Source organism: Pseudomonas sp. SC3(2021), assembly GCF_019856535.1.
Taxonomy (GTDB): Bacteria; Pseudomonadota; Gammaproteobacteria; order Pseudomonadales; family Pseudomonadaceae; genus Aquipseudomonas; species Aquipseudomonas monsensis.
The window spans coordinates 2,892,501-3,007,843 of record NZ_CP082236.1; the positions used below are offsets into that span (position 1 = coordinate 2,892,501).

The window sequence follows — 115,343 nt, forward strand, 5'->3', positions numbered from 1 at the left end:
GTCGTGAGACAGTTCGGTCCCTATCTGCCGTGGACGTTTGAGATTTGAGAGGGGCTGCTCCTAGTACGAGAGGACCGGAGTGGACGAACCTCTGGTGTTCCGGTTGTCACGCCAGTGGCATTGCCGGGTAGCTATGTTCGGGAAAGATAACCGCTGAAAGCATCTAAGCGGGAAACTTGCCTCAAGATGAGATCTCACTGGAACCTTGAGTTCCCTGAAGGGCCGTCGAAGACTACGACGTTGATAGGTTGGGTGTGTAAGCGCTGTGAGGCGTTGAGCTAACCAATACTAATTGCCCGTGAGGCTTGACCATATAACACCCAAGCAATTTGCGTCGAAGAGACCAGATTGCGGTGTGTGAAGACGAAATGAACCGAAAGTTCGCGCTGCTCACAAGACACCTGTATCACATACCCGATTTGCTGAAGCGAGACCAGATGGTCGCGAGTCAGTACCCGAATTTCTTGACGACCATAGAGCGTTGGAACCACCTGATCCCATCCCGAACTCAGAAGTGAAACGATGCATCGCCGATGGTAGTGTGGGGTTTCCCCATGTGAGAGTAGGTCATCGTCAAGATTAAATTCCGAAACCCCAATTGCGAAAGCAGTTGGGGTTTTGTTTTGTCCTCGAAAAAAAGCATTCTGAGGGTAAGCGCCCGGCGAACACACCTTCAAAATCCCAGCATTAAGGACGATCGTGTCCGCGATCGCCCTTGTCGCCAGGATTTCCATGCGCCAACGAAGCTCTTGCCCCAAACCATTCAAAGCCCAGGTCGTCCAGGAATGCCTCCAGCCCGGAGCGACGATTTCCAGCGTAGCCATCCATCACGGCATCAATGCCAACGTGATCCGCAAGTGGCTACCGACCTGCCCGGATCAATCGCCTGCAACCTTGCCGGCTTTCGTTCCGGTAAAAGTGGTACCAAGGCGAGCATCAGAAGAGATGGTGATCATCTCGCTACCTCTGGGTGATAAATCTATCACCGTAAAATGGCCAGCCTCGGATCCGGACGGCTGCGCGTGTTTTATTCGTGGCCTGGCCCAATGATTCGCGTCGATGCCATCTGGCTCGCCACCGAGCCTATGGACATGCGCGCCGGCACTGAGACTGCGTTGGCCCGAGTGGTCGCGGTGTTCGGTGCGGCGAAGCCGCACTGCGCTTACCTCTTTGCCAACCGCCGGGCGAACCGCATGAAAGTCCTGGTGCACGACGGCGTCGGTATCTGGCTGGCTGCACGGCGCTTGAGCCAAGGTAAGTTTCATTGGTCAGGCCTCCATCGTGGGGCGGAGGTCGAACTCGACCCCGAACAACTGCGCACTGGCTGCGCAGTTGATATCCAAGATCGACACCCAGGACAGAAAAATTCATCGTGATGAGACGATCATCGAGCAACTCACTCACGAAATCGCCATTCTCAAACGCCACAAGTTTGCCAAGCGCAGCGAGCAGATCAGCCCGGCTCAAGGTAGCTTGCTTGATGACCTGCTCAATACCGACCTCGAAGCCATCGAGGCCGAGTTAAAAGCACTTCATCCCGCTCCCGCACAGGCAGAACCACGCCAGCAACCCAAGCGCGCGCCGTTGCCACTGCAGTTCCCACGCATTGTGATCCTCACGAGCCGGACAACACTCAGTGCGCGTGCGGCTGCCAGCTTCAGCGCATCGGCGAAGATGTCAGCGAGAAGCTGGACTACACGCCGGGCGTGTTCACCGTCGAACACCACGTGCGTGGGAAATGGGCCTGCCGTAAGTGCGAAACACTGATCCAGGCGCCGGTACCGCCGCAGGTGATCGACAAGGGCATCCCCAATGCCGGCCTGGCTATCCCGCGCTCGACACTGGCGCACTGGGTGGGCCAAACCGGCGTGCAGCGTCAGCCGCTGGTCGATGCGTTGCGAGAAGCAGTGCTGGCCCAGCGCGTCGTCCACGCCGATGAAACGCCGGTACAAATGCTGGCGCCCGACGAGAAGAAAACCCACCGCGCTTATGTCTGGGCCTACAGCACTGCGCCGTTCTCGGCCTTAAAGGCCGTTGTCTACGACTTCAGCCCCAGCCGTGCTGGCGAACATGCGCGTAACTTCTTGGGCACCTGGAACGGCAAGCTCGTCTGTGATGACTTTGCCGGCTACAAGGCCAGCTTTGAGCTGGGCATCACCGAGATCGGGTGCATGGCCCATGCACGCCGCAAGTGCTTTGACTTGCATGTAGCCAATAAAAGCCAATTGGCGGAGCAGGCGCTTCACTCGATTGGCGGGCTGTACGAAGTCGAGCGACACGCCAAGGAAATGAGCGACGAAGACCGTTGGCGATTACGCCAGGAAACAGCCGTGCCCATCGCTGAAAAGCTGCATGAATGGATGTTGGCCCAGCGTGAACTTGTGCCTGAGGGTTCGGCCACGGCCAAGGCTCTGGATTACAGCCTCAAACGCTGGGTAGCGCTGACGCGCTACCTGGAAGACGGTGCTGTGCCCATCGACAACAACCAGATCGAGAACTTGATCCGGCCATGGGCGCTTGGGCGGTCGAAATGGTTGTTTGCCGGATCGCTGCGTAGCGGCAAGCGGGCGGCGGCGATCATGAGCCTGATCCAGTCGGCGCGTATGAATGGTCATGATCCGTATGCGTATTTGAAGGACGTGCTGGCTCGTCTACCGACGCAGCGGGTAAGTGAGATTACGGAGTTGCTGCCGCAAAACTGGCAGCAGCCCACATCACGCTATGGGTAGAGAGCGCCTCAGAGTTTCAAGATCTTGTGTAGGTATATTGAAGCTTTGCAAAAACAGCATGTTACCGTTTGAAAGCTGCCATTCGTAGAAGTCTGAAAAGTCTCCTATGGCCAGTGCTCTGATTACTTTTGCAACGAAGCCGTGTGCTACAAGCAAAACAGTTTTGGAGGGATATTTCGATTCCAGCTCAGCTAAACCGTCTCGCACTCGTTTCACAACGTCAGAGATCGACTCACCATCGGTCGGCCCAGCATCCCAAAGTCGAGTGATGTTCTGCGACCAGAGTTGCGGATAGCGCTTCTTGGCATCGCCTTGGGTCAACCCCTCGAAAACGCCGACATCCCGCTCTCTGAAGCAGTCCATTATTTCAGGCGAGAGCTTGAGGTGTTCGTTCAGAATGCTCGCGGTTTGTACCGCCCTGAGGCGTGGAGAAACGACAAGTACATCAAGGCTTGCGGGCAATTGCTCGCAAAGCGTTTGAGCCTGCTGGCGGCCCAGCGCGGTAAGTTCTAGATCAAGAGATCCAAGGTATCGATGTTCGGCATTAGCCCAGGTTTCACCATGCCGCACGATGTATAAATGCATGAAATCCGTCTCAGCGAAATATAAGAGAAAGATTGTACCTTTCCATCGCCGGTGAACGCACCAAGACCGGGTTTTGGGACAGGTGTATTCCCCAGACGCTTACTTCTGAGGTCCTTGGTGACCATGGGATCAGCCATACGTTAGCCGATCGCTGTGTAACCCGCCTGGGGCTTATCCCACATCCTTAGCAGTGCGACATTACCCCTCGTCAACGAAGTCGATCACTCGCACCTCGACCTTGTCGGCATGTAAGCGATGCAACACCATTCTGGAAGCTGTCGGTCGGGATGATGCCAAGTTCACGAAAGGCACAAAGAAAATGGTGATCATGGGAAAGCTTGGCGTTCTCGTGGCCGCTGCCCTGGCGATTTGATAACAAACCTAAAGGGGGCAGCTCGGCAAGGCATCATCGTGGGAGAGGGAGGGCGCTGGAGGCATCCTGGCCGGTGCAGGCGGCCTTGGCGCTCGTCTCTGCGCAAATTGCAGTGGTCTTGGTGCGATCAGTCGTCGGGCGGGGCTGTGGGAGGACTGCTGGCGGACTCGCTAGATGAAGTACTGGAGGAGATTTCGCGTCGGGACATTTTCTGACTGAACCACAACTGACAAATGTCAGAGCCGCACTGTCCGAACCGTTCAACCATTTTCCCACTGATTACGATTACATCGCACGTCAGCTCAAAGGCGTCGATCCAGCGGTGCTCTACGAGATTTTTTATTCAGAAGTCGCGCCAGTGTGCTTTACAAACATTGCGGCGGCTTTGCCCACTGTCTGGACGGGTTTTGACCCTGATTGGCTCAGGATCGAAATAGAGGAAAGGTGCGCGGCGCGGTAGCGTAGATGGTCACGCAGGCAGTTCGACAAGTTGCTGGTTCGTTGGCTGAAATACAACTACGACTACATGTGGGAAGAGATCGCCAGCAGACTTTGAACTTGTGTTTAGAGCATTGGAATTCTCGCTTGAGCGGGTGGCCGTCGAATGAACAGCGGGCACTTTCCGACAGACGAAAAAAAAGGCCTTGCTAAGCAAGACCTTTCTTGATTTTGGTGCCCCGAGGGAGACTCGAACTCCCACTCCTTTCGAAAACGGATTTTGAATCCGCCGCGTCTACCAATTCCGCCATCAGGGCTCAATGGCGGCGAAGTATAGAGAGGTGATTACCGTTGGTCAATCACGTTTCATGGTCAATTTTCGATATTTCCGCTAGACTTTCCGGCCCTGCTAGACGAACCCCATCATGCGCGTTGCTGACTTTACCTTCGAGCTTCCTGATTCGCTGATCGCCCGCCACCCTTTGGCCGAGCGTCGCGGTAGTCGCCTGTTGACCCTTGATGGTGTCAGCGGCGCCCTCGCACACCGTCAATTCACTGATTTGCTTGAGCATTTGCGCCCGGGCGATTTGATGGTGTTCAACAATACCCGGGTGATTCCGGCGCGGCTGTTCGGGCAGAAAGCGTCCGGCGGCAAGCTGGAAATCCTCATCGAGCGGGTGCTCGATTCGCATCGCGTGCTGGCCCATGTGCGCTCCAGCAAGTCGCCGAAGCCGGGTTCGAAGATCCTTATCGACGGCGGTGGCGAAGCCGAGATGCTTGCGCGTCACGACGCGTTGTTCGAACTGGGCTTCGATGAAGAAGTCTTGCCGCTGCTCGACCGTGTCGGGCACATGCCGTTGCCTCCCTATATAGACCGCCCGGACGAAGGCTCCGATCGCGAGCGCTATCAGACCGTGTACGCCCAGCGTCTCGGTGCGGTGGCGGCGCCGACGGCGGGGCTGCATTTCGATCAGCCGCTGATGGACGCGATTGCCGCCAAGGGCGTCGAGACCGCGTTCGTCACGCTGCACGTCGGCGCGGGTACGTTCCAGCCGGTGCGCGTCGACAAAATCGAAGATCACCACATGCACAGCGAGTGGCTGGAAGTCGGCCAGGAGGTGGTCGATGCCGTAGCCGCCTGCCGTGCACGCGGTGGTCGGGTGATTGCCGTGGGCACCACTAGCGTGCGTTCGCTGGAAAGTGCCGCGCGCGATGGTGTGCTCAAGCCGTTTAGTGGCGACACCGACATCTTTATCTACCCGGGCCGGCCGTTCCATGTGGTCGATGCGCTGGTCACCAATTTCCATTTGCCCGAATCCACGCTGTTGATGCTGGTTTCGGCGTTCGCCGGTTATCCCGAAACCATGGCCGCCTATAAAGCCGCCGTCGACAACGGGTACCGCTTTTTCAGCTACGGTGATGCGATGTTCATCACCCGTAATCCCGCGCCGCGCGGCCCTGAGGAAACAGTATGAGTCGCACCTGTCGTATGTCGTTCGAGCTGCTTGCCACCGATGGCAAGGCCCGTCGTGGTCGTCTGACCTTCCCCCGTGGCACCGTCGAGACCCCGGCCTTCATGCCGGTGGGCACGTATGGCACGGTCAAGGGCATGTTGCCGCGTGACATCGTGGCCACCGGCGCGGAAATCATTCTGGGCAACACCTTCCACCTGTGGCTGCGCCCGGGCACCGAGGTGATCAAAGAGCACGGCGACCTGCACGACTTCATGCAGTGGAAAGGTCCGATTCTCACCGACTCCGGCGGCTTCCAGGTGTTCAGCCTGGGCGCGATGCGCAAGATCAAGGAGGAAGGCGTGACCTTCGCCTCGCCGGTCGATGGCTCGAAAGTGTTCATGGGCCCTGAAGAGTCGATGCAAGTGCAGCGCGATCTCGGTTCCGACATCGTGATGATCTTCGACGAATGCACGCCGTACCCGGCTGACGAAGACGTCGCCCGTGTATCCATGGAACTGTCGCTGCGTTGGGCCCAGCGCTCGAAAAACGCGCATGGCGACAACACTGCGGCGCTGTTCGGTATCGTTCAGGGCGGCATGCACCAGGATCTGCGCATGCGCTCGCTGGAAGGCCTCGACAAGATCGGCTTCGATGGCCTGGCTATCGGCGGTCTGTCGGTGGGCGAGCCGAAGCACGAGATGATCAAGGTGCTGGATTATCTGCCGGGCATGATGCCGGCTGACAAACCTCGTTACCTTATGGGCGTTGGCAAACCGGAAGATCTGGTTGAGGGTGTGCGCCGCGGTGTGGACATGTTCGATTGCGTGATGCCAACCCGTAATGCCCGCAATGGGCATCTGTTCATTGATACAGGCGTGCTGAAGATCCGTAACGCGTTCCATCGCCATGATGATTCGCCGCTGGATCCGACCTGCGATTGCTATACCTGCCAGAACTTCTCCCGCGCTTATCTGCATCACCTGGACAAGTGCGGCGAAATGCTCGGCAGCATGCTCAATACCATCCATAACTTGCGCCATTATCAGGTGCTGATGGCTGGTTTGCGCGAGGCTATTCAACAGGGTACATTGGCCGCCTTTGTCGATGCCTTCTACGCCAAACGCGGGCTCCCCGTTCCGCCTTTGGACTGAGTTTTCTGACCCCAAGATTCAACATTTGCAACTGGAGTGCTAAATGAGCTTTTTTATCTCTAACGCCATGGCTGACGCAGCTGCACCGGCTGCTGCAGCCCCAATGGGTGGCGGCTTCGAGTGGATTTTCCTGGTCGGCTTCCTGGTCATCTTCTACCTGATGATCTGGCGTCCACAGGCCAAGCGCGCCAAAGAGCAGAAGAACCTGCTGAGCAGCCTGCAGAAGGGCGACGAAGTGGTCACCACCGGCGGCATCGCCGGCAAGATCACCAAAGTGGCCGATGACTTCGTGGTTCTGGAAGTTTCCGACACCGTGGAAATGAAGTTCCAGAAGGGCGCCATCGCTGCCACGCTGCCAAAAGGCACGCTGAAAGCGATCTAAAGGTAACAACTTCTACTCAATCGACGGGGCGCGCAAGGCGCCCCGCGTTCATAACGGGCGGCGTGATGCTGAACAAATATCCTCTGTGGAAATACATTCTGATCCTGGCGTTGCTGGCGATCGGTCTGATTTATTCCGCTCCCAATCTTTACCCCGATGACCCGGCCATTCAGATCAGCGGTGCCAGCACGGCCCTGCAGGTCAATCAGGCCGATCTGGATCGCGTAAGCACCGCGCTCAAAGAGTCCGGGATCAACGTCAAGGCTGCCACACTGGCGGCGGGCGGCAAGGGCGGTCTGATCCGTCTGACCAAGGCTGAAGATCAGCTGCCGGCCAAAGACGTTGTGCGCAAGGCATTGGGTGATGACTACGTCGTCGCGCTGAACCTGGCACAAACCACCCCGCAATGGCTGCGCAATCTGGGCGCGCACCCGATGAAGCTGGGTCTGGACTTGTCCGGTGGTGTGCACTTCCTGCTGGAAGTGGACATGGACAAAGCCCTCGACGCACGCCTGAAAGTCTACGAAGGCGACGTCAAGAGCCTGCTGCGCAAAGAGAAGTTGCGCTATCGCAGCCTGCCGCAACTGGGCGGTGCCATTCAGCTGGGCTTCAGCGATGAAGACTCCCGCGAACAGGCCCGTGCACTGATCCGCAAGAACTTCAACGATTTCGACATTGTTCCGGCCGACCTCAACGGTCAACCGGTGCTGCGTCTGGCGATGACCCCGGCCAAGCTGGCGGAAATCCGTGAATACTCCATCAAGCAGAACCTGACCACGGTACGTAACCGCGTCAACGAACTGGGTGTTGCCGAACCGATCGTCCAGCGTCAGGGCGCCAACCGCATTGTGGTTGAGCTGCCGGGCGTGCAGGACACTGCCGAAGCCAAGCGTATCCTCGGCAAGACGGCCAACCTCGAGTTCCGTCTGGCGGCTGAGCCAGGTGCTTCGAAAGCCACTTCCGAAACCTTCGAGTTCCGTGAAGGCAATCGTCCGCCGGCACAGATCGAGCGTGGCCTGATCATCACCGGTGACCAGGTGACTGACGCCAAGGCCGGTTTCGGCGAGCACGGCACTCCGGAAGTGAACATCCGTCTGGATGGTCACGGTGGCGAGCTGATGAGCCGCGCGACCCGTTCCAACGTCGGTCGCAGCATGGCGGTGATCTTCATCGAACAGCGTCCGGTCACCACTTACACCAAGCAGGTTGTGGGCGGCGTCGAGAAAGACGTGCCGGTACAGACCTTCAAGGAAGAGAAGAAGATCATCAGCCTGGCGACCATTCAGTCGCCGCTGGGTGCGCAGTTCCGTATCACCGGCCTGAATGGCCAGGGCGAATCGTCCGAACTGGCACTGCTGCTGCGTGCCGGTGGTCTGGCCGCGCCGATGTACTTCGCTGAAGAGCGCACAATCGGTCCGAGCCTGGGTGCTGACAACATCACCAAGGGTATTGATGCATCGCTGTGGGGCATGCTGTTCGTCTCGCTGTTCATCATCGCCATCTACCGCTTCTTCGGTGTGATCGCCACCGTGGCACTGGCGGTGAACATGGTCTTGCTGCTGGCGCTGATGTCGCTGCTGGGGGCAACGCTGACCCTGCCGGGTATCGCCGGTATCGTCTTGACCATGGGTATGGCGGTCGACGCCAACGTGCTGATCTTCTCGCGGATCCGTGAAGAGATCGCCGCCGGCATGACCGTGCAGCGTGCAATCAACGAAGGCTTCGGCCGGGCATTCACCGCGATTCTCGACGCCAACCTGACCACTCTGCTGGTCGGCGGCATCCTCTTCGCCATGGGCACCGGCCCGGTGAAGGGTTTCGCAGTGACCATGTCCCTCGGGATCTTTACCTCGATGTTCACGGCCATCATGGTGACCCGCGCGATGGTCAACCTGATCTTCGGCGGTCGTGACTTCAAGAAGTTGTGGATTTAAGGGGCTGCCATGTTACGTACAATCAACTTCATGGGCGTTCGCAACTTCGCGTTCGGCGTCACAGTGTTTCTCACGTTGCTGGCTATTTTCAGCGTCTTCCACAAGGGCATGAACTGGGGCCTGGACTTCACCGGCGGTACGCTCATCGAGCTGACCTACGAGCGTCCGGCGGATGTCACCAAGGTGCGCGAGCAACTGGTGGCTTCCGGTTACCACGAAGCCGTGGTGCAGAACTTCGGTGCAACCACCGACCTGCTGGTGCGCATGCCGGGTGAAGACCCGCAGCTGGGCCATCAAGTCGCGGACGCGCTGCAGAAAGTCGGCGGCGACAACCCGGCAACGGTCAAGCGCGTCGAGTTCGTCGGTCCGCAGGTCGGTGAAGAGCTGCGCGACCAGGGCGGCCTCGGCATGCTGCTGGCGCTCGGCGGCATCCTGATCTACCTGGCTTTCCGCTTTCAGTGGAAGTTCGCGGTCGGCGCCATCGTTTCGCTGATCCACGACGTGATCGTGACCGTGGGTATCCTGTCGTTCTTCCAGATCACTTTCGACCTGACGGTGCTGGCGGCAGTGCTGGCGATCATCGGTTACTCGCTGAACGACACCATCGTCGTGTTCGACCGGGTTCGTGAGAACTTCCGTGTGTTGCGCAAGGCTTCGCTGATCGAGAACATCAACATCTCGACCACCCAGACCCTGTTGCGCACCATGGCGACGTCGATCTCCACGTTGCTGGCGATCGCGGCACTGCTGTTCTTCGGTGGCGACAACCTGTTCGGCTTCTCCATCGCCCTGTTCATCGGTGTGCTGGCGGGTACTTACTCCTCGATCTACATCGCGAACGTGGTGCTGATCTGGCTGAACCTGACCACTGAAGACCTGATTCCACCGGCCAACACCGAAAAGGAAGTCGACGACCGTCCATAACGGCCATCGCTTTTTTCCAGCTGTCAGCCAAAAAAGGCGCGAGTTGAACTCGCGCCTTTTTTTATGCTCCAAGGCTGGGAGAAGCGCGGGCGCGTCCCGCATGTGATGGTCAGGAGGTTCATGTGAACAAGTCGTTGCTGGTTGGTGCGGTATTGGGTGCTGTCGGTGTGACTGCCGGGGGTGCTGTTGCCACCTACAGCCTGGTTAAAAGCGGCCCTGAGTATGCGCAAGTGTTGGCCGTTGAGCCGGTTAAAACACAGATCAAGACTCCACGTGAAGTGTGCAAGGACGTGACAGTGACTCGTCAGGCACCGGTAAAAGATCAGCACCAGATTGCCGGTACCGTTGTGGGTGCGCTGGCAGGTGGTTTGCTGGGCAATCAGATTGGCGGCGGCACCGGCAAGAAGATTGCCACGGTAGCGGGTGCGGTCGGTGGCGGTTATGCGGGTAACAAGGTGCAGGAAGGCATGCAGGAGCGTGACACCTACACCACCACGCAAACCCGCTGCAACACGGTCAATGACATCAGTGACAAGGTCGTCGGCTACGACGTGCGTTACTCGCTCGATGGCAAGGAAGGTAAAGTGCGGATGGATCGTGATCCGGGCAATCAGATTCCGGTCGACAAGGAAGGCAAGTTGATTCTGTCGCAGAATGAGCCGGCTCAGTAAGGGCCGACTGTTTTAAAAAGAAGCACCCTGCGGGGTGCTTTTTTTGTGCCCGCCATTTAGGCCGCGCAACAAATCCCCTGTAGGAGTGGTGTGGTAGAGGTCGAATTCCAGGCATAAAAAAAGCACCCCGAAGGGTGCTTTTTGCGTTTCGCGGGAAGCTTAGCGCTTCAGCGAAGCCGGCAGGTGCGGCTGGATCGCCGTCAGGACTGCCTTGAAGCATTTGGTGTTGCCGGCAACGATGTGGCCTTTTTCAAGGAATTCGTGACCGCCGGTGAAGTCGCTCACCAGGCCGCCGGCTTCCTGAATCAGCAGGGCGCCTGCAGCCATGTCCCACTCGGACAGGCCCGATTCCCAGAACGCATCGAAACGACCGGCGGCCACGTAGGCCAGGTCCAGGCTGGCGGAGCCGGCGCGGCGGATGCCGGCAGTCTGGCCAACCAAGGCGCGGAACATGCCCAGGTAGTTGTCGAGGTTGTCCATCTGGTCGTCACGGAACGGGAAGCCAGTGCCCAGCAGTGCACCGTCGAGGCTGGTACGACCGCTGACGCGCAGACGACGACCGTTCAGTTGAGCGCCGCGACCACGGCTGGCAGTGAATTCTTCCTGGCGAACCGGGTCCAGAACAACAGCGTGTTCCAGGCGGCCACGGTATTTACAGGCAATGCTGACAGCGAAGTGAGGAATGCCGCGCAGGAAGTTGGTGGTGCCGTCCAGCGGATCAATGATCCACAGGTACTCTTCGCCTTCGATGCCGGTACCGGCGTGCAGGCCAGTCTCTTCACCCTGGATCGAGTGATTCGGGTAAGCCTTGCGCAGGGCATCAATGATTTTTTGTTCGGCGGCGCGATCGACCTCGGATACATAATCCTTGGCGTCTTTTTCGTCGACCTTGATGGTATCCAGGCGCTCGATGGAGCGGAAGATCAGTTCACTGGCGCTGCGGGCGGCGCGCAGCGCGATATTCAGCATGGGCTGCATGGATGTGTCACCTAAGGTTGTTAAAGAAAGCCGCGCATTCTATCAGAACTTTTCTTCAGGTGAAGGACGCTGTTCGCTTTCATAGCTTAACGGTAGGCTGTTCTGTAAGATTTGCACCCCTTTCCCGTGTCCGAGAGCGCCTCCCTTGCTGCAGAACATTCGTGTCGTCCTGGTCAACACCAGCCACCCCGGCAACATCGGCGGGGCCGCGCGCGCCATGAAAAACATGGGTCTGTCGCGGCTGGTACTGGTCGAGCCGCGGGTATTTCCGCATCACGAAGCCGATGCTCGAGCTTCGGGTGCCGGTGACATCCTTGAAAACGCGCAAGTCGTCGCCACCCTGGAAGACGCCTTGGTCGGCTGCAATCTGGTGCTTGGCACCAGCGCCCGTGACCGGCGCATTCCCTGGCCACTGCTCGATCCGCGCGAATGCGGCAGCAAAGTGGTCGAGGAAGCCGGGCAGGGCGCGCAAATCGCCCTGGTGTTCGGTCGTGAAGATTCCGGCCTGACCAATGAAGAGCTGCAGCGATGTCACTTTCACGTGCACATCCCCTCCGATCCAGAGTTCAGTTCGCTGAACCTCGGGGCGGCGGTGCAGGTGTTGAGCTATGAAGTGCGCATGGCCTGGCTGGCGGCACAAGGTCAGCCGAGCAAGATCGAGAAAGAAGAAGTGGCTTCGGTGAAAAGTGCCGAGCTGGCGACTATGGATGAGCTGGAGCGCTTTTATGAGCATCTGCAGCAGACGCTGGTCGCCATCGAATTCCTCGATCCGGAAAAGCCCCGGCACTTGATGGCGCGCCTGCGCCGGTTGTACGGACGCAGCTCGGTCAGTCGGGCGGAAATGAATATTTTGCGTGGCATCCTCACGGAAACCCAGAAAGCGGCCCGTGGTGAGCTTCTTAAGCGGAAGGACTAAATGATGTTTGAGCGTTTGCGTGAAGATATCCAGAGCGTATTCCATCGAGACCCGGCGGCGCGTAACGCTTTTGAAGTCCTGACCTGCTACCCCGGCATGCATGCGATCTGGATTCACCGGTTGGCCGGCATGCTGTGGCGCAATGAGTTGAAATGGCTGGCGCGGCTGGTGTCGAACTTCGGTCGCTGGTTGACCGGCATCGAGATTCATCCGGGGGCCAAGGTCGGGCGTCGCTTCTTCATCGACCATGGTATGGGCATCGTCATTGGTGAAACCGCCGAGATCGGAGACGACGTGACCATTTATCAGGGCGTGACCCTCGGTGGCACCAGTTGGAACAAGGGCAAGCGCCACCCGACTCTGGGTGACGGTGTTGTTGTCGGCGCCGGGGCCAAGGTGCTGGGGCCGTTCACGGTCGGTGCTGGCGCCAAGGTCGGTTCCAATGCTGTGGTGACCAAAGAAGTGCCGCCGGGCGCGACTGTGGTCGGCATTCCGGGACGAATCATCGTCAAGTCGGACGAGGAGCAGGACGCCAAGCGCAAGGCCATGGCCGAGAAGATCGGTTTCGATGCCTACGGTGTCAGCGAAGACATGCCCGACCCGGTGGCGCGCGCCATCGGTCAGTTGCTCGATCACCTGCAAGCGGTGGACGGACGGCTGGAAGGGATGTGCGGCGCGCTGAAGGATCTGGGCAGCAATTACTGTGCGAAAGATTTGCCTGAGTTGCGTGAAGAAGACTTCGCCTGCGTGAAGGGCAAGGATCAGAGTCAGGCCAGCTAAACCGCAGCGCTGCCATCGCGAGCAGGCTTACTCCTGCATTTCAAAAGCGTTCCCCTGTCGGGGGAGTCTGCTCGCGATGAGCTTCACGCGGTACTGCTGGCTGTACGCCGCCAGCCTTTGCTATGATGCGCGCGCTCTTTTGCGGGTAAACCCGACTAAAGCACTAGGTCTTATAGTTGACTTAAATGCTCGGGAATTGCATACTCCCGCCCATTCCGAACTCCGTGGTAACTGTCCATGCGACTGACTACAAAAGGCCGATACGCCGTGACTGCCATGCTTGACCTGGCGTTGCACGCGCAGCACGGGCCCGTGTCCCTGGCCGATATCTCCGAGCGCCAAGGCATCTCCCTGTCCTATCTCGAACAGCTGTTCGCCAAGCTGCGCCGCAGTAACCTGGTTTCCAGTGTTCGCGGCCCAGGCGGTGGCTATCAGTTGTCCCGCGACATGCAGGGCATCCAGGTCGCTCAGGTGATCGATGCGGTGAACGAATCGGTCGATGCGACCAAATGCCAGGGCCAGGGCGATTGCCATTCCGGCGACACCTGCCTGACCCACCATCTGTGGTGCGACCTGAGCCTGCAGATTCACGAATTTCTGAGCGGTATCAGCTTGGCTGACCTTGTGACTCGCCGTGAGGTGCAAGAAGTAGCCCAGCGTCAGGACCAGCGCCGTTGCAACAGCAAGGCGCCACGCCTGGACAAGATTGAAGCGTCCGCCGTCGAATGACAGCCGAAGAGCTAGCGGCACGCCAGCCCTGATTTAGGAGATAGTCCATGAAATTGCCGATTTACCTTGATTACTCTGCGACCACCCCGGTTGATCCGCGTGTTGCGCAAAAAATGAGTGAGTGCCTGCTGGTCGACGGAAACTTCGGTAACCCGGCGTCCCGTTCCCACGTGTTTGGCTGGAAAGCTGAAGAGTCGGTCGAAAACGCCCGTCGTCAGGTGGCTGATCTGGTCAACGCCGACCCGCGCGAAATCGTCTGGACTTCCGGTGCCACCGAATCCGATAACCTGGCAATCAAGGGTGCGGCACATTTCTACGCCTCCAAGGGCAAGCACCTGATCACCTCCAAGATCGAGCACAAGGCTGTCCTCGACACCATGCGCCAGCTGGAGCGTGAAGGTTTCGAAGTAACGTACCTCGAGCCGACTGAAGACGGTCTGATCACCCCGGCGATGATCGAAGCCGAACTGCGCGACGACACCATTCTGGTGTCGGTGATGCACGTGAACAACGAAATCGGCACCATCAACGACATCGCCGCCATCGGCGAGATGCTGCGTTCGAAAGGCATCCTGTTCCACGTCGACGCCGCTCAGTCCACTGGCAAGGTCGAAATCGACCTGCAGAAACTGAAAGTCGACATGATGTCGTTCTCCGCCCACAAGACTTATGGCCCTAAAGGCATCGGCGCGCTGTACGTCAGCCGCAAGCCGCGTGTGCGCATCGAAGCGACCATGCACGGCGGCGGTCACGAGCGCGGCATGCGCTCCGGCACCCTGGCGACCCACCAGATCGTCGGCATGGGTGAAGCGTTCCGCGTAGCCAAAGAGGACATGGCGGCCGAAAACGTTCGTATCAAAGCGTTGAGCGACCGCTTCTACAAGCAGGTCGAGCATCTGGAAGAGCTGTACGTCAACGGCAGCCTGACCGCCCGCGTTCCGCACAACCTGAACCTGAGCTTCAACTACGTTGAAGGCGAGTCGCTGATCATGGCGCTCAAGGATCTGGCGGTATCGTCCGGTTCGGCGTGCACCTCGGCGTCGCTGGAGCCTTCGTATGTACTGCGCGCTCTGGGCCGCAACGACGAACTGGCACACAGCTCGATCCGCTTCACCTTCGGCCGTTTCACCACCGAAGAAGAAATCGACTACGCCGCGCAGAAAGTCTGCGAGGCCGTTACCAAGTTGCGCGCTCTGTCGCCGCTGTGGGACATGTACAAAGACGGCGTCGATATCTCGAAGATCGAGTGGGCGGCACACTAAATATAGAAGCCGCCGGATACAGATCCTGTAGCGACGCGGCGATTACGCAGCGCAGTTGCAGGGCCTGAAGAGCGGCCCTGATGAGTGAGGATTGAGAATCATGGCTTACAGCGAAAAGGTCATCGACCACTACGAAAACCCGCGCAACGTCGGCAAGATGAATGCCGAAGATCCGGATGTCGGCACCGGCATGGTCGGCGCGCCGGCGTGCGGCGACGTGATGCGTCTGCAGATCAAGGTCAACGAGCAGGGCGTGATTGAAGACGCCAAGTTCAAGACTTACGGCTGCGGTTCGGCAATCGCTTCCAGCTCCCTCGCCACCGAGTGGATGAAGGGCAAGACCCTGGACGAAGCGGAAACCATCAAGAACACTCAGCTGGCCGAAGAACTGGCCCTGCCGCCAGTGAAAATCCACTGCTCGGTACTCGCTGAAGACGCCATCAAGGCAGCTGTTCGCGATTACAAGCAGAAGAAAGGCTTGATCTAAGCATTGGGCGACGAGTAAGGAGTCAACGATGGCTATCAGCATGACAGAAGCGGCTGCTCGACACGTGCGACGCTCCCTCGACGGGCGCGGCAAAGGTGAAGGGATTCGTCTGGGTGTTCGCACCACAGGCTGTTCCGGCCTTGCCTACGTGCTGGAGTTTGTCGACGAGGTGGTTGCCGAGGATCAGGTGTTCGAGAGTCACGGCGAAAAAGTGATCATCGACCCGAAAAGCCTGGCTTACCTGGACGGCACCGAGCTCGATTTCGTCAAGGAAGGGTTGAACGAAGGCTTCAAGTTCAACAACCCCAACGTACGCGGTGAATGTGGCTGCGGCGAAAGCTTCAACATCTGAGGCTTGTCGTGGGTATTCCTTGTCATTTCGCTTTATTCGAGCTGCAACCGAGCTTCCGCCTGGATCTCGAGCAGTTGGCCACGCGCTATCGTGAGTTGGCGCGCGGCGTTCATCCTGACCGCTTTGCCGACGCTTCCGAGCGCGAGCAGCGGTCGGCGCTCGAGCAGTCTGCACGGCTCAATGACGCCTATCAGACGCTCAAGAGTCCGGCCCAGCGCGCTCGCTACCTGCTGACCATCAGCGGGCATGAAGTGCCGATGGAGGTCACGGTTCACGACCCCGAGTTTCTTTTGCAGCAGATGCAATGGCGCGAAGAGCTCGAAGACCTCCAGGGCAGCGCCGATCTTGACGGTGTTGCTGTGTTCAAGCGGCGCCTGAAAGTCGCTCAGGAACAGTTGAACGAAAGCTTCGCAGCCTGTTGGGATGATGCAGCGCAACGCGAACAGGCCGAGCGCCTGATGCGACGCATGCAGTTCCTCGACAAGCTCACCTACGAAGTGCGCCAGTTAGAAGAGCGCCTCGACGATTAACCCAGTGCCGCTCCGGTCGCACGCCTGATATACAGATAAGTCCTGATCACGATGGCCCTACTGCAGATCGCCGAACCCGGCCAAAGTCCTCAACCGCACCAGCGTCGTCTGGCTGTGGGGATCGACTTGGGCACTACCAATTCGCTGGTCGCTGCGTTGCGCAGTGGTCTTTCCGAGCCACTGGCCGACGCTGACGGGCAGGTCATCCTGCCGTCCGCCGTGCGTTATCACGCTGATCGCGTCGAGGTTGGCGAATCGGCCAAGCTGGCCGCGTCCTCCGATCCCTTGAACACTGTGCTGTCGGTCAAGCGCCTGATGGGGCGCGGTCTGTCCGACGTCAAACAATTGGGCGAGCAACTGCCGTACCGCTTTGTCGGCGGCGAATCGCACATGCCGTTCATCGACACCGTGCAGGGCCCGAAAAGCCCGGTCGAAGTTTCTGCCGATATCCTCAAGGTCCTGCGTCAGCGTGCTGAAGCGACTTTGGGTGGCGAGCTGGTTGGCGCGGTGATCACCGTTCCGGCGTATTTCGACGATGCGCAGCGTCAAGCCACCAAGGATGCGGCAAAACTCGCCGGTCTGAACGTGCTGCGTCTGCTCAACGAGCCGACCGCAGCCGCTGTGGCTTATGGTCTGGATCAACATGCCGAAGGCCTGGTTGCTATCTATGACCTGGGCGGCGGCACCTTCGATATTTCGATTTTGCGCCTGACTGGCGGTGTTTTCGAAGTGCTGGCTACCGGCGGCGACAGCGCCCTGGGTGGCGATGACTTCGACCACGCGATTGCCGGCTGGATCATCGAGAGCGCCGGCCTGTCCGCCGATCTCGATCCGGGCGCACAACGCAATCTGCTGCAAACCGCCTGCGCGGCCAAAGAAGCCCTGACCGATGCCGCCAGCGTTGAAGTCGCCTGCGGTGACTGGAAAGCGCAGTTGACCCGCGAAGCCTTCGATGCGCTGATCGAACCGATGGTTGCCCGCAGCCTGAAAGCCTGCCGTCGTGCCGTGCGCGATTCCGGTATCGAACTGGAAGACGTACACGCCGTGGTCATGGTCGGCGGTTCGACCCGTGTGCCGCGTGTGCGCGAAGCGGTCGCCGAAGCTTTTGGTCGTCAGCCATTGACGGAAATCGACCCGGATCAAGTGGTGGCCATCGGGGCCGCGATCCAGGCGGATACGCTGGCTGGCAACAAGCGTGATGGCGGCGAACTGCTGCTGCTCGACGTTATTCCGCTGTCCCTGGGGCTGGAAACCATGGGCGGGCTGATGGAGAAGGTGATTCCGCGCAACACCACCATCCCGGTCGCTCGCGCTCAGGACTTCACCACTTATAAAGATGGCCAGTCGGCCATGGCGATCCACGTGTTGCAGGGCGAGCGCGAGCTGATCAGCGACTGCCGCTCCCTGGCACGCTTCGAACTGCGCGGCATTCCAGCAATGGTGGCCGGGGCGGCGAAGATTCGCGTGACCTTCCAGGTCGATGCCGACGGTCTGCTCAGCGTGTCCGCCCGTGAACTGGGTTCGGGCGTTGAGGCGAGTATTCAGGTCAAGCCGTCGTACGGACTGACCGACGGCGAAATCGCCAAGATGCTCAAGGACTCGTTCCAGCACGCCAACGACGACAAGGTCGCCCGTGTTCTGCGTGAGCAGCAAGTCGATGCCCAGCGCCTGATCGAAGCGGTGCAGGGCGCTCTGGAGGCCGATGGCGAGCGTTTGCTTGACGCCGAAGAGCGCATGGTCATCGACCTGCAGGTGCAGGAACTCATTGAACTGATGAAAGGCACCGATGGTTACGCCATCGAGCAGCAGACCAAGCGTCTGTCGCAAGTGACCGATGCTTTTGCTGCCCGCCGCATGGATCTGACGGTGAAAGCCGCTCTGTCGGGGCGCAATCTGAATGAAATCGAGGATATCTGATGCCGCAGGTCATTTTTCTGCCACACGAGAAGTTTTGCCCTGAGGGCATGGTGGTCGAGGCTGCGCCCGGCACATCTATTCTTGAACTGGCCCACGAACACCATATCGAGATGGAAAGTGCCTGTGGCGGCGTCTGCGCTTGCACCACGTGCCACTGCATCATCCGCGAGGGTTTCGACTCGCTGGAAGAGGCGGACGAGCTGGAAGAAGACTTTCTCGATCGCGCCTGGGGTCTTGAAGCGCAGTCGCGTCTGGCCTGTCAGGCTATCGTTGGTGAAGAAGACATCACCGTCGAAATCCCGAAATATTCGCTTAACCATGCGGCTGAAGCGCCGCACTGACTGGTAAGACTGTCATGAGCTACGGTTGGAATGATGTTCAACGCATTGCAGAAGAATTGGCCGAAGCCAAACCGGATGTAGATCCGCTTTCTGTCAATTTCGTCGACCTGCAGCGATGGATCATGGAACTGCCTGACTTCGACAACACCTCTGGCCGTGTCGGCGAGAAGGTGTTGGAAGCGGTTCAGGCGCTCTGGATCGAAGAAGTCGACTGATCGTCCTCGCAGGTTAGGCAATACCCAAGAACCCGCGTATAATTCGCGGGTTTAATTTTTCGCAAATTACCGTTTCTGGAGTTACACCATGGCTGTTCAACGTACTTTCTCCATCATCAAGCCTGACGCCGTTGCTAAAGGCGCTGCCGGCGAAATCGTTACCCGCTTCGAAAAGGCTGGTCTGAAAGTTGTTGCTTCGAAAATGAAGCAGCTGTCCAAAGCCGAAGCTGAAGGCTTCTACGCTGAGCACAAAGAGCGTGGTTTCTTCGGTGACCTGGTTGCTTTCATGATCTCCGGTCCGGTTGTTGTTCAGGTTCTGGAAGGCGAAAACGCTATCGCTCGCAACCGTGAGCTGATGGGCGCTACCAACCCTAAAGAAGCTGCTGCCGGCACCATCCGTGCTGACTTCGCTGAGTCGATCGACGCCAACGCCGTTCACGGTTCGGACTCCGAAGCCGCTGCTGCTCGCGAAATCTCGTACTTCTTCGCAGCTACTGAAGTAACCACTCGCTAAGCATTGGCTTGAGAGTGAAGGTGAATCCATGACTACATCGACTGTTAAAACAAACCTGCTGGGTCTGACCCAGCCGGAAATGGAAAAATTCTTCGACTCAATCGGGGAGAAGCGTTTCCGTGCCGGTCAGGTAATGAAATGGATTCACCACTTTGGCGTCGATGATTTCGACGCCATGACGAACGTCAGCAAGGCCCTGCGCGACAAGCTCAAGGCTATTGCCGAGGTTCGTGGTCCCGAAGTGGTCAGCGAGGACATCTCCAGCGACGGCACCCGTAAGTGGGTGGTGCGCGTGGCGTCCGGCAGCTGTGTCGAGACCGTGTACATTCCCCAGGGCAAACGCGGCACGCTGTGCGTTTCGTCCCAGGCAGGCTGTGCCCTGGACTGCAGTTTCTGCTCCACCGGCAAGCAAGGCTTCAACAGCAACCTCACTGCCGCCGAAGTCATCGGTCAGGTGTGGATTGCCAACAAATCTTTCGGCAGTGTTCCGGCTACCATCGACCGCGCCATCACCAACGTGGTGATGATGGGCATGGGCGAACCGCTGCTGAACTTCGACAACGTCGTGGCCGCCATGCATCTGATGATGGATGACCTCGGCTACGGGATCTCCAAGCGCCGCGTGACCCTGTCCACGTCGGGTGTGGTGCCGATGATCGATGAGCTGGCCAAGCACATCGACGTCTCCCTGGCGTTGTCCCTGCACGCACCGAATGACGCATTACGTAACCAATTGGTGCCGATCAACAAGAAGTATCCGCTTAAGATGCTGCTCGAGTCGTGCCAGCGCTACATGTCCGCCCTCGGCGAGAAGCGTGTGCTGACCATCGAGTACACCTTGCTCAAGGACGTCAACGACAAACTTGAGCACGCCGTGGAAATGATCGAGTTGCTGAAAGACATTCCGTGCAAGATCAACCTGATCCCGTTTAACCCGTTCCCGCACTCCGGGTACGAGCGGCCGAGCAACAACGCTATCCGCCGGTTCCAGGATCAACTGCATCAGGCCGGTTACAACGTCACCGTCCGCACCACCCGTGGTGAAGACATCGACGCCGCGTGTGGTCAATTGGTAGGGCAGGTGCTGGATCGCACCCGTCGCAGCGAACGTTACATCGCCGTGCGTGAGTTGAGCGCCGACAGCGATCTGGCACAGAACGCCGCGAACACTAACTAAGAGAGGATCTCTATGTCCCTGCGCTTTGCGCTGCTGTTGCTGATAGCCAGCCTGTGCGCTGGTTGTGTCCTGTCGGGTGACTACAACCCGATGAAGACCAGCAAGGGCCGCGATGAAGCGCGGGCTGCCTACGTGCAGTTGGGCCTGGGTTACTTGCAGCAGGGCATGACCGAGCGGGCCAAGGTGCCGCTGAAGAAGGCGCTGGAGCTTGACGATTCCGACCCTGACGCCAATGCCGCCCTCGGGCTGGTGTTTCAGGCCGAAATGGAGCCGAAACTGGCTGACGAGCACTTTCGCAAAGCCCTGTCCTCCCGACCCGCCGATGCGCGCACCCTCAACAACTACGGCAGTTTTCTCTACGAAGAACAGCGTTACAAGGAAGCCTACGAGCGTTTTGAACAGGCGGCCGCCGATACCCTGTATCCTGAGCGTTCGCGAGTGTTCGAGAACCTCGGCATGACGGCGGCGAAGCTCGGTCAGCGCGATCTGGCGCAGCAGCAGCTGGAAAAGGCTCTGCGTCTGAATCGTCAACAACCGCGTGCCTTGCTGGAAATGGCTGAGTTGTCCTTCGAAGACAGGCATTATGTGCCCGCGCGTGACTATTACGACCGTTTCAGCCTGCTAACCGAGCAAAATGCACGTAGTCTATTGCTCGGCGTTCGGCTGGCAAAAGTGTTTGAAGATCGCGACAAGGCCGCCAGTTACGGCCTGCAATTAAAACGACTCTATCCCGGTACGCCGGAATATCAGCAATACCTGTCGGAGCAATGATGAAAGCGGCGCATCCCGAAGTTGTAGCAGCGAATCGCGTTAACCCCGGTGAGACTCTGCGCCAGGCCCGCGAAAGCAATGGCTGGTCGCTGGCCGAAGTGGCCCTTAAGCTCAACCTCACCGTGACTTCCCTGAGCAATCTTGAAGCCGGCGCTTTCGACAAGCTGCCGGGGCATACCTTTGCTCGCGGTTACATTCGCGCCTATGCCAAATTGCTCGGCATGGACCAGACCGTTCTGGTTCAGCAATTCGACCAGTCCACCGGTACCGACTCCCAGGGCAGCAACGTCCACGCCCTGGGCCGTATCGAAGAGCCAGTGCGGGTCTCCCACACGATCTTGCGTATCGTCAGCCTGTTGTTGCTGATCGCGGTCATCGGCGGCGGTTTCGTCTGGTGGCAGGATCAGACGTCGCAGCGGATCAAGGATTTGACCACCCTGGCCCCGGAGCACGTCGAAGTCGAAGGCGCCGACGGCACTACCCAGATTCATCCGATCGACGAGCCGGAAGACCAGGCTGTCGCGCAAAACCAGGCCGAAAGTTCGACTTCCCTGGCTTTGCCACCCTCCGAAACCACCGCAGAATCGACCGGTGCCGAGCCTGTTGCTCCGGCGACGGCACCAACTGCGCCGGCGGTAGCGCCAACCGCACCGGTTCATACCCCGGCGCCGGTCGTTGCCCCTGCGGCGACTCCGGCACCGGCTGTTCCGGCCACGCCTGCGCCAACCGTCACTGCACCGGTGGCGCCTGCGCCGACCGCAGAAGTGGCGGCTCCGGCGGCCGGCGATGGTCAGGTTCAGCTGCAATTCACCGGCGATTGCTGGGCACAAGTCACCGATGGTCGTGGCAAAGTGCTGTTCAGTGGCCTGAAGCATAAAGGCGACAGCGTGGCTGTCAGCGGCAAACCGCCGCTCAGTGTGCGCCTGGGTGTTGCCCGCGCCGCACAGGTCAGCTACAACGGCCAGCCGGTCGATGTCGCTCCGTTCACCAGTGGCGAGACTGCTCGCCTGAAGTTGGGTCAATAAGTCATGCACGGCGAATCTCCAATCAAACGTCGCGTTTCGCGCAAGATCTGGGTCGGTAACGTACCTGTTGGCGGCGATGCGCCTATCGCTGTGCAGAGCATGACCAACAGCGACACTAATGATGTGGCTGCCACCGTTGCCCAGATCAATCGTCTGGAAGCGGCCGGCGTCGACATCGTCCGCGTTTCGGTACCGGACATGGACGCCGCCGAGGCGTTCGGCAAGATCAAGCAACTGGTCAAGGTGCCGCTGGTTGCCGACATCCACTTCGACTACAAGATTGCCTTGCGCGTCGCCGAACTGGGTGTGGACTGCCTGCGTATCAACCCGGGCAACATCGGTCGTGAAGACCGCGTGCGCGCCGTGGTCGATGCTGCCCGTGATCGCGGTATTCCGATCCGCATCGGCGTCAACGCCGGTTCCCTGGAAAAAGACCTGCAAAAGAAATACGGCGAGCCGACCCCGGCCGCCCTGGTCGAATCCGCCCTGCGTCACGTCGAGCACCTCGAACGCCTGAATTTCCAGGACTTCAAGGTCAGCGTGAAGGCCTCTGACGTGTTCATGGCCGTCGAAGCCTACCGCTTGCTGGCCAAGGAAATCGTCCAGCCGCTGCACCTGGGCATTACCGAAGCCGGTGGATTGCGTTCGGGCACAGTGAAATCCGCCGTGGGCCTAGGTATGCTGCTCGCCGAGGGGATTGGCGATACTATCCGCATCTCGCTGGCGGCCGACCCGGTCGAGGAAGTGAAGGTCGGTTACGACATTCTCAAGTCTTTGCATCTGCGTTCCCGTGGCATCAACTTCATCGCCTGCCCGAGCTGCTCGCGGCAGAACTTCGATGTGGTCAAGACCATGAACGAGCTGGAAGGGCGTCTTGAAGACCTGCTGGTGCCGCTGGATGTCGCGGTGATCGGTTGTGTGGTCAACGGCCCCGGCGAAGCCAAGGAAGCCCATATCGGCTTGACCGGCGGTACGCCAAACCTGATTTACATCGACGGCAAGCCGTCGCAGAAACTGACGAATGACAATCTGGTGGACGAGCTGGAAAAGCTGATCCGCGAGAAAGCGGCCGAGAAGGTCGAAGCTGACGCAGCGGTTATCGCGCGCGGCTGAGCCTGACTGAAGCGCCGAACGAATTTAAGGATTTAAAGTGAGCAAGTCTTTGCAAGCCATACGTGGCATGAACGACATCCTGCCCGAACAGACCCCGCTGTGGCGTTATTTCGAGGGCACCGTTGCGCGTTTGCTGGATAACTACGGTTACAAGCAGATCCGCATGCCGATCGTCGAATTCACCGAGCTGTTCAAGCGCTCGATCGGTGAAGTGACCGACATCGTCGAAAAAGAGATGTACACCTTCGAAGACCGCAACGGCGACTCCCTGACCCTGCGTCCGGAAGGTACTGCGGCGTGCGTGCGTGCGGTGCTCGAACACGGCATCACCGGCGGTGGCCAGGTGCAGAAACTCTGGTACATCGGCCCGATGTTCCGCCACGAGCGTCCGCAGAAAGGCCGCTATCGCCAGTTCCACCAGATCGGTCTGGAGGTGTTCAACCTCGACGGTCCGGACATCGACGCCGAGCTGATCATCATGACCTGGCGCCTGTGGGGCGAGCTGGGCATCCGTGATGCGGTCAAGCTCGAACTCAACAGCCTGGGCACCAGCGAGTCCCGTGGTCGTTACCGTGAAGCGCTGGTCGAGTACCTCTCGGCGCACCACGACAAGCTCGACGAAGACAGCCAGCGTCGCCTGAAAACCAACCCGCTGCGCGTGCTCGACACCAAAAATGCCGACACTCAAGCGGTGTTGGTCGGTGCGCCGAAGATGGCGGACTACCTGGATGACGAATCCCGTGCCCACTTCGAAGGCCTGAAGGCGCGTCTGGATGCCGTCGGCATTCCGTACGTGCTCAACCCGAAGCTGGTACGCGGCCTCGATTACTACAGCAAAACCGTATTCGAATGGGTCACCGACAAGCTCGGCGCCCAGGGCACTGTCTGCGCGGGCGGTCGTTACGACGGTCTGGTCGAGCAAATGGGCGGCAAGCCGACCACCGGCGTGGGTTTCGCCATGGGCATCGAACGTCTGGTGCTGATGCTGGAAACCCTCGAGCAGATCCCGGAAGAAATCTCCCGTCAGGTCGACGTCTACCTCTGCGCCTTCGGTGAGCAAGCCGAACTGGCCGGCCTGGCCCTGGCCGAGCGTGTCCGCGATCAGCTTCCAAACCTGCGTCTGCAAGTCAATGCCGGCGCCGGCAGCTTCAAAAGCCAGTTCAAGAAAGCCGACAAGAGCGGTGCGCTGTACGCACTGATCCTGGGTGACGACGAAATGGCCCAGCAAGTGGTAGGTTTCAAACCCCTGCGTGGCCAGGGCGAACAACAAAGCATTGCCTGGGATGCGCTCGCCGCTCACCTGGCCACCTGCGTCGTGCAGGGTTGAAGCTGTCTAAACAGCCGATTTAGCGATTAAGGAGTATTGGGGTGTCGAGTACCGAAGACGAACAGTTGGCGGATTTGAAGGACTGGTGGACACGCAACGGCAAACCTCTGGTCACCGGCGGCCTGTTGGCACTGGTTATCGTGTTCGGCTGGCAGGCTTATCACAAGTATCAGAGCAACCAGTCGCAAGGCGCCTCGGTGCTTTATCAGCAACTGCTGGAAACCACGCTGACGCCTGACGGCAAGCCTGATGCGGCCCGCGTTGCGGATCTGGCCGGCAAGCTCAACAGCGAATTCGGCGGCACCGCGTACGCGCAGTACGGCAGCCTGTTCGTGGCAAAAGTGGCGGTCGACAGCGGCAAGCTGGACGATGCGGCGACCGAGCTCAAAGCCATTGTCGACAAACCGGCCAACCCGGCGCTGGGCGAAATCGCCCGTCAGCGTCTGGCGCAGGTGTTCGGCGCGCAGAACAAGGCCGAAGACGCCCTGAAACTGCTCGACGGCGACGCCGACAAAGCGTTCCTGGCCACTCGCGAAGAACTCAAGGGCGACCTGCTGGTGCAGTTGGGCCGTACCGATGACGCGAACAAGGCGTATCAAAAAGCCAAGGCAGCACTGTCGGATGAAGCGGCGGTCGGTGGCCTTCAAATCAAGCTCGACGACCTGGCCAAAGGGGATGCGTGACGTGATCCGTTGGAAGCATGCAGCATTGCTGGCTCTGGCCTTGTTGGCCGCGGGTTGCAGCAGCAACAGCAAAAAAGAATTGCCACCGGCCGAGCTGACCGACTTCAAAGAAGAAGTGGTTCTGCACAAGCAGTGGAGTCGTTCGATCGGTGACGGTCAGGGCGAAACCTACAACATGCTGGTGCCGGCGATCGACGGTGACACCATCTACGCCGCCGATGTAACCGGCGTGGTGATGGCCATGGATCGCGGCAATGGCGACGTGAAATGGAAGCAGGATCTTGATCTGCCTGTCTCCGGCGCTGTCGGCGTTGGCTACGGTCTGGTGCTGATCGGTACGCTGCGTGGCGAAGTTGTCGCTCTGGACGCCAGCAACGGTGAAGAGAAGTGGCGCGCGCGCGTGACCAGTGAAGTCCTCGCACCGCCGGCCAACAACGGTGACGTCGTAGTGGTGCAGACCCAGGACGATCGTCTGATCGGTCTGGATGCTGCCACCGGTACGCAACGCTGGGTGTATGACAGCACCCCGGCCGTGCTGACCCTGCGTGGCACCAGTGCACCGCTGGTGACCAACCGCCTCGCGGTGGCAGGTCTGTCCACCGGTAAAGTGGTCGCGCTGGACATTTCCAACGGCGTGCCGGTCTGGGAACAACGGATCGCGATTCCACAGGGTCGTTCGGAACTGGAGCGCGTGGTCGACATCGACGGCGGCCTGCTGCTGTCCGGCGGCACCCTGTACGTGGCCAGCTATCAGGGTCGCGTGGCGGCACTGGATCTGGAAAGCGGCCGTCAACTCTGGCAGCGCGATGCGTCGAGCTATGCCGGTATTGCCCAAGGTTTCGGCAGCGTTTACGTGAGCCTGTCCTCGGGCACCGTTGAAGGCGTCGACGAGCGTTCCACCACCGCGCTGTGGAGCAATGACTCGCTGGCTCGTCGTCAACTGTCGGCTCCGGAAGTGTTCTCCAGCTATGTTGCAGTAGGTGACCTGGAAGGTTATCTGCACCTGCTGAGTCAGGTTGACGGTCGTTTCGTCGGCCGTGAGCGCATCGACAGCGACGGCCTGCGTGCCCGTCCGCTGGTGGTGGGTGACACGATTTATGTGTATGGCAACAGCGGCAAACTGGAAGCCCTGACCATCAAGTAAGAACTATGCTTGGGGTTAACACCCCCAGGCAGCTTCACTGGTAGGAGCGAGCCTGCTCGCGAAGGGCGTCAACGATGACGCGTACAGCCTGAATAGACGCGGTGCTGTTAGCGTTTTTCGCGAGCAAGCCCGCTCCCACAGTGTTGCCCCGAGCACCAGCCGCTGCCTCGCAGCGGCTTTTGTATTTTCTGAAATAACGAAGTGGAGAGCCGCATGGTTCCCGTAATCGCCCTGGTGGGCCGACCGAACGTCGGCAAATCCACCTTGTTCAACCGCCTGACCAGGACTCGCGACGCTATTGTCGGCGACTTGTCCGGTCTGACCCGTGATCGCCAGTACGGTGAGGCCAAGTGGCAAGGGCGTTCCTACATTCTGATCGACACCGGCGGTATCTCCGGTGACGAACATGGTATGGACGAAAAAATGGCCGAGCAGTCGCTGCTGGCCATCGAAGAGGCAGATGTTGTTCTGTTCCTGGTAGATGCCAAGGCTGGTTTCACCGCCGCCGACCAGATGATCGCCGAACACCTGCGCAAACGTAACAAGCGTTCCCACGTGGTGGCCAACAAGGTCGACAACATCGACCCGGAAATGGCTCGCGCCGAGTTCGCCCCGCTGGGCATGGGCCACGCGATCCCGATCGCCGGTGCTCACGGCCGTGGTATCACGCAGTTGCTGGAAGCCGCTCTGAGCGATTTCCCGCGTGACGATGACGAGCCGCAGGAAGGCGAAGAGGAAGAGATCGTTGCCGAAGGCGAGGAAGCCAAGCGCATTCCTGGCCCGAGCGAAAAAGACGGGATCAAGATCGCCATCATCGGCCGTCCGAACGTGGGTAAATCGACCCTGGTCAACCGCATGCTCGGTGAAGACCGGGTGATCGTCTATGACCAGCCCGGCACCACCCGCGACAGTATCTACATCCCGTTCGAACGGAATGAAGAGAAGTACACGCTGATCGACACCGCCGGTGTGCGCAAGCGCGGCAAGATCCACGAAGAAGTCGAAAAGTTCTCTGTGGTCAAAACCCTGCAGGCGATCAAAGACGCCAACGTGGTGATCTTCGTGATGGACGCCCGCGAAGGCGTGGTCGATCACGACCTCAACCTGCTGGGCTTCGCCCTTGAAGCCGGTCGGGCGCTGGTGATCGCGATCAACAAGTGGGACGGCATGACGCCGAGCGAGCGAGACTTTGTGAAGGTCGAGCTGCAGCGTCGCCTGTTCTTCGTCGACTTCGCCGACATCCACTTCATCTCGGCGCTGCACGGTACCGGCGTGGGCAACCTCTACGCTTCGGTGCAGAACTCGTTCAAGTCGGCGGTCACCCGCTGGCCGACGAGCCGCCTGACCCAGATCCTTGAAGACGCGGTCAGCGAGCACCAGCCGCCGATGGTCAACAGCCGCCGGATCAAGCTGCGTTACGCTCACCTGGGGGGGGCTAACCCGCCGATCATCGTGATCCACGGTAACCAGATCGAGAAAGTGCCGAAGTCCTACGTGCGCTATCTGGAAAACACCTACCGTCGTGTGCTGAAGCTGGTCGGTACGCCGATCCGCATCGAGTTCAAGGGTGGCGAGAACCCGTACGAAGGCAACAAGAACACGCTGACCGACCGTCAGGTCAACAAGAAGCGTCGTTTGATGTCGCACAACAAGAAAGCCAGCAAGAAGCGTCGCGACAAGAAGTAAAAAGCAGCTTCAAGTTTCGAGCTGCAAGCTTCAAGTAAAAGCGATAAAGCAGAGAGGGCTTCGTATGAAGCCCTTTTTTGTGGGCGCGGGTTTTTGCTTGCAGCTTGCAGCTTGACGCTTGAAACTTGCAATTCACCTGCAAGGGGCTTCCGATGATCACCAGTAAGCTGCCGAATGTCGGCATCACGATTTTCACGCAGATGTCTCAGCTCGCGGCGCAAACCGGGGCCATCAACCTTTCCCAGGGGTTCCCTGATTTCGACGGTCCGCAATCCCTGCGCGATGCGGTGGCTCGGCACGTTGCCGGCGGCCATAACCAGTATTCACCCATGACCGGTCTGCCGGCGTTGCGTCAGCAGATAGCTGCGAAGATTGCCCGCAGTTACGGGGTTAACGTCGATGCCGACCACGAAGTGACCGTCACACCGGGCGCGACTCAGGCGATCTTCTGTGCGATTCAGGCAATTATCCACAGCGGCGACGAAGTCATCGTCTTCGACCCGTGCTACGACAGCTACGAGCCGGCGACGGAGCTGGCAGGTGGCCGTTGCGTGCATGTGCAACTGAGCCCGGACGATTTCTCCATTGATTTCGACAAGCTCGCCACGGCCCTGAGTCCGCGCACGAAAATGATCGTTCTCAACACCCCGCACAACCCCAGCGGCGCGCTGATCAGCCGTGCCGAGCTCGACCAGTTGGCGGCCCTGATCCGGGGGCGCGACATCTACCTGATCAGCGACGAAGTCTATGAACACCTGGTGTTCGACGGCGTGCCGCATGTCAGCGTACTGGCCCATGAGGAGCTGTATCAGCGCGCCTTCGTCGTCAGCTCGTTCGGCAAGACTTACCACGTGACCGGCTGGAAGACTGGCTATGTGGTCGCTCCCCCGGCGCTGACCGCCGAACTGCGCAAGGTGCACCAGTACGTCAGTTTCTGCGGTGTGACGCCGCTGCAATATGCCCTGGCCGATTACATGGCCGAGCATCCCGAGCACGTGGAGCAATTGCCGGGCTTCTATCAGGCCAAGCGCGATCTGTTCTGCGATCTGCTGGCGCCGTCGCGCTTCAGCTTTACCCGGGTCACCGGCACCTATTTTCAACTGGTCGATTACTCGCAGATCCGCCCCGACCTGAATGACGTCGAGATGGCCATGTGGATGACCCGCGAGCACGGTGTGGCGAGTATTCCAGTGTCGGTGTTCTACCAGAATCCACCCGAAGGCCAGCGCCTCGTGCGTCTGTGCTTCGCCAAACGCGAGGAGACGCTGCGCGAAGCAGCGGCAAAACTATGCGCGATCTGAGTGCGTTACCCGATCTCAATCTGGCGCTGATCCAGACCAGTCTGGCGTGGCACGATCGCCAGGCCAATCTCGAGCATTTCGAGCAGTTACTGGAACAGGCGCGCGGTGCGGATCTGATCATTCTGCCGGAGATGTTTACTACCGGTTTCTCCATGGAGTCCGCGACCCTCGCCGAAGCCGAAAATGGCCCGACCAGCAAATGGCTGCGGGTGCAGGCGGCGAAGTTCAATGCCGTGATCACCGGCAGCGTGATCATTCAGGCGGCCGACGGCAGCCATCGCAATCGCTTGTTGTGGGCGCGGCCGGACGGTGAAGTGCTGCATTACGACAAGCGTCACCTGTTCCGCATGGCGGGCGAGCACAACCACTACACCCCCGGCGAACGCCAGGTGCAGTTCGAACTCAAGGGCTGGCGGGTACGGCCGCTGATTTGTTACGACCTGCGCTTCCCGGTGTGGAGCCGTGATGCGCAGGACACTGACTTGCTGCTGTACACCGCCAACTGGCCGGGGGCTCGGCGTCTGCACTGGAATCGCCTGTTGCCGGCGCGGGCCATCGAAAACCTCTGTTACGTGGCGGCGGTGAATCGTGTCGGCACCGACGGCAAGGGCTTCGCTTACACCGGCGACAGTCAGGTCCTGGATTTCCAGGGCGAAATGTTACTGGCGGCAGGGGAGGCCGACGGTGTGTTCAAGGCCGTACTGGAAGCCGCGCCGCTGGCGGCTTATCGCGAGCGCTTTCCGGCGAATCTGGACGCGGACACCTTCGAGTTCATCTGAGGTTTGTATGAACACTCATACAATTGCGTTCAGTTTTGGCGCCGTTTGCCGATAGGAAGAACAGCCAAGGAGGATTTTCCAATGACCAGCATCAGCGCCACCGTCGTCAATCCCTATCCGGTTACGCCGTCAAAAGTGTCGATCCGCGACCCGCAAGAGCAAACCGCCAACCCGTTGAACGCTACCGATGCCAATGGTGACGGTGAGCTGCGCGTAAACAGCGCAGATGCCAACATCGCTTCAGTCGGCGATGCTGGCAGTCCGATCGAAGCCCTGAAAAAGCAGATCGCCGAGGCGCAGAAGTTGTTGGCCGAGCAGCAGGCTCAGTTGGCCAGCAGCGAGCGCGGCAACGCCAGCGCGGAGCAAAAGGCTCAGCAGGTGATGGAGATCCAGACACAGATCGCCGTGACGGCCAGCAACATTCAAGTGCTGCAGGCGACCTTGTTGCAGGCAATGTTGAGTGTCGATGTGCACGCCTGAGATTTTTCTCGCTTGATCTGGCTTTTTCGCGGGCAAGTCGAAACGTCGCACCGCCCACGAAGAGGCCACTGAAGTCAGCGTAAAGCTAGCAGGCAAAAAAAGGCCCCGAGGTTCGCACCCCGGGGCCTTGTGTATTCCAGCGAAGGCTTAAGCCGCTTTCGCTTCCGGCTGGCTCAACGAGCGGTTCAGCGCGCTGAACAGGGCCTTGAAGCTGGCCGTGGTGATGTTTTCATCAATGCCCACGCCGTGTACCGCACGCTCGCCGTTCACCCGCAATTCGATGTAGGCCGCTGCCTTGGCATTGGTCCCCGCGCCGATGGCGTGTTCGTTGTAGTCCATGATTTCCACCGGAATCGGCAGGCCGGCCACCAGTGCTTCCAGCGCACCGTTGCCCTTGCCGCGCCAGTGCAGGTTGGTTTCGCCCTGACCCTTGCTCGCCACTTCCACTTCGACGGCGCTGTTGCCGTTTTCTTCCTGCAGGCGATGGCTGACCAGTGCGTACGGGGTGTTGGCTTGCAGGTATTCGCTGATCAACAGCGAGTGGATCTGCTTGGCGGTCATCTCAAGGCCCAGGCGATCGGTTTCACGCTGCACGACCTGGCTGAACTCGATCTGCATGCGACGTGGCAGGCTGATGCCGTACTCCTGCTCCAGCAAGTAAGCGATACCGCCCTTGCCCGACTGGCTGTTGACGCGAATCACCGCCTCGTAGCTGCGGCCGATGTCGGCCGGGTCGATCGGCAGGTACGGCACTTCCCACAGGGTGTCCGGTTGCTGCTGGGCGAAGCCCTTGCGGATCGCGTCCTGGTGCGAGCCGGAGAATGCGGTGTGGACCAGATCGCCCACGTACGGGTGGCGTGGGTGCACCTGAATCTGGTTGCACTCTTCGACGACCTTGCGCACGCCGTCGATGTCGGAGAAGTCCAGCTCAGGGTCGACGCCCTGGGTGTACATGTTCAGGGCCACGGTGACGAGGTCGACGTTACCGGTACGCTCGCCGTTGCCGAACAGGCAGCCTTCGACGCGATCCGCGCCGGCCATCAGGCCCAGCTCGGTGGCGGCGACGCCGGTGCCACGGTCGTTGTGGGTGTGCAGGCTGATGATCACGCTGTCACGACGGTTGATGTTGCGGCCAAACCATTCGATCTGGTCGGCGTAGACGTTCGGGGTCGCGCATTCGACGGTGGCCGGCAGGTTGAGGATCATCTTGTGCTCAGGCGTCGGGTCCCAGACCTCGATCACTGCATCGCAGACTTCCTTGGCGAATTCCAGCTCGGTGGCGCTGAAGGTTTCCGGCGAGTACTCGAAAGTCCACTCGGTGTCCGGCTGCATGGCTGCGTATTTGACGAACAGCTTGGCGGCGTTCACGGCGATGGCCTTGATACCGTCCTTGTCCTGGTTGAAGACGATGCGACGGAAGGACGGCGAGGTGGCGTTGTACAAGTGAACGATGGCTTTCTTCGCCCCGCGCAGGGATTCGAAGGTGCGCTCGATCAGGTCTTCACGGCCCTGGGTCAACACCTGGATGGTGGTGTCGTCCGGAATGTGGCCTTCTTCGATCAGGGTACGCACGAAGTCGAAGTCGGTTTGCGAAGCCGCCGGGAACGAGGCTTCGATTTCCTTCACACCCACCTGAACCAGGGTCTTCCAGAAGCGCAGCTTCTTCACCGCGTCCATCGGCTCGATCAACGACTGGTTACCGTCACGCAGGTCGGAGCTGCACCAGATCGGCGCGGCGTCGATGGTTTTCGACGGCCAGGTGCGATCCGGCAAGTTGATGACGGGGAACGCGCGGTATTTCGAAGACGGATCTTTGAGCATGCTCATCGGGAAATTCCTTATTGTCTGGGCCGAAAAGAGGCGGCCTGCCGGTGGAACAAAAGTTCTTGGAAAAGCGTGGGACGAGGCGCAGCGATTCAGCCCGGCAGTCGTGCGCTGACGAGGCACAGGCTGCGGTGCTGGCGAAGCTGAATAAGGGTGTGAGAGGTTTTCATGCCTTAAACCCTAACCGCGAGGGGAGAGGATGGCAAGCAGTCGAAAAAAATTGAGAGGAATACTCTGAAATTGGGGTTTTGCAGGATTTTATTGCGCTTAAGGCAGTAGATCTTATTGATGTTTGCGTGAGGCTAGATTGGGGCGCAATCGAGGATTGTGGAGCGTTGGCAGGTATGAGTGTGTTTCACAGGCCGCCTTCGCGAGCAAGCTCGCTCCCACATCGGATCGTGTTCATGCACATATCCTTGTGGGAGCGAGCTTGCTCGCGAAGAGGCCATCAGCCCATTCAAATGTTTAAGGCTGGAACGCGCCAATGAAAATCGCCGGATCCACCCGTGCATCGTTCAGGCTGATGTTCCAGTGCATGTGCGGCCCGGTTGCCCGCCCGGTCGAGCCGACCTTGCCGACCACCGCGCCACGGGCCAGTTGATCGCCGACCTTCACATCAATTTTCGACATATGGCAGAACATGCTGATGAAGCCCTGCCCGTGATCGACAAACACCGTGTTGCCATTGAAGAAGTAGTTGCCGGTCAGAATCACCTTGCCCGCCGCCGGGGTCTTGATCGGCGTGCCGGCCGGTACTGCAAAGTCGAGGCCTGCATGGGGATTGCGCTCTTCGCCATTGAAGAAACGACGCACACCGAACTTGCTCGACAGCGGCCCGTTGACCGGTTTGTCCAGCAGCAGATTGCTCGGCGTGTTCGGGCTGAAGCTGCGATACGCCTTGATCTGCTCGGCCAGTTCACCCTCGATGCGCTTGAGGTTCGACTGATCCGGATTGACTTGCTGCTTGTTCTTCAGGGTGATGCGTTGTTCCGGATATTTTTTGTTGCCCACGGTGAACGGCAGATTACGCCCGCCACTGCTGATCTGCTGCGCGCCCGGTTTGACGGTTAGCGGCACGCCGACAATCGCCAGCCAGTTGTTCTGTTCTTTCACCACCAGCACCGGTTTGCCCTGATAGGTGGCTTTCGGTGCCTGCGCGGCTGCGCCCAGATCAACCACCGCCACACCGCCCGGCACCGGTTTGTTGAGTAGCCGGGTGATGTAGCTGTCGGCGTGGGCATTGAAGGTGGTCAAACACAACAACAATAACGGAGCGAAAAAACGCGGCATGGATCAGTCCAGTAAAGAAAGGGTGACAGGCGTCAGGTGGTTGTCTTCGACGCGCACTTGCAGTTCGCCTTCGCCGAGCCTGGCCTTCAGGCGCTGCCCGGTGTGGGTCTGCGCGGCGTTGCGGATCGCATGGCCACGCTCATCCAGCAGAATGCTGTAACCGCGACCGAGGGTCGCCAACGGGCTGACCACATGCAGCGTCTGCATCTGGCTGTGCAGTTGCAGGCGACGGCTTTTCAGGCCTTCGCGCATGGCCCGGGGCAGGCGTTCGGCGAGGCTGTCGAGGCGCTGGCGCAACATCGCCAGTTGGCGTCCCGGGTGTTGCCCGGCGAGTCGGGTTTCCAGACGGATCAGGCGTTCGCGACGAGTATTGAGCTGACGCTCGAAGGCGCGGCGCATGCGCATGTCCAGGTCATCCAGACGCTGCGCCTGCTGGCGCAGACGTTCGCCGGGATGCCGCAGGCGCCGGGCCATGCCTTCCAGGCGCAGACGGTCGCGCATCAAGCGGTCACGCATGCGCATCACCAAGCGGCGATGCAGGCTTTCGACCTGACGGATCAGGTGACTGGAGTCGGGAGCGAGCAGTTCGGCAGCCGCCGACGGCGTGGGGGCGCGCACGTCGGCAACAAAGTCGCTGATCGACACGTCGGTTTCATGGCCGACAGCGCTGACAATCGGTGTTACACAGGCATCGACCGCGCGCGCCACAGCCTCTTCGTTGAAGCACCAGAGGTCTTCCAGCGAGCCGCCGCCACGGGCGAGGATCAGCGCGTCGAAACCGCGGGCGTCGGCCAGCTTCAGTGCGCGGACAATCTGCGCGGTGGCCTCGCGGCCCTGTACGGCCGTGGGGATCAGCGTCAGTTGCACCTGTGGTGCACGGCGGCGGAACACGCTGATGATGTCGCGAATCACCGCGCCGGTCGGCGAACTGATGATGCCGATGCGCTGCGGATGCGCCGGCAGCGGCACTTTGCGCTCGGCGCTGAACAGGCCTTCGGCGCTGAGTTTTTCCTTCAGCGCATCGAACGCCAGACGCAGCGCGCCATCACCGGCCGGCTCGACGGTGTCGAGAATCAGTTGATAGTCGCCGCGGCCTTCGAACAGCGAAACCTTGCCCCGCACTTTCACGGCCAGGCCGTCCTTCAGCGCCTGGCGCACCCGCGCCGCGTTCTGCCGGAACAGCGCGCAACGCACCTGCGCGCCGCTGTCCTTGAGGGTGAAATACACATGGCCGGACGCCGGGCGGGCGAGGTTGGAGATTTCGCCTTCGACCCAGATGTTGCTGAACACGTCTTCGAGCAACACCCGCGCGCGGCCGTTGAGCTGGCTGACGGTCAGGACTTCGCGGTCAAGGCCGAGCCTTGAAAAGGGATCTTTAATCATGGGGCGCAGTTTAAAGGCATTTGCTGATCAATCTCCATGAATCACCACAAATCCAATTGTGGGAGCGAGCCTGCTCGCGAAAGCGCCTTATCCTTCGACATCTTCAGTGGCTGACAGTCCGCATTCGCGAGCAGGCTCGCTCCCACATGGGGGATTGCTGAAAGCCTGGATGAAGTGGTGGATCAGCGGGGTGGGATTTTGGCGATAGGCGAGGGCGACGGTGCTTTGGCAATCGGCATCCGTCAACGGAAGAAATCGTACGCCGGGCGGCGCGATGTCCTGCATGGACTCAGGCAGCAGGGCGATGCCGAATCCGGCCTGGATCAATTGCAGCTGAGTGGTCTTGCGCGACATCACCCGCGCGGCTTTGGGGAAAAAGCCCTGGCGCATGCACAGGTCGGCACACAGATAACTGAGCCCGCCGCGCTGGGGATGAGGGATCGAGATGAACGCCTCGTCTCGCAGTTGCACCAGTTCGACAGAGGCCGAATCGGCCAGGCGATGATCGTTCGGCACCGCCAGCAGCAGGCGTTCGGTGAATACCGGCGCCACCTGAATCCCTTCACGCTGACGCAATACCGGCAGGCGCAGCAGGCCAACGTCGAGACGTCCTTCAGCCAGTTCTTCAAGCTGCGCCTCGGAGGACAGCTTGCCGAGGTCCAGCGATACGCCGGGCTGCTGATCGAGATAAGTGCTGATCCGACGTAATAAATGTCCGCTGATCGACACGGTGCTCGAGTGACTCAGGCGCAACGTGCCCCGTTGGCCGGTGCCGACTTCGGTTGCCATCGTGCAGGCTTTGCTCAGTTCATTGAGCAGGTTTCTGGCTCGCGGCAACAACGCCTCACCTGCCGCCGTGAGCCTTGGCTGGCGCGCGGTGCGCTCGAACAGCGGCGTTTGCAGGTGGGTTTCCATGTCCTTGATCTGCCGGCTCAGCGCCGATTGCGCGATAAACAGACGTTCAGCGGCCGCACTGAAACTGCCGCATTCGGCAATTTCCACGAAGTAGCGCAGTTGACGGGTCGAGAGCACGAGATATGCCTTTTCGAGATGAGTAAGCGGCTTTGAACATATTAGTCGCAACGCCTGGCGCTGGCTAAAGTCATCTCAGGCTTATGGGGGATGTGCAGTGATGAGTGTGCTGGGGTTGTTGAGTGAGTGGACGTGGGGCGCGGGTGGCTGGGCGATGATCGGGTTGGGGATCACGCTGGCCTATATTGTCTTCGGCATTGCCGGATTCGGCACGGCGCTGGTCGCGGGGCCGATGCTGATTCTGTTCATGCCGCTGTCGAAAATCGTGCCGTTGCTGGTGCTGCTGGATTTCGTCGCGGCGTTCGGCAATCTGCTGCCCTCGCGCCGGGACGTGGCGAAACCCGAGCTGCTGCGTTTGTTGCCGTGTATGGCGGTGGGTTGCACGTTGGGGGTGATTTTCCTGCTCAATCTCAAATCCGATGTGCTGTTGCTGTTGATGGGGCTGTTTATCAGCGCCTATGCCGTTTACAGCCTGTGGGTGAATGTGCGGCCGACGCAATTGTCGGCGGCGTGGGCCGTGCCGATGGGCACGGTGGGCGGGTTGTTCGGGGCGTTATTCGGCAGTGGCGGCTTCTTGTATGCGATCTATCTCAACAGTCGCCTGCCGAAAGAGGCGGCCCGGGCCACGCAGAGTGCGCTGATCAGTTGCAGCACGGTGGTGCGTTTGAGCCTGTTCGCCATCGCCGGTGTGTATGCCGAGCTACCCTTGTTGATGCTGGCGCTGTGTCTGTTGCCGGCCATGGCATTGGGACTGTGGATCGGGCGGCGGTTGACCATGCGTTTGTCGCGCGAGGCGTTTGTGCGGCTGGTGACGTGGCTGGTGCTGGCCAGCGGGATTGCGTTGATCGGACGCTATCTCGGCACTTGACCGGATTTTGTCAGGGATTAAGCTGCCGGCCGCGCTGACGCCTTCGCGGGCAAACCCGCTTCCACAGGTCTCTCGGGTGTACACAACATTTGTGACTGCCGAGATCTGTCGGAGCGAGCTTGCCCGCGAAAGCAGCGGAGTGAGCACCGCAGAATTTCCATTTGACGTCGCAGGCTGTACCCATGAATTCGCAAAGCATCATCGTCCCGAAAATCTCCACCCTGCCGGTCCACGAACCCCGGGCACGGGCGATCGTGCGTTGGCTGGTGCGCAAGAACATCGTCAAGGAAGAGCTCACGACCTGCGGACGCACCGGCAATCGCATGGGGTACGCCTTGGCTGACGGCGCGCGGGCGGTGGTGCTGCATCCCGAGGCGCTGCCGTTTGGCGAGCCGGTCAACGGGCTGGAGATCATCACCAAACGCTGCATCTATACACCGGCCAAGGGGTTTCTCGAAGAAGCCGGTTGCGCCGAGTGTCGCCGCGAGGTTGGCGAAGCGTTGTTCGAAAGCCTGGAAGACTGGATGCCCGGGCGCACCGACAACTTCACCTGCCCGGAATGCGGGCATGAAGACGACATCAACGGCTTTCTGTATTTGCAAGAGTGTGCGTTCTCCAACCTTGGCTTCATCTTCAACAACTGGCTGGAGGCCGGGTTCAAGCAGAGCTTTATCGACGAATTCGCCGATTGGCTCGATCAACCTGTCTCTTGGGTCAAGGTGGAGCTGTAGCGGCGGGGATCTCCGTATATCAGCAACATTGATATTAGGCTGAGTTTTACATTGAACAGCAGGGGGTGGATGACTATAATGGCGCGCTTCCATTTTCCCGCTCGGGAGCCCCCGCGATGCTGCGTATCAGCCAAGAAGCTCTGACATTCGACGACATTCTCCTAGTGCCCGGTTATTCCGAGGTGCTTCCTAACGAAGTCAGTCTCAAGACCCGCCTTACCCGTGGCATCGAGCTGAACATTCCTCTGGTTTCTGCCGCCATGGACACCGTTACTGAAGCCCGTCTGGCAATCGCCATGGCTCAGGAAGGTGGCATCGGCATTATCCACAAGAACATGACCATCGAGCAGCAAGCTGCCGAAGTGCGTAAGGTCAAGAAGTTCGAAGCCGGCGTCGTCAAGGATCCGATCACCATCGAGGCGGATGCCACGGTGCGTGACTTGTTCGACTTGACCCGCATGCACAACATTTCCGGCGTTCCGGTGCTGCACGATGGCGACCTGGTCGGCATCGTCACTTCCCGTGACGTACGCTTCGAAACACGTCTGGATGCCACCGTGCGCGAAGTGATGACGCCTAAAGAGCGTCTGGTCACTGTGCGCGAAGGCGCCGACAAGAACGAAGTCCGCGAGCTGTTGCACAAGCACCGCCTGGAAAAAGTCCTGATTGTCGACGACAAGTTTGCCCTCAAAGGCATGATGACCGTCAAAGACATCGAAAAAGCCAAAGCCTACCCGCTCGCCAGCAAGGACGATCAAGGTCGTCTGCGCGTTGGCGCTGCCGTCGGTACCGGTAAAGACACCGGTGACCGCGTTGCCGCGCTGGTCAATGCCGGTGTGGACGTCGTGGTGGTCGACACCGCGCACGGTCACTCCAAAGGTGTGATCGACCGCGTTCGCTGGGTCAAGGAAAACTTCCCTGAAGTGCAGGTGATCGGCGGCAACATCGCCACCGGCGCTGCCGCCAAGGCCCTGGCCGAAGCTGGCGCCGATGCGGTCAAGGTCGGTATCGGCCCAGGCTCGATCTGCACCACGCGTATCGTCGCCGGTGTTGGCGTGCCGCAAATCAGTGCCATCGCCAACGTCGCCGCTGCCCTCGAAGGCACTGGTGTTCCGTTGATCGCCGACGGCGGCATCCGTTTCTCCGGTGACCTGTCCAAGGCCATCGTGGCGGGTGCGTCCTGCGTGATGATGGGCTCGATGTTCGCCGGTACCGAAGAAGCGCCGGGCGAGATCGAACTGTTCCAGGGCCGTTCGTACAAGGCTTACCGCGGTATGGGTTCGCTGGGCGCCATGTCCCAGGCGCAAGGCTCGTCCGACCGTTACTTCCAGGACTCCTCGGCAGGCGCCGAGAAGCTGGTGCCGGAAGGTATCGAAGGCCGTGTGCCGTATAAAGGCACCCTGACGGCGATCATTCACCAGTTGATGGGCGGTCTGCGTTCCTCGATGGGTTACACCGGCAGTGCCGACATCGAAGAAATGCGCACCAAGCCCGAGTTCGTGCGGATCACCGGTGCCGGTATGGCCGAATCCCACGTTCACGACGTGCAGATCACCAAAGAAGCGCCAAACTACCGCGTAGGTTGAGCCTTCAAGCAACAAGCAAAGCAACCGGGGCTGTTTGATTCAGCCCCGAGTTGTTTCTGAATCACGACTGTTTCTGAATGACTTAGACGAGACTGAATCATGGCCCTCGATATTCACGCTCACCGCATCCTGATCCTCGACTTCGGTTCGCAATACACCCAACTGATCGCCCGCCGCGTGCGCGAGATCGGTGTGTACTGCGAACTGCACCCGTTCGACATGGACGAAGATGCGATCCGCGAATTCGCTCCTAAAGGCGTCATCCTCGCCGGCGGCCCCGAGTCCGTGCACGAAGCCAACAGCCCGCGCTGCCCGCAGGCCGTGTTTGACCTGGGCGTACCGGTCTTCGGTATCTGCTACGGCATGCAGACCATGGCCGAGCAACTGGGCGGCAAGGTGGAAGGTTCCGAACTGCGTGAGTTCGGCTACGCCCGCGTTGACGTGGTCGGCAAGAGCCGCCTGCTCGACGGCATCGAAGATCACATCGACGCCGACGGCCTGTTCGGTCTCGACGTGTGGATGAGCCACGGTGACAAGGTCACCAAAATGCCGGCAGACTTCCACATCCTCGCCAGCACCCCAAGCTGCCCGATCGCCGGCATGTTCAACGACGAACGCGCTTACTACGGCGTGCAGTTCCACCCGGAAGTGACCCACACCAAGCAGGGCGGTCGCATCCTGTCGCGCTTCGTGCTGGACATCTGCGGCTGTGAAGCCCTGTGGACCCCGTCGAAGATCGCTGAAGACGCCATCGCCAACATCCGCGCACAAGTCGGCACCGACAACGTGCTGCTGGGCCTGTCCGGCGGTGTTGACTCCTCGGTGGTTGCGGCACTGCTGCACAAGGCCATCGGCGACCAGCTGACCTGCGTGTTCGTCGACAACGGCCTGTTGCGTCTGCACGAAGGCGAGCAAGTAATGGCCATGTTCGCCGAGAACATGGGCGTCAAGGTGATCCGCGCCAACGCTGAAGACCAGTTCCTCAATAACCTGGCCGGCGAAGCCGACCCGGAGAAGAAGCGCAAGATCATCGGCCGTACCTTCATCGACGTGTTCGATGCCGAATCCTGCAAACTGGACAACATCAAGTACCTGGCTCAGGGCACCATCTACCCGGACGTGATCGAGTCGGCTGGCGCGAAAAGCGGCAAGGCCCACGTGATCAAGTCGCACCACAACGTGGGCGGCCTGCCGGAAGAGATGAACCTGAAACTGGTCGAGCCATTGCGCGAACTGTTCAAGGACGAAGTCCGTCGTCTGGGTCTGGAACTGGGCCTGCCGTACGACATGGTCTACCGTCACCCGTTCCCGGGCCCGGGCCTTGGCGTGCGCATCCTCGGTGAAGTGAAGAAGGAATACGCCGACTTGCTGCGTCGTGCCGACCACATCTTCATCGAAGAACTGCGCAAGGCCGACTGGTACCACAAGGTCAGCCAGGCGTTCGTGGTGTTCCAGCCGGTGAAATCGGTTGGCGTGGTCGGCGATGGCCGTCGTTACGCCTGGGTCGTGGCCCTGCGTGCCGTGGAAACCATCGACTTCATGACCGCACGTTGGGCTCACCTGCCTTACGAACTGCTGGAAACCGTTTCCGGCCGCATCATCAATGAAATCGAAGGCATCTCCCGCGTCACTTACGACGTGTCGAGCAAGCCGCCGGCGACGATTGAGTGGGAATGATCCCGCGCATGCCGTGACGGTGTGAGTGCAGGCAAACAAGAGGCCGCGTGAAGCAATGTTTCACGCGGCCTCTGCGTTTGCGGCGTTCATTTCTAACCGATCAGCCTCAATCGGGAATCCGGCTGCGCAATATCAGCCCGGTATCGGATAGTCGTTCCGACATGTCCCTCAGGCTGGCGAACTCAATGTCATTCACACGCTGCCATGCAGGTCGGTGGAGGGACACCTTGCCGTCACTCGATCGAGTGATCGGTGTGCGTTGCAGCAAACCCTGTTTGCTGCGGTGGATCAGGGTGTAGCTGTCGCCTGTTTTTTCGAACAGATACATGCCGCGCCTGTATAAGAGATTCTCCAGCGTCTCCTCGTTCCAGCTCACCTCGGGGGCCTGAACTTTCCAGCGCAAATCGGCGCGAAGAAGGTCCGGATTCCCTTGCCTGACGGTAGCCCCGGGCGGGCTGTCGCGTGGTACTTCAATCCCTGGATCGACATCCACACCCAGCTCTTCACCGATGCTGACTTCAGCGATTCGCAGGCCGATTCCGCCCTTCAATTCACTGATACCCATCAGTCCTCGGAAGGTATTGGTGTTGTGAGCATCCGTCACTACGAGCCATTTTCCCGGGCTGTTGAGGTAAGCGTCGCCGGTCATGATGTCGTTTGCCAGGTAGGTGCTCATCATTTGCTCGTCGACGGAGGGCAGCGGTGCTTTCATTTTGTAGCTCGCGGCGCAGTCGATCGCCTGGATCCGAACACCGTTTGCTCGCGCGGTCTGAACCAGTTCCAGCGGGTTGAATCGACCGGCGGGATCGGTGCCCAGGCTGCTCAGGTAAGTGCGTAATTGCGCAGTCATGTTGCCGCTGCTGAAATAGCGGTTCAGTTCAACTTGAGCGAAGTCACTGAGCAGTCCGCGCATGTAGAGGGTTTTTACGTGACGGGCCAGCGCGGGCATGCTTTCAATCAGAAAACGCAGGCTGGCGATGCGATTCAGGGTTTCACCCACTACCAGCCCTGAAGCACTTTCAAAAATCCTGTCGACAAGATCGGCCAGCGGCATCAGGCGGCTGATTTCGGGTATTGCCGGACGCGCAGGCAGAATGACCCACGGCAGGTTCTTGAAAAAAATTCTGGCTGAATTCTGCAAGAGTTGGCGCTTACCGGATGCGTACAACTCGAACGGATCGTCCATGGCAAAGCCGCCGGCTCCGTCGGGCTGCAACTGGACATGGGCCTCGTCGAGGTTCAACGCCCAGCTTCTTATCGAACTGCGCACCGTTGGATCGATATCGTAGGCGCTGGTCACTGGACGAGGAGGGCGCGATGTCGACGGTTGCGGTTCCTGCGCCGGTTGAGCGGGTACCTCGGGCGGTGCAGGTTCGAAGGTATCGAGTTCGATATCGGGGGCGCATTGCTTGCCCATGCATTGACCTCCACCTCTGAGCCCCAGTGCAGGCATGCGCTCCCAGTCACCTTCGCCATTGAGACGGACTGGCAGGGCGTGGACGAGCTGGTTGGGTCGCTCCGGGTCAACGATCGCCCAGTCGCCACTGCCCCGAGAGTTGGTGAAGTAGCGCACATAGTACGGCGTGTCATTCATCAAAATGGCATAGGGCGGATCCGTGTCGAGACGGTAGATTCCGTGGAATTTCCCGGACTCCTCGCCGAGTGCCGTACCGTCGAGCAACTCGTTGCATTGATAACGCTCGGGCACCGCTGGCGGTGGGACGTTCTGCGCCGGAACCAGGACTGTTTCATCGAGATTTGGCCCGGTAATGTCGACATCCTCCGGCACCATGATCTGCATTGGGTTGCCAGCCTCGGTGGCAGGGTTCAAGGCTTCGCTGTACTCGGCCATTTCTGCGGCCTCTGCCGCATCGACCTCGGCGCCCATTTCCAGCATCGGCCCGGTGCCGATCAGCAATGGCAGATTGAGTAACAGGTTGATGCCATTCAGTACCGCATCCAGCACGCCGGCCTTGCGTTCGGCCCTTGTCTTGCCGTTTTGCGCCTGATCGATATTCAGACCCATGCTGGCCACCGTGGCGCCAATCACCGGCAACGCCAGCGGCCAACCGACAGTGGCCATCGGACCGAACACTTTGAGGCCGGCACTCAGATAGCCGATCCACAGTTTTTCGCGCAGATCGCCATTGGACGTCAGTGACAGGTGGGCTTCAGCAAACATCGCCTGACGGGTCGAGTCGCGCAGCCAGTTGAATGCATCATCGCTCAGCACCTGATTTGCGCGGTTGATCAACTGATGGTCGGCCCGGCCCCAGGTGCTCACCAATCGGTTCATCAGATCGGACATGTTCTCGTTCATGTGCTGACGATCGGCGAGGGCAAAGTGATCCAGGAAGTTCGCGCAGCGTTTTGCGTCGTTCAGTTGATCCAGTACCCACCAATGCAGGTCCGCTGCCGTTTCCTTGATCACGAACGCCTCGGTATCACTGGGCAGATAGATAATCTGGCGACCGGCGGGGTCGACGATGCGCAGCAATTGCGTGGCGACATGCCCGTCGACGTCGAAGGCGCATACGTCGCCCGTTGGCGTGTGGCTCGCTTGCAGCATGCTCAGGCTCACCGGCCAACTGACGGGCCCCACCACTGAGCCCGTCAGCCATTGGAAGTCAGTGCCGCTGAGCTGCCCAAGGTCCAGCGCCTGCACCGCACGGCTGAGGAAATTGCACTTGGCCAAGGTGCGGAAATCCTCGCTGTGACTGTTCCAGAAGTCCGTCAGGGTGGTGCTGTAGTTGCCGCTGAAGTCGAGGTTCCAGAACGCGTTCAAGACCTCGTTGCCATGCAGGCACACCTGGTTTTTTTCGTCGAAGTTCTCGCCCTGCGGACCTTCGGTGTAGAAGCCGCCGTACAGATCGAGCAGGTCGGCGTTGTCCTGGTCGGTGGCGCGGAAACGATGAATGACCAACTGTGTCAGGGTCAGTGATTCGTAGGGTTTTTCGCGGATGTGCTCCCAGCCGGTAAACGAGCGGGTGCTGCTCTGGGCCGTCTTGAAGCGATGGAAATAAACCTGATCCGGATCGAGGCTCAACAAGCCTTTTGCTTCCAGCAGATTACGCGCGGCTTCATGGGCGGCGTCCTGCAGGCCGGGGCAGTTCTGCACGACGGTATAGGCGATTCGCTGCAGCGCCGCTTTGTCTGCCGCGTTCGGTAGAGGGCTTTGTTGGGTGGCGTACATGCTTTCTCCATCCTTGAGAATTGAGGGCCGAGCATGGCCGACTCGCTCAAGGGGAGTGCACTACATATGTACCGCACATGATCGTTCGAAAGATGTCGGGGGTCAGCGCCGTGCCACGTCGGAAAAGTAGAACTTGTCGAGGGTGTGCCGCGATTCGGTGTACTCGAACTGACGGCCGTCCTGGAGGAAGGTCTGGTTGCTGACCACGATCACATGGCTCTGGCCGTCGAGGTCCAGGTGCAGTTGATCGTCCTTGCTGCGCGGCACCGCTTCGATGGTGCGTTGGGCGTAGGCAATTTGTAACTGCAGGGTCTGTTCGATATGGGCGTAGATCGATTGCTCGGCAATATCGAGGGACAGGCCGGGAATCACTTCGCTGACAAAGTGGTTGATGTCGAGAATTACGCGTTTGCCGTCGATCCGCCGCACACGCTTGATCCGGGTGATGAGACTGCCGGGTTCGGCTTGGATGTGTTCGAGCAGGGCGCCTTCGAGCGGGATCTGGCTCAGCTCGACCACTTCGGTGCTGACATCATTGCCCAGGCGCGGGTAGGTCTCCTGGAAACTGACGATGCCGCCGAGCTGGAACTCGATCGGGTCGGTCGACAGCACAAAGGTGCCCTTGCCATGGATTTTCTGCGCAAAGCCGCGTTCCTGAAGCAGTTCAATCGCCTTGCGCACCGTGCCTCGACTGGCCTGATAGCTGTCCATCAGTTCGGTTTCGGATGGCAGGCGGGCTCCGCGCTGCAGGCGCTCAGTGGTGATGTTGGCCAGCAGATCGCTATAGATCTGGTTGTATTTGCTCATGGGGAGGCTCGGTGCCGGCTGTGCTCAAAGCTTCGAACCTTAAGGCCAGGGTAGGGCTTTGTCCATGTGGGCGATGGAAATCACCTTAAGGTCGGGTAGGAAAATTCGCCCTCGGTCTGGCGGGAATATACACAAACAAACTCGTCTGTACGAGTTGTTGCATTAACTCGTACAGACGAGTATTTTTCGCTTCGGCGTGCTGCCAATAACAACAATCCATAGCGGAAGAATTAGCATGAGCCACGACTATCCGAACATCGCCCGGCAATTGCTGCAAAGCCTCGGCGGCAGCGACAACCTCGAGCAGGCCGCCCATTGCGTCACGCGGTTGCGGCTGGCCCTTAAGGATCCGAGCCTGGTCGACAGTGCCAGGCTCAACCAGATCGATCTGGTCAAAGGCTCGTTCTTCACGGGGGGCCTGTATCAGGTGGTGATCGGTCCGGGCGAAGTGGAAAAGGTCTATGCCGAACTGCGTCGCCAGACCGGTCTCGCGGCGTCGACCATCGCTGACGTCAAACAGAAAAGCGCCGAAAAGATCAACGCCATGCAGCGTCTGGTGCGGGTGTTTTCCGACGTGTTCATGCCGATCCTCCCGGCGCTGATCATTGCCGGCCTGCTGATGGGCATCAACAATCTGCTCGGTGCCAAAGGCATGTTCATCGACGGGCAGACCCTGCTCGATGCCTACCCGAACCTCGACGGGCTGTGGAGCCTGATCAATCTGATGGCCAACACCTCGTTCGTGTTTCTGCCGGCGCTGGTGGGTTGGTCGGCGGCCAAACGCTTTGGCGGCAGCGAGATCCTCGGCATCGTGCTCGGTCTGATGCTGGTGCATCCTGACCTGCTCAACGCCTGGAACTATGGCAAGGCCGTCGCCGGGCTGGACGGGCAGCATCTGCCGTACTTCGACATTCTCGGGCTGTTTCAGGTGGAGAAAGTCGGTTATCAGGGGCAGATCCTGCCGATTCTGCTGGCCGCCTACGTGATGAGTGTCATCGAAAAATGGCTGCGCGCGCGCGTGCCCAACGCCATTCAATTGCTCGTTGTACCCATCACCACCATTGTCGTCACAGGCGTGCTGGCGCTGGCAGTGATCGGCCCGGTGACCCGCCACCTCGGCATCTTCATCACCGAAGGGCTGGTCATGCTGTTTGATCTGGCGCCGATGGTGGGGGGCGCGATTTTCGGTGTGCTGTATGCCCCGCTGGTAATCACCGGCATGCACCACATGTTTCTCGCTGTCGACCTGCAATTGATCTCGACCCAGGGTGGCACCTTTATCTGGCCGATGATCGTCATGTCCAACCTCGCTCAGGGCAGTGCCGCCCTGGCAGTGTTCTGGATGACCCGTAATGCACGGGACAAGAGCATGGCGTCGACTTCGGCGATTTCCGCCTACTTCGGCATCACCGAGCCGGCGATGTTCGGCGTCAACCTGCGCTACAAGTTTCCGTTCTACGCCGCGCTGACCGGTTCGGCGCTGGGCTGCGTGTTCCTGTCGCTGAACAAGGTTCAGGCCTCGGCCATCGGCGTCGGTGGTCTGCCGGGGTTCATCTCGATCATTCCGCAGTACATCCCGATGTTTGTGCTGGGGATGCTGATTGCCATGCTCGTGCCGTTTGTTCTGACCTGTGCATTGAGCATGAAGATTGTCAGGCCCGGTTATCGGGTTGCCTGATCAAGTGCTTTCGCGAGCAAGTTCGCTCCCACAGTCGATCGCTTTTCAACGTGGGCGCGAGCTGCACGGACTTATTGAAGGAGTTGTGCCATGCAAGACTGGCAGCGTTCGGTGATCTATCAGGTCTATCCGAAGAGTTTTCATAGCCACGCCGGCAACCCGACAGGGGACCTGCTCGGTATCGTCGCCAAGCTCGACTACCTGCAGTGGCTGGGTGTCGACTGCTTGTGGATCACGCCATTCCTGCGTTCGCCGCAACGCGATAACGGCTATGACATCAGCGATTACTACGCCATCGACCCGAGCTACGGCAGCATGGCCGACTGCGAATTGCTGATCGCCGAGGCGGGCAAGCGCGGGATCAAGCTGATGCTCGACATCGTGGTCAATCACACCTCGATCGAGCACGTGTGGTTTCAACAGGCGCGCAGCAGCCTCGACAACCCTTACCGTGATTTCTACATCTGGCGAGATCAGCCGAACAACTGGGAATCCAAGTTCGGCGGTTCCGCCTGGGAGTACGAAGCCCAGACCGGTCAGTACTACCTGCACCTGTTCGACCACACCCAGGCCGACCTGAATTGGGACAACCCCAAGGTCCGCGCTGAAGTGTTCAGGATGATGCAGTTCTGGCGGGACAAGGGCGTGGGCGGTTTTCGTCTGGATGTGATCAATCTGATCTCCAAGCCCGCGGACTTTCCCGAAGACGCCAGCGATGGCCGATGCTTCTATACCGACGGGCCGAATGTCCACGAATACTTGCAGCAGATGCATCGCGAGGTTTTCGAAGGGCACGACCTTATCAATGTCGGCGAGATGTCCTCGACCAGCCTCGAACACTGCATTCGTTATTCCAATCCGCAGTCGAAAGAACTGTCGATGACCTTCAACTTTCACCACCTGAAAGTCGATTATCCGAACCGGCAGAAGTGGGTGCGCGCCGACTTCGATTTCCTCCAGCTCAAGAGCATCCTGTCCGACTGGCAGATCGGCATGCAGGTCGGCGGCGGCTGGAATGCGCTGTTCTGGTGTAACCATGATCAACCGCGCGTGGTCTCGCGCTTCGGCAATGACGGCGAGTACCGCGAACTCTCGGCGAAGATGCTCGGCACCGCGCTGCACTTTCTGCAGGGCACGCCGTTCGTGTATCAGGGCGAAGAGTTGGGCATGACCAATCCGGGGTTCGAGTCGATCGAGCATTATCGCGATGTCGAGACGCTGAACATCTTTCGCCTGCGGCGCGAGGCCGGCAGCAGCGATGCCGACAACATGGCGGCGATCATGCAGAAATCCCGTGATAACGGGCGCACGCCGATGCACTGGGACGCGGGGCCGAACGCCGGTTTCAGCAGTGTCGAGCCGTGGATCGGAGTGCCGGCCAATGCCGCGCAGATCAACGTCGCCAAGCAGCTCGATGACCCCGACTCGGTACTGCATCACTACCGCAATCTGATCGCACTGCGCCGCCGCGAATCGCTGATTACCGAAGGGGTGTACCGACAATTACTGCCCGAACATCCGCAAGTCTGGGCGTATGTGCGTGAAGGCAGCGCCGAGCGTTTGTTGGTGGTGAACAACTTCTACGGGACAACCTGTGAAGTGGAGTTGCCGACGACAGTCATCAGCGAGTCAATGAGCCAGCGCCTGTTGATCAGCAATTATCCGGACGGCCCGTTGCGCAAGCGGCAGGTGGTTTTGCGACCTTACGAGTCCTTCGTCCTGCACCTGATTGATCCCTGACATTTAACTGGAAAAACCAGCTTTCAAAAAACACGCAGAGCACTGCGCGGGGGATTTTTGCGCGCCGAATTCATGCAACCAGACAATAAAAACAATGGGGTGGCTTATGAAAACAACAATAAATCGCAGCCTTGCAGTGGCAGGTTTTTGCCTGGCCTTACCGTCAGCTTCAGAGGCGCTGGAGTTTGGCGGCTACTTGCGCAGCGGTGTCGGCACGTCGGTCAACAGCAGCGGTCAGTCGTGTTTCCAGTTACCGGGCGCGCAGACCAAATATCGCTTGGGTAACGAGTGCGAGCAGTACGGCGAGCTGGAGTTGCGCCAGGACCTGTACACCCTCGACGACGGTTCGGTACTGAGTGTCGACGGCATGGCCTCGCTGTACAACCGCTACGACCGCAGCCCCACCTTCAAGGACGACAACGGTTCGATCCGCTTGCCACAGGCTTATGCGCAGTGGTCGGCGATGCCCGCACTCAACGGTGGTTCATTGTGGGCCGGGCGCCGTTACTACAAACGCAATGACATCCATATTTCCGACTTCTACTACTGGAACCAGAGCGCCACGGGCGGTGGGGTCGAAGACGTGTTGATCGGCGACCTTAAATACAGCTACGCCTTTTCGCGCAAGGACAACCTGTACCAGAAGGACTACATCAATCGGCACGACTTCAACGTCGCCGGGTTCAAGACCAACCCGGGCGGTGAGCTGGAGTTCGGCTTGAGCTATATCGACAAACCCGACAGCCGCGATGCCCATCGGGGCTGGGCGATCACCACGCAACATGTGCAGACGGGTTTTCTCGGCGGCAAGAACAAACTGGCGCTGCAATACGGTGAAGGGCCGGGCACCGGGCTGGGCTATACCGGCAACGTCAAACTGGACGACAGCAACAAGAGTTACCGGATCGTCGAGTTTTTCGACTGGCAGGTGACACCGCGCTTCGGTGGCCAGGTCGAGGCGGTGTACCAGAAAGACATGCGCCCGGACGGTGCCGATCAGAACTGGATATCTCTAGGTGTGCGTCCCACCTATGCGCTCAGCGACCACTTCAAACTGGTGACCGAACTGGGCCACGATCAAGTCGAAGCCCAGGGCGGCACGCGCAAGCTGAGCAAGTTCACGTTTGCCCCGACCTGGTCGCCCAAAGGCCCTGAGTTCTGGGCGCGTCCAGAGGTGCGCCTGTATTACACGTACGCTACCTGGAACGAGGCGGCCAAACGGGCGGCCAACGAACTGGCCAAAGGCTCGGCACTGTCTGATACCGGCGCCTTCGGCAGTGCTCGCCACGGTGCGAATGTCGGATTGCAGGTCGAATACTGGTGGAAATAAGCGATGCTGGTGGAGCGTCGCGCTCCATGAGCACTTCAAAGCATAAAACTGCAGGTGACGTCATGGCCACACCCCAACAATTGCAACTGCTGGCTCCTTTGTCCGGTGTCCTGATGGCGCTGGAGCAGGTCCCCGATCCGGTGTTTTCCGGGCGCGTGATCGGTGACGGCCTGTGCATCGACCCGACCTCGTCGACCCTGTGTGCGCCCATGGCCGGGGTCATCAGTAATGTGCAGGCCAGCGGACACGCCGTGAGCATCACCGACGACCATGGCGTGCAGGTCTTGATGCACATCGGCCTGGATACGGTGAACCTCGCCGGGCAAGGCTTCACCCGTCTGGTTGAAGAGGGCCAACGGGTCACCGCGGGGCAGGCGCTGATCGAGTTCGACGCCGATTACATTGCCCGACATGCGCGCAGCCTGATGACATTGATGCTGGTGGTCAGCGGGGAGCCGTTCACTTGGCTGGTCGCGTCGAGCGGACGGGTCGAAACCGGTCAGCCGTTGCTTGGGCTTGTCAGCGGACAGACGATCAGCGAAGAGCCAGGCGCAGCAGAAACGCCGGCGGTGTTTTCACAGCAGTTGAAACTACCCAACGCCAATGGCCTGCACGCGCGCCCGGCAGCGGTGTTCGCGCAAGCGGCAAAGGGCTTCGCGGCAAAGATTTACCTGCACAAACAGCAGGCTCGGGCCAACGCCAAATCCCTGGTGGCGATCATGGCGTTGCAGACCGCTTTCGGCGACAGCGTGCAGGTCAGTGCGGTGGGCGAAGATGCTGACGCTGCCATTGATGCGCTGACTCGTTTACTGGTTGAGGGCTGCGGTGAAACGGTGACAGCAGTGGCATCTGTCGAGGTGGTTGAAAGCGAGGTTCTGACCCTTCTGCGTGGCGTCTGCGCGTCACCCGGTTCGGCATTGGGCCAAGTGGTGCAGATCAGCGAGCCGGTTTTCGACGTCAGCGAGTTCGGCGGCGGAGCAGGCATCGAGCGTGCGGCCCTCGCCACTGCCCTGGTCGAAGCGGATCTGGCCTTGCAGCATTTGCGCGACAGCGCCGCTGGCGAGGCCGAAGCCGAGATCTTCAAGGCGCATCAGGAACTGCTCGAAGATCCGGGACTGCTCGACCAGGCCCAGGCGCTGATCAGTGAGGGCAAAAGCGCGGCGTTCGCCTGGCGCGCAGCCACTGAAGAAACCGCAGCGATGTTTCGCCAGTTGGGCAGTGCGCTGCTGGCCGAACGGGCAGCGGATCTGACCGATGTCGGGCGCCGGGTGCTCAAGTTGCTGCTGGGGATTGCCGAGCAGGCGCTGGCGTTGCCGCAAGACAGTATTCTGATCGCCGATCAGCTAACTCCGTCGCAGACCGCTGGCATCGATACCAGCAAAGTACTGGGGTTCGCTACGGTCGGCGGCGGCGCGACCAGCCACGTGGCGATTCTCGCTCGCGCCTGTGGTCTGCCGTCGATCTGCGGGGTGCCGGTGCAAATGCTCGCACTGTGCAACGGCACCCCGGTATTGCTTGACGCCGACAAGGGCGAATTGCATGTGCATCCCGATCCTGCGGCCGTCAGCCAATGGCAGGCACGGCACGCGCAACAGCGTCACCGCCATGAACATGAGCTGGCCAATGCAACGCTCGCGGCACGGACCCGTGACGGGCATCACATCGAGGTGTCGGCCAACGTCGCCTCATTGTCTGAGACCGAGCAGGCAATGGCCCTGGGCGGTGCGGGCGTCGGCCTGCTGCGTTCGGAATTTCTCTATCTGGGCCGCAATCACGCACCGAGCCATGACGAACAGGTCGCCACCTACAGCGCCATCGCTCGCTGTGTCGGACCTGCGCGCAATCTGGTGGTGCGCACCCTCGATGTCGGTGGCGACAAACCGCTGGCCTACGTGCCCATGGACAGCGAAACCAATCCGTTCCTCGGCGTGCGCGGTATTCGTTTGTGCCTGGAGCGCCCGCAGTTATTGCGTGAGCAGTTCCGGGCCATGCTCGGCTGTTGCGATCTGACGCATTTGCACATCATGTTGCCGATGGTCACGCAACTGTCGGAACTGCGTCTGGCGCGGCAGATGCTCGACGAGGAAACTCTCGCACTGGGGCTAACGCAACGGCCGAAACTGGGGATCATGATCGAAGTGCCGGCAGCGGCACTGATGGCGGACCGGTTTGCGCCTCTGGTGGATTTCTTCTCGATCGGCACCAATGACCTGACGCAATATACCCTGGCGATGGATCGCGATCACCCGCGCCTGGCCAGTCAGGCCGACAGTTTTCATCCCTCGGTACTGCGCTTGATCGCCATGACCGTGAAGGCCGCGCACGCCCATGGCAAATGGGTCGGCGTGTGCGGGGCGATGGCCTCGGAGCGTCTGGCGGTGCCGTTGTTGCTGGGGTTGGGGGTGGATGAGCTGTCGGTGAGCGTGCCGATGATTGCGCCGGTCAAGGCGACGGTGCGCGAGCTGCAGTTGGCCGAATGTCAGATCATCGCCCAACAAGTGCTCGGTCTGGAAAGTGCCGGGCAGGTGCGCGAGGCGCTGCAGCTGTTTCACGAGGCAACCGTCGATACTTTGCGGGTTCTGGAGAACTGAAGATGTTGGATAAATTGCAGAAGGCATTCTGGAAGGCCCTGACCCCGGATCTGGTAGTAGACACGCCCGATGCGCCGGCCGAGCCGAGCGAAGGATTAAGCGCGGCCATCGTCGCGGCACTGGGCGGTGTGGATAACCTCCAGTCGCAGCAACCACTGGCGTTGACGCGGGTGCGGGTTGTATTGCGTGACGTGTCGGGCATTGATCAACAGGCTTTGAGCGCTGCCGGGGTCGCGGGCGTGATGCCCTTGGCGGACGGTGTGGTGCATCTGATTACCGGGCTGCGTCCTTAAGCCGGTCAGGGGCGTGCGGCCTCAGGTCGCCCTTACTGTTTCTCATCCGCAGGTGTATCGTATTCGCCTTTTACGGGCCTGCCGGGTCCGATGCTGATACGTGAGGTAGTTGAGTTCATGTCCTTTACCCGTCGCCAAATCCTCGGTGGCCTGGCCGGTCTTGTTGTCGTTGGTGTCGGAGCGGGGGGCGCGTCGCGTTATTGGCTGGGCAAAATGGCTGACGCTGAAGCGGGCCATGACTACGAGTTGATTGCCGCGCCCTTGGACGTTGAGTTGGTGCCGGGGCACAAGACCGAGGCCTGGGCGTTCGGCCCGTCGGCACCGGGCACCGAGTTGCGCGTGCGTCAGGGCGAATGGCTGCGGGTACGGTTCATCAACCATCTGCCGGTGGCGACCACCATCCACTGGCACGGCATCCGCCTGCCGCTGGAAATGGACGGCGTGCCATACGTCTCGCAACTGCCGGTACTGCCGGGCGAATACTTCGACTACAAATTCCGCGTGCCGGACGCCGGCAGCTACTGGTATCACCCGCACGTCAGCAGCAGCGAAGAACTTGGCCGGGGATTGGTCGGACCGCTGATCATCGAAGAGCGCGAGCCGACCGGTTTCAAATACGAAAAGACCTTGAGCCTGAAGAACTGGCACGTCGACGACGAAGGCAATTTCGTCGAATTCAGCATTCCCCGTGAAGCGGCCCGTGGCGGCACGGCAGGGCGGCTGTCGACGATCAATGGCGTGCCGTTGCCGGTGATCGAATTGCCGGCCGGGCAGATCACGCGTGTGCGCCTGCTCAATCTTGATAACACCCTGACTTATCGCATCAACATTCCCGGCGTCGAAGCGCAGATCTACGCGCTGGACGGCAATCCGGTCGAGCCACGGCCGCTGGGCAAGGAATACTGGCTCGGCCCCGGCATGCGCATTTGCCTGGCGATCAAGGCTCCGGCGGCCGGTGAAGAGTTGTCGCTGCGTAACGGCCCGGTGCGTCTGGGTACCCTGCGCTCGGTGGCCAACAACGATGCGCCGACCGAGTGGCCGAAGGCCTTGCCGGCCAACCCGGTGGCCGAGCCGGACCTGGCCAATGCCGAGAAACTCAACTTCAATTTCGAATGGGTCGGGTCGGTGTCGGTCAACGTCGACAACGGCAAGCCGCCGAGCCTGTGGCAGATCAACGGCAAGGCCTGGGACATTACCGACAAGACCTGCGCCGACCGGCCGATTGCCAGCCTGAAACTCGGTCAGAGCTACATCTTCGAGCTGAAGAACATGACCCAGTACCAGCACCCGATTCACCTGCACGGCATGAGTTTCAAGGTGATCGCCTCGAACCGGCACAAGATCATCCCGTACTTCACCGACACTTATCTGCTGGGCAAAAACGAGCGCGCGCAGGTGGCGCTGGTGGCCGATAATCCTGGGGTGTGGATGTTCCATTGCCATGTGATCGACCACATGGAAACCGGCCTGATGGCCGCCATCGAGGTGAAGTGATGCGCCAGATTCGCCCCGCCGCGATCATCGACCGCAGCCGTGACCGCGACTTCATGCGCGAAGCCCTGGACCTCGCCGCCCAAGGTGCAGCGCTCGGCGAAGTGCCAGTGGGCGCGGTGCTGGTACAGGACGGTGAGATCATCGGTCGCGGTTTCAATTGCCCGATCACCACCAGCGACCCCAGTGCCCACGCGGAAATGGTCGCGATCCGCGCCGCCGCCCAAGCGGTGGACAACTATCGCCTGCCGGGCAGCACGCTGTATGTGACGCTGGAGCCGTGCAGCATGTGCGCCGGGCTGATCGTGCATTCGCGCGTGGCCCGGGTGGTGTATGGCGCACTGGAACCGAAAGCGGGGATTGTGCAGAGTCAGGGGCAGTTTTTCACCCAGGGCTTTTTGAATCACCGGGTGTTGTATGAAGGCGGGGTGTTGGCGGAGGAGTGTGGCGCGGTGTTGACCGAATTCTTCCGCGCCCGAAGAGCAAAAAGCCCCTCACCCTAACCCTCTCCCGGAGGGAGAGGGGACTGACCGAGGTGATTGGCAGAGCTATGGCGACCAAGATATCGAGTTGAACTCAGATCTTGAAAAGCCCAAAGATCGGCCCCCTCTCCCGGAGGGCGAGGGGACTGACCGAGGTGATTGGCAGAGCTATGGCGACCAAGATATCGAGTTGAACTCAGATCTTGAAAAGCCCAGAGATCGGCCCCCTCTCCCGGAGGGAGAGGGGACTGACCGAGGCGATTGGCAGAGCTATGGCGATCAAGATATCGAGTTGAACTCAGATCTTGAAAAGCCCAAAGATCGGCCCCCTCTCCCGGAGGGAGAGGGGACTGACCGAGGTGATTGGCAGAGCTATGGCGATCAAGATATCGAGTTGAACTCAGATCTTGAAAAGCCCAAAGATCGGCCCCCTCTCCCGGAGGGAGAGGGGACTGACCGAGGTGATTGGCAGAGCTATGGCGACCAAGATATCGAGTTGAACTCAGATCTTGAAAAGCCCAAAGATCGGCCCCCTCTCCCAGGGGAGTGTATGTACCGGACACATGGTGGACAGGTGTTCGGAGACATGGTGGACACTTTTTAATAGGCACATTGCTCATCACTAAGGAGATGACCTGTGTCTTGGGAAGAGGTGTCCACTGTGCAGCTTCGTTCAGAATTCGTGCTTTTGGCTCGGCAAGAAGGGGCCAATGTCCGGCAGCTTTGCCGTCGATTTAATATCAGCCCAAGCACCGCCTATAAATGGCTTAACAGGTTTGAAAACCTGGGTGCAGAAGGACTGAACGATCAGTCTCGACGACCGAAGACATCACCCAAGCGATGTGCTGATGAGGTTGAACAGCAGATTTTGACCGTGAGTCAGGAGTACGCGGCCTGGGGCGCTCGCAAGCTCAAACGTGTGTTGGAAGACAACGGCTTAGTGATGCCTTCGGTCAGTACCGTGCATGCGGTTTTACAGCGTCATTCACGCGTTGATCCAAAGGCCGCCGAGATCAAACCGTTTATCCGTTTTGAGCATGAAGCGCCCAACGATCTTTGGCAGATGGACTTCAAGGGGCATATCAGTCTGGGTCAGGGGCGTTGCCATCCGTTGACGATACTGGACGATCATTCGCGGTTTTCACTGTGCATCGCGGCGTGTATCAATGAGCAGCGCGACACCGTCCAGGAGCATCTGGTCCGGGCCTTTCGGCGCTATGGCCTGCCTTTGCGCATGACGATGGACAACGGCTCTCCATGGGGTGATCAGACAGGCGTTTATACCGCGCTGGAGGTCTGGCTGATGAGTCAAGGCATCAAGGTCGGCCACTCTCGACCTTATCATCCGCAAACCCAAGGAAAGCTGGAACGCTTCCACCGCAGTCTGAAAAATGAAGTTCTCCAGGGTCAGCACTTTAACGATCTCAACAGCGCGCAACGGGCGTTTGATATCTGGCGTGATATTTACAACCAGAAGCGCCCGCATCAAGCGCTGGACATGCAGGTTCCTGCTACTCGGTACAGCAGCAGCTCAAGGGAATATCAGGAGCAACCCGCAGCGCCGGAGTACGACGATGGTGATGTGGTCAGGAAGGTTCAGGTAAAGGGCGAGATCTACTGGAGGAACCGTGAATACACAGTCGGGAAAGCTTTTTACGGGAAGTCAGTAGCTATCCGGGAAACGACGGAGGACGGCATCCACGATGTCTACTGGAGTAGACATCGCATCGCCCGAATCGACTTGAACTTGCAGATCGTTACAGCAGGTAAGAAGATCTAAAACCGTCCACCATGTCTCCGAACATGTGTCCACCATGTCTCCGGTACATACAGGGAGAGGGCTGGGGTGAGGGGTGAGTTCACCGCGGTGTTAGAGAGGTTGGATTACTTCTTCGCGACAATCACAGCACGCATCGGCGCCGGCAGGCCCTCGATGGTTTTGCTGTGGTCTTCGGGATCAAGGAAGTCGCTCAGCGACTGGTACTTCATCCACTCGGTGCCGCGCTGCTCTTCGACCGTGGTGGTGCTGACGTCCACACATTTCACATCGGTGAAACCTGCTCGGCGCAGCCACAATTCCAGCGCCGGCACCGACGGCAGGAACCACACGTTACGCATCTGTGCGTAACGGTCTTCCGGCACCAGCACCTGATGCTTGTCGCCTTCGACCACCAACGTTTCCAGTACCAGTTCGCCGCCCTTGACCAGGCAGTCCTTCAGCGCCAGCAAATGTTCGATCGGCGAACGACGGTGGTAGAACACACCCATGGAGAACACCGTGTCGAAGCCTTCGAGGTTCGGCGGCAGGTCTTCGAACGGGAACGGCAGGTGCCAGGCGTTCGGCTCGGACAGATAGCGCTGTACCGCCTGGAACTGGCAGAAGAACAGCCAGTTCGGATCGACACCGATCACGCTGTCCGCGCCGGCGCCGAGCATGCGCCACATGTAATAACCGTTACCGCAACCGACATCGAGGATGCGTTTGCCCTTCAAGTCGAGGTGCGGCGAGACGCGTGACCACTTCCAGTCCGAGCGCCATTCGGTGTCGACGTGCACGCCGAACAGGTCGAACGGGCCTTTGCGCCACGGCGACAGGCCCATCAGTGCGGTCCGCATCTGCGCGCGGGTTTCATCGTCGCAGTCGGTGTCGAGTTTCAGACCGTTGAGCAGGTCGACTTCGCTTGGCTGGATCTTCGGCAGGGCGTCCAGCGCACTTTGCCAGCGCTCCAGATCGCCGTGACCTTTCTCCATTTTCTTGTCGAGTTGCACTTGCAGGGTGCTGGCCCATTCGGCCAGCGGTGTGCCGGCCAGACGGCGGGCGAGGGGGGACAGATCAATCATGGCAAGGCAATCAACGAGGCAAAGTTAAGACACTGGAACCACGGCACGACTTTCGAGAACCCGGCGGCCAGCAGGCGGTCGCGGTGTTCTTCGAGGCTGTCGGGCTTCATGACGTTTTCGATGGCGCTGCGCTTCTGGGCAATCTCCAGTTCGCTGTAGCCGTTGGCGCGTTTGAACGCGACGTGCAGATCGGTGAGCAGCGCGTGCTCTTCGGCATCGTTGAAGCGCAGTTTTTCCGACAGAATCAATGCGCCGCCGGGCAGCAAAGATTGGCGGATACGCGAGAGCAACGCGGTGCGCTGTTCCGGGGCAATGAATTGCAGGGTGAAATTCAGCGCCACCACCGAAGCAGGCTGGAAATCGAGGGCGAGGATGTCGCCTTCAATCACTTCGACCGGCAGCAACTCCTGGAACATCGAATTCTGGCCGTTGAGGTATTCGCGGCACCGCTCGACCATCGCCGCCGAGTTATCCACAGCGATCACCCGGCAACCGTCGGTGCGAACATGGCGGCGCAGCGCCTGAGTCACCGCACCGAGCGACGCGCCAAGGTCGTAGAGCACGCTGTTCGGCTGGGCGAATTGCGCGGCGAGCACGCCGAGGTTTTCGACGATGGTCGGGTAACCCGGCACCGAGCGCTTGATCATGTCCGGGAACACCCGCACCACGTCTTCGTTGAAGGCGAAGTCAGGCACCTTGTCCAGGGGCTGGGCGAAAATGCGATCGGGTTCTTTGCTCACGGCGGTTTCCGGCGGTGTCGGTGGAAAAGGCCGGCATTTTAGCCAAACTGGCGCGGGGATGCGCGGGTTGTCTGATAAAGCACCGCACACAAACCTGAAGCACACACGTGTGGCGAGGGGATTTATCCCCGCTCGGCTGCGAAGCAGTCGTAGAACCTGTGCATGCGATAGGTCTGATACACATTGCTGGCAGGTTTTAGGGGCCGCTTCGCAGCCCATCGGGGATAAATCCCCTCGCCACAGTTATTCAGCGTTTGGTCTGGGAGAAGGCGGAGGCCGCAATGCCCCACTGGCCCAGCCAGTAGCTGAGGATGATGACGTACGGCGCAGCGTGAAATGGCGACACAAAACGGTCAATGCCAATCACGCTGTCCGAGAACACAAACGCCAGCGCACCCCCCGCCGCCAGTAGCGCCGAACGCTTGGGCACATCGGTTCCGAGACGAGCGAGGGCACGCCAGAGCATTGCGCTGATCGCCGTGCCGTAAACGATCACCGGCACCAGCAACGGCCCCAGACCGCTGGAAATCAGAAGTCCCAGCAATACCGCGCCAACTCCGAGGGCGAGCACCAACGGCAACACCGCCAGACGCTTGCAGTCACTCAGATAAGCCTTCAGATAAGCCAGATGCGCGACCAGAAACGCACCGAGGCCAAACACAAACAGGTCTCCCGGCCACGCCAGCAACACGTCACCGAGCAGTGAGAAAATCAGACCCAGGCTGATCCAGCGCCGATAGTCACCGGGCGGCGCATCGTGCAACCAGCCGAGCAGCGCCAACACCGGCAACGGTTTGACCAACAGGCAGAGCAGCGCCGCATGGGTACTCAGGCCGTAGAGATACGTCACCGCGCCCATCAGCGCCAGAATCAGCCAGCCCACGATCAGTTCACCGAGATCGCGCAGTCAAAGGTTTCCACCGGCAACACTTCCGGAGCCCACGGCTGTTGCGAGGTCAGGCGCAAGCGCCCGGTGCCGGGAGCGAAGGCCTGAAAGCGCCAGGTCGACAGGCCGGCCGCACCGACGACGCCGGCGTCTTCTGGATTGCTGTAAACCTCGGGGCTCAATGCACGCAGCACGCCACCGGCCGAATCCTGAATGGCCCAGCGATAGCCCGTGGTCGGGTTGCTTGGCAGCATCACAATCAGGTTTTGCCCGTTGGTGAGCCGGACCGGGCACTCGCTTTGTTTTTCCACGGTCACGTTGTGTTTCGGCTGCGTGGCACACGCGGCCAGCAACGAAAGGGCGAGGGGGATAAACAGGCGAGTGGGGGACATAAGGTCAGCAGCTCCGGCGTTGGTGACGAACGGCGAGCATAACTGAAGATGAGACAAAGTGTGACAACGCCAAGCCCTCACCCTAACCCTCTCCCAGAGGGAGAGGGGACTGACCGAGGTGTCTTGTGTCATACATCGACCTGAAAAACCGAGTCGATTATGGATTCAGCGAAGTACTTTCAGGTCGGCGTAACCCTGAAATATCTCTCGGTCGGCCCACTCTCCCCAGAGGGATAGGGGACTGACCGAGGTGTCTTGTGTGATACATCGACCTGAAAAACCGAGTCGATTATGGATTCAGCGAAGTACTTTCAGGTCGGCGTAACCCTGAAATATCTCTCGGTCGGCCCACTCTCCCCAGAGGGAGAGGGGACTGACCGAGGTGTCTTGTGTCATACATCGACCTGAAAGATCGAGTCGATTATGGATTCAGCGACATAGCTTCAGGTCGGCGTACTTCTGCAATATTCCGCAATTAGCTCCCTCTCCCTCCGGGAGAGGGCTGGGGTGAGGGGCTTTCTGTCAGAACAGGATCTTCGCCACATCCGCAAACTTCTTGGCGAAATGCACAGTAATCCCTTCCTTCAGATAATCCGGCAATTCCTCAAAATTACCCCGGTTTGGCTCCGGCAGGATCAATTCGAAAATCTTCTGCCGCCGCGCTGCAATCACCTTCTCGCGCACCCCGCCAATCGGCAGTACATGCCCGGTCAGCGTCAGTTCGCCGGTCATTGCCACGCCTTTTTTCGGCGCCTGATTGCGCGCGAGCGAGAGCAAAGCACTGGCCATGGTCACGCCGGCGCTCGGGCCGTCTTTTGGTGTGGCGCCTTCCGGTACGTGCAGGTGGACGAAGGCTTCGTCGAAGAACTTCGGATCGCCGCCGAACGACTTCAGGTGCGAGCTGACGTAGCTGTAAGCGATCTCCGCCGACTCCTTCATCACATCGCCCAGTTGCCCGGTGAGTTTGAACCCGCGATTGAGCGTGTGAATCCGCGTGGCTTCGATCGGCAGGGTCGCGCCGCCCATGCTGGTCCAGGCCAGACCGGTAATGACGCCGGTGCCGGACAACACTTGTTCATTGCGAAATACCGGATGACCCAGCGACGCTTCAAGGTCTTTCGGCCCGAGTTTGATCACCGCTTTCGGGTCGTCGATCAGCTTCATCACCGCTTTGCGCACCAGTTTGCCCATTTGCTTTTCCAGTTGGCGTACGCCGGCTTCACGGGCATAACCGTCGATCAAGGCCTTGAGCGCGCTGTCGCTGATGCTCAGGCTGCCCTTGGACACGCCGGCCTTTTCCAGCAGTTTCGGCCACAGGTGACGCTTGGCGATGGCGACTTTTTCTTCGGTGATGTAGCCCGACAGGCGAATCACTTCCATCCGGTCCAGCAACGGGCCGGGAATCGAATCGAGGGTGTTGGCGGTGCACACGAACAGGACTTTCGACAGGTCCATGCGCAGGTCCAGATAGTGATCGAGGAATTCGACGTTCTGCTCCGGGTCGAGGGTTTCCAGCAGCGCCGAGGCGGGGTCGCCCTGGTAGCTCTGGCCCATCTTGTCGATCTCGTCGAGCATGATCACCGGGTTCATCACTTCGACGTCTTTCAGCGCCTGGACGAGTTTGCCCGGCTGCGCGCCGATGTAGGTGCGGCGGTGGCCCTTGATCTCGGCTTCGTCGCGCATGCCGCCGAGGCTGAAGCGGTAGAACGGCCGGCCGAGGGATTCGGCGATGGATTTGCCGACGCTGGTCTTACCCACGCCCGGCGGGCCGACCAGCAGCACGATGGAGCCGCTGATTTCGCCTTTATAAGCACCGACCGCGAGGAATTCGAGGATGCGGTCCTTGATGTCGTCGAGGCCGGCGTGGTGTTTGTCGAGGACTTTGCGTGCGTGCTTGAGGTCGAGTTTGTCCTCGCCGTACACGCCCCACGGCACCGACGTCGCCCAGTCGAGGTAGTTGCGGGTGACCGCGTACTCCGGCGAGCCGGTTTCGAGGATCGACAGCTTGTTCATTTCCTCTTCGAGGCGTTTCTGCACCTGCGCCGGCAGGACTTTGCCTTCCAGGCGCTGCTCGAACTGTTCGAGGTCGGCGCTGCGGTCGTCCTTGGTCAGGCCGAGTTCCTGCTGGATGACCTTGAGTTGCTCTTTAAGGAAGAACTCGCGCTGATGCTCGCCGATCTTGCGGTTAACTTCGGCGGAAATCTCTTTCTGCAGGCGCGCGACCTCGACTTCCTTGCGCAGCATCGGCAGGACTTTTTCCATGCGCTTGAGCATCGGCACGCAGTCGAGCACTTCTTGCAGCTCATTACCTGTCGCCGAAGTGAGGGCGGCGGCGAAGTCGGTCAGCGGTGACGGGTCGTTGGGGCTGAAGCGGTTGAGATAGTTCTTCAGCTCTTCGCTGTACAGCGGGTTGAGCGGCAGCAGTTCCTTGATCGCGTTGATCAGCGCCATGCCGTAGGCCTTGACCTCGTCGGTCGGCTCGGTCGGCTGATGCGGGTATTCGACTTCCACCAGGTACGGCGGGCGATGGTGTTTGAGCCAGGTCTTGATGCGCACGCGGCTCAGGCCTTGGGCAACGAACTGCAGTTTGCCGTTCTCGCGGCTGGCGTGGTGGACTTTGACCAGCGTGCCGTATTGCGGCAGGGCGCCGGTGTTGAAGTGGCGCGGGTCTTCCTGAGGGGTGTCCATGAAGAACAGGGCCAGCGAGTGGTGTTCGGATTTGCTGACCAGTTCGAGGGTTTCGGCCCAGGGTTCTTCGTTGACGATGACCGGCAGGACTTGCGCCGGGAAGAATGGCCGGTTGTGGATCGGGATGATGTAGACCTTGTCCGGCAGGTTCTGGCCGGGCAGGGCGAGGCCTTTGCCGGAGGAGGTGTGTTCGATGTGCTCGGCTTCGGTGTAGTCGTCTGGGTTTTCCGGGAATTCTTGCTGGTCGCTCATGGGGCACCTGCGCAATGGGGTATGGGTCTTAGATGGGGCAGGCTTGGGGTGGTTTCAATGGGGGGGGTGTTTCTGTTTGTGTGTTCAGGGTTTTGACAGGGTTTCTCTGCACCTGGCGATCTTCTGAACGCCGCCCGCGAGGCGTTTGCACCCCTTGGGCTGGGCCTGTTCAGTACGGCGCAGAGCGGCCGCATCCGACTGTAAAAAACCACCGGGCCGTGAAGCCCGGTGGTGGTTGGCAATGCGCAGTTCACGCCTGATGTTTATTTCACCTCGGTTAAATTCACATCATGGATCAGCATGTCGATCAGTTCCCGCAGGTATTTGAAACCCTGATCTTTTTTCTCCCAGCGATCAATGAACAGCAAGCCTTGGTCATTGATCTGGATCGGTGTCACAACGATGTCGCCGGTCTTGGATTTATGCACCAGACGGGGCCCACCCGTGCCTGTATGTTCGATCATGAACATCCCGGGGAGGGTCAGTTTGCTGCGGCTGACCGCCGGTGTCGGGGCTGGCGTTTGCGTTCCGGCGGTGGCCATGTTCATTCGAAAATCGCTGCGTAAGGCCCGACTATCGACTCCGCGCCTGCCGGTCACCACTTCCCACATCCCGTGGTGGACACCTCTGGCCAGTTCCGCAGTGGTGTCGCGCACATGGAGACTGATCGCCGAGAGGGTATCGGCCAGACCCGGCACTCCCAGGTTGTAATTAGTGTGGGCATTGCCGATGAGGGCCATCCATTTATGCGGCCCGTGTGCCAGTTGGTCGGCTTCGATCACTTGGGTGGCGAAATAGCTGAACATCTCGTTTCGCGAGACGTCTTTGCCAGCCATACCCTGGAGATGGTAGGACGCCGTGCAATCGAGTGCCCTGATACGGATCTGGTACTTGGCCGCCAACTGATAGACTTCTGTGTACGTATCGTTACCCTTATAGAGGGGCATGTGGCCACGGTCCTGAAGGTGCAGATAAGCCTTAAGTCTGTCCGGCATATGCTGTGTCCGATAAAAGATATCCAGTTCGGCCTGGTGCAAATCGGTGAGCAGATGTTCTACGTATAGCGTGTCATACCCGGCTTGCTTGAGCGCCTTCATGTACTTTTTCAGCAGCGCTTTGCTCGACACGTCTGCATGGGCTTCGCCAATCAGCAGGTTCCAGTGTCCGTCGGCCAGTTGCTGCAAAAACGCGTCGAACGCGGTGTCTGAAGTGATTGGCGGGAGCGTGGCAGCTTCCGGGGGCGTGTAGTGGGCAAAAGCGTCCCGGGACTTTTCCTGGAGCCGCTGGCGTTTGGCGATGAACGCATCGTATGCCTGTTTTTCATTGGGTAAGGTCGGGGAATAGCGTGAATCCATGCCGCGGGGTTGATGCAACATTTGCGCGATATCGTCACGCAGGGAGGGCGCAATATCGTATTCGCTGAAATGGTCGACAACGGAGACGCTCGCTATGGGCCTGGAGACGGGCTGAGGCGCCTTGTACGCCGTTGGCCATTGCACCCGATAATCGCCCCTGGCTGCCGCATCGCCGGCGATGGCCCCGGCTGAATCGAGGCCGATGCGTGCCGGCTGATCCAGTGCGACATCTTCCACGCGCACGGCAACAGCCGCGTGCAGGTCGGCCAGGCCGGGGGTGTTGTCGAAGGTGCTCATGCGTGATTGTTCGGTGAGAACCACCCAGCGCTCTTCAGGCGCATCGGCGATATCGGCGGCCAGCGTCTTGTGCGAATAGAAATTCCTCAGGGTGTTGCTGCGAGGGGTCAATGGCGAAACGTCGTCCAGTACCAGGGCGCCGTCCAGTTGGTAGCTGGTCGACGCATCCAGCGCATGGATTTTCAGACCCTTCGCGCGCGCGGTACGCACCAGTGCCAGATAAGAGAACGCCGCGTTTTCCTCATGTCCCAGCGCACGGTCGACGGCTTTAAGGTGTTTTTTGATGTGTCTCCAGGTTCCGCCCTTGTTCATTTTTTCCAGCTTGATATGGAAAACATCTCCCGCCAGGTATTCCACGTAAAGTCGCTTGAAGTCGTTGCTCGCGAGTGCGTCCAGATTGCTGATCAGCAATTGTTTGCTGGCGATCGAACCGGGCTGGGCGCCGATCACCAGGTTTTTCCCTTTGACGGTGTCGCTGGCGATCAACTGGGCAAATGACAGGTTGTCGGCAACTGGCGGGACTTCGGCGCGGGCTGGCAGCGGAGCACTTTCGGCGAAATGCGCGGTGGCGTCCGTGCTGAGCTTTTCGACCTGTTTCAGGTAGGCGCTGCGTGTCGATGCGAGTTCCTCGACCACCAGGTCGGTACGGGGGGCTATATCGTACTGACTGCGCTGGAGGATGTTCTGCCGGATTTGCGGATTCATCACCGCTTCGATGTGCTGGTGGTATTTGCTTTCCACGCCATAGACCTTGTGCGGACCGGGTGTCTCGGGCACGGTCTGGTATTTGGGCGCGCCGCCGGCCAAGCCGCTGCGCACCATCACCCCGTTGGCGTTGCGCTCGGTCAGGATGCCGGTAGAAACAAGGTCGGCGGAATCCGGCTTGTGCCAATAGAGCAAATAACGGCCGAATGGGTCGGGACTGTTGGGGGTAAAGTACAACTTGTTTTTGAAAAAGACCGCATGCATGCCATCCCATTCAGGTTCGGGTGCCCCTTGATTGATCACAGTCATGACAGCCTGTGGATCGTTGCTGACACTGGCGCTGGCGATGCGCTGACGCAAAGGCAGGCGCACGGCCTTGAGTGAACGCAGAGCCGGACGCAGGTCGGTCAGCAGCGCACCGGCGCTGTTGAACAGATAACCGAGAAAGTGCTGGAATGCTTCGCCATGGTCACCCTGGCGATACGCGTGCAGGCTGAGCATGGCGTCCTTGAAAGCCAGTAACAGGCCGCTGCTCAGGCTCAGCAGGGGGAACGGGGCAGTGGCGATGGCGGTAACCCATTCGACACAGGTCCAGACCAGACTGGCGATCATTTGCGCACGGCGGGTGGTGGTGGCGTTAACGTCGTCGATCCGACGTTGCAGCTTCATGTCGTAAAGGGCCGCGCGCAGATCACTGACCGCCGCGACCGTCCGGGTCGAGTCGTAAAGTGCGGGGCTGGCGGTGGTTTTATAGAGGTCTTTGGGTAGCCCTTTCTTGATGTTTTCAAGGTGCGTGCGAACCTTGTTCCGGGCGCTGGCGCCGACGCGCATGGTCAGGTATTCGAGCATGCCTGACTGCTGCTGAAGCAGGTAATTGAACAGCCGCGCTTCGCGAAAAGCGACGCCGTCGGGTGCGTCGGGTGTGTAGAGCAGCACCGGGTTGTCGCCATGGCCGAACAGCCACGCATCGATCACCCATTCGCCGTCGATCATCAAACGGTGAATCGGATAGGTCGTGCGGATGGCTCCGGAAGTCTGCTCCATGCTGTCGATACTCTGCTCCAGCCATTGCAGATCGCGGCTGGCGATATGGCCTTGCAGCTGGCATTCCAGCGCGGCGGTTTTCATCTGCAGCCGGGTAATGGCCAGGGTCGCGTTGCGCCTGAAGCCGTAGCCTCCGCTCGTCGAACTTTGCAGTTCAGCCTTGACCTTGTCGATGTAGCGCTGGCCGATCCAGACACCGGTGACCGAGCGTGCGACATTCTGTGCGGTCAGGTTGCTGATATCGACGCCCTCCGGGCCTCGAAAGCGGGCCGAGCGGGAAAACTTCTCATCGAAAAAACCCACGCCGTCGGCGTAGCCGTCGCGATAAAGCGTGGTGTAGGTCATCGGTTTTGGCGTCCACGCGTGCACGAGGGAGCTTGGCGAGAATGCCCAGACGGTATTCGGGTCGACATCGTTGGCCGTGCGTTTGAGCAATTGGTTCAAGCTGATTTTTGCTTGCTCGTGCACGTAGTCATCAAACGTCGGAAAGCGACTGCCCGACAAGGCGTGGTTGTCGAACGCGCGCAAGGCACCTTCGGCGTCTTGGCTCAGGGTCGTCAGCTTCCGGCGGTTGGCGGCGGTGGTCGAGCGATACCACGCCGGTGTACTGAAATCGTAGTCGTCGATCCGTGTGGCGAGCACATGTTCAGCCATCGCCCGCAGGCAATCGAGATGACTGCCGGTGCGATCGAAGGTGATCTTTTGATGTTCCAGTGCCTCAGGCTTGAAACTCAATCTGGACAATACGTGGCGCAGCTTTGCGCGAAAGCGCATGGGCGCACGGCTGATCAGGTAGCCGGTCATGCTCTCGGCGCCATCATTGTGTCTGGCCCAGCCAAGCAAGTGGGTCTGGCATTCGCGCTCACTGTCGAAGGCCTGGAATTGTTGCGCTCGCGGCGCCTCTGGCGTGCACAGCAATAGCCGTTTGAGCGCACCGCTTTCATCGTTCTGGCGCAGCACCCACAAGTCCTGCAACTGTGCGCCATGCAGCGACAGGGCGGCGGCGTGCAGGCGGGGATCGCTGCGGTCACGCAGACGCTGGATCAGTTGCAGGTCACTGTCGAGCAAGTGCCCTTGCAGCACTGCCGTGTGAGCGAGGGCGACGATACGATGATCAAGCAACTGCTCGATGGCCGGTTTGATTGCGGGCTTGGCCAGCAGCGTCTTTTGCAACTGATTGAAGTCAATCCGCGGCTGCAGGTCCAGGGCTTGCCTGATCAGCCACGCCGGCGTTATGTCAGCGTAGGTCTCCGGCAGAGGCGCGTCATCGTAGGTGAGGCGGGTGTGGTTCAAAAACGCTGAGCCCGGTAACTCATCACCGGTGTGCGGGCCACGCAAGGACAGCTCGAGCAGACTGGATTGATGCACATAAACGCCGTAGCCCGGCACTTGACGTTCGGTCGAAAGGCTTAGCTTTTCCGGATCGAGATCGTCGATTTCCAAGTCTTCGCTCAGGCGTTCCAGCCATTGCTGACGGGCCACGCCCCTCAGGCTGCCGGCCGGTTCCATCAGGTCGAGCAGGTGTTGCCGCTTCTGCTGGTAGTTGCGCAGATGTAGCGCCAGTGTGGTTTTTTGCGCGGTGCTGGCGCTGCGGTACCAGTCGGGTGCGCTGTAGAGCAGGTGGCGTTCGAACAAGGTTTGCGCGCGTAATTCCAGGCGCGGCGTGAGATCCGGCAGGGCGCCGGCAATTGCGCTTTCCAGCGCGGTGAGCAATCGCTTGGGGTCTTGCTGCGGGTTATCGACGAGGCTCAGGGCGCGCTCGATATCCTGCATGCGTTTTTCGATCAGCGCATCGTAGGTGTGTTCGAACAAGGGTTTGCTGTCGATCGGTGCGAGCAGCAGCGGCCAGATCCCCGCTGCGCCCACTGCGTGATAGCGCGTCGGCAGCATGTGCATGAACGCCTCCCTATCGCCTGGCTGGTTCAGGGACGAGCGCAACTGGTTGTCGAGGTCAGCAAGGGAGTTGAAGAACTCGATGCCTCTTGTCGGGGTGAACAGCAGGGCGTAACCCATGCTCTGGTCGGTTTGCAAGTCATTGACTCGGCGGGTGTCCTTTTCCATAACGACAAAGGCGCCGGCCAGCTCAACGGTGGTGTCTTGATAGGTGAACTGCAGCGCGTAAACGGCCGGACGCAGCATCGGCGCCAGATCGAGCTTTTGCAGCAGTGCGCCGGCCTGCGGGTGCAGCAGGCGGTCGGTGACGGCCTGTCTTGCCTCGTGGCCGAAGCCAGTGAAGCCGGCGTCATAGTTCAGAAAGGTTTTCGCGGGTTTGCCGTCGATCCGGTCGCGCTGGTCCATGTCGAGCAGTTGGGGGGCCAGTCTGATTTTCAGCGTTGCGATCAGCCGTTTGCCTTCATCGCTTTGTAGATCGCTGTTTTCCAGGGCCTGATACAGCACGCGGCTGCGTTGCAAGTAGCTTGCGCGGTAGGTTTTCAGTTGCGCGTCGAGGCGTTTCAGATAGGTCTGTTCGGGATTCAGTTGCTGTTCGGGAAGCAACGGTGTTTGTGTATTGAACAGATGATGGCCGATAGCGTTGAGATCGTTTTTGATCTCTTCGGCGGTGGGCGCTGTGGTGTGGCTCATGGGCACTTTTTCCATGCTGAGGATGAGGGGGCAGCATGGCGAGGGACAGCGGGGGGTAGGTGGTATCTATATATGGGGGGCGTGATCTTTCAATGTATTCGACTTCGTCAAACAACGCCCCGGACCTGCTCGCGAAAGCGCTGTGTCAGTCACTCCAACGGCTGAATGGGCTGACGCCTTCGCGAGCAGGCTCGCGCTCACACAGGGTTAGCTGTGTGTTGGGGGTTGGGGGATTTCGTGGTTATCCAGTACGCGGTTCACCGCCAGTTCGGCGAGCATGATGATTTGCTGGATGGCCAGGATCGTGCGCCGCTGCGGCAGGTCGATGTAGGCGGCGATGTCGCTGGTCATGAGGCTGGCCTGGGCCAGCGATTCGCAGGCGTGGACCAGCAGGCTTTCGCTGTCCTGTTCGGGGGCGACCTGAAACATCGTGCTGGGTTTGTGAAAGCGCAGGGTCAGGGCGTTGGGTTTGAGGTAATGGTCGAGGGCGCGTTCGGCGGCTTCGTGGAATTTTTTGGAATCGGGGGATTGGTAGGAGGAGGTTTCGTTTGTTTCTGGTGGATTGGGGGTCGGCTTTTTCATGGTGAAGCTCCGAATGATAAGTGGGGCTGTCACTCTCAATCACCGCGACGCGACAGAGGGTGGCAGCTGTACGCAGGTTCGCGGACCGAGCCATTCGGCAATCTCGGCATACCCGAAGGTATCCCGCGCACAGCCACCATCAAACCAAACGAAAAGCACCTGAGCGCTAAAGTTTGGGTTGGCGATTATGCATCAAATCGAATGAACTGCTCGGGCCGCGACGCCCCATCGCTGAATTTGCAGCGACCCCTTGAGCCTACCCAGCCGATTTCCGAGGCACAACCGACGCGAGTTGTCGGAAATATCCCGCTCAAAGCCGATTCTGTAGGACTCCGGTGATGAACGTTTTTCCAGACAGTTTTGAAGTCGCCATAGATCAAAATTCATTGCGGGTTATTTCGAACCTGTCTTGAGCCCCTGTAATTTCTGACAGTAGACACGTTGCCCGCTCGCCCCGAGATTAACCAGGCGCCCTTGGGCCTCAGGACGGTGCAGGCCAATTTGCCGACTTCAAGGAATCAAACCATGAGTTATACCGATACGAATTACCAAGGCTTCACTATTCGCGAATATTCCCCCGACACCCCAGGTCTGCGTTATCGGGTGATCTATAGCGCGACGGAAGAGAGTCTCTTGCTCGAGACCCGCAAACAGGCCGAGCAATTGATCATTGATCGAGTGGCGCGGATGAAAAGTGGAGGGAAAGCTGTCTGAGCCAGCCGGGCTAACCTTTACCTGGTGCAACCGCTGCCGCAGGCTGCGATCTTTTGATTTTGCTTTTAGAAGACAAGATCAAAAGATCGCAGCCTGCGGCAGCTCCTACATAAGGTGGATTTCAGGTTTGCGCGGGGATTTCGTGGTTATCCAGCACGCGGTTCACGGCCAGTTCGGCGAGCATGATGATTTGCTGGATGGCCAGGATCGTGCGCCGCTGCGGCAGGTCGATGTAGGCGGCGATGTCGCTGGTCATGAGGCTGGCCTGGGCCAGCGATTCGCAGGCGTGGACCAGCAGGCTTTCGCTGTCTTGCTCGGGGGCGACCTGGAACATCGTGCTGGGTTTGTGAAAGCGCAGGGTCAGGGCGTTGGGTTTGAGGTAATGGTCGAGGGCGCGTTCGGCGGCTTCGTGGAATTTTTTGGAATCGGGGGATTGGTAGGGGGAGGTTTCGTTTGTTTCTGGTGGGTTCGGTGTAGGTTTTTTCATGGTGAATACTCAGTTGGTGAAAGTGGAGCTGCCTTCGATTGCCGCGACGCAATCGGAGGTGGCAGCTGTACGCGGGTTCGCGGACCGATAACTGAGAAATCGGCATACCTCCAAGAAGGTATCCCGCGCACAGCCGCCATGACACAAACAAACAGCACAGAGGTGCCGTGAGGTTGGCGATTATGCATCAGTTATCGGGCCGCGACGCCCCATCGCTGAATTTGCAGCGACCCCTTGAGCCTATCCAGCCGATTTCCGAGGCACAACCGACGCGAGTTGTCGGAAATATCCCTGCAATTCCCGGCGTCTGTAGGACGAGCAAAATTCCTACATCCAACGCTGATCAAACTGTGGGAGCTGGCTTGCCAGCGATGGCGTTCTTCCAGCCGGCATGTGTACCGTCTGACCCACCGATATCGCTGGCAAGCCAGCTCCCACAGGTTTCTTTGGTGGACTCAGAAATTGCATGCACAAAAAAGGCGATGTCCCTTGCGGGGCATCGCCTTTGTTTTACCGCCGTTAAATCTTATTCCGGCAGTTTGTACGCAATCACATAGTCACCCATCTTGGTGCCCAGCGAGCCGTGACCGCCGACAACCAGCAGCACGTATTGCTTGCCGTCCTTGCCGGTGTAGGTCATCGGAGTCGCTTGGCCACCTGCTGGCAGACGCGATTTCCACAGCTCTTTACCGGTGTTCACGTCGTAGGCGCGCAGGTACTGGTCGAGGGTGCCGCTGAGGAAGCCGACGCCGCCCGCCGTGACGATCGAGCCGCCCATGCTTGGCACGCCCAGGGTGAAGCCGATCGGGATCGGCGAGCTGTCGCGGCTGGTGCCGTTTTTGCGTTTCCACACGACTTTGCCAGTGGTCAGGTCGATGCCGGCGACATAGCCCCAGGCCGGGGCCTGGCACGGTACGCCGAATGGCGACATGAACGGGTGCATGATCACCGCGTATGGCGCGCCGGTGTTCGGTTGTACGCCAGCGGTTTCGCTTTCGCGTTTGCTGCCGGCGGCGACTTTTTCGCGTGGCACCATTTTCGAAACGAAAGCCATGTAGTTCGGGCTGGTGAACAGCATCTGGCGAACCGGATCGACCGAGACGCCGCCCCAGTTGAACACGCCGACGTTACCCGGGTAGATCAGGCTGCCCTGTTCCGACGGCGGGGTGTACTGGCCTTCGTAGCGCAGTTCCTTGAACTGGATGCGGCACAGCATCTGGTCGAACGGGCTCGCGCCCCACATGGCTTTTTCGGTCAGTTCCGGGGCCAGCAGGTTGAGGTCCGAACGCGCTTGAGTCGGTGCGGTGAAGTCGCCTTTCACGGCGCCTTGCGGAACCGGAATTTCCTTGATCGGGATGATCGGCGTGCCGTCACGACGGTCGAGGACGTACAGGCTGCCCTGTTTGGTCGGGGCGATCAGCGCCGGTTTCACGCCGTCGGCGGTTTTCATGTCGAGCAGGGTTGGCTGGCTGCCAACGTCCATGTCCCACAGGTCGTGGTGGGTGAACTGGTAGTTCCAGCGCACTTTACCGGTGGCCAGGTCGAGGGCGACAACGCCGGCGCTGAATTTCTCGGCGCCGGGGGTGCGGTCAGCGCCCCACTGGTCCGGGGTCTGGTTGCCCAGTGGCAGGTAAACCATGCCGAGTTTTTCGTCGACACTGGCCAGCGACCACATGTTCGCCGAGTTGCGGCTGTAGGTTTCGCCCGGTGCCAATGGCTCGGTGGCGTCTGGCTTGTCGCTGTCCCAGTTCCATACGAGGTGGCCGTCGCGCACGTCGAAGGCGCGGATCACGCCCGATGGCTCGTTGGTCGATTCGTTGTCGGTGACGTGACCGCCCATGATCACCAGATCACGGGTAATCGCCGCTGGCGAGGTGGAGTAGTAACCACCGGCGGTGAACGGGCCGATGCCTTGGGTCAGGTCGACCACGCCTTTGTTGCCGAAGCCTTCGCAGATTTTGCCGGTGTCGGCGTTCAGCGCGATCAGGCGGGCGTCAGCGGTTGGCAGGTACAGACGACGCGGGCAGGCCTGGGCAACGGCTTTGCCGGCTTCGGAAATCACCGCCGAGGCGGCGTTTTCAGTCTTGGCGTACGCAGCTTCGTCGTAGTACGACACGCCACGGCAGGTCATGTGGGCGAAGCCCTTGAAGCCGACCGGGCTCTTGATCTGCGGGTCGAAGCGCCACAGTTCTTTACCGGTGTCCGGGTCCAGTGCCAGCACTTTGCTGTGTGCGGTGCAGGCATAGATCATGCCGTTGGCTTTGAGCGGGGTGTTTTCGTTGGTCAGCTCGACCGGGTCATCAGCCGTCGGCAGATCGCCGGTCTGAATACGCCAGGCTTCTTGCAGCTTGCCGACGTTGGCCGGAGTGATCTGCTTCAGCGGCGAGTAACGGTCACCGAACTCGGTGCGGCCGTAGGCTTGCCAGTCGCCATCGGGCATGGCTGGCGCGGTGCTGGTGGTGTCCGCGGTGTCGCGGCCCAGTTCGCCGAAGGTTTCGCCCGGATGGGTGAACAGGCTGGCCAGTGCGGTAACGCCGGCCAGAATCACGGCCACGGTCAGGCCGCCAGTGCCCATCGGCGCCGGGCCGTTAAGCAGCAGCGGACGACGGAACCACGGCAGCAACATCACAAAACCGAGGACAAACCACAGGGCCAGGCGCGGCACCAGTTGCCACCAGTCCAGGCCGACTTCCCACAGCGCCCAGACGGTGCTGGCGAACAGCACGATGGCGTACAGGTCCAGCGCCGCGCGACGGCGCATCAGCATCAGAATGCCGGACAGCGCGATGCCGATACCGGCCAGCAGGTAGTACAGCGAGCCGCCGAGCATGCTCAGCTTGACTCCCCCGGCCAGCATGGCCAGGCCCATCAGTAGAAGCAGAATGCCGAGCAGGCTCGGTAGCAGACGGCCCCGACTCGAAGCACTTTCGGTGCTCATAGTGTGATTCTCCGTGACGTTTATGTAGTCCCGCGCTGTAGTCACTTTAGATGACGATTTGGCACAGGCATGGTTCAGATAAAAACTTGTCTAGCTAACGAATTTCTTCTTCGCCCCCTGTGGGAGCTGGCTTGCCAGCGATGGCGCCACATCAGGCGACGTTGATGTCGAATGTGAAATCGCTATCGCTGGCAAGCCAGCTCCCACAGGTTTTTTCGTGGTGCTTTAGAACGACGACTGGATCTTGATCCCCGCGATCAGCGCGTCATCGACCTTGTCCACACCGCCCGGATGGCGGATGTATTGCAGGTTCGGGCGCACGGTCAGCCAGTTGGCGAGGTGCACGCCGTAATAGAGCTCGGCGCTGTATTCGGTGTCTTGCGGCGGCAGGAACGTCGGGTCGTCGTAGTCGTAGACGGCGTTGGCGCGGTTGCTCGCTTCGGCGTTCTTGCGGTACGCCGGGTTGACGTGCACGCGGGCCAGGGCGAAACCGATGTCGTCCTTGGCGCGGGCATCGAACGGGCCTTTGTAGACCACGCCGGCCTGCACGTAGTTGTCGATCGCGTTGGTTTTCTTGTCGTGCATCGTGGCGTTGGCGAACACGCTCAGGCCGCGCGAGTGGTCGCTGGCGATGCTGGTGACTTGCTGCTGCGCGCCGAACCATACGCCGTGCTTGCTCGACGCGCTGCGGTAGGCTTCGCCGCTCAGTGCGGCAGGCTGGCCGTTCTGGTCTTTATAGACGTCAGAGGCCTTGGCGCTGCTGTAGTAGTAACCGGCGCGGTATTCGCCGGGCAGGTCGTTGAGCTTCGGCGTCCACACCAGTTCGACCGGCAACACGGCGCCCTGGGTGCCGCTGCCGCTGAGTTTGAAGCCGTTGCCGCGATCGAGGTTCGACGGGTTCTGCTCGTAGGCGCCGACCTGGGCGTACAGCTCTGGTGTCAGGTGATATTTGACCCGCAGTGCCCACTGACTGACCGGCCAGTTGTACCAGATGCCGCCGACCCAGTTGCCGACCTGCGAGCCGCAGAACGCCAGGTTCTGGAAGTCGCACGGGAAGCTGTTGAAGTCTTCGCCTTCACCGAAACGGCCGACCTTGATGTCGAGTTTCTGGTCGAAGAATTTCTGCTGATACCACATCTGTGTCAGGCGCGTGGTCTGGCCACGACCCCAGACTTCCTGCGCCGAGGTGAAGCCGCCGACGCGTGGATCGTTGATGCGGTCGTTGCTGATGTTGTTGCCGCTACGCTTGGTAATCGTCAGTTGAAACTCGGCATCGTCCCAGCCGAGGATCTTTTGCAGGTCCAGGTGCGTGCCCAGACCGAACTGGTCGCTGTAGCGCGCAGTGCGGTCGTGGTCGTAGCCGCCGTGCAGGTTGCTGCCCATTTCGCCGGTGTAATCGAGTTTGAAGTCGTAGCCTTTTTCCGAGAGTTCGGTGCGGGTGCCGTTCCAGTCACCGAGCATGTACGGTGAGTCGCTGTCGAAGGCGGGGGTCGCCTGGGCGTAGGTGGCGAGGCCGAGTGCAGTGCAGCCGCCGAGCAGGCGCAGCGCTGAGATAGCGCTGTCTCTGGAGAAGGAAAAATCAGGCATGGATCAGTCTTTTTCGATGTTTTCTTGGGGGAAACCGGGCGCTTCAATGTGACGCAGGCAGTGAAGCGATTCAGCTGAAGGGCGGCAGGATAATGATCTGTAACAAAAAGACAAAGGGCTTTTGCTGACATGCAGCGTTTCGCAATCGGTAACAGTGCGTCAAACGGGCGCATTGTAGGCCGGGTCGCAGGCTGCGATCTTCTCCGGTTGGCCTACATTTGAAGCAAGGCCTTCCACCTGACCGGTCCCTCGGCTAAGGTGCGCGGCTTGTGCATTTTCCCATCGTCCAAAGGCCTGGCATGAACGACCACACTCCCGATCCGCTGCATGGCGTAACCCTTGAACAGATCCTCACTGCGCTGGTGGCGCATTACGAGTGGTCGGGGCTGGCCGAGCGCATTGATATCCGCTGTTTCAAGAGCGACCCGAGCATCAAGTCGAGCCTGACGTTTTTGCGCAAGACCCCGTGGGCGCGGGAGAAGGTCGAGCGTCTTTACGTGAAGCTGATGCGCACCAAACGACCGCTTTGAGATGGACACCGTGGGGCGCCAACGCCTGATCTCCTGCGCGGCCGTGTTGGGCTGGGCGGGACTGGGTATTCAGCTTTATCTGATTTTCTTCGCGCGTTTGAGCATCGGCGCCAGCCTGTTGGGCGGCCTGGTCAGCTTCTTCAGCTACTTCACGATTCTGACCAACACGCTGGTGGCGACGGTGCTGACCTGCGCCGTGACCCAGCGGGAGTCCGCCGCGCGCCGCTGGTTTTTGCAGCCGTGGGTGAGCAGCGGCATTGCCGTGAGTATCGCTGTGGTCGGTCTGGCCTACAGCCTTTTGCTGCGGCATTTGTGGCACCCGCAGGGCTGGCAGTTTATTGCCGACGAATTGCTGCACGACGTGATGCCGCTGCTGTTTCTCGGCTACTGGTGGTGTTGTGTGCCCAAGGGGACGTTGCGCCTGTGGCACTTGCCGCTGTGGCTGATTTACCCGCTGGTGTATTTCATCTACGCCTTGCTGCGTGGGCATCTGCTCGGCGCGTATGCGTATCCGTTCATTGATGTGGCGGTGCTCGGTTATCCGCAGGTGTTGATCAATGCCGGGGGGATATTGGTGGGGTTTGTGCTGATTGCGCTGGCGCTGATCGGCCTCGACCGATTGCGCGGATCGCAGTCCTGAATGCATGCAAACCTGTGGCGAGGGGATTTATCCCCGATGGGGCGCGGAGCGGCCCTGAAACCTGCCTCCGCGGATTACCCGGCTCACCGTGGTGCAGGTTCTGGGGCCGCTGCGCAGCCCATCGGGGATAAATCCCCTCGCCACAATTGAGTTCACCCCTCAAGTGGAGGGTGAATAGCAAAAAGTCACTCCTCTTCGGCAGTGCCTTCGGCGCGCCAGTAGCCGACCGCTTTGACAAACTGCTCATCCAGCCCGTGCTCATCGAGCAGCACCCGGCGGATCTGTCGTGAAACTTTGGTCTCCGTCGCCACCCACGCATACAGATTGCCCTTGGGCACCTGCAGTTGTTTGACGGTGGTCAGCAGGTTGTCCTTGCCGCCCTCGCGCAATACCCAGATCACATTGACCTGCGCGGCGCTGTCCAGCACTTGCTGCTCGCGGCCGTTTTCCACTTCGATCACCACCAGCGCCTTGCGATGGGCTGCCAGGCCTTCGAGTCGGCGGGCGATGGCGGGCAGGGCGGTTTCGTCGCCGATCAGCAGGTAGCTGTCGAAGATGTCCGGCACGATCATCGAGCCGCGTGGCCCGCCAATGTGCAGGAACTGTCCGGGTTGCGCCTGCTCGGCCCAGGTCGAGGCGGGGCCGTCGCCGTGCAGGACGAAGTCGATGTCCAGCTCGAGTGTGTCGAGGTCGTAGCGGCGCGGGGTGTAGTCGCGCATTTCGGGCATCGGCACATCGCTTTTGCCAGCGCCGAGCACCAGGGTCTCCAGCGCTGCCGTCTGTTCGGCGTTCTGCGGGAACAACAGTTTGACGTGATCGTCGGTGCCGAGGCTGATGAAGCCGGCCAGCTCCGGCCCGCCGAGGGTGATGCGGCGCATGCGCGGGGTCAGGTCGACCACGCGCAGCACTTGCAGTTTGCGGCGTTTGATTTCGTGCATGACACGGTGAATGGTTTGGGTATCGACTGCAGTCATTCGGCTTTCTCCGAGGCAGGTTGAACGGCGGGGCCGTCGACAATGGCTTTGGCGGTGTCGTTGAGCAGGTCGCGCACCCGCAGGATTTCTTCCGGGCTCCAGCGCCCGTGATGCAGTTGCAGGGCGTGACGCAAGTTATGCACCGCCTCGTGGATTTCCGGCGGCCGGTCATGGCCGCGCAACGAGCGCTTGCTGACGTCGATGCGCATGCGCACGCCATCCAGCGCCACGGCTTGCTCACTTAAAGACAAACGTCCGGCGTCGGTCACGCTGTAGCGTTTTTTGCCGCCCTCGGCATCGCCGCTGATCAGTTCGCTTTCTTCAAGAAAGGTCAGGGTCGGGTAGATCACACCGGGGCTGGGGCTGTAGGCGCCGTCGAACATGCCTTCGATCTGGCGGATCAGGTCGTAACCGTGGCAAGGCTGTTCGGCGACCAGCGCCAGCAGCAGCAATTTCAGGTCGCCGGGGGCAAACACCCGCGGGCCACGGCCGCCGCGTTCGCGCCCGGGGCGCTTTTCAAAGCCGTCGCGGCCATCGCCGTGTTCGCGGTGGGGGGAATGATGGTCTCTCATTTCGCTCTTCTCTCGTCATGTTTAGATACAACTTAAGATATATCTTAAGGCTGACGCAAGGCGTTTTTTCCCCGATCCTCGGGCGGCAGACGAGCGGTGAGGTTCGGCGGGAATGCAACAGGGAATTTTCGGCGAATGTTTTTCGAGGTGTAACTTCGAAATTAAAGTCAAAGCTCTATTTACTTGCCGGAGCCTTCCCGGTTTTTAACTAAGACCCTGTCATGCAAGGGCAAAAGTGCTGTATGGTTTTTTAACTTAATCTGTATGTAGGGCATAACTTACAGTCGTTGTTTTGAATGTCGTTTTTTTGTTCTTTTTTCTTGCGGGTCATGAGGTTGTTGAACTACGTGGTTATCGGAAGTTACTTGCTTACTTTCCAGAGGCAACAGTCGATGATGTTCCGGCATTGAAAGTTCAGGTTGACCTGACCCAACTCCCCTGGTGGTCTTCCTGAACTTTCAATCCACTCCTTTCCATCAAGAAAACAAGGTACGAACGATGTTCAAGAAAATCGCAATCGCTGCTCCTCTGGCTCTTCTGGCGCTGGGTTCTTCGGGAGCATTCGCCGCCGGTGAGGCCGCTCACTCGATCAATATCGTCGCTCATGTGCCGACCAACGGCTTCTATGTCGTGCCGACCGACCCTGATCTGGTCAACAAGGATCAGGACATGAGTTACCAGCCGACCACCGGGCGGATGGGTGAAATCAACGGTTTCTTCGATGTGCGCAACAACAACGGTTCGGTTCACGCCAGTGTCGATACTGCACCGAAGCTGATTTCCGGTGCTAACAGCATCGACCTGCAAGTTGCCATCAACAATAAAACCCTCACCACTACACCTCAAGAAGTGGTTGGCGAGACAGAGTCCAACGATAACTTCCGTGCGCCTATCAAGATCAGTGCCGTGGGTACCACCTTTCAACCGGGTGATTACACCGGTGTTGTTGCGGTGACCTTTGATGCCGTCACTCCGATCATTACGCCTTGATCGAGTGATCAGTAACAGACGTTGACATTCTGCCAGCGTCAACCACCGGGACAGCGCTGCCTGCCCCGGTGGACTTTCCCCATTCGTAATCAGAGTAAGAGTTCATGTTCCCGATGACACCCATCGCGGCTGCGCTTGCGCTGCTGTTTTGCGCCAGCGCAGCCGTGGCTTCCGATTCCGCCGGCACCACGCCGCGAAGTCTGTTGGCCCAAGCCAAAGGCTTGCCGGCGGATTTCGAGGAGCATTTCTTTGATGTGCCTCTGGCTGTTCGGGTCGAACTCGATCATCAGCCGCTGGGCGAGGCCATGGTGGTGTTGTCGCGCGATGATCGCATCACGCTGCTGGAATTCACCGACACCAGTGAAAACCGCTACGGCCCTGCCGAGCGGGAAAAATGGGCGGCCTATCTCAAGCCCGGCGTGCCGTTGGGCAACTGTTCCGGCTCTTGCCCGGATCAAGTGCTGGCGGTGCACTACAACCTGGAAAACTCTCTGGTTTCCATCCTCACCGAAAACGCGGAGCGCGACCTTGAAGCCAAGCGCTATCACGAGCTGCCCGAGGAGGGTAGCCACGGCTTGATGGTACGCAATCAACTGAACCTCAACGGCGGCCAGGATCAGAACCTGGGCGGGCGTTTCGGCCTGGAGGCCAGCGGCAGTCTGGGTAACTGGAGCCAGACATTGAACCTGCAACTGGCGCGCCTCGGCGGGCCGGACGACAAGCTGTATCACTCTATCCATGAACTGCACACCCAGCGCGAACTGCAAGGCAGTTTTTTCCGTCTGGGCTATTTCACCCCCAATTCCGAAGGGCTGAGCCGCCAGCCGCGTACGTTTGGCACCAGTCCCGACACTGCAGTCGGCGTCATGTACGGCAGCTCCGACAGCCTGGCGATCAACAGTCCCTTGCCCAGTGTCTATCCGATCTACGTCACGGCCAACCGCCAAGGCTCGGTAGAGATCTGGCGCGACGGCCTGCTGATCAACACCCAATCGGTGCCGGCCGGCTTGCAGACCCTCGACACCCGGCCGCTGCCCGGTGGCATTTATGAAGTGGAAGTGCGATTGATCGAAGACGGCCAGATCACGTCCACTACCCAGGAGCTGGTGTACAAGCCCAGCAACTGGCGCAACCTCGACGAGCGCTGGCGCTACAACGTGTTTGCCGGCGAGGAAAGCAAACTGCTGAGCAATTGGGATTCGCAGTCCAGTGGCAGCCCCACGGCCGGCGCATCGGTCAACTACCTGATGCATCCGCGGGTGATTCTCGGGCTGTCGGCGCGCCAGATCCGCGAAAAGCTGCAGTACGGTACGTCCATCGACTGGACACTGGCCAATCATCTCAGCCTGTACGCCAACGTTTACAAGACCGAGGACTACGGCACCGGTCTGGATCTGCAAAGCCTTTACAGCTATGGAGCGGGCAGTGTGGTGTTGAGCCACAGCCGCAGCTGGCTCGACACCACCAACACCTACGACACGCTGCCGGACGGCACCCGCGTGCGACCGCGGAATGTGTTTATCGGCCAGACCAGCAATTCGTCGCTGGCGATCAATCACCGGGTCAGCAGCAAAAACTCGATCAACGCCCGGGTGTCGCACAGTGAAGGCAACGTCGAGGGCCTCGGTGCGGATCTGGGCTGGACCCAGCGCACCACATTATTTGGCAGCGACGCCAGTTGGCGCCTGTCGCTGTTCGACCGGCCGGGCAGTTACAGCAGTGGCGATGCGCGCAACCGCGGGGTCGACCTGAGCGTGAACATGGCGCTGGGCGCGCCCGGGCAGCAGATCACCGGCAGCATCGGCTCGCGTACGGCCCGCGACGGCAGCCGCGACAACAACGGCTCGATCGGCTGGCGCAAGGACTTCAAGGATCACGTGTTGCAGAACGTCTCGCTCACGGCACTCACCGACACCTATGGCGTCGGCATGTCCAGCCTGGCGAACTTCCGTACCGACGCGGTCAATGGCGACGGCTTCATTCAGCGTTCGTCCTACAACGGCGACTTCACGGGCGGTCTCAACGTCGACAGCACGCTGGTCATCGGCGGCCAGAAAATGCTGATGACCAGCCAGACCGAAATGCGCGGCGCCGGGATGATTGTCGATGTCGAATCCGATGTCGACGACATTGTGCTGCGTGCCGACGACTTCAGCGGCGGCAGTGCGGCATTGAAGCCGGGGCGCAATTTCATCCCGATCACGGCGTACCAGAACAGTTCGGTGAGTTTCGACTTCGAGGGCACCCATGCCCCGGCGGCCACCATTGCTCCGGCGCGCACGCGTTATCACCTGAACAAGGGTGGCGTGGAGTACCGCAAGATCCGCGTGATGAAAACCCTGACCGTGCTCGGTCGGCTGGTCGATGGGCAAGGGCGGCCGCTCAAGGGCCACCACGTGATCAACCATGCCAGCCGTGGCGTGACCGAGGTCGACGGGTTTTTCTCGATGGAGATGAATGCCGGCTCGCCGACGCTGGAAGTGCGCCAAGACAATCAGTTGCTGTGTCAGTTCCGCCTGGACGCCGACAGCCATCGCCAGGAAAACAATGTGTTGATGATCGGGGATCTGCGCTGCACACCGGACACGCTGGCCGATGTCGGCTTCACCGATCAGAAGGCGGGTTGAGCAATGAAAAAGACCATAGGCGGTCTGGGGCTCTGGCTGGTTCTGGGCGTGTCGGCGGCAGAGGCGGCCAATCAGGAGATCCGGGCGTTGTTTACTCCGGACCGGGCGCAACCGAACAAGAACGTGTTCGTCAACCAGACGCCCAACAGCGGCTACTGTGCCACCCTCCCGGGGGAGTGCGCGTCGAACAATATGTTCAGTATCCGGTTGCCGATCCGGCTGGACTCCACGCGAGCGCTGCTGCCAGGCGTGGGCATCGCGTTGCAGGTTCCGGCCAACTGGCGGCCACTGACAGTGATCAATGCAGAAACCCAGGAATTCGAAACGGTGGAAGTGCGGATCATCGGCATTGGTTCCAGATTCACCCTCAGTGACACTGCCGCGAACCTGGTGGGGGTCGAGAACGCTCTCGAAGGCCATCGGAAATTGTGGACCAGCAACAGTTGGGTTTACGCACCGGCGCCCTGCCTTTACAGCGGCGTGGGTACTTATACGCCGCAAAGCTATGGGTTTTTCTGGAAGGCCCCGGTGGAAGCGACGTGCACCAAGGTCGCGGCGTACACCATCCCGTCGATGTATTTCGATACCGTCGATTTTGCGTACGAACTGCGTACCCCCAATCCGTTGGGCATGTCTTCGGGGCTCTATACCGGTTCGATGTCGTACAGCATTGGCCCGACCGGTGATTTCAGTTTCGGGCCACTGTTCACTCCGGACGATGGCAGCCTGACCCTGGACTTCGTGCTGGATGTGCAGCACACCCTCAAGGTCGATCTGCCGCCGGGTGGCAACAAAGTGCTGCTCGAGCCCGAAGGCGGCTGGCAACGCTGGATCGACAGCGGGCGCAAACCCGCGAGGATTTATCGTGATCAGCTGTTCTACCTGTCAGCGTCCTCGCGTTTCAAAGTCATGATGCTGTGCAACTCGCTTGGCGGCACACGCTGCCGGCTGAACAGTCCGCAGGGCAATACCACCGAGGTTGAAACCTTTCTCAGTCTGCCGCCGGGCATCACCGGGCCGGGCGGCGGCGAGGTGAAACTGCACCGTTTGCGATTCGACACCTGGGCCGGGCCTTTCCAGCCCGACCTCTATCTGGAGCGCAAGGCCGGCTCACTGCGCTTCGAGATGCCCAAGGACGCCATCGACTTTCTCCTGCGCCCCGGCATGAGCGACACGCTCAGCGGCAGTATCACCATCATTTGGGACTCGGAAGTTTGAATGTCCGCGGTGACCCTTTGTCTTTCATGGAGCTGAAAATAATGAATCGCTTGTTTTTGCTGGGCCTGCTCAGCGTGTTTTGCCTGCCGGCGCAGGCCGGTCCGCAGATTAACGTCGGCACCGTTTACGACTACCTGGAAGCCGGCCAGAGCACCTACCTGAAGCGGGTCTTCAACAGCGGTGATGCCACGGCATTCGTCAAGGTCAATGTGCTGGAAATCATCTATGGCGCTGACGGCACACCGCAGGAAGTCGCCGTGGAAAACGCCGCCGACGGCGCCTCGCGCAATGGCTTGATGGCCAGTCCTGCGCGGTTGATCGTGCCGGCTCAGGGCATGCAGGGTACGCGTTTGTTGTACATGGGCGAGCGTGACCGCGAGCGCTACTTCCGTGTGCGGTTCGTGCCGGTGGTGCCGGAGAAGGAAGATGAATTCGCCGTCAGCGGCGAGGAACGTGATGCGTATAAAAAGACCCTCACCGCCGGCGTCAACGTGATGACCGGCTTCGGCACGGTGTTTTTCGTGCGCCCCAAGGACGCGCGTTTTGCCACGTCCGTCAATGAGACCGCCAGCCGCTATGAACTGCGTAATGACGGCAACACGGTGGTGATCATTGACGAATTCAAGAGCTGTTCGCTGAGCAACGAAACCGAGTGCGGGGCGACCACCAAACATCACGTGCTGGCCGGCAAGGCTTTCGCCTTCGATAAGGAAAAAGGCCGTGAATACCGTTTCTTCCTGATCGAGGGCGCCGATAAAAAAGCCCTGAAGGTCGTCAGCCGCTAGGCCTGCTTTCCATTGACGCAACGGGTAACCAACATGATCAAGCAATGCACCGCCGTCGCGCTGATGGCCATGGCCGGTCTGACCGCCGACGCCGTCTGGGCGGCCCGTGAGGAGCACACCTTCGAGGTGTCCCTGATTGTCCCCAGCCGGCCGTTTTACATCATTCCGGCAGAGTCGGACTGGATTCACCGGCCTCAGCGGCTTGAATGGAATCACGCCAAGTCGAGCTTGGGCGGCTTGCACAAAAACTTCGATGTGCGGCACGACACCAGCGCCATCGAAGCGCGCCTGGAAAGCTCGGCCTACTTGTCCAATGGCCGGGCGGGCGAGGATATCGCGCTGCGGGTCAGTTTCAATGGCGTAGAACTCAGCGCAGACATGACGCCGCGCCAGGTGGTCTCGCAGGAAGAAGCGGCAACGGGCAAGCGCGTGCCGCTGGAAATCGAACCGGTCCAGCCGCCGGGCGGCTATCGCCCAGGGGATTACAGCGGCAATGTGCTGTTGCTGTTCAACGCCAGGACGCCGGGCGCATGAGGGGGCCCAAGATGAATACGATGAATACGATGATCAAGGCCACGTGTGCGCTTGCGTTGACGAGTTTGCTCGCGACCCAGGCGAATGCGGTCACTCTGGACATCACGGCGAATTTCCGCCCGGACCCTTCCAACCCCGCGCGCAATGAGTTCGTGAACACCACGCCACCGGGAGGCTATTGCGGAGACCATCCTTCCTATTGCGAAAACGGCGTCTTCAGTGTCGGATTGCCCATTCGCTTCAAGTCGACGGGGCCCATTGCAGCCCTGCATGACGAACGCAAGGGGCCGATGTTCAGGGTGCCATCGTCATGGCGCGACATCACGGTGATCCATGAAGAGACGGGGGAAAGCGAAACGGTCAGAATGCGTGTCAATGGTATTGGTGCGGCTTATAGCATCAGCAAGCCTTTGCCGGAGGGCGTCTGGGATACGGGCTGGGTGTATGCACCCGCGCCCTGCCAATACGGTGGCGTCGGCTATGGCAATCCCTACTATTACGCCTTTTTCTGGCGAGTGCCGGCGGACGCGGGTACGTGCGCCAAACAGGCGAAAGTGACGATCGACGAGGACTATGATTTTGCGTATGTGGACACCGGATTCTCGTATCAGTTGATGACGCCCAACCCGCTGAAAATGACCTCCGGCGTCTATCGCGGAACGCTGAACTATAGCGTCGGGCCGCACGGGGATTTCGACATGGGCGATGTCATGTTGCCTGATGACAGCCTGATCAGCCTGAACTTCACCCTGACCGTCGAGCATACCTTGAAAGTCGACCTTCCCCCCGGAGGTCAACATGTGGTGCTGGAACCCGCAGGCGGCTGGCAAACCTGGCTGAGTCAGGGGCGCAAGCCGACGCGGCTGTTTCGCGACCAGACGTTCCATATCTCGGCGTCCAGTCGCTTCAGGATGAACCTGCGATGTCAGTACGTCATGGGCACTAACTGCGCGTTATGGGAGCCGACGGCAGGGCACGCAGCGCCGCTGGAGGTCAGTGTTTCGTTGCCCAACGGCCTGACCGACAGCTCAGGCCAACCGGTCAATCGCCATCGTCTGCTGCGTGATGTCAGCGGCTCCGATATCTTCCAGCCCGGTGTGTATTTGGATCGCAAGGTCGGTACGTTGCATTTCGAGGTCGCACGGGACGCGGTGGACGAAATGATCCAGCCCGGCACCGCCCGACAGTACTCGGGCAATGTCACGGTCATCTGGGATTCCGAGGTGGGTTGAAGGTCACCGGCCCCTGTAGCGGGCCGGTTCACGGTGTGGTTCAGAGGCCGGCCCGGGCCAGGGCTTCGCGGGTCAACTGGCGGGACAGGTCGTTGCGGGAGTAGGCGATGTCGCTCAAACAGGCATCGTAACTTGCCTGACTCATGGCTTCGCCACTGAAGATGCCCTTCTGGTCGAGCCCCAGATCATTCGCCAGTGTCGTCATCCTTTTCGCCAGTGGGTTCAGTCGCGCCACATCGGTTTCTTTCGCCCATTGCGCTTGCGCATCACGTAGCTCATCGAGCCATGACAGCTTGTCCACTGCCAGTTGGTCGCTGGCGGTATAGCGATCCGGATGGGTCGTGCGCAAACGGCGCTCCCAGAACGGATCGCTGTCCAGTTCGATCATGGCGTTGACCAGCCCGTCGCCTTCCTCACGCTTGATGATCGTGTCATGGGCGGCATTGATTTTCTGCTGATTCACCCCCGAGCGAGGCTGATACAGCATGCCGTCGGATTGCCAGGGCAAATCAAGGCGCTGGGCCAGTCCGGTCTCGTACGCCAGATGAACTTCCACTTCGTCCGGCGCGAGATAGTTCGGGTTAGTCAGATTCTGCTGCGTCTGTAGTCTGACTTCTTCTCTGGCGGCCTCGCTGACGTGCTGCAGCCGGGCAGCACTGCGGGCCAGGCGCACCAGGCGGGTGTCCAGCTCCTCTGGCGTGTGCGACTCTTCGTAGGCTTTGGACACCAGCACTTTCATGCCCAGGGAGTTGAACAGCTGGGCACCGAGATCCCCGCAATCGTCCGGTGACACAATCTGTTTGAACAACTTTTCGCGCAGTGGCGTATCAAGTGCTGCGGCTTCGATCATGTCCCAGACCCGCTTGGTCAGACGGCGCCGGGAGCGCTCGTCGCGGTAATCCTTGCTCAGGCGTTGATGGCGGATGACACTGAAAAAACCTTCAGATTCGGGTTCCGCCCTCAGGTCATGCCAAGACTCCTCGCGGTACTTCTGGAATGCTTGCGACGGGCCGAAAGCCTGGCGATCGTCGGGAAATTGTTGCCAATAGCGGAGCTCGTCAGCGGCGGCCGGCTCGAAAACTTGCTGGCGCGCGAAACCCGTGGATTGGCGGTAGCCTTCCAGTCGGGCGACGTCATCGGCGGCCAATCTGGACCGATCGAAGCGTGCCCGGCTGAGAATGAAGGCCTGCACGGATCCCGGGGTGACTTCGGGCAGATGCCTGATCGGGGTGTCGCGCATGTCCAGCAGGAATCGCCGTGGGCGGGGTTTGTCCTGCGCACCGACCTTGAACAACCCCTCGGGCCAGTCTTCGAGCCGAGTGTTGGCCAGACTCAATTCGTGCAACCGATTCATCTGCCCGACATCGGGCGCACGACGCAAGGGATTGCCGTTCAGATTGAGGGTTTCCAGTCGGGTCAGTTCGCTGATGCTCTCGGGAGAGGCAATATTGTTGTCGGCCAGATCCAGGTCGCGCAGTTCTCGCATCCGGCCGATGGCGGGTGGCATGTCTGTCAGTGCGCACTGGCGGGCGCTGAGTTGGTGCAGGTGCGGGAAGCTGTCCAGCAAGCCGTCGGCACCGGCGGAAAAACGCGCGTTGTCGAGTTTCAACGCACGGATCCGGGCAAGGTGCAGGTCGATTCCGGGACGCTGGCGCAGTTTCTGCCAGTGGCGATCCAGATTCGGACCGGGAAAATCAGAGGACAGGTCCAGTGTGTAGCCCTGGTCAGGGTGGCTGCTGCGCTCACCGAAAATCTTGCCTTCGCGCTTGAAGCAGTCCATCAACGCGTCCTCGATTTTCTTCCCGCCGTTGCGCAAGTAGTCCGTTGATACGCCTGGGATGGGTTCTCCGGAGTTGTCCAGCTCGGGTGGATAGCTGTCTCGCCAGCTTTGCAGGGTCTTGCGCAAATGCTCAAGGTCGCTTTCCAGTCGTGTGATGGCTGCGCCGGGATCACCTTTGTTTTGCAAGGCACTGAGAAAGGCTTTCAGCTCTCGCTCATTCATTTTCGGGTACAGCTTCTGGAGCCGCTCTTCAGGGGTACTTTCTCTCCAGAAGCGCGGCCAGCCACGCAGCAGGATCTGGGTTTCCAGGGGCACCACCGGACGAATCGGTGGCTGCGCAAGCAAGGTGCGCCGTTCGGCGGGGGGGGCGGATTTTTCCATGATCCAGTCTTTCAACAACCGGCCTTGATTACGGGTGTAGCCCAGTGCCGTGCGTTGTTGATCGGGCAGGGCGTTGAGCAGGGCGCGAAAAAAATCACCCGGGTCATGCAGGGAGCGGCCGTTACCGTCCAGCACTTCGTACTGACCGAACTGATGCCTGATCAGTTGTCGCACCATGACGGCATCCTGTGGCCCGGCACTGCAGCGCAACGGTCCGTCACGGGTGCCGTCGCGCACTTCGATGCGCAGCTCGGAAAACGTGTCGCTGTAAAATCTGAGGGTATTCAACGCCAGCCGCTCGGTGTCCGGCAGCATCTTTTCGTCGTGGTAAAAGCCGTCGTAGGCGCGGGCGGTGGCGGCTTCGAAATCCAGTTCCCGGGCTCGTGCCTTGAGGCCCAGGGGTAGATGCGATTCGTCGGCAATACGCCGCAGGTCGGTGGCCCTGGCCTGGCTCAGGAGCTTTTCGGCCAGCGGCAGCGGCAAATCAGGAAAGCGCCGTCGCAGCACGCGGACGTCGACTTTCTTGGAGCGTTCACCGAAGCGATACAGGTACTCGGACACTTCGCCCTGACGCTGCCGGACGGCATCGGCCAGCACGTTGCGCAATGCCTGGGGACGCTCGGCGGCGGGCACGTCACGACCGAGGAGTTTATGCATTTCGGTGTCATCGAGAAAGGTCACGAGGCGTTCGGGCAACCGGCCGGCAACGAGGTCGTGGTGGCTGATGGTCAGGGTATCGGCGTCGGTTGCACCGGGGTTGCCGTACTTGTGCGTGGGGCCGTTCCATTGCAGCGGATCATGTTCGACTTGAATGGCCCGCTCCGGCGGCCAGCCGGGTATCGCGGTGGCGATGGTTTCAAACCAGGCGGATTGCGGATCAATGGGCTGGCCGGTGCGAATACGCTCGATGGCGATCTGCGTGTTGTCATACGCGGTGAAGCGATTGATCGCATCGGCCAACAGGGGCGGCGGCGGGCTGTGGTCGCTGTGCATCCGGCGCAGTTCCTGGTGTTCGGTGCCACTGCTGATGCGGATCTGTTCCAGTTGCGCAGGCGAAAAACGCTCGACCTTATAACCCATGCGCTGCATCAGACGGATGTCCGACCATTCGCTCGGATGCTCGGCTTCGTGCAGCCATGCGCCGTGTTCGTTATGTTCCAGGGTCGGTCGATAGGCGTTGACGCGATCGGGATGTTTGATCCGGTGGGTGCGCGACTCCGGGTGCGGCGAGGCTTTTTCGATGCGGTAGAGCTTGCCCTCCAGCGGCAGGAGGCTGTCGCTGCCTTGTTGATGCAGGCCATGGTTGTCGGGTTGCGCAGTGGCCGGCAGGTTGAGTCTTTTCTGTTCATAAGGCGCCAGGTCCGGATGCCACAGCGCCGGTTTGCCGTCAGGCAACCGCACCGGTTTCATGCCTTCTACCAGCGGCGACAGTTTGATCTTGAAGACCTCACCGATCTGCGCCCCGGCGCTGAATGCCGCCAGTTGAATCAGGTCGGTCACCACGCCGATCACATGCTCGGCCACTTCCTGCCAGAGGCCTTCGGCCAGATCCACCAGGCCTTCGACGACTTCGGTGGTGAGCTGATAGGCCGTGTAGGCCATCATCAATTCACCCAGCCCGGGGACGAACGGGGTAGCGATCATCAGCGCAACATTGAAGATGTCGGACACGATTTTCTTGAAGTTGTCCCACCAGGCCCAGCGTGCGTTGCTGTCGGTGTCGGCGGTGGAGACGGCGATTTCCCGGCCGTCGTTGAGGATTTTGTTGAGCTTTTGCTGGTAGGCGTGGCGCCAGTAATCGCCCTGCAATTTCACCCTGCCGAACTGCAGGTTGGGGTTGTCCCGCGGGTCCTTGCGCCACGCCGGCCGCTGGTCGGTCGGATCCTGACGCGGGTGATACCTGACAATGAACAGGCGTTGCTCAAGCTCGGCAAGGAAGAGCCCGCGCTGCTGGTGGTCGACGAACTGACTGAAGAACTGGCGGTAGGTCAGTTGGGTCGACTCGCTGTATCGGTCCTCGCGAAACTGGCGCACCAATTCATCGCGGAAGGCTTTCAGAGAGCTGTACTCCTTGAGCGGGTGATCCGGGTCGTGGGGAATGTAGACGATCAGGCGTCGAATCCCGCGGCTGTCCGATACTGTGTGTGTCAGCACCAGGACCCCGGTCAGCCGGGTGCCGAGCAGCGACAGGTCAGAGCACTGCATCGAGCGGCCATTGAGCAGCAGTTGCGGTTTGTCGCCGGCCAGGCTCAAGAGCATTTTGTAGGCGTCGTACTGGATATCTTCCTTGATCAGCGCCACATGCGCGGCGACGGCGAGGGCGTCCTTCTGACTCTCGTTCACCTTGTACTGCAGCACGCTCTCGGCCAGCGGTTCGCCGGGCAGCAGGTAGCTTTCCAGGTGTTTTTTGAACTGTGCACCGATATCCAGATCGCGGCACAGCGTCTGAAACTGGCTGATGGGCATGGCGCTTTTGATCGGCACGATATCGAACAGACCACGTTCATCGGGCCGGCTGATGTAGTCAGAGCCATGACCGACCGTTTCACTGCTGGCAAAGTTGTGCAGGGCGGCATCCAGCAGTGAGACGGTGTGGGTCACAATGCCGCCGGAAGTATCAATGGCGTACCACGGCTGTTCCTTGGGCAGGTACAGGCGCAGAAAGGTGTTTTTGACGTCCGGCTCGATGCCGTGCCGCTCCTTGATTCTGGCCTTGAGCAGAGGCTCGGCAAAGGCATAGAGATCGGTTTTCGCCAGCAGGTGGTCAACCTGATTCTGTGAATCCCAGGCCTTGAGGTTGGCCGCATCGAGTTTGCTCAGATACGCCGAAGGCGCATCGGTGTACCAGGATTCAACTTTCAGCGGCGTGGCTGCCAGCGCGAGAACCCGGTTGGCGGTGGCGATTTTGAAGGTGTTGTTGACGGCGGACTTGATGAATTCGTAGTGCCGTCCTTTGTCCGCGTTTTCCGCAGGCAGGGCAGAGAGAGACATGGCCAATCATCCTTGATTGTTGAGGAGTGATCAGCCTACTCAGGGCAGGGCAAAACAAAAGTTCAAAGATCGGGAGGCAAACCGCGTTGCGGGTCACCAACCCGACAAAAATTCGAATCTGAAAAATACATAGATACCACCCGCCGGAACGAAAATTCGTCACCCTGATGCAGAAAAGGCCGACATGATTTGTTACCTCGCCGTAGGGTGCGGCGCCTCGAGCATCGCCACGCTGGCAGTCTGCGTCGGTTTGCATTGTGAGTCGCTGCCTGGTTGCAGATACGGCGTCAGAATCGGCGCCATGCCCTTGAGCACCTGCACTGGCAGGGCCGAGGTGAACTTGAAGTTCTCCGCCGAGCGCCCCGGAACGAACGCGGTGAGGGTGCCGAAATGGTGCTCGCCGATGTAGAAAACGAACGTCGCCGTACGGTTGATCGACTTCGAACTGAGGATGCGTCCGCCCGAACCAATGGCTTCGATGCGGTTGTCACCGGTACCCGTTTTGCCACCCATGGCCAGTGGGCTGCCATCAGGCAGTTTGAAACTGCCGGAAACACGTTTTGCCGTACCGGCGTCCACCACTTGCGACAGCGCCTCGCGCATGGCGTTGGCGACCTCGGATGGCATCACCCGCTTGCCCACATGCGGGTCATTGACCAGTTGTGTTTCGTAGGGCGTGCCGGCGGCGAAATGCAGGCTGTCGATGCGCAGGGTCGGCATGCGCACGCCGTCATTGAGGATGGTGCCGATCAACTCGGCCAGTGCCGCCGGGCGGTCACCTGAGCTGCCGATGGCGGTGGCCAGCGACGGCACCAGATGATCGAACGGGTAGCCGACCTTCTGCCAGCGCTGATGAATCTCAAGGAACGCTTCGATCTCGAGCATGGTGCGAATACGGCTGTCGCGGGCACCCTTGTGCTTGCTCTTGAACAGCCAGCTGTAGACTTCCTGGCGTTCGAAATGACTGGCCTTGACGATCTCGCTGAAGGTCGCATCCGGGTGCTTCAACAGGTAGCCCATCATCCACAGGTCCAGTGGATGGACCTTGGCGATGAAGCCTTGATCGGGCAAATCGAAACTGCCGGGACCGTAGGCATCGTAGAGGCGGATCAGGCGATCGTCAGTGAGTTTTTCAGTGAGCTTGGCGCCTTTGAGGTGTGAGCGCACGAACGTGTTGAAATCTTCCTGGCTGGCATCGGGCAGCAGGTAGCGATGCACGGCGGCCATGCGGATCGGCGTCGGGCGCATGCTGTCGAGGAAGGTGTCGAGACGCGCCTGAGTGTCTTTGTTTTTGTATTTTTTCCAGAACTTGAGCAGGAACGCCGTGCCTTCGCGATCGGCGAAATTCGCCAGGTATTCCTGCCGGCGCGGGTCACGATCATCCTTGAGCAATTCGGCACTGCTGTTGGGCCCCGAATAAGTGACATAGCGCACCACATCGCGCATCAGGCGAATGAACGGCAGGTTGATCGATTCGCGCAGGGCATCGCGCAGGGTCGGCATGCGGCCATTGTCTTCCTTGCGAAAGTTGTGGAACACATGCAGGCCGCCGCCAGTGAAAAACGCCTCGCCGGGGCTGGCCGAGTATTTGCGATCAAGGGCTGCGCCGAGCATCTTCGACAGGTCGTGGTCCTTGTTCTGGATCAGGTACTCGATAACCCACTGGCTCAGGCGATCCTGGTCGGGGACGTCGACTTTCTTCAGTTCCGGCACGCTCATGGCGCCGTACTTGTCGTGCAGTTCGGCGATGATTTGCAGGTAAGTGGTGAGCACGCGCATTTTTGCCGTCGAGCCCAGTTCGAGTTTGCTGCCTTCGTTGATGTCGAAGGGCTGATCGGTGCTGTCGGTTTGCACACGCACGCGCGAGCCGTCGGGGGTCAGTTCGAACAGGGTGAAGCTGTAGCGCACCTGAGTGGTGCTGGTCGGTGTCAGCAGGCGCTCACCGAGCAGACCGATTTCGCCGGCGTAAGTCGGGTCGGCGAGCTTCTTCAGGTAGGCGGTGGCCTGGGTTTGCAGATCGCCCTGCAAGGTGCTGGTGGCCGACAGGTCGAGGCGGTCGAGGTCGTACAGCGGACGATTGAGCATGCTCGCCAGACGGCTGCGAGCGACGCTGATGCCTTTGTTGGTTTCGATGGGCTGGATCGTCGGCTGGGTCTGCCAGTCGCGATAGCTGACCTTGCTGGCAAGCGCGGCATCGGCCAGGGCACTGTCGATCACGCCGTTCTGCTTAAGCAGGCGCAAGTGGCTGTCGGTGAGGTCGGCCAGCTCTTCGCGACCCTTGTTCAGGTAACGCGACGGGCGGCGCTGGGCGATCATCAGCGACAGCATCTCGCGCAGGGCCAGGCCTTTGTCGGCCATGGTTTTCGGATCGGTGGCCGGGCTGTTCAACTGTTCGTTGGCCTGGTTGAAATCACTGCCGTACCAGACTCGCAGGCCTTCGGCCATGCCATGCACTTCACCGTGCCCGGGCACCGCCGACAACGGCACGCTGTTGAGGTAATCGCGCACGATGTTCTGACGGGCTGCAAGGGTTTCAGGGCCGGATTGATAGGCGCGCACGCTGGCGGAAATCATCTGGCGGATCTTTTCCGCACCGGACACCGTCAAGCCGTCGGGCGAGTGACGGTACTTCTCCAGTTGCGTGGCCAGGGTACTGCCGCCCGCCGATTGCCCGGGCAAGTGCAGCAACTTCGCCACCTGCGACCACGCCGCCATGCCGAAGCGCGGCCAGTCCACCGCCGGGTTCGCCAGTGGCTGTTTGGGGTCGAGCAGAAAGCGGTTTTCGATGAACAGCAGGCTGTTGACCACCACCGGCGGGATGGACTCGAAGCTTGCATAAAGTTGTTGCGGATAGTTGTACCTGTACAGCGGCGCGGCCCGGCAATCGGTAATCGACAGCCCGGCCTGGATCTTTTCGGAATAGGGCACGAACAGGCCTTTGTCGGTATAGCTGAGCAGCGCCGGAGAAAAGCGTGCCTGCTCGGTGATGACGTAGTTGCGCTTGAGCAGGCGCGGCAGGAATTCATCGAGGGCGCTGTAGCCCAGACGCAGGTCGAACGGACCGTTGCCCGGATAACGAATGGCTTCGCTGGGCCCCGGCTCCAGGGTGTAGGTCAGCCCGGCGGCATACTGGCTGAGCTCCCGGGCCTGGAACCGCGAGGTGCGCATCTCTTTGGATGCAGCCAGGCCCACGACTATCGCGATAATCACCAGCAACAACCAGAAAGCCTTCCAGCCATGCCGGTTGCGGCGTGGTTTTCCAGGGACAGGCGCTTCATCCACACTTTCAGTCGGAACCACGGCTTTACTCGAATCGGTTTGCCACAAAGCGCCCATAGTCGATTGATCCATTCACGCAGATTGATCGGACTTGTCTGAAGCTTAGACGGTGGTTGGCGCTGGTGAATAAATTGTGGGGGCTGTGGGGAGGGGAATGGTCTGAACAAAACTGAAGCGAATGATGCGATGGGAATCAGTCTGATGGTGTGTGGCGAGGGGATTTATCCCCGCTGGGCCGCGAAGCGGCCCCAAATCCATGCACTGATATTCACCTGCACAACCGTGTGTTCATGGATTACGACTGCTGCGCAGCCGAACGGGGATAAATCCCCTCGCCACAATGAGTCGCAGTGCAGCAGGAACTGTTCCGTTCAGATCCAGCAGGCATCCCAGAGCGGATAGTCGCCCATCTTCTCGACCAGCCCGGCACGCAGGGGGTTGGCAATGATATAGCGGGCGAAGGGCTTCAAGTCCTCGCCGTCACGAATGGCGCGGTCATAGTAGCCGGTTTGCCACAATGGCCCACGTCGTCCCGTCTTTTGATTGACGGCTTGAGTGCAGCGCGCCTTGACACTGCCAACGACTTCGCCAAGTGAGCCGTGTTGCAGCTGCATCAACCAATGGAAATTGGGGTTTGACTGGCACGTCGGCATCCTTGCATTCGTTCATCGGATTTCCCAAGGCTAGTGCCTGAAGGCTCGATTGGTGGCTGCAATGGCTGCGTGAAATTTCTGAATCGGGTGAAGTCTCAGCGGCTGAAGAGTTCATATGAGATGAAGGATTTGTCTCAACTGAAGCGGAGATCTGTGGCGAGGGGATTTATCCCCGTTGGGCCGCGAAGCGGCCCCAAATCCATGCACTGATATTCACCTGCACAACCGCGTGTTCAGGGATTACGACTGCTGCGCAGCCGAACGGGAATAAATCCCCTCGCCACAATGAGTCGCAGTGCAGCAGGAACTGTTCCGTTCAGATCCAGCAGGCATCCCAGAGCGGATAGTCGCCCATCCTCTCTACCAGCCCGGCACGCAGGGGGTTGGCAATGATATAGCGGGCGAATGGCTTCAAGTCCTCGCCGTCACGAATGGCGCGGTCATGGTAGCCGGTTTGCCACAATGGCCCACGTCGTCCCGTCTTTTGATTGACGGCTTGAGTGCAGCGCGCCTTGACACTGCCAACGACTTCGCCAAGTGAGCCGTGTTGCAGTTGCATCAACCAATGGAAATGGTCAGGCATCACAACCCAGGCGATGGACTCCACGACCCTTTGTTCATGCGCCCGACGCAGTTCTGCAACCAATAATCGGCCTGTCTGCCAGTCTGAAAATACGGGTTGGCGTTTGTGCACAACCGAGGTGATGAGGTAGGCGCGACCGTTTTCTGAGCATCGACCTTGGCGCAGGCGGTGGGATTGGGGTTTGACTGGCACGCTGGCATCCTTGCATTCGTTCATCGGATTTCCCAAGGCTAGTGCCTGAAGGCTCGATTGGTGGCTGCAATGGCTGCGTGAAATTTCTGAATCGGGTGAAGTCTCAGCGGCTGAAGAGTTCATATGAGATGAAGGATTTGTCTCAACTGAAGCGGGGATCTGTGGCGAGGGGATTTATCCCCGCTGGGCCGCGAAGCGGCCCCAAATCCAGCACTGATATTCACCTGCACAACCGCGTGTTCGGCTTTTACGACTGCTGCGCAGCCGAACGGGGATAAATCCCCTCGCCACACGGGGGAGGCTTCAGGACCATTGAGCTAGAGAGCTCGGTAGATCAAATGCGGTAAGGCAGGGGCATGACGCTGCACCATTGCTGTGCAATACTCGGCGCCATTTTTAGTGACGGATTTTCCGGCGTCGAGCAGGGAATGCCTCTCCGCAAACCGGGCTTTTGCCGAGAGTTGTCGCTAAATGTTGTGGTTTATAGAGTGAAAACACCTGCCCAAGGCTTTTTATACTGCACGCCCCGCTGATCTTGCAGGTTTTGTCCTACAAGACGCGTTTGCCCACGAGGCAGGCGCGGTTTCATACAAGCCAGGGCCTATCGGCCGACGCTTCGACACTCGGTGGTCATATCCAATAACAAGACGAGGTTGCACCCCTATGCCAGTTGGCAATCACCTGCCTCACGGCGAAACCGCTCAGGGCGGTCCGCTCAAACGCGAACTCGGCGAACGGCATATTCGCCTGATGGCGCTCGGTGCCTGTATCGGCGTCGGTCTGTTCCTGGGTTCGGCCAAGGCCATTGAAATGGCCGGCCCGGCAATCATGCTGTCCTACATTCTCGGCGGTCTGGCGATCCTGGTGATCATGCGCGCCCTCGGCGAAATGGCCGTGCACAACCCGGTGGCCGGTTCGTTCAGCCGCTACGCCCAGGACTATCTCGGTCCACTGGCAGGTTTTCTGACCGGCTGGAACTACTGGTTCCTGTGGCTGGTGACCTGCGTTGCGGAAATCACTGCCGTCGCCGTGTACATGGGCATCTGGTTCCCCGATGTGCCGCGCTGGATCTGGGCCCTCGCGGCACTGCTCAGCATGGGCTTGATCAACCTGATCGCGGTCAAGGCCTTCGGTGAATTCGAGTTCTGGTTCGCCCTGATCAAAATTGTCACCATCATCGCTATGGTGATCGGTGGCGTCGGCATCATTGCCTTCGGTTTTGGTAACGACGGCGTGGCGCTGGGGATTTCCAACCTGTGGGCCCACGGTGGCTTCATGCCCAACGGCGTGACCGGGGTGCTGATGTCCCTGCAGATGGTCATGTTCGCCTACCTCGGTGTCGAGATGATCGGCCTGACTGCCGGTGAAGCGCGCAACCCGCAGAAGACCATCCCGAACGCAATCGGCTCGGTGTTCTGGCGCATTCTGCTGTTCTACGTCGGCGCGCTGTTCGTGATCCTGTCGATCTACCCGTGGAACGAAATCGGCACCCAGGGCAGCCCCTTCGTGATGACCTTCGAACGCCTGGGCATCAAAACCGCTGCCGGCATCATCAACTTCGTGGTGATCACCGCCGCGCTGTCGTCGTGCAACGGCGGCATCTTCAGCACCGGGCGCATGCTCTACAGCCTGGCGCAAAACGGTCAGGCCCCGGCCGGTTTCGCCAAGACGTCGAACAACGGTGTGCCGCGCCGTGCGTTGCTGCTGTCGATCGGCGCGTTGCTGTTGGGCGTGCTGCTCAACTACCTGGTGCCGGAAAAAGTCTTTGTCTGGGTGACCTCGATCGCCACCTTCGGTGCGATCTGGACCTGGGTGATGATCCTGCTGGCGCAACTGAAATTCCGCAAAGGCCTGAGCGCCAGCGAGCGCGCCGGCCTGAAATACAAGATGTGGCTATATCCGGTCAGCTCGTACTTCGCCCTGGCTTTCCTGGTGCTGGTGGTCGGCCTGATGGCGTACTTCCCGGATACGCGCGTGGCGCTGTATGTGGGGCCAGCGTTCCTGATGCTGCTGACAGTGTTGTTCTACGTGTTCAAGTTGCAGCCGACCGGTGAGCCGCAGGGCGCGGTACGTTCGGTGTCGTAAACCTGCCACCTGAAATGCCCGAAACCCCGGTCCAATGGCCGGGGTTTTTGCAGGCTGGCGCCATCAATCCGTTTTTCATGCACGCCGCCCGGTGTTCATGGCCACTGTTTTGTAGAGGAAGGAATGCCCGTTCGTCGGGATAGTGCCGCCACCTGTAATTTCTGACAGTAGACCGGTCACCCCGTCCTGCCCTAGCTTGAAACCTCGGCAAGCGAGTCAAGGGCAAGGAGCACGGAATGAAAGGATTCTCTGCATTGATGGTGATCGGCATCGCCGATGGATTGATCCATTGGCAGATTTTCTTCGTCCTGTGCAGCGCCGCCGGTTTGTCGCAGGCCGCCAGCAACTTTGCCGCGTTCTGCGTGGCAGCGGCGTTCTCGTTTTACGTGAACATGCTGTACACCCTGGACAGACGAACGTCGGTGTTCGCTTACCTGTTGTTTATCGTTGTGATGGGCGTGCTCAGTTTTGCGATTGGCATGCTTGCGGATACGCGCGATCTGCCGGGATTGCTGACGGTGGCGGTGTTCACGTCGGTCAATTTGTTGTTGGGGTACTGTTTTTTCAGGTTAGTGCTGTTTCGCAGGCATCAGTCATGAGCGCGTTCGAACAGCTGCCTGCCTTCAAAGGCTGGGAAGGTACAAAGCACATCCATCGTCTTGTGCTGTTGACGTGCCTGGTACTGGCGTTGAGCGTTCGGTTCTACTCGATCGATTTGAATCCGATCTGGTACGACGAGGCGTTCGGTATCCGGGTTGCGCGCCAAGCACCCGCGCAGATTCTGGCCCTTGCGGGCAAGGATAATCACCCACCGCTCTACTACCTGATCCTGCATTACTGGATTCATTGGTTCGGTGACAGCGCGGGGGCTGTCAGGTCGTTGGGGGTATTGGCCGATATCGGTGCCATGGTGCTTGCCCTGAAACTCTTGAGCCTGGTCGCGACGTCGGCAGCGACCCGCATTGCCGCATTGTTGCTGGCACTGCTACCGAGCAGCGTGCAGGTAAGCCAGGACGTCCGAATGTACCCGCTGCTTGCCCTGTGGTTGATGGCTGCCACGGTCGCCCTGGTCTGCTGGAGCCAGATGCCGCAACACAAACGTTATCCGTTGCTGTATGTGCTGCTGATGTCCATGGCGATGTACACGCACTACTTCGCGGCATTGTGTGTCTTGACACATTGGGTGTTCTGGTCACAGGCATGGGCTCGCAAGGCCACGGGTATTTCGTTGCAGGGCTGGCTCACAGCCAATGGTGCCGTTGTGGCGCTTTTCCTGCCATGGGTGCCCGTTTTGCTTGAGCAAGTTGCCATGAAACCCGATTTCGGATGGATACCGGTGATGAGCCTGGAATCGGCGATGGAGTTGATTTCGCAGTTATCGTTCGGTGCAACATCGGCGGACAACCTGACAGAGTGGCAACTGTGGCCGGCCATGGTGGTGGTAGCCTGTGCCGTGGTGGTTGTCTTGAGGGATCGCAGCAATGCTCGTTATGGCGGCTTGCTGGTGGCGTATTTTTTCGTTCCGCTGACCGCGCTGATGTCGCTGTCTGTGTTCAAGTCGACGCTGGTTTTCAGATATTTTTACTTCGCGGCCCTGGGCATGCCGTTGATCGTCGCTGTCGCGCTTGAGGCCGGGTGGCAGCGCAATCGAAAGCTGGTCATTGTCGTACTGTTCGCGCTTGTCATTCATGAGATACAGGTTTTGGTGGCCATGACGCGCATAGATCCTCTTGCGCCTCATACCGATGTTCTGGCCGCTGGTCTGCAAGCGCAAAGCCGGCCGGGCGACGAGATTGTGGTCGGTGACATGCTTTGGTATTTGCCGCTGGATTACTACCTGAAAGCAGGTAGCGTCCCAAGGATGTATACCGGAAGGTTCGCCGGGAAAAGCTGGGGATACCCGAATTACGGCGTATGGGCACTTATGCCTCAACCGCTTCAATTGTATGTGCGGGATGACGAAGCGCTCCTTCATCTCACTGCCAAGAGGGTCTGGTGGATTACCGAAAGGCTGAATGTCGAGGATATCTCCCGCATTTCTCCGCGATGGAAAAGACAGGGGACGATTGACGGCGGTGCGATCGAAGCCCGCCTGTATATTCAAGAATGAAGGCCAGTCTTGCGGGACTGGCCCTGCATGGTTCAGGCCGCCGCCACTTCCTGCGGTTCAAAACTGTCCGCCCGCGCCATCTGCCACATCCGCGAATAGAACTCGCCGTTCACTTCCCCGGTGAGCAACTCGCCGGGTTTGAGGAACACATGCAATTGCGAAAACAGTTTGATTTCAGTCGCTGACATGCGTCGCACCAGGTGCTTGGCCGACAGTTGCGACGGATGCTCAAGACCGGCAGCGGCAAGCATTTCCGCCAGCGCCTTGAGCGTATTGCGGTGGAAGTTGTAGACGCGCTGGGCCTTGTCCGGCACCACCAGTGCGCGTTGGCGCAAGGCGTCCTGAGTCGCCACGCCGGTCGGGCATTTGTTGGTGTGGCAGCTTTGCGACTGGATGCAGCCGATGGCGAACATGAAGCCGCGCGCGGAGTTGGCCCAGTCGGCGCCGATGGCCAGCACGCTGGCGATGTCGAAGGCGCTGACGATCTTGCCGCTGGCGCCGAGTTTGATCTTGTCGCGCAGGTTCAGGCCCACAAGGGTGTTGTGCACAAACAGCAGGCCTTCGCGCATCGGCACGCCGATGTGGTCGGTGAACTCCACTGGCGCGGCGCCGGTGCCGCCTTCCTTGCCATCGACGACGATGAAGTCCGGCAGGATGCCGGTTTCCAGCATGGCCTTGGCGATGCCCATGAACTCCCATGGATGACCGAGGCAGAACTTGAAGCCCACCGGTTTGCCGCCGGACAGTTCACGCAATTGCTGGATGAACTGCATCAGCTCGATGGGTGTGGAAAACGCGCTGTGGCGTGACGGCGAGATGCAGTCTTCGCCCATCTGGATGCCGCGGGTGTCAGCGATTTCCTGGGTGACCTTGTGTTTGGGCAGGATCCCGCCGTGGCCCGGTTTGGCGCCCTGGCTCATCTTGATTTCGATCATCCGCACTTGCGGGTTTTGCGCCTGGGCGGCGAAGCGTTCCGGGTCGAAGCGGCCGTCGCTGGTGCGGCAACCGAAGTAGCCGCTGCCCAGTTCCCAGGTCAGGTCGCCGCCGTGTTCACGGTGATAGGGGCTGATGCTGCCTTCGCCGGTGTCGTGGGCGAAGTTGCCGAGTTTCGCGCCCTGATTCAACGCCCGGATGGCGTTGGCGCTGAGCGAGCCGAAGCTCATCGCCGAGATGTTGAACACCGAGGCCGAATACGGCTGCGTGCACTGCGGGCCGCCGACGGTGACGCGGAAACTGCTCGGGTCGCTCAACGGCGCCGGGCGCATCGAATGGCCGATGAATTCGAAACCCGATTGATAGACATCAATCAGCGTGCCGAACGGTTTGTCGGCGGTTTCGTTTTTCGCTCGCGAGTACACCAGCGAACGTTGTGCGCGGGAGAAGGGCAGGGCGTCGCTGTCGGACTCCAGCAGGTACTGGCGGATTTCCGGGCGGATGCCTTCGACCAGATAGCGGATGTTGCCCAGGATCGGGTAGTTGCGGCGGACTGCATGGGGGCTCTGCAGCAGATCGAACAGACCGAGCAGGCTCAGCACGCCGGTGACGGCGGTGATCGGCCACAGCCAGTCGTGGTCGAGAAAAGGCAGGCTGGCGAGGGTGAAGATCACGCAGCCGGCAAAGAAGGCGTAGCGGCTCAGGAGTGACAGGCTCATACGGTTTCCCTGGTTCGGACTCGGAATAATCAGCGCCGCAGTTCCTTGTGGGAGCGAGCTTGCTCGCGAATACGGTGGATCAGCCAACATGAATGTTGGATGTGATGGCCCCTTCGCGAGCAAGCTCGCTCTCACAAAAAAGCGTAAATCGCGCTGTTTCAGGCGTTCTGCGCCTGGAGAAAAATCGAAAACAGCTCCGACTGGGATTTGATCCCCAGCTTGCTGTACATGTGTTTCTTATGGACTTTCACGGTTTCTACAGAGATTTCCAGCTTACGGGCGATTTCTTTACTGGAGCAACCGCTGAGCATCAAACGCCCCACGTCCAGTTCCCGGGCAGTCAGTTGCGCGCCCTTGAGTTGTTGCACCGAGGCCTCCAGTTGCACCCGCCAGTCGACCGGTGCAGGTGTTACAGCGAGGGCCACGGTTTCGTTGATTTCGTAAGGCAGGCGCTGACGCAACAGGCCCAGTACCCACGGCTGGATCAATGACAGCAAAGCGATCTGCTCGCCAGTGAAACGTTTTTCACTGCCCAGTGACAGGCACAGCGTGCGTTCGCCTTCGAGCTGGCAATTGAACTGGATTTCGTCGGCGACCACATTCAGACGAAAGTATCGCTGGTAATACTCGGTCAGTTCGAAATGCTCCGGCGCCACCTCGGACAGGCGATACAGCCCGTTGCGCGATTGTTCGCGACAGGCGATGTAGAACGGGTCGAGCCGGTACAGACCGCGCAGGTAATCCTGAAACAACTGATCGGGACTGCCGTCTTCGCCGGGGCATTCGGCGAAGACCTGCGGGTGCCGGTCGGCGCTGAACAGCAGCGCGACCCAGCTATCGAACGCCACGTACTGGTCGAGCAGACGCACCAGTTGCGCCCAGAAGTTCGGCTTGTCGAGTGCGTCGATCAATTGCCCGACGGCGCGGTGCCAGGTGATGTCATCAAACGAAACGGACATGGACTACCCCTATCGGGTTACCCCGGCCGCGTGATTCCCTGGCCGGTCGCTTGCTGCGCATACTGGCCCACCGACAGCCACCGGGCAATCTTTCCGCGCCCGGCCACGACTACAAGGACTCGCGATGAAAGTCGAACTCGCCCAACTGGCGGGCCGTGACAACGACACGGCATACAACCTCGAACGTGCCCTCGCGGCGATCGCCGCGTGCGCCGCCGATACGCAACTGATCGTCTTCCCGGAAACCCACCTGATGGGCTTCCCGAGCGCCGACACCGTGGCGCAAATCGCCGAGCCGGTGGACGGCCCGACCATCAGCGCCGTGCTGGCCGCCGCCCGCGAACGCAATGTCGCGGTGGTGATCGGCATGGCCGAGCACGACAACGGGCACTTCTACAACACCACGTTGCTGCTCACCCCCGAAGGCATCGCCCTGAAATACCGCAAGACCCACCTGTGGGCCTCCGATCGCGGCGTGTTCGAGGCGGGCGATCGTTATGCCACGTGCGAGTGGAATGGCGTACGTGTCGGCCTGCTGATCTGCTACGACATCGAGTTCCCCGAGTCTGCCCGTGCGCTGGCGCAACTCGGCGCCGAGTTGCTGATCGTGACCAACGGCAACATGGACCCGTATGCCCCGACCCACCGCACCGCCATCATGGCGCGCGCCCAGGAGAATCAGGCGTTCGCGCTGATGGTCAACCGGGTCGAGGCCGGCGATGACGGTTTGATGTTTGCCGGCGGCAGCGCGTTGGTCGATCCACTGGGGACAATGCTGTTCGAAGCGGGGCGCGAAGCCGGGACGTTCAGCGTTGAACTGGATGTCGCGCAACTGGAGATTGCGCGCAAGGATTACCGCTATCTGGATGATCAGCGCTTGAAGCTGCCGGGGGAGGTGGTGGAGCGGAGCGATGGTGTTCGCCAATTGTTGATTCCACACCGCTAACCGCGGCCCTCACCCTAGCCACTCCCGGTGGGAGAGGGGACTGACCGAGTGGGTTGTTCAAGGTGCGCCGACCTGAAGGATCGAGTCGAATTCAGGTTTCTGAATCTGCGAATTCAAGCTGTGCTCAGGACTTGAACCCAGGGAGTTCTGCCCCCCTAAGCCCAATAAAAATAGCAGGCCCCCCCCGAAGCATTTGCCGACCCCGGCTCTGCCTTCACTCCAATAACATTCGGCGGATGGTCAGCCTTGATCACCTGGCGGTGCTGACATCTGAAACACCGTCATGCGGCGGGGCGGTTCTGGCGCATGGGCAGTTCGACGCGAAAGGTCGTGCCGACGCCCAATTCGCTGCGCACGGAAATCTCGCCGCCGTGTTTTTTCACGATGCCGTAGGACAGGGACAGACCCAGCCCTGTCCCCTGGCCCACCGGTTTGGTGGTGAAGAAAGGGTCGAAGATTTTCTGCAGGGTGTCCGGGGCAATCCCCGAGCCGGTATCGGCCACTTCAACCCAGGCAAGGTCTTGCTGCTGGCCGGTGCGCAAGGTGATGGTGCCGCGCTCCGGCCCCATCGCCTGCGCCGCGTTGACCACCAGGTTCATGATCACTTGATTGATTTGCGAGGGCAGGCATTCGATGTCCGGCAGTGTCTGATATTCCTTGACCACGTCGGCCTTGTATTTCAGTTCGCTGGCGACGATGTTCAGGGTCGATTCAATGCCCTGCTGCAGATTCGCCCACTGCCATTGCTGATTGGTGTCGACCCGGGAGAAATCCTTCAGGTCTTTGACGATCTGGCCGACCCGGCCGATGCCTTCCTTGGACTCGCGAATCAGCACGGGAATGTCCTCGAGGAGAAAATCCAGTTCGACGTCTGTGCGCAATTGTTCCAGGCGCGCCGCGGATTCTTTGTCCAGAGGCCCACCGAGCGTCTGGTAGGCGTCGAGCATGCTCAGCAATTGCTTGAAGTAACCGTCGAGGGTGCCGAGGTTGGAGGAAATGAAACCGATCGGGTTGTTGATTTCATGGGCCACGCCCGCCGCCAGTTGCCCCAATGACGCCAGTTTTTCAGACTGCACCAGTTGCCCTTCCAGTTGCTTGCGCTCGTCGATTTCCCGGCGCAGCTCTTCGCTGGCCTCTCTGAGCTGGGCGGTGCGCTGATCGACCAGGTGTTCCAGATGATGCATTTGCAGCGAAGCCTTTTCCGTCATCTGCCATTTGGTCAGCAGGGTGTTGGCCATCTGCTGGACTTCGATGTTATCGAACGGTTTTTTCAGGATCAGCAGGCGATCGTGGGCGTGCAGCCGCTCCAGCAATTCGTCCCAGGAGTAATCCGAGTACGCGGTACACACCACCACTTGCAGCTGCGGATCTTCTTGCCACAGATGTTCGATGGTTTTCGCGCCGTCCCAGCCATCGGGCATGCGCATGTCGACGAAGGCCAGCGCGTAGGGGCGTTGTTCGCGCAAGGCCTGCACCAGCTTGCCCAGACCTTCCTCGCCGCCATAGGCCGAGTCCAGCTCGAACGGCGGCCGTTCGGCACGAAGCTGAGCACCGAACAGGGCCGCCTCCATCTCGTCCAGCTCCACTGACTGCGCCGCCGGCGGCGCGAGTATCTTGCGAAAGTCTTCATGAATCGACGGCATGTCGTCGATCAGCAGAATGCGCCGGTTGGCCAGTTCGCTCATGCGTTCTCCGTGACGCTGATCAGGGGAATCTGCAAGGTGAACAACGCCCCCGTGCCCGGTCCGTCGCTGTGGGCGGTGAGGTGGCCGTTCATCTCGATGGCCGCCAGGGCACAGCTGTGCAGGCCGAAGCCGTGGCCTTCCTTGCGGGTGGTGAAACCGTGGGCAAAGATCCGCGTCATGTTTTCCGGCGCGATGCCTTCGCCATCGTCCTTGACGCTGATTTCGAGGAAGTTGTCATCGACGATCCTGACCGCCAGGGTCATGGTGCGGGGGCGGTTGCTGAGGTCGGACATGGCGTATTTGGCGTTGCTGATGAGGTTGATCAGGATCAGCAGCAAGCGGTGTTTGTCGCCCATCACCTGGGGCACATCAGCGTATTCCCTGACCACCGTGACATGGTGTCGGGTCAGGGCTCCGGCGTTCATGCGCAGGGCGTCTTCGAGCAGTTCGTTGATAAACAGCGGCTCGGTCATGCTGTTGGCCCCTGCATAGGATTGCTGGGTGGCGACGATGTCCTTGATGTGGTCGACGCTTTTGTTCATCTGGTTCAGTTCGTCGAGCATTTCCTGCTGTTCCTGGGCAATCGCGCCGACCAGCTGATTGAGGTAGCCGGGCAGCAGTTTGCCTTTGGCGTCTTCGCTGAGAAAGGCGCCGAGGTCGTGCGGGTGCTCGTTGATCAGTTGCATGGCCTTGCCCAGGCCCTGGGTCTTGCTGGCCCGCAGTTTACGTGCGATCAGGTCGCTGGAGATGTTCACGCTGTTGAGCACGTTGCCGACGTTGTGCAGCACGTTGGTGGCGATTTCCGCCATGCCGGCCTGACGTGCCGCGTCGAGCAGTTCGCTCTGGGCGTTCCTGAGTTCGCGGGTGCGCTCTTCGACTCTTTGTTCCAGCGCATCGTTGGCCGTTTGCAGGGCACTGTTGACCCGGTTGATCTCGGCGAAGCTGCCGATCAGGCGGATGGCCAGCCACACCAGCGACAGCATCAACAGCACCGAAAACAACAGCAGGTAGAAGTGGTATTGGCGGTCGACCCGATCGGCGCTTTGCTGGTCGTGATCGAGCATGGTGGTGATGTTGTCGAGGCGCTCGGCCACGGGGATGTTTTCGATGCTTTCGAGCAACTGATTGACCAGTGGCTGCTCGCGCGCAATCAGCGAGATATGACTGCTCATGATTTTGATCGGGGTCTGAAACGCCGGTGGCAGGCGTTGCGCGTTCACCTTCAGTTTGTTCAGGCCGACCTCGATATCCGCAGCCCGTTCGACGGAGGTGACCTGGGCGAATTCGAGGGCGCTGAGCAGCAGGTCGTAGGTGTCGGTGGTGATGTTTTGCAGCTGCAACTTATCGAAGTCCGACAGGCTGGCCAGTTGCTGTTGGATGTCGTCTTCAGCAGTGGGCAGAAAGGCCAGGGAGTTGCGCAACAGCGCGTTGTGCGATTTGAACTGTTCGACCAGACGGGTCTTTTCCTGCATCGCCCGCAGGAAGCTTTCGTGAGCCTCGTTCCATTGCGCCGAGTCGCTGCGCCCATGCCCGGACTCAATCGCGTCGAAGCGCGCCCAGAGCCGATTCATCTCGTTCATCGGCGACACCAGCGGGTCGTAGTTGTGGGTCAGCGCCACCCTGGCCTTGAGGATCTCGTTTTCCCACTGCGAATTCTGCTGTTTGATCTGCCGGATCAGGTCCCGCGACTCGGTGTAGGTCATGGTCTGGTCGGAGCTGGATTTGAAATACAGAAACAGCAGGACCGAGGCCAGTACCAGCACGACCAGTGTGAGCAACAGCAGACTGCGTCGCCGGGAGACGTTGATCATGGCTTGCCTGCCCATTGGCCGGTGAGGGTTTTGAGAAACAGAATGATCAGCCGCTTGTCTTCTTCGCTCGGCATGCGCCCCAACTGGTACTGGAACATCACGTCCACCGCCTGCTCGAGGGTGGGCGCCGAACCGTCGTGAAAGTACGGTGCGGTGGTCGCGACATTGCGCAGGCTCGGCACCTTGAACACGGCCCGATCCGCTTCGTCGGCGGTGACGTTGAAGCGGCCCTGATCGGCCACGGTCGGGTGGCCGCGATCGGCGATGTAGTCGCCGAACACGCCGAATTTCTGAAACATGTTGCCGCCGATGTTCACCCCCTGATGGCAGGCGATGCAGCCGTATTCCTTGAAGCGCTGGTAACCGTACTTTTCCTCCAGGGTGAGGATGTCGGTATTGCCCAGCAGGTATTGATCGAAACGCGAGTCGGGCGTGAGCAAGGTGCGTTCGAAACTGGCCAGTGCCTGCTGGACATTGGCCCGGGTCACGCCGTCCGGGTAGGTGGCGGCGAAATCGCGGCGGTAGTCGGGGTCGTTGGCGATCCGCTCGAGGACGGTGCTCCAGTCGCTGCCCATTTCATGCGGGCTGGTGATGACGACGTTGCTTTGTTCCTCCAGGGTTTCGACACGGCCATCCCAGAACTGGCGGAAGTTGAGGGCGGCGTTGAACACGGTCGGCGTGTTGACGGCCACTGGTTGGCCGTCGAAGCCCAGTGACAGGGCACGGTTGTCGGCCCCGTTCTTGTCCAGCTGATGGCAACTGGCGCAGGACAACGTGTTGTTGATCGACAACCGTGGCTCGTGGAACAACCGCCGACCGAGCTCCACGCGCCGGGCATCCTGCTGCGGTACGCCGGGCAACGGTTTGAGCGGTTCGTCCAGCGGCTCGGCACCGATCCCGGCGCAGAATCCGCACAGCAGCAACACCAGGGCGTGTTGAAGAATACTCATCGGCAATCGTCTCCCTGACGCGGGGCCGGTTTGGCGCGGCTCATGAAATCGTCCACGGCATGGGGTCGGTGCCGGCCAGCAAGCGCGCAAACGCGTCGGCCGGCAGGGCTTTGCTGAAAAAGTAACCTTGGCCTTCCTCGCAGTGATGCGCCTTGAGAAAGGCCAGTTGCCCGGCGGTCTCGATGCCTTCGGCAATGACATTCAGCCCCAGCGTCTTGCCCAGACTGATGATGGCGCTGACGAGGGCGGCGTCGTTGTGGTTGTCGCTCAGGCCGCGAATGAACGATTGGTCGATCTTCAGCACATCAATGGGAAACCGGCGCAGGTAACTCAGGCTTGAATAGCCCGTGCCGAAGTCATCAATGGCCAGCCGCGTGCCCAGCGCTTTCAATCGCGCCAGCGCTGTCATCGTCACGTCGATGTTCTGCATCAGCACGCCTTCGGTGATTTCCAGCTCCAGCCATTCAGGGCCCAGGCCAGTCTGTGCCAGCACCTGCTCGACGCCTTCGACGAAGTCACGCTGGCGGAAGTCGATGGGCGAGGTGTTGACCGACACGCGGATCGGCGGCAGGCCCGCGACTTGCCACGCCCGGGTCTGCCGACAGGCTTCGGCCAGCACCCATTTGCTCAGCGGCACGATCAGTCCGCTGTCCTCGGCCACCGGGATGAAGTCTGCCGGATAGACCCAGCCATGACCTGGTTTCTGCCAGCGCACCAACGCCTCGGCCCCGACCACCCGGGCACTGCGCAAATCGACTTTCGGCTGGTAGTGCAGGACGAATTCCTGTTGTTGCAACGCCCGGCGAATGCCCGACTCGATACTGTGTTGTTCGCGCGCGCGCAGGTTCATGGCTTCGATGAAAAACCCGATGTCGTTGGGGCCGGTTTCCTTGACGTTGCGCATCGCGGTCTCGGCCTTCTTGATCAGCTCGATGGCGTCCGGTCCGTCCTCGGGGTAGACACTGATGCCCAGACTGGCGGTGACGCTGACGTCATGGCCGGCAATCATCTGCGGCACGCGGACGGCGGCCAGCACTTTTTCGGCGACGGCGTGGGTCTGCTGAGGGTGGTTGATGTCACTGAGGATCACCACGAACTCGTCGGAACCGTAACGAAATACCGAGTCCGATTCGCGCACGCACAGCAACAGTTGCTGGCCGACCCGCTTGAGCATTTCGTCGCCCGCCGGATGACCCAGGGCATTGTTGATGCGCTTGAAGCGGTCGAGGCCGAGAAACATCACCACCAGCTGTTTGTCATGGCGCCGGCTGACCGCCAGCGCCTGGCTCAGGCGATCACCGAGCAGGGTGCTGTTGGGCAGGCCGGTGAGGCTGTCGTATTGCAACAGGTGCGAGACCTTCAGCAGCTCATGCACTCGCGCCTCGATGGTGCGTTCGAGGCCGAGCATCTTCAGGGCTGCGTCCTGGGCCAGTTGCCATTTCCATGTCAGGGCGTTGGCCATCTGGCGGATTTCCAGGCTGTCGAACGGCTTTTTCAGGATCAGCAACTGGTCGCCGAACTCCAGCCGTTCAGCCATCGCTTCCCAGCTGTAGTCGCTGTAGGCAGTGCACAAGGCAATTTGCAGGTTCGGATCGACGCGCCACAGCTGCTCGATGGTTTCCAGGCCATCCCAGCCGGGCGGCATGCGCATGTCGATGAACGCCAAGGCGTAGGGGCTGCCGTCGATCAGTGCGCGCCGGACCAGGGCCAGCGCTTCCTGCCCCTGATAGGCGGAGTCGAGCTGGAAGGTCAGGTGCGGCGACGGGCGGGTGCCGAACAGCGCTTGCTCGAGCTGATTCAGATCGGTCGCGTCCTGCGCCTGCGGGGCAAGGATCTTGCGGAAGTCGTCGTGAATCGCCGGGGTGTCGTCGATGATCAGAATGCGCCGGTTGGTGTGCGCCGAGGCTGTCTTCATGCTTCGTCCTCCTGCGCGGGCGGGGCTAGCTGGCGGTCGTCCCTGAGCAGGCGGCCCGCCTGCTCGGGGCTGACCGCGGCGCTGAAATACAGGCCCTGGGCGCTGGGCAGCGGGGCGACGGGGGGCACCACCGGCTGATCCACCGACGGCTGACCTTCGGCAATGATGCCGATGTCCAGGTCCCGGGCGAAATTGACGATGGCGCGCAGGGCGTTGGCGCCTGCTGCATCCTGAGTGGCACTGTCGATGAAACTCTGGGCGAGTTTGAGGTGGTTGACCCGGTAGGTCTTCAGGTAATCGAACGAGGAGTATTCGGTGCCGAAATCGTCGATGGCGATGGTTACGCCCAACTCACGCAGGCGCGGCAGGACATCGTTGTGCGTCCACTTGGTCTGGGCCAGTGTCGCCTCGGTGACATCGAAGCGCAGGTCCCAGGGCGCCAGCTCCCAGCGTGCGGTGGTGCGCAGCACGTCGTAGATCAGTTCGGGGCCGCTCTTGAGTTGCGCCAGCGAGAGCTTGATCGCCATGACCGGCGGCGCCACGCCTTCGTCGCGCCATTGCTGCATCTGCCGGCAGGCGCGGTCCAGCACCCAGCGCCCGAGGGGAATGATGGCGCCGGTGCGCTCCGCTGTCGGCACGAAAGCGCTGGCCGGCAGCAGGCCGAGGCGCGGATGCTGCCACTGGACTTGCGCCTCCATGCCGAGAATCCTGCCGCTGTGCCGGTCCATCTCCGGCGCGTAATGCAGTTGCAACTCATCGCCCTCCAGGGCGGTCATCAATTCACCGACCAGGGCCATGCGCTCGGCAACTTCCAGGGAAATCGCCTCGGAGTGGAAGTGATATTGGTTGCGGCCCATTTCCTTGGCGCGGTACAGCGCCATGTCGGCCTGGCTCAACAGGCTGTCGGCGTCGAGACTGCTGGCGCTGTAGCTGCTGATGCCGATGCTCACCGAAATGTGCAGGGCATTGCCGGCCAGGTGGTAGGGCGTCAGCAGCTTGTCACGCAGATTGGCCGCCATGGCGGCGGACCGGGTCGGGTCGCTGACGTCCATTTGCAGGATCGCGAACTCATCCCCTCCCAGGCGCGCTACCACATCGTTTTCGCGCACACCGGTCCTGATGCGCCGGGCGACTTCCTGCAAGAGCAGATCACCGACCGGATGCCCGAGGGTGTCATTGATACGTTTGAAGTGATCCAGGTCCAGATAAAACACGGCGAACGGCGCAGCGCCGCGACGCGCGGCGGCAAAGGCCTGATGCAGGCGTTCGATCAGTGTGGCGCGGTTGGCCAGTCCGGTCAGGCCGTCGGAGCGGGCCAGCAGGGCCAGTTTCTCCTCGACCAGTCGGCGCTCGGTGATGTCCAGAATAATGCCTTCGACTTCCAGCAGGCGACCGTCGTGATCGCGCACCGGGATGTAGCGGTTTTCCACCCAGCGCCAGGTGCCCTGGCCGGTGCGCAGACGAAACTCGATCGACGCCCCCGAGGCGTGGCGATCCAGCACCCGGGCCATGGCGGCATCGACACTGGCCTGATCATCCGGGTGAATCAGTGTCTGGGCCCAGCTCGCCGAGCCCACCAGATCGGCCGCGACATGGCCGTACCGGGTGATGTTGTGGGAGATGTACATCAGCGCGAATGACGGGTCGCCGCGCAACCGGTACAGAATGGTCGGGCTGTTCTGCACAATCATGTTGGCGTCGGACAGTTCCCGGGTGCGCTCCTGAACCGCCTGTTCCAGCCGGCTCAGTTTCAGTTCGGCGTCTTCGGTCATTTGCCATTTGACCGTGAGGGCGCTGGCCATCTGACGGATCTCGATGGCGTCGAAAGGCTTTTTCAGAATCAGCAGGCGGTCGTTCAGTGCCAGGCGCTGGTCGATGTCTTCCCAGGAGTAGTCGGAATACGCGGTGCACAGCGCGACCTGCAACTTGGGGTCGACTTGCCACAGGCGTTCGATGGTTTCCAGACCATCCCAGCCTGGCGGCATGCGCATGTCGATGAAGGCCAGCGCATAGGGGCGGTTTTGCGCCAGCGCGGCTTCGAGTTTGTCCAGCGCTTCGCGGCCCTGAAACGCCGAATCCAGTTCGAATGACGGGGTCTGCGTCGTGGACGGCGTGCCAAACAGCAGGTTTTCAGTGGCGCCCAGACCATTATCCACGGCAATCGCGGGGCAGAGGATTTTGGCGAAGTCGCCATGAATCGCCGGGCTGTCATCGACGATGAGCACGCGACGATTGACCCGGGCCGGTGGCAGGTTCATGCCGCACCGCCCTTAAGGTCATGTGTTGTCGTCATCGGGAGCATCCTTTCCCTCTTCGCGGGCCTGTTTGCCGGCCGCCGCAGCCGTTCAACGTTGTTTAGCATAGTTGCCCCTGCGGCACTTCGCCTGCGCAGCCACGCCGAAAATTTGCGTGAAGCCTGCGAAAAATCATCTAGCCTTGCACTCAGACGCGGGCCAGCGGGGCGGTAGGCCCAAGGGTCAATCACCGTCACCGTTTCACTTGAGGTCATGCCATGGAAGAGCCAACCGTCCCGACGCCGAGCCACCGCCCCAAGGTGCTGCTGGTCGATGACGAGGAATCGATTCTCAACAGCCTGCGCCGGCTGTTGCGCACCCAGCCCTATGATCTGTTGCTGGCCACCAGCGGTGCCCAGGCGCTGGAGATCCTGGCGCAGCAACCGGTGGATCTGGTGATGAGCGATGCGCGCATGCCCAACATGGACGGTGCTTCGCTGCTGACCCATGTGCGCGAACGCCATCCGGCCGCCGTGCGCATCATGCTCACCGGTTATGCCGACCCCACGGCCATCATCAAGGCAATCAACGACGGGCAGATTCACCGCTACATCAGCAAACCGTGGAATGACGAAGAGTTGTTGTTGATCCTGCGTCAGGCCCTGGAGCACCAGCACTCCGAACGCGAGCGCCAGCGCCTGGAACGCCTGGCCCGGGTGCAGAACGATCAGCTGCGGCAACTCAACAGCACCCTGGAAAAGCACGTGGCCGCGCGCACCGCCGAACTGCAGCAGACCGCTGACATGCTCGATCTGGCCTACGAAGAGCTCAAGCACAGTTATGTCACCGGCACCGAAGTGTTCTCGCTGCTGGCCAATCTGCGCCTGCCGCCGGCCAAACAGACCAACCGGCAGATCATCGAACTGGTGCGCGGCTACTGTCAGACCCATGGCCTGGACGAGGCCGTCAGCCGCGACCTGGCGATGGCCGCGGCGCTGTACAACGTCGGCAAACTGAGCTGGTCCGACACGATGATGGTCACCCCTTCGGATCTGTTGCGACACACCGACCGCGACCGTTATCGCAGCTACCCGAAGCAGAGCGAATCGGTGCTGATGACCCTTGACCCGATGAAGGATGCTGCGCGGCTGATCCTGCATCATCAGGAGCGCTGGGATGGCAGCGGCTTCCCCGACCGGCTCAAGGGCGAGGCGATTCCGTTCGGTTCACGCCTGCTGAAGCTGGCGGTGGACTTCGTCGAACTGCAGCGCGGGCTGATCCTCGAACGGCAGATGAACACCGATGAAGCGCTGCTGTACCTGCGTCAGTACGCCGGACGCCTGTACGACCCGGACCTGGTCGAAGATTTCATCCAGGTGTGCGCGGCGTTCCTCAGTGACATCACCCTGATTGATCCGGCGGTCAAGGTGCTGACCACACGGGATCTGGCGGAGGGCATGATTCTGGCGCGCAACCTGAATGCCGATAACGGCATGCTGCTGCTCAATGCCGGCAAGGTGCTCAGCGGCTTGCTGGTGGAAAAGCTGATCGCCTTCGAAGCGATGGAGGGGGGTAAATACCAGATTTTCGTCAAGGTGCCCGAGGCGGTGGAAGCGGCGCTCAAGGCTCAGGGATGAACCTTGGCGAGATGACGCCAGTGGGCGGGACATGGGATCCTTGCGGTTTTTCCACGCCGGTAGCTGCCCCCATGACCTCTGCATCCGTTGTATCCCCACGCCTCATTCGCATCGCCGCCGCGCTGTTGCTTGGCCCTGACGGTCGCACGTTGCTGGTGCGCAAGCGCAACACCCGTGCCTTCATGCAACCGGGCGGCAAGATCGAGGCTCATGAAACACCGCTGCAGGCCCTGGCCCGTGAGCTGGAAGAAGAGCTTGGATTGCGCATCACTGCGGAGCAGGCGTCCTTCCTTGGCCAGTTTTCCGCGCCCGCTGCCAACGAGCCGGGCTTTACCGTACAAGCCGAGCTGTTCCAGCTGAGCATTGCTGCTCAAGTCACGCCGGCGGCGGAAATCGAAGAGGTGATCTGGATCGACCCGGCCACTGACGGCGATGTCGAACTGGCGCCATTGACACGCGACCTGATCCTGCCGTTTTATCGTGATTCGCTGACCGCCATCGCCTGATCCTCTTCGCAAAGGACGCCCCCCATGATCCCGCTTCAAGACCTGCTGATCTTCGCCGCCGCCGCGTTGTTGATGGTGCTGACGCCGGGGCCGAACATGATCTACCTGATCTCGCGTTCGATCTGCCAGGGCCGCAAGGCCGGCGTGACGTCATTGCTCGGCGTGGTGGCGGGGTTCTTTGTGCACCTGTTTGCTGCGGCAGCGGGGTTGACCGCGGTGTTTCTCGCGGTGCCGATGGCCTATGAAGTGTTGAAGTGGGCCGGCGCCCTGTACCTGTTGTGGCTGGCCTGGCAAGCGGTGAAGCCCGGTGCGCGCTCGCCGTTCGAGGCGCAGCAGTTGCCAGCGGACTCGTCGCGCAAACTGATCACCATGGGCTTTCTCACCAGTGCGCTGAATCCGAAAATCGCCGTGTTTTATCTGTCGGTGTTTCCGCAGTTCATCACCCCTGAACACGGCTCGGTGTTCACCCAGAGTATCGTTCTTGGCCTGACCCAGATCAGCGTCAGTTTCACCGTCAATCTGTTGATCGCGCTGTTCGCGGCAGGCATTGCGTCGTGGTTTGTGCGCAACCCGACGTGGCTGGCGCTGCAGCGTTACTTCATGGGCCTGGTGCTCGGCGGGCTGGCCGTGCGCCTGATGCTTGAACAACGCAGGACGGCTTGAACATGTGGATCGAGCGGCTGGATGCCAGTCATGCCCTGGCGTACCGGGAACTGATGCTTGAGGCCTACGACCGCCATCCGCAGGCGTTCACCTCCAGCGTGCGCGAGCGGGCGACCATGCCGTTGAGCTGGTGGGAAGCGCGTCTGACCAGCAAGCTCGATGCAGTGCTTGGCGCCTTCGAGGGTGGCACGTTGGCCGGTATCGTCGGTCTCGCCTTCGAACCACGGGAGAAGGCCCGGCACAAGGCAACGCTGTTCGGCATGTATGTATCAGCGGATTTTCGTCGGCACGGTCTGGGCCATGAACTGGTGCAAGCGGCGCTGACCGAAGCACACAACCACCCCGCGCTGAAACTCATCCAGCTCACCGTCACCGCTGGCAACGATGCTGCGTTCAATCTGTATCAGCGTTGCGGCTTTATCCAGTTCGGCCTCGAACCGCTCGCGGTGCGCGTAGGCGAAGACTACTTCGACAAGATCCACATGTGGCGTGAACTCGTCCCTACGGCCTGGACGCGGTGATTGTGGCGAGGGAGCAAGCTCCCTCGCCGCAGGGAGGGTTGTTGTCCGGGAAAAATCCGGCGTTTGAACCTGCCCCTTCCAGATCTTTCAGCGAACAGCGCTGACGCCGTCGAGGGTCGAGAACGAGGTGTCCTTGGCCGTCAGGAGGAAATCGCGCATGTACGGAGCGTCGAGCATGTCCGCGCGAATCGCCGCGTACAGCGTGGCAAACAGGCCTTTCTCGCCCAGGCGCTTGCCCTTCACGTAACCGCGCGAGCTGTATTCATGCAACGCCCAGTGCGGCATGCCGCAGACGCCGCGGCCGCTGGCGACCAGTTGCATCATCATGACCGTCAGTTCCGAGGTGCGTACCTGCGCAGGCTCTATGTCGGCCGGTTCGAGGAAGCGGGTGAAGATGTCCAGACGATCGCGTTCCACCGGGTAGGTGATCAGGGTTTCTGTCAGCAAGTCTTCCGCAACGATGTACGGCTTGC

General features: G+C 60.1%; 90 protein-coding genes, 1 tRNA gene, 2 rRNA genes and 3 pseudogenes (2 of these 96 cut by a window edge). 63 read left to right on the forward strand and 33 right to left on the reverse strand.

Features of this window, described 5'->3' with window-relative positions; all coding sequences use genetic code 11:
- The 5 genes and pseudogenes from K5Y35_RS12945 to tnpC form a co-directional block, all read left to right on the forward strand.
- Nucleotides 1-313 (forward strand): 23S ribosomal RNA (locus K5Y35_RS12945); it begins 2,578 nt to the left of the window's first position.
- Nucleotides 314-463: 150 nt separating this feature from the next.
- A 5S ribosomal RNA gene (gene rrf / locus K5Y35_RS12950) occupies nt 464-579 on the forward strand.
- A 120-nt stretch (nt 580-699) separates the two neighbouring features.
- A complete protein-coding gene (gene tnpA / locus K5Y35_RS12955; RefSeq protein WP_222834340.1) occupies nt 700-1,050 on the forward strand; it encodes an IS66-like element accessory protein TnpA in 351 nt (116 codons plus the stop codon).
- On the forward strand, nt 1,047-1,376 hold the full coding sequence (gene tnpB, locus K5Y35_RS27885) for an IS66 family insertion sequence element accessory protein TnpB (protein ID WP_261991698.1): 330 nt from the start codon (nt 1,047-1,049) through the stop codon (nt 1,374-1,376). Before tnpA ends, tnpB begins: the two co-directional genes overlap by 4 nt.
- A pseudogene (gene tnpC, locus K5Y35_RS12965) lies at nt 1,279-2,729 on the forward strand (IS66 family transposase). Before tnpB ends, tnpC begins: the two are co-directional and overlap by 98 nt.
- On the opposite strand, the gene K5Y35_RS12970 reads toward tnpC, so the two are convergent.
- A complete protein-coding gene (locus K5Y35_RS12970; protein WP_222834341.1) occupies nt 2,715-3,314 on the reverse strand; it encodes a histidine phosphatase family protein in 600 nt (199 codons plus the stop codon). The pseudogene tnpC and the gene K5Y35_RS12970 overlap by 15 nt on opposite strands.
- 584 nt (nt 3,315-3,898) lie before the next feature.
- Between K5Y35_RS12970 and K5Y35_RS27890 the strand changes: the two are divergent.
- Nucleotides 3,899-4,243: pseudogene (locus K5Y35_RS27890) on the forward strand (hypothetical protein).
- A 114-nt stretch (nt 4,244-4,357) separates the two neighbouring features.
- Here K5Y35_RS27890 and K5Y35_RS12975 read toward each other — a convergent pair.
- Nucleotides 4,358-4,442: transfer RNA gene (locus K5Y35_RS12975), tRNA-Leu, on the reverse strand.
- A gap of 108 nt (nt 4,443-4,550) precedes the next feature.
- Here K5Y35_RS12975 and queA point away from each other — a divergent pair.
- From queA to K5Y35_RS13005, 6 genes are all read left to right on the forward strand, one after another.
- Nucleotides 4,551-5,600, forward strand: a complete 1,050-nt coding sequence (queA, locus tag K5Y35_RS12980) for a tRNA preQ1(34) S-adenosylmethionine ribosyltransferase-isomerase QueA (RefSeq protein WP_222834342.1) — start codon at nt 4,551-4,553, stop codon at nt 5,598-5,600.
- A 14-nt stretch (nt 5,601-5,614) separates the two neighbouring features.
- Nucleotides 5,615-6,730, forward strand: coding sequence for a tRNA guanosine(34) transglycosylase Tgt (gene tgt / locus K5Y35_RS12985; protein WP_161794909.1), 1,116 nt, complete (start codon nt 5,615-5,617; stop codon nt 6,728-6,730).
- A gap of 43 nt (nt 6,731-6,773) precedes the next feature.
- Nucleotides 6,774-7,112 (forward strand): preprotein translocase subunit YajC, encoded by a 339-nt coding sequence (gene yajC / locus K5Y35_RS12990; protein ID WP_222834343.1) that lies wholly within the window; start codon nt 6,774-6,776, stop codon nt 7,110-7,112.
- Between the two features lie 65 nt (nt 7,113-7,177).
- Nucleotides 7,178-9,046 carry a protein translocase subunit SecD gene (secD, locus tag K5Y35_RS12995; protein WP_123466019.1) on the forward strand — a complete coding sequence of 623 codons (1,869 nt, stop codon included), beginning with the start codon at nt 7,178-7,180 and terminating at the stop codon, nt 9,044-9,046.
- 9 nt (nt 9,047-9,055) lie between these two features.
- On the forward strand, nt 9,056-9,970 hold the full coding sequence (secF, locus tag K5Y35_RS13000) for a protein translocase subunit SecF (protein ID WP_123466021.1): 915 nt from the start codon (nt 9,056-9,058) through the stop codon (nt 9,968-9,970).
- A gap of 122 nt (nt 9,971-10,092) precedes the next feature.
- Nucleotides 10,093-10,641 carry a glycine zipper 2TM domain-containing protein gene (locus tag K5Y35_RS13005; RefSeq protein WP_007916907.1) on the forward strand — a complete coding sequence of 183 codons (549 nt, stop codon included), beginning with the start codon at nt 10,093-10,095 and terminating at the stop codon, nt 10,639-10,641.
- Between the two features lie 159 nt (nt 10,642-10,800).
- Here the strand turns inward: K5Y35_RS13005 and suhB are convergent, their stop codons facing one another.
- Complete coding sequence (gene suhB / locus K5Y35_RS13010) at nt 10,801-11,619, reverse strand: inositol-phosphate phosphatase (RefSeq protein WP_222834344.1); 819 nt, start codon at nt 11,617-11,619, stop codon at nt 10,801-10,803.
- Nucleotides 11,620-11,764: 145 nt separating this feature from the next.
- Between suhB and trmJ the strand changes: the two genes are divergently transcribed.
- The 22 genes from trmJ (at nt 11,765) to K5Y35_RS13120 (ending at nt 31,148) form a co-directional block, all read left to right on the forward strand.
- Nucleotides 11,765-12,535: a tRNA (cytosine(32)/uridine(32)-2'-O)-methyltransferase TrmJ gene (gene trmJ / locus K5Y35_RS13015; protein WP_123466023.1), complete on the forward strand. Its 771-nt coding sequence runs from the start codon at nt 11,765-11,767 to the stop codon at nt 12,533-12,535.
- Between the two features lie 3 nt (nt 12,536-12,538).
- Complete coding sequence (gene cysE / locus K5Y35_RS13020) at nt 12,539-13,315, forward strand: serine O-acetyltransferase (protein ID WP_025109222.1); 777 nt, start codon at nt 12,539-12,541, stop codon at nt 13,313-13,315.
- Between the two features lie 237 nt (nt 13,316-13,552).
- Nucleotides 13,553-14,044, forward strand: a complete 492-nt coding sequence (gene iscR / locus K5Y35_RS13025) for a Fe-S cluster assembly transcriptional regulator IscR (protein WP_003227911.1) — start codon at nt 13,553-13,555, stop codon at nt 14,042-14,044.
- 47 nt (nt 14,045-14,091) lie between these two features.
- Nucleotides 14,092-15,306, forward strand: coding sequence for an IscS subfamily cysteine desulfurase (locus tag K5Y35_RS13030; protein WP_222834345.1), 1,215 nt, complete (start codon nt 14,092-14,094; stop codon nt 15,304-15,306).
- A 100-nt stretch (nt 15,307-15,406) separates the two neighbouring features.
- On the forward strand, nt 15,407-15,793 hold the full coding sequence (iscU, locus tag K5Y35_RS13035; RefSeq protein ID WP_003248539.1) for a Fe-S cluster assembly scaffold IscU: 387 nt from the start codon (nt 15,407-15,409) through the stop codon (nt 15,791-15,793).
- Between the two features lie 28 nt (nt 15,794-15,821).
- On the forward strand, nt 15,822-16,145 hold the full coding sequence (iscA, locus tag K5Y35_RS13040) for an iron-sulfur cluster assembly protein IscA (protein WP_003227904.1): 324 nt from the start codon (nt 15,822-15,824) through the stop codon (nt 16,143-16,145).
- Nucleotides 16,146-16,153: 8 nt separating this feature from the next.
- Nucleotides 16,154-16,675 carry a co-chaperone HscB gene (gene hscB, locus K5Y35_RS13045; protein ID WP_222834346.1) on the forward strand — a complete coding sequence of 174 codons (522 nt, stop codon included), beginning with the start codon at nt 16,154-16,156 and terminating at the stop codon, nt 16,673-16,675.
- A gap of 51 nt (nt 16,676-16,726) precedes the next feature.
- Nucleotides 16,727-18,592, forward strand: coding sequence for a Fe-S protein assembly chaperone HscA (gene hscA, locus K5Y35_RS13050; protein ID WP_222834347.1), 1,866 nt, complete (start codon nt 16,727-16,729; stop codon nt 18,590-18,592).
- Nucleotides 18,592-18,933, forward strand: a complete 342-nt coding sequence (fdx, locus tag K5Y35_RS13055) for an ISC system 2Fe-2S type ferredoxin (protein ID WP_025109219.1) — start codon at nt 18,592-18,594, stop codon at nt 18,931-18,933. The genes hscA and fdx overlap by 1 nt, the downstream gene beginning before the upstream one ends.
- A 14-nt stretch (nt 18,934-18,947) precedes the next feature.
- Nucleotides 18,948-19,148, forward strand: coding sequence for a Fe-S cluster assembly protein IscX (gene iscX / locus K5Y35_RS13060; protein WP_027619659.1), 201 nt, complete (start codon nt 18,948-18,950; stop codon nt 19,146-19,148).
- 88 nt (nt 19,149-19,236) lie between these two features.
- On the forward strand, nt 19,237-19,662 hold the full coding sequence (gene ndk, locus K5Y35_RS13065) for a nucleoside-diphosphate kinase (protein ID WP_003227894.1): 426 nt from the start codon (nt 19,237-19,239) through the stop codon (nt 19,660-19,662).
- Between the two features lie 28 nt (nt 19,663-19,690).
- On the forward strand, nt 19,691-20,839 hold the full coding sequence (rlmN, locus tag K5Y35_RS13070; protein ID WP_123466031.1) for a 23S rRNA (adenine(2503)-C(2))-methyltransferase RlmN: 1,149 nt from the start codon (nt 19,691-19,693) through the stop codon (nt 20,837-20,839).
- Nucleotides 20,840-20,851: 12 nt separating this feature from the next.
- A complete protein-coding gene (gene pilW / locus K5Y35_RS13075; RefSeq protein ID WP_123466033.1) occupies nt 20,852-21,610 on the forward strand; it encodes a type IV pilus biogenesis/stability protein PilW in 759 nt (252 codons plus the stop codon).
- Nucleotides 21,610-22,635, forward strand: a complete 1,026-nt coding sequence (locus K5Y35_RS13080; protein ID WP_222834348.1) for a helix-turn-helix domain-containing protein — start codon at nt 21,610-21,612, stop codon at nt 22,633-22,635. Before pilW ends, K5Y35_RS13080 begins: the two co-directional genes overlap by 1 nt.
- A 3-nt stretch (nt 22,636-22,638) precedes the next feature.
- Nucleotides 22,639-23,748 (forward strand): flavodoxin-dependent (E)-4-hydroxy-3-methylbut-2-enyl-diphosphate synthase, encoded by a 1,110-nt coding sequence (gene ispG / locus K5Y35_RS13085; RefSeq protein WP_025109215.1) that lies wholly within the window; start codon nt 22,639-22,641, stop codon nt 23,746-23,748.
- 37 nt (nt 23,749-23,785) lie between these two features.
- Nucleotides 23,786-25,075, forward strand: coding sequence for a histidine--tRNA ligase (hisS, locus tag K5Y35_RS13090; RefSeq protein WP_123466037.1), 1,290 nt, complete (start codon nt 23,786-23,788; stop codon nt 25,073-25,075).
- A gap of 41 nt (nt 25,076-25,116) precedes the next feature.
- Nucleotides 25,117-25,758: a YfgM family protein gene (locus K5Y35_RS13095; RefSeq protein ID WP_123466039.1), complete on the forward strand. Its 642-nt coding sequence runs from the start codon at nt 25,117-25,119 to the stop codon at nt 25,756-25,758.
- Complete coding sequence (gene bamB, locus K5Y35_RS13100; RefSeq protein WP_222834349.1) at nt 25,751-26,902, forward strand: outer membrane protein assembly factor BamB; 1,152 nt, start codon at nt 25,751-25,753, stop codon at nt 26,900-26,902. Before K5Y35_RS13095 ends, bamB begins: the two co-directional genes overlap by 8 nt.
- 213 nt (nt 26,903-27,115) lie before the next feature.
- A complete protein-coding gene (gene der / locus K5Y35_RS13105) occupies nt 27,116-28,588 on the forward strand; it encodes a ribosome biogenesis GTPase Der (protein WP_123466043.1) in 1,473 nt (490 codons plus the stop codon).
- A gap of 152 nt (nt 28,589-28,740) precedes the next feature.
- Entirely contained in the window at nt 28,741-29,889 is a 1,149-nt protein-coding gene (locus tag K5Y35_RS13110) for a pyridoxal phosphate-dependent aminotransferase (protein ID WP_128616294.1), read from the forward strand.
- Nucleotides 29,877-30,668: an amidohydrolase gene (locus K5Y35_RS13115; protein ID WP_222834350.1), complete on the forward strand. Its 792-nt coding sequence runs from the start codon at nt 29,877-29,879 to the stop codon at nt 30,666-30,668. Before K5Y35_RS13110 ends, K5Y35_RS13115 begins: the two co-directional genes overlap by 13 nt.
- An 81-nt stretch (nt 30,669-30,749) precedes the next feature.
- A complete protein-coding gene (locus K5Y35_RS13120) occupies nt 30,750-31,148 on the forward strand; it encodes a hypothetical protein (RefSeq protein WP_222834351.1) in 399 nt (132 codons plus the stop codon).
- A gap of 147 nt (nt 31,149-31,295) precedes the next feature.
- Here the strand turns inward: K5Y35_RS13120 and leuA are convergent, their stop codons facing one another.
- From leuA to K5Y35_RS13140, 4 genes are all read right to left on the reverse strand, one after another.
- Nucleotides 31,296-32,975 (reverse strand): 2-isopropylmalate synthase, encoded by a 1,680-nt coding sequence (leuA, locus tag K5Y35_RS13125; RefSeq protein WP_222834352.1) that lies wholly within the window; start codon nt 32,973-32,975, stop codon nt 31,296-31,298.
- A 462-nt stretch (nt 32,976-33,437) separates the two neighbouring features.
- Nucleotides 33,438-34,262: a M23 family metallopeptidase gene (locus tag K5Y35_RS13130; protein ID WP_186748227.1), complete on the reverse strand. Its 825-nt coding sequence runs from the start codon at nt 34,260-34,262 to the stop codon at nt 33,438-33,440.
- A gap of 3 nt (nt 34,263-34,265) precedes the next feature.
- Nucleotides 34,266-35,645 carry an exodeoxyribonuclease VII large subunit gene (gene xseA, locus K5Y35_RS13135; protein WP_123466054.1) on the reverse strand — a complete coding sequence of 460 codons (1,380 nt, stop codon included), beginning with the start codon at nt 35,643-35,645 and terminating at the stop codon, nt 34,266-34,268.
- An 87-nt stretch (nt 35,646-35,732) separates the two neighbouring features.
- Nucleotides 35,733-36,677, reverse strand: coding sequence for a LysR family transcriptional regulator (locus tag K5Y35_RS13140; protein ID WP_222834353.1), 945 nt, complete (start codon nt 36,675-36,677; stop codon nt 35,733-35,735).
- A 100-nt stretch (nt 36,678-36,777) separates the two neighbouring features.
- Here K5Y35_RS13140 and K5Y35_RS13145 point away from each other — a divergent pair, with 100 nt between their 5' ends.
- The 4 genes from K5Y35_RS13145 (at nt 36,778) to guaA (ending at nt 41,539) form a co-directional block, all read left to right on the forward strand.
- Nucleotides 36,778-37,545 carry a sulfite exporter TauE/SafE family protein gene (locus K5Y35_RS13145; RefSeq protein ID WP_222834354.1) on the forward strand — a complete coding sequence of 256 codons (768 nt, stop codon included), beginning with the start codon at nt 36,778-36,780 and terminating at the stop codon, nt 37,543-37,545.
- Nucleotides 37,546-37,727: 182 nt separating this feature from the next.
- On the forward strand, nt 37,728-38,276 hold the full coding sequence (locus tag K5Y35_RS13150; protein WP_123466059.1) for a sugar ABC transporter ATPase: 549 nt from the start codon (nt 37,728-37,730) through the stop codon (nt 38,274-38,276).
- A gap of 116 nt (nt 38,277-38,392) precedes the next feature.
- Nucleotides 38,393-39,862 carry an IMP dehydrogenase gene (guaB, locus tag K5Y35_RS13155; protein WP_123466061.1) on the forward strand — a complete coding sequence of 490 codons (1,470 nt, stop codon included), beginning with the start codon at nt 38,393-38,395 and terminating at the stop codon, nt 39,860-39,862.
- Nucleotides 39,863-39,961: 99 nt separating this feature from the next.
- A complete protein-coding gene (gene guaA / locus K5Y35_RS13160; RefSeq protein WP_123466063.1) occupies nt 39,962-41,539 on the forward strand; it encodes a glutamine-hydrolyzing GMP synthase in 1,578 nt (525 codons plus the stop codon).
- A 106-nt stretch (nt 41,540-41,645) separates the two neighbouring features.
- Here guaA and K5Y35_RS13165 read toward each other — a convergent pair whose 3' ends face one another.
- Both K5Y35_RS13165 and treR read right to left on the reverse strand, forming a co-directional pair.
- A complete protein-coding gene (locus K5Y35_RS13165) occupies nt 41,646-44,732 on the reverse strand; it encodes a membrane-targeted effector domain-containing toxin (RefSeq protein ID WP_222834355.1) in 3,087 nt (1,028 codons plus the stop codon).
- Nucleotides 44,733-44,834: 102 nt separating this feature from the next.
- Nucleotides 44,835-45,539 carry a trehalose operon repressor gene (gene treR / locus K5Y35_RS13170; protein WP_222834356.1) on the reverse strand — a complete coding sequence of 235 codons (705 nt, stop codon included), beginning with the start codon at nt 45,537-45,539 and terminating at the stop codon, nt 44,835-44,837.
- A 235-nt stretch (nt 45,540-45,774) separates the two neighbouring features.
- On the opposite strand from treR, the gene treP reads away from it, so the two are divergent.
- From treP to K5Y35_RS13210, 8 genes are all read left to right on the forward strand, one after another.
- Entirely contained in the window at nt 45,775-47,217 is a 1,443-nt protein-coding gene (gene treP, locus K5Y35_RS13175; protein WP_186748222.1) for a PTS system trehalose-specific EIIBC component, read from the forward strand.
- A 90-nt stretch (nt 47,218-47,307) separates the two neighbouring features.
- Nucleotides 47,308-48,957 (forward strand): alpha,alpha-phosphotrehalase, encoded by a 1,650-nt coding sequence (gene treC, locus K5Y35_RS13180; RefSeq protein WP_222834357.1) that lies wholly within the window; start codon nt 47,308-47,310, stop codon nt 48,955-48,957.
- A gap of 106 nt (nt 48,958-49,063) precedes the next feature.
- A complete protein-coding gene (locus tag K5Y35_RS13185) occupies nt 49,064-50,287 on the forward strand; it encodes a maltoporin (RefSeq protein ID WP_123466077.1) in 1,224 nt (407 codons plus the stop codon).
- A 62-nt stretch (nt 50,288-50,349) separates the two neighbouring features.
- Complete coding sequence (gene ptsP, locus K5Y35_RS13190; protein WP_222834358.1) at nt 50,350-52,878, forward strand: phosphoenolpyruvate--protein phosphotransferase; 2,529 nt, start codon at nt 50,350-50,352, stop codon at nt 52,876-52,878.
- Nucleotides 52,879-52,880: 2 nt separating this feature from the next.
- The gene (locus K5Y35_RS13195; RefSeq protein WP_123466081.1) at nt 52,881-53,171 is read left to right on the forward strand and encodes a PTS transporter subunit EIIB; all 291 of its coding nucleotides are present in this window, start codon (nt 52,881-52,883) and stop codon (nt 53,169-53,171) included.
- A 117-nt stretch (nt 53,172-53,288) separates the two neighbouring features.
- On the forward strand, nt 53,289-54,665 hold the full coding sequence (locus tag K5Y35_RS13200) for a multicopper oxidase family protein (RefSeq protein ID WP_123466083.1): 1,377 nt from the start codon (nt 53,289-53,291) through the stop codon (nt 54,663-54,665).
- Entirely contained in the window at nt 54,665-55,165 is a 501-nt protein-coding gene (tadA, locus tag K5Y35_RS13205; protein WP_123466085.1) for a tRNA adenosine(34) deaminase TadA, read from the forward strand. The genes K5Y35_RS13200 and tadA overlap by 1 nt, the downstream gene beginning before the upstream one ends.
- Before the next feature lie 616 nt (nt 55,166-55,781).
- The gene (locus K5Y35_RS13210) at nt 55,782-56,924 is read left to right on the forward strand and encodes an IS481 family transposase (RefSeq protein WP_222833315.1); all 1,143 of its coding nucleotides are present in this window, start codon (nt 55,782-55,784) and stop codon (nt 56,922-56,924) included.
- A gap of 104 nt (nt 56,925-57,028) precedes the next feature.
- Here K5Y35_RS13210 and cmoB read toward each other — a convergent pair whose 3' ends face one another.
- The 7 genes from cmoB to K5Y35_RS13245 form a co-directional block, all read right to left on the reverse strand.
- A complete protein-coding gene (cmoB, locus tag K5Y35_RS13215) occupies nt 57,029-57,985 on the reverse strand; it encodes a tRNA 5-methoxyuridine(34)/uridine 5-oxyacetic acid(34) synthase CmoB (protein ID WP_123466087.1) in 957 nt (318 codons plus the stop codon).
- Nucleotides 57,982-58,725, reverse strand: a complete 744-nt coding sequence (gene cmoA / locus K5Y35_RS13220; RefSeq protein WP_222834359.1) for a carboxy-S-adenosyl-L-methionine synthase CmoA — start codon at nt 58,723-58,725, stop codon at nt 57,982-57,984. Before cmoA ends, cmoB begins: the two co-directional genes overlap by 4 nt.
- 247 nt (nt 58,726-58,972) lie before the next feature.
- Nucleotides 58,973-59,608 carry a lysoplasmalogenase gene (locus K5Y35_RS13225; protein ID WP_186748215.1) on the reverse strand — a complete coding sequence of 212 codons (636 nt, stop codon included), beginning with the start codon at nt 59,606-59,608 and terminating at the stop codon, nt 58,973-58,975.
- A 2-nt stretch (nt 59,609-59,610) separates the two neighbouring features.
- Entirely contained in the window at nt 59,611-60,003 is a 393-nt protein-coding gene (locus K5Y35_RS13230; RefSeq protein WP_123466093.1) for a protease inhibitor I42 family protein, read from the reverse strand.
- 522 nt (nt 60,004-60,525) lie between these two features.
- Nucleotides 60,526-62,943, reverse strand: coding sequence for an endopeptidase La (gene lon / locus K5Y35_RS13235; protein WP_261991718.1), 2,418 nt, complete (start codon nt 62,941-62,943; stop codon nt 60,526-60,528).
- 263 nt (nt 62,944-63,206) lie between these two features.
- Nucleotides 63,207-68,927: a membrane-targeted effector domain-containing toxin gene (locus tag K5Y35_RS13240; protein ID WP_222834360.1), complete on the reverse strand. Its 5,721-nt coding sequence runs from the start codon at nt 68,925-68,927 to the stop codon at nt 63,207-63,209.
- Nucleotides 68,928-69,134: 207 nt separating this feature from the next.
- On the reverse strand, nt 69,135-69,509 hold the full coding sequence (locus K5Y35_RS13245) for a DUF6124 family protein (protein WP_222834361.1): 375 nt from the start codon (nt 69,507-69,509) through the stop codon (nt 69,135-69,137).
- Nucleotides 69,510-70,034: 525 nt separating this feature from the next.
- On the opposite strand from K5Y35_RS13245, the gene K5Y35_RS13250 reads away from it, so the two are divergent.
- A complete protein-coding gene (locus K5Y35_RS13250; RefSeq protein ID WP_186748213.1) occupies nt 70,035-70,223 on the forward strand; it encodes a hypothetical protein in 189 nt (62 codons plus the stop codon).
- A 121-nt stretch (nt 70,224-70,344) separates the two neighbouring features.
- Here the strand turns inward: K5Y35_RS13250 and K5Y35_RS13255 are convergent, their stop codons facing one another.
- From K5Y35_RS13255 to K5Y35_RS13265, 3 genes are all read right to left on the reverse strand, one after another.
- Nucleotides 70,345-70,710: a DUF6124 family protein gene (locus K5Y35_RS13255; RefSeq protein WP_186748212.1), complete on the reverse strand. Its 366-nt coding sequence runs from the start codon at nt 70,708-70,710 to the stop codon at nt 70,345-70,347.
- Between the two features lie 526 nt (nt 70,711-71,236).
- Nucleotides 71,237-73,648, reverse strand: a complete 2,412-nt coding sequence (locus tag K5Y35_RS13260; protein ID WP_222834362.1) for a glucose/quinate/shikimate family membrane-bound PQQ-dependent dehydrogenase — start codon at nt 73,646-73,648, stop codon at nt 71,237-71,239.
- Between the two features lie 225 nt (nt 73,649-73,873).
- Nucleotides 73,874-75,235, reverse strand: a complete 1,362-nt coding sequence (locus tag K5Y35_RS13265; protein WP_222834363.1) for a carbohydrate porin — start codon at nt 75,233-75,235, stop codon at nt 73,874-73,876.
- A gap of 299 nt (nt 75,236-75,534) precedes the next feature.
- On the opposite strand from K5Y35_RS13265, the gene K5Y35_RS13270 reads away from it, so the two are divergent.
- Nucleotides 75,535-75,765, forward strand: a complete 231-nt coding sequence (locus tag K5Y35_RS13270) for a VF530 family DNA-binding protein (protein ID WP_123466107.1) — start codon at nt 75,535-75,537, stop codon at nt 75,763-75,765.
- A 1-nt stretch (nt 75,766) separates the two neighbouring features.
- On the forward strand, nt 75,767-76,405 hold the full coding sequence (locus K5Y35_RS13275; RefSeq protein WP_123466109.1) for a Pr6Pr family membrane protein: 639 nt from the start codon (nt 75,767-75,769) through the stop codon (nt 76,403-76,405).
- A 185-nt stretch (nt 76,406-76,590) separates the two neighbouring features.
- Here the strand turns inward: K5Y35_RS13275 and K5Y35_RS13280 are convergent, their stop codons facing one another.
- Both K5Y35_RS13280 and K5Y35_RS13285 read right to left on the reverse strand, forming a co-directional pair.
- A complete protein-coding gene (locus K5Y35_RS13280; protein WP_222834364.1) occupies nt 76,591-77,379 on the reverse strand; it encodes a siderophore-interacting protein in 789 nt (262 codons plus the stop codon).
- Nucleotides 77,376-77,951: a PadR family transcriptional regulator gene (locus tag K5Y35_RS13285; RefSeq protein ID WP_123466113.1), complete on the reverse strand. Its 576-nt coding sequence runs from the start codon at nt 77,949-77,951 to the stop codon at nt 77,376-77,378. Before K5Y35_RS13285 ends, K5Y35_RS13280 begins: the two co-directional genes overlap by 4 nt.
- Nucleotides 77,952-78,449: 498 nt before the next feature.
- Here K5Y35_RS13285 and K5Y35_RS13290 point away from each other — a divergent pair, with 498 nt between their 5' ends.
- The 6 genes from K5Y35_RS13290 to K5Y35_RS13315 all read left to right on the forward strand — a co-directional run bounded on the left by K5Y35_RS13290 (nt 78,450) and on the right by K5Y35_RS13315 (nt 85,337).
- On the forward strand, nt 78,450-78,941 hold the full coding sequence (locus K5Y35_RS13290; protein WP_123466115.1) for a CS1 type fimbrial major subunit: 492 nt from the start codon (nt 78,450-78,452) through the stop codon (nt 78,939-78,941).
- A gap of 104 nt (nt 78,942-79,045) precedes the next feature.
- Nucleotides 79,046-81,568 carry a CS1-pili formation C-terminal domain-containing protein gene (locus tag K5Y35_RS13295; RefSeq protein ID WP_222834365.1) on the forward strand — a complete coding sequence of 841 codons (2,523 nt, stop codon included), beginning with the start codon at nt 79,046-79,048 and terminating at the stop codon, nt 81,566-81,568.
- A 3-nt stretch (nt 81,569-81,571) separates the two neighbouring features.
- A complete protein-coding gene (locus K5Y35_RS13300) occupies nt 81,572-82,786 on the forward strand; it encodes a hypothetical protein (protein ID WP_222834366.1) in 1,215 nt (404 codons plus the stop codon).
- Nucleotides 82,787-82,827: 41 nt separating this feature from the next.
- On the forward strand, nt 82,828-83,571 hold the full coding sequence (locus K5Y35_RS13305; RefSeq protein WP_123466121.1) for a molecular chaperone: 744 nt from the start codon (nt 82,828-82,830) through the stop codon (nt 83,569-83,571).
- Nucleotides 83,572-83,604: 33 nt separating this feature from the next.
- Nucleotides 83,605-84,105 carry a CS1 type fimbrial major subunit gene (locus K5Y35_RS13310; protein ID WP_128615645.1) on the forward strand — a complete coding sequence of 167 codons (501 nt, stop codon included), beginning with the start codon at nt 83,605-83,607 and terminating at the stop codon, nt 84,103-84,105.
- Between the two features lie 11 nt (nt 84,106-84,116).
- Nucleotides 84,117-85,337, forward strand: coding sequence for a hypothetical protein (locus tag K5Y35_RS13315; protein WP_222834367.1), 1,221 nt, complete (start codon nt 84,117-84,119; stop codon nt 85,335-85,337).
- 40 nt (nt 85,338-85,377) lie between these two features.
- On the opposite strand, the gene K5Y35_RS13320 is transcribed toward K5Y35_RS13315, so the two are convergent.
- The 4 genes and pseudogenes from K5Y35_RS13320 to K5Y35_RS13335 form a co-directional block, all read right to left on the reverse strand.
- A complete protein-coding gene (locus K5Y35_RS13320; RefSeq protein WP_222834368.1) occupies nt 85,378-90,489 on the reverse strand; it encodes a dermonecrotic toxin domain-containing protein in 5,112 nt (1,703 codons plus the stop codon).
- 192 nt (nt 90,490-90,681) lie between these two features.
- A complete protein-coding gene (locus tag K5Y35_RS13325; protein ID WP_222834369.1) occupies nt 90,682-93,825 on the reverse strand; it encodes a biosynthetic peptidoglycan transglycosylase in 3,144 nt (1,047 codons plus the stop codon).
- Nucleotides 93,826-94,139: 314 nt separating this feature from the next.
- A pseudogene (locus K5Y35_RS13330) lies at nt 94,140-94,397 on the reverse strand (REP-associated tyrosine transposase); the annotation flags it as partial.
- A 340-nt stretch (nt 94,398-94,737) separates the two neighbouring features.
- Nucleotides 94,738-95,196 carry an REP-associated tyrosine transposase gene (locus K5Y35_RS13335; RefSeq protein ID WP_222834457.1) on the reverse strand — a complete coding sequence of 153 codons (459 nt, stop codon included), beginning with the start codon at nt 95,194-95,196 and terminating at the stop codon, nt 94,738-94,740.
- Nucleotides 95,197-95,859: 663 nt separating this feature from the next.
- Here K5Y35_RS13335 and K5Y35_RS13340 point away from each other — a divergent pair.
- The 3 genes from K5Y35_RS13340 (at nt 95,860) to K5Y35_RS13350 (ending at nt 99,391) form a co-directional block, all read left to right on the forward strand.
- Complete coding sequence (locus tag K5Y35_RS13340) at nt 95,860-97,281, forward strand: amino acid permease (RefSeq protein WP_222834371.1); 1,422 nt, start codon at nt 95,860-95,862, stop codon at nt 97,279-97,281.
- 236 nt (nt 97,282-97,517) lie between these two features.
- On the forward strand, nt 97,518-97,880 hold the full coding sequence (locus K5Y35_RS13345; RefSeq protein ID WP_222834372.1) for a polysaccharide synthesis protein GtrA: 363 nt from the start codon (nt 97,518-97,520) through the stop codon (nt 97,878-97,880).
- Nucleotides 97,877-99,391 (forward strand): glycosyltransferase family 39 protein, encoded by a 1,515-nt coding sequence (locus K5Y35_RS13350; RefSeq protein WP_222834373.1) that lies wholly within the window; start codon nt 97,877-97,879, stop codon nt 99,389-99,391. Before K5Y35_RS13345 ends, K5Y35_RS13350 begins: the two co-directional genes overlap by 4 nt.
- A 32-nt stretch (nt 99,392-99,423) precedes the next feature.
- On the opposite strand, the gene K5Y35_RS13355 is transcribed toward K5Y35_RS13350, so the two are convergent.
- On the reverse strand, nt 99,424-101,043 hold the full coding sequence (locus K5Y35_RS13355) for an FMN-binding glutamate synthase family protein (protein WP_222834374.1): 1,620 nt from the start codon (nt 101,041-101,043) through the stop codon (nt 99,424-99,426).
- 158 nt (nt 101,044-101,201) lie between these two features.
- The gene (locus K5Y35_RS13360) at nt 101,202-102,002 is read right to left on the reverse strand and encodes a helix-turn-helix transcriptional regulator (protein ID WP_222834375.1); all 801 of its coding nucleotides are present in this window, start codon (nt 102,000-102,002) and stop codon (nt 101,202-101,204) included.
- Between the two features lie 124 nt (nt 102,003-102,126).
- On the opposite strand from K5Y35_RS13360, the gene K5Y35_RS13365 reads away from it, so the two are divergent.
- Nucleotides 102,127-102,948, forward strand: a complete 822-nt coding sequence (locus K5Y35_RS13365; protein ID WP_222834376.1) for a carbon-nitrogen hydrolase family protein — start codon at nt 102,127-102,129, stop codon at nt 102,946-102,948.
- A gap of 281 nt (nt 102,949-103,229) precedes the next feature.
- Here the strand turns inward: K5Y35_RS13365 and K5Y35_RS13370 are convergent, their stop codons facing one another.
- The 5 genes from K5Y35_RS13370 to K5Y35_RS13390 are packed head-to-tail and all read right to left on the reverse strand — an operon-like array spanning nt 103,230 to nt 111,567.
- On the reverse strand, nt 103,230-104,633 hold the full coding sequence (locus tag K5Y35_RS13370; protein WP_222834377.1) for an ATP-binding protein: 1,404 nt from the start codon (nt 104,631-104,633) through the stop codon (nt 103,230-103,232).
- Entirely contained in the window at nt 104,630-106,444 is a 1,815-nt protein-coding gene (locus K5Y35_RS13375; protein ID WP_222834378.1) for a DAHL domain-containing protein, read from the reverse strand. Before K5Y35_RS13375 ends, K5Y35_RS13370 begins: the two co-directional genes overlap by 4 nt.
- Entirely contained in the window at nt 106,441-107,394 is a 954-nt protein-coding gene (locus tag K5Y35_RS13380) for a cytochrome-c peroxidase (RefSeq protein WP_123466151.1), read from the reverse strand. Before K5Y35_RS13380 ends, K5Y35_RS13375 begins: the two co-directional genes overlap by 4 nt.
- A gap of 40 nt (nt 107,395-107,434) precedes the next feature.
- Nucleotides 107,435-109,309 carry a putative bifunctional diguanylate cyclase/phosphodiesterase gene (locus K5Y35_RS13385; RefSeq protein ID WP_222834379.1) on the reverse strand — a complete coding sequence of 625 codons (1,875 nt, stop codon included), beginning with the start codon at nt 109,307-109,309 and terminating at the stop codon, nt 107,435-107,437.
- Nucleotides 109,306-111,567, reverse strand: coding sequence for an EAL domain-containing protein (locus tag K5Y35_RS13390; RefSeq protein ID WP_222834380.1), 2,262 nt, complete (start codon nt 111,565-111,567; stop codon nt 109,306-109,308). Before K5Y35_RS13390 ends, K5Y35_RS13385 begins: the two co-directional genes overlap by 4 nt.
- Nucleotides 111,568-111,821: 254 nt before the next feature.
- On the opposite strand from K5Y35_RS13390, the gene K5Y35_RS13395 reads away from it, so the two are divergent.
- From K5Y35_RS13395 to K5Y35_RS13410, 4 genes are all read left to right on the forward strand, one after another.
- Nucleotides 111,822-113,180 carry an HD domain-containing phosphohydrolase gene (locus K5Y35_RS13395; RefSeq protein ID WP_123466156.1) on the forward strand — a complete coding sequence of 453 codons (1,359 nt, stop codon included), beginning with the start codon at nt 111,822-111,824 and terminating at the stop codon, nt 113,178-113,180.
- Between the two features lie 71 nt (nt 113,181-113,251).
- Nucleotides 113,252-113,686 (forward strand): NUDIX hydrolase, encoded by a 435-nt coding sequence (locus tag K5Y35_RS13400; RefSeq protein ID WP_123466159.1) that lies wholly within the window; start codon nt 113,252-113,254, stop codon nt 113,684-113,686.
- Nucleotides 113,687-113,710: 24 nt separating this feature from the next.
- Nucleotides 113,711-114,349 (forward strand): LysE family translocator, encoded by a 639-nt coding sequence (locus K5Y35_RS13405; RefSeq protein WP_123466160.1) that lies wholly within the window; start codon nt 113,711-113,713, stop codon nt 114,347-114,349.
- Between the two features lie 2 nt (nt 114,350-114,351).
- A complete protein-coding gene (locus K5Y35_RS13410; RefSeq protein WP_222834381.1) occupies nt 114,352-114,870 on the forward strand; it encodes a GNAT family N-acetyltransferase in 519 nt (172 codons plus the stop codon).
- An 87-nt stretch (nt 114,871-114,957) separates the two neighbouring features.
- Here the strand turns inward: K5Y35_RS13410 and metR are convergent, their stop codons facing one another.
- On the reverse strand, nt 114,958-115,343 hold the end of the coding sequence (metR, locus tag K5Y35_RS13415; RefSeq protein WP_128615900.1) for a transcriptional regulator MetR. The gene runs 532 nt beyond the window's last position; only the last 386 of its 918 coding nucleotides appear in the window; the start codon falls outside the window, past its right edge; the stop codon is at nt 114,958-114,960.

What these genes read in the sequence shown, in the direction of transcription:
- K5Y35_RS13275 (WP_123466109.1), top strand. Translation starts at nt 75,767, where the DNA reads ATGGACACCGTGGGGCGCCAACGCCTGATCTCCTGCGCGGCCGTGTTG.
- K5Y35_RS13380 (WP_123466151.1), bottom strand. Translation starts at nt 107,394, where the DNA reads ATGAGTATTCTTCAACACGCCCTGGTGTTGCTGCTGTGCGGATTCTGC.
- K5Y35_RS13385 (WP_222834379.1), bottom strand. Translation starts at nt 109,309, where the DNA reads ATGAAGACAGCCTCGGCGCACACCAACCGGCGCATTCTGATCATCGAC.
- iscR (WP_003227911.1), top strand. Translation starts at nt 13,553, where the DNA reads ATGCGACTGACTACAAAAGGCCGATACGCCGTGACTGCCATGCTTGAC.
- K5Y35_RS13290 (WP_123466115.1), top strand. Translation starts at nt 78,450, where the DNA reads ATGTTCAAGAAAATCGCAATCGCTGCTCCTCTGGCTCTTCTGGCGCTG.
- K5Y35_RS13310 (WP_128615645.1), top strand. Translation starts at nt 83,605, where the DNA reads ATGATCAAGCAATGCACCGCCGTCGCGCTGATGGCCATGGCCGGTCTG.
- tgt (WP_161794909.1), top strand. Translation starts at nt 5,615, where the DNA reads ATGTCGTTCGAGCTGCTTGCCACCGATGGCAAGGCCCGTCGTGGTCGT.
- K5Y35_RS13200 (WP_123466083.1), top strand. Translation starts at nt 53,289, where the DNA reads ATGTCCTTTACCCGTCGCCAAATCCTCGGTGGCCTGGCCGGTCTTGTT.
- K5Y35_RS13250 (WP_186748213.1), top strand. Translation starts at nt 70,035, where the DNA reads ATGAGTTATACCGATACGAATTACCAAGGCTTCACTATTCGCGAATAT.
- pilW (WP_123466033.1), top strand. Translation starts at nt 20,852, where the DNA reads ATGTCCCTGCGCTTTGCGCTGCTGTTGCTGATAGCCAGCCTGTGCGCT.
- K5Y35_RS13375 (WP_222834378.1), bottom strand. Translation starts at nt 106,444, where the DNA reads ATGATCAACGTCTCCCGGCGACGCAGTCTGCTGTTGCTCACACTGGTC.
- ispG (WP_025109215.1), top strand. Translation starts at nt 22,639, where the DNA reads ATGCACGGCGAATCTCCAATCAAACGTCGCGTTTCGCGCAAGATCTGG.
- der (WP_123466043.1), top strand. Translation starts at nt 27,116, where the DNA reads ATGGTTCCCGTAATCGCCCTGGTGGGCCGACCGAACGTCGGCAAATCC.
- K5Y35_RS13295 (WP_222834365.1), top strand. Translation starts at nt 79,046, where the DNA reads ATGTTCCCGATGACACCCATCGCGGCTGCGCTTGCGCTGCTGTTTTGC.
- K5Y35_RS13080 (WP_222834348.1), top strand. Translation starts at nt 21,610, where the DNA reads ATGAAAGCGGCGCATCCCGAAGTTGTAGCAGCGAATCGCGTTAACCCC.
- K5Y35_RS13245 (WP_222834361.1), bottom strand. Translation starts at nt 69,509, where the DNA reads ATGAAAAAGCCGACCCCCAATCCACCAGAAACAAACGAAACCTCCTCC.
- lon (WP_261991718.1), bottom strand. Translation starts at nt 62,943, where the DNA reads ATGAGCGACCAGCAAGAATTCCCGGAAAACCCAGACGACTACACCGAA.
- K5Y35_RS13130 (WP_186748227.1), bottom strand. Translation starts at nt 34,262, where the DNA reads ATGCCGCGTTTTTTCGCTCCGTTATTGTTGTTGTGTTTGACCACCTTC.
- guaA (WP_123466063.1), top strand. Translation starts at nt 39,962, where the DNA reads ATGGCCCTCGATATTCACGCTCACCGCATCCTGATCCTCGACTTCGGT.
- rlmN (WP_123466031.1), top strand. Translation starts at nt 19,691, where the DNA reads ATGACTACATCGACTGTTAAAACAAACCTGCTGGGTCTGACCCAGCCG.
- yajC (WP_222834343.1), top strand. Translation starts at nt 6,774, where the DNA reads ATGAGCTTTTTTATCTCTAACGCCATGGCTGACGCAGCTGCACCGGCT.
- treR (WP_222834356.1), bottom strand. Translation starts at nt 45,539, where the DNA reads ATGAGCAAATACAACCAGATCTATAGCGATCTGCTGGCCAACATCACC.
- tadA (WP_123466085.1), top strand. Translation starts at nt 54,665, where the DNA reads ATGCGCCAGATTCGCCCCGCCGCGATCATCGACCGCAGCCGTGACCGC.
- queA (WP_222834342.1), top strand. Translation starts at nt 4,551, where the DNA reads ATGCGCGTTGCTGACTTTACCTTCGAGCTTCCTGATTCGCTGATCGCC.
- xseA (WP_123466054.1), bottom strand. Translation starts at nt 35,645, where the DNA reads ATGATTAAAGATCCCTTTTCAAGGCTCGGCCTTGACCGCGAAGTCCTG.
- K5Y35_RS13400 (WP_123466159.1), top strand. Translation starts at nt 113,252, where the DNA reads ATGACCTCTGCATCCGTTGTATCCCCACGCCTCATTCGCATCGCCGCC.
- K5Y35_RS13350 (WP_222834373.1), top strand. Translation starts at nt 97,877, where the DNA reads ATGAGCGCGTTCGAACAGCTGCCTGCCTTCAAAGGCTGGGAAGGTACA.
- ptsP (WP_222834358.1), top strand. Translation starts at nt 50,350, where the DNA reads ATGGCCACACCCCAACAATTGCAACTGCTGGCTCCTTTGTCCGGTGTC.
- K5Y35_RS13145 (WP_222834354.1), top strand. Translation starts at nt 36,778, where the DNA reads ATGAGTGTGCTGGGGTTGTTGAGTGAGTGGACGTGGGGCGCGGGTGGC.
- K5Y35_RS13320 (WP_222834368.1), bottom strand. Translation starts at nt 90,489, where the DNA reads ATGTCTCTCTCTGCCCTGCCTGCGGAAAACGCGGACAAAGGACGGCAC.
- secD (WP_123466019.1), top strand. Translation starts at nt 7,178, where the DNA reads ATGCTGAACAAATATCCTCTGTGGAAATACATTCTGATCCTGGCGTTG.
- cmoB (WP_123466087.1), bottom strand. Translation starts at nt 57,985, where the DNA reads ATGATTGATCTGTCCCCCCTCGCCCGCCGTCTGGCCGGCACACCGCTG.
- K5Y35_RS13285 (WP_123466113.1), bottom strand. Translation starts at nt 77,951, where the DNA reads ATGAGAGACCATCATTCCCCCCACCGCGAACACGGCGATGGCCGCGAC.
- K5Y35_RS13390 (WP_222834380.1), bottom strand. Translation starts at nt 111,567, where the DNA reads ATGAACCTGCCACCGGCCCGGGTCAATCGTCGCGTGCTCATCGTCGAT.
- K5Y35_RS13360 (WP_222834375.1), bottom strand. Translation starts at nt 102,002, where the DNA reads ATGTCCGTTTCGTTTGATGACATCACCTGGCACCGCGCCGTCGGGCAA.
- hscA (WP_222834347.1), top strand. Translation starts at nt 16,727, where the DNA reads ATGGCCCTACTGCAGATCGCCGAACCCGGCCAAAGTCCTCAACCGCAC.
- K5Y35_RS13355 (WP_222834374.1), bottom strand. Translation starts at nt 101,043, where the DNA reads ATGAGCCTGTCACTCCTGAGCCGCTACGCCTTCTTTGCCGGCTGCGTG.
- K5Y35_RS13120 (WP_222834351.1), top strand. Translation starts at nt 30,750, where the DNA reads ATGACCAGCATCAGCGCCACCGTCGTCAATCCCTATCCGGTTACGCCG.
- secF (WP_123466021.1), top strand. Translation starts at nt 9,056, where the DNA reads ATGTTACGTACAATCAACTTCATGGGCGTTCGCAACTTCGCGTTCGGC.
- K5Y35_RS13265 (WP_222834363.1), bottom strand. Translation starts at nt 75,235, where the DNA reads ATGCCTGATTTTTCCTTCTCCAGAGACAGCGCTATCTCAGCGCTGCGC.
- guaB (WP_123466061.1), top strand. Translation starts at nt 38,393, where the DNA reads ATGCTGCGTATCAGCCAAGAAGCTCTGACATTCGACGACATTCTCCTA.
- treC (WP_222834357.1), top strand. Translation starts at nt 47,308, where the DNA reads ATGCAAGACTGGCAGCGTTCGGTGATCTATCAGGTCTATCCGAAGAGT.
- K5Y35_RS13395 (WP_123466156.1), top strand. Translation starts at nt 111,822, where the DNA reads ATGGAAGAGCCAACCGTCCCGACGCCGAGCCACCGCCCCAAGGTGCTG.
- K5Y35_RS13150 (WP_123466059.1), top strand. Translation starts at nt 37,728, where the DNA reads ATGAATTCGCAAAGCATCATCGTCCCGAAAATCTCCACCCTGCCGGTC.
- K5Y35_RS13195 (WP_123466081.1), top strand. Translation starts at nt 52,881, where the DNA reads ATGTTGGATAAATTGCAGAAGGCATTCTGGAAGGCCCTGACCCCGGAT.
- K5Y35_RS13240 (WP_222834360.1), bottom strand. Translation starts at nt 68,927, where the DNA reads ATGAGCCACACCACAGCGCCCACCGCCGAAGAGATCAAAAACGATCTC.
- K5Y35_RS13315 (WP_222834367.1), top strand. Translation starts at nt 84,117, where the DNA reads ATGAATACGATGAATACGATGATCAAGGCCACGTGTGCGCTTGCGTTG.
- K5Y35_RS13370 (WP_222834377.1), bottom strand. Translation starts at nt 104,633, where the DNA reads ATGAGCGAACTGGCCAACCGGCGCATTCTGCTGATCGACGACATGCCG.
- bamB (WP_222834349.1), top strand. Translation starts at nt 25,751, where the DNA reads ATGCGTGACGTGATCCGTTGGAAGCATGCAGCATTGCTGGCTCTGGCC.
- K5Y35_RS13405 (WP_123466160.1), top strand. Translation starts at nt 113,711, where the DNA reads ATGATCCCGCTTCAAGACCTGCTGATCTTCGCCGCCGCCGCGTTGTTG.
- K5Y35_RS13270 (WP_123466107.1), top strand. Translation starts at nt 75,535, where the DNA reads ATGAACGACCACACTCCCGATCCGCTGCATGGCGTAACCCTTGAACAG.
- leuA (WP_222834352.1), bottom strand. Translation starts at nt 32,975, where the DNA reads ATGAGCATGCTCAAAGATCCGTCTTCGAAATACCGCGCGTTCCCCGTC.
- fdx (WP_025109219.1), top strand. Translation starts at nt 18,592, where the DNA reads ATGCCGCAGGTCATTTTTCTGCCACACGAGAAGTTTTGCCCTGAGGGC.
- K5Y35_RS13340 (WP_222834371.1), top strand. Translation starts at nt 95,860, where the DNA reads ATGCCAGTTGGCAATCACCTGCCTCACGGCGAAACCGCTCAGGGCGGT.
- K5Y35_RS13280 (WP_222834364.1), bottom strand. Translation starts at nt 77,379, where the DNA reads ATGACTGCAGTCGATACCCAAACCATTCACCGTGTCATGCACGAAATC.
- K5Y35_RS13410 (WP_222834381.1), top strand. Translation starts at nt 114,352, where the DNA reads ATGTGGATCGAGCGGCTGGATGCCAGTCATGCCCTGGCGTACCGGGAA.
- suhB (WP_222834344.1), bottom strand. Translation starts at nt 11,619, where the DNA reads ATGCAGCCCATGCTGAATATCGCGCTGCGCGCCGCCCGCAGCGCCAGT.
- K5Y35_RS13325 (WP_222834369.1), bottom strand. Translation starts at nt 93,825, where the DNA reads ATGGGCGCTTTGTGGCAAACCGATTCGAGTAAAGCCGTGGTTCCGACT.
- cysE (WP_025109222.1), top strand. Translation starts at nt 12,539, where the DNA reads ATGTTTGAGCGTTTGCGTGAAGATATCCAGAGCGTATTCCATCGAGAC.
- K5Y35_RS13365 (WP_222834376.1), top strand. Translation starts at nt 102,127, where the DNA reads ATGAAAGTCGAACTCGCCCAACTGGCGGGCCGTGACAACGACACGGCA.
- K5Y35_RS13345 (WP_222834372.1), top strand. Translation starts at nt 97,518, where the DNA reads ATGAAAGGATTCTCTGCATTGATGGTGATCGGCATCGCCGATGGATTG.
- K5Y35_RS13305 (WP_123466121.1), top strand. Translation starts at nt 82,828, where the DNA reads ATGAATCGCTTGTTTTTGCTGGGCCTGCTCAGCGTGTTTTGCCTGCCG.
- K5Y35_RS13230 (WP_123466093.1), bottom strand. Translation starts at nt 60,003, where the DNA reads ATGTCCCCCACTCGCCTGTTTATCCCCCTCGCCCTTTCGTTGCTGGCC.
- K5Y35_RS13165 (WP_222834355.1), bottom strand. Translation starts at nt 44,732, where the DNA reads ATGTACGCCACCCAACAAAGCCCTCTACCGAACGCGGCAGACAAAGCG.
- tnpB (WP_261991698.1), top strand. Translation starts at nt 1,047, where the DNA reads ATGATTCGCGTCGATGCCATCTGGCTCGCCACCGAGCCTATGGACATG.
- K5Y35_RS13300 (WP_222834366.1), top strand. Translation starts at nt 81,572, where the DNA reads ATGAAAAAGACCATAGGCGGTCTGGGGCTCTGGCTGGTTCTGGGCGTG.
- ndk (WP_003227894.1), top strand. Translation starts at nt 19,237, where the DNA reads ATGGCTGTTCAACGTACTTTCTCCATCATCAAGCCTGACGCCGTTGCT.
- iscA (WP_003227904.1), top strand. Translation starts at nt 15,822, where the DNA reads ATGGCTATCAGCATGACAGAAGCGGCTGCTCGACACGTGCGACGCTCC.
- treP (WP_186748222.1), top strand. Translation starts at nt 45,775, where the DNA reads ATGAGCCACGACTATCCGAACATCGCCCGGCAATTGCTGCAAAGCCTC.
- K5Y35_RS13115 (WP_222834350.1), top strand. Translation starts at nt 29,877, where the DNA reads ATGCGCGATCTGAGTGCGTTACCCGATCTCAATCTGGCGCTGATCCAG.
- K5Y35_RS13110 (WP_128616294.1), top strand. Translation starts at nt 28,741, where the DNA reads ATGATCACCAGTAAGCTGCCGAATGTCGGCATCACGATTTTCACGCAG.
- K5Y35_RS12970 (WP_222834341.1), bottom strand. Translation starts at nt 3,314, where the DNA reads ATGCATTTATACATCGTGCGGCATGGTGAAACCTGGGCTAATGCCGAA.
- iscX (WP_027619659.1), top strand. Translation starts at nt 18,948, where the DNA reads ATGAGCTACGGTTGGAATGATGTTCAACGCATTGCAGAAGAATTGGCC.
- K5Y35_RS13185 (WP_123466077.1), top strand. Translation starts at nt 49,064, where the DNA reads ATGAAAACAACAATAAATCGCAGCCTTGCAGTGGCAGGTTTTTGCCTG.
- K5Y35_RS13030 (WP_222834345.1), top strand. Translation starts at nt 14,092, where the DNA reads ATGAAATTGCCGATTTACCTTGATTACTCTGCGACCACCCCGGTTGAT.
- K5Y35_RS13255 (WP_186748212.1), bottom strand. Translation starts at nt 70,710, where the DNA reads ATGAAAAAACCTACACCGAACCCACCAGAAACAAACGAAACCTCCCCC.
- K5Y35_RS13260 (WP_222834362.1), bottom strand. Translation starts at nt 73,648, where the DNA reads ATGAGCACCGAAAGTGCTTCGAGTCGGGGCCGTCTGCTACCGAGCCTG.
- iscU (WP_003248539.1), top strand. Translation starts at nt 15,407, where the DNA reads ATGGCTTACAGCGAAAAGGTCATCGACCACTACGAAAACCCGCGCAAC.